The organism is Pseudomonas sp. S2_H10, assembly GCF_054668285.1.
Window position 1 is genome coordinate 6,264,824 of sequence record NZ_CP162754.1, and the last position, 113,185, is coordinate 6,378,008.

101 protein-coding genes and 8 pseudogenes (1 of these 109 only partly in view) are annotated in these 113,185 nt (G+C 59.2%); 59 read left to right on the forward strand and 50 right to left on the reverse strand.

Annotated features, from left to right (window positions below; translation table 11 throughout):
• Window positions 1–616 carry the 3' portion of a GGDEF domain-containing protein gene (locus AB4O16_RS28410; RefSeq protein WP_460156428.1) on the forward strand. Its footprint begins 452 nt before the window's first position, so the window shows 616 of its 1,068 coding nt (coding positions 453–1,068); the start codon falls outside the window, past its left edge; its stop codon occupies window positions 614–616.
• On the opposite strand, the gene AB4O16_RS28415 is transcribed toward AB4O16_RS28410, so the two are convergent.
• The 4 genes from AB4O16_RS28415 to AB4O16_RS28430 form a co-directional block, all read right to left on the reverse strand.
• Window positions 613–972: a cupin domain-containing protein gene (locus AB4O16_RS28415; RefSeq protein ID WP_460156429.1), complete on the reverse strand. Its 360-nt coding sequence runs from the start codon at window positions 970–972 to the stop codon at window positions 613–615. The genes AB4O16_RS28410 and AB4O16_RS28415 overlap by 4 nt on opposite strands.
• A gap of 13 nt (window positions 973–985) precedes the next feature.
• Window positions 986–2,383 (reverse strand): NAD(P)/FAD-dependent oxidoreductase, encoded by a 1,398-nt coding sequence (locus AB4O16_RS28420; RefSeq protein ID WP_460156430.1) that lies wholly within the window; start codon window positions 2,381–2,383, stop codon window positions 986–988.
• Between the two features lie 68 nt (window positions 2,384–2,451).
• Window positions 2,452–3,726, reverse strand: coding sequence for a nucleotide disphospho-sugar-binding domain-containing protein (locus tag AB4O16_RS28425; RefSeq protein ID WP_460156431.1), 1,275 nt, complete (start codon window positions 3,724–3,726; stop codon window positions 2,452–2,454).
• A 100-nt stretch (window positions 3,727–3,826) separates the two neighbouring features.
• The gene (locus tag AB4O16_RS28430; protein WP_223595876.1) at window positions 3,827–4,759 is read right to left on the reverse strand and encodes a GntR family transcriptional regulator; all 933 of its coding nucleotides are present in this window, start codon (window positions 4,757–4,759) and stop codon (window positions 3,827–3,829) included.
• Between the two features lie 199 nt (window positions 4,760–4,958).
• Here AB4O16_RS28430 and AB4O16_RS28435 point away from each other — a divergent pair, with 199 nt between their 5' ends.
• The 11 genes and pseudogenes from AB4O16_RS28435 (at window position 4,959) to AB4O16_RS28485 (ending at window position 15,829) form a co-directional block, all read left to right on the forward strand.
• Window positions 4,959–6,014, forward strand: a complete 1,056-nt coding sequence (locus AB4O16_RS28435) for a polyamine ABC transporter substrate-binding protein (protein WP_160385385.1) — start codon at window positions 4,959–4,961, stop codon at window positions 6,012–6,014.
• An 82-nt stretch (window positions 6,015–6,096) separates the two neighbouring features.
• Window positions 6,097–6,957 (forward strand): ABC transporter permease, encoded by an 861-nt coding sequence (locus tag AB4O16_RS28440; RefSeq protein ID WP_151214762.1) that lies wholly within the window; start codon window positions 6,097–6,099, stop codon window positions 6,955–6,957.
• A complete protein-coding gene (locus AB4O16_RS28445; RefSeq protein ID WP_110661264.1) occupies window positions 6,954–7,760 on the forward strand; it encodes an ABC transporter permease in 807 nt (268 codons plus the stop codon). The genes AB4O16_RS28440 and AB4O16_RS28445 overlap by 4 nt, the downstream gene beginning before the upstream one ends.
• Window positions 7,753–8,832, forward strand: a complete 1,080-nt coding sequence (locus AB4O16_RS28450) for an ABC transporter ATP-binding protein (protein WP_460156432.1) — start codon at window positions 7,753–7,755, stop codon at window positions 8,830–8,832. The genes AB4O16_RS28445 and AB4O16_RS28450 overlap by 8 nt, the downstream gene beginning before the upstream one ends.
• 32 nt (window positions 8,833–8,864) lie before the next feature.
• On the forward strand, window positions 8,865–10,148 hold the full coding sequence (locus tag AB4O16_RS28455) for a nucleotide disphospho-sugar-binding domain-containing protein (protein WP_460156433.1): 1,284 nt from the start codon (window positions 8,865–8,867) through the stop codon (window positions 10,146–10,148).
• Window positions 10,141–10,509 (forward strand): cupin domain-containing protein, encoded by a 369-nt coding sequence (locus tag AB4O16_RS28460; RefSeq protein WP_160385381.1) that lies wholly within the window; start codon window positions 10,141–10,143, stop codon window positions 10,507–10,509. Before AB4O16_RS28455 ends, AB4O16_RS28460 begins: the two co-directional genes overlap by 8 nt.
• A 127-nt stretch (window positions 10,510–10,636) precedes the next feature.
• Window positions 10,637–10,981 carry a cupin domain-containing protein gene (locus AB4O16_RS28465; RefSeq protein WP_110661547.1) on the forward strand — a complete coding sequence of 115 codons (345 nt, stop codon included), beginning with the start codon at window positions 10,637–10,639 and terminating at the stop codon, window positions 10,979–10,981.
• 5 nt (window positions 10,982–10,986) lie between these two features.
• Window positions 10,987–12,060, forward strand: a complete 1,074-nt coding sequence (locus tag AB4O16_RS28470; RefSeq protein WP_460156434.1) for an aminoglycoside phosphotransferase family protein — start codon at window positions 10,987–10,989, stop codon at window positions 12,058–12,060.
• On the forward strand, window positions 12,041–13,549 hold the full coding sequence (locus tag AB4O16_RS28475; RefSeq protein ID WP_460156435.1) for an aldehyde dehydrogenase family protein: 1,509 nt from the start codon (window positions 12,041–12,043) through the stop codon (window positions 13,547–13,549). Before AB4O16_RS28470 ends, AB4O16_RS28475 begins: the two co-directional genes overlap by 20 nt.
• Before the next feature lie 27 nt (window positions 13,550–13,576).
• A pseudogene (locus AB4O16_RS28480) lies at window positions 13,577–14,044 on the forward strand (NTP transferase domain-containing protein); the annotation flags it as partial.
• Window positions 14,045–14,350: 306 nt separating this feature from the next.
• Window positions 14,351–15,829, forward strand: coding sequence for an aldehyde dehydrogenase family protein (locus tag AB4O16_RS28485; RefSeq protein WP_460158097.1), 1,479 nt, complete (start codon window positions 14,351–14,353; stop codon window positions 15,827–15,829).
• Window positions 15,830–16,713: 884 nt separating this feature from the next.
• On the opposite strand, the gene AB4O16_RS28490 is transcribed toward AB4O16_RS28485, so the two are convergent.
• Together AB4O16_RS28490 and AB4O16_RS28495 are read right to left on the reverse strand one after the other, a co-directional pair.
• A complete protein-coding gene (locus AB4O16_RS28490; RefSeq protein ID WP_460156436.1) occupies window positions 16,714–17,673 on the reverse strand; it encodes an HlyD family secretion protein in 960 nt (319 codons plus the stop codon).
• A gap of 3 nt (window positions 17,674–17,676) precedes the next feature.
• Entirely contained in the window at window positions 17,677–18,036 is a 360-nt protein-coding gene (locus AB4O16_RS28495; RefSeq protein WP_460156437.1) for a DUF3302 domain-containing protein, read from the reverse strand.
• A 151-nt stretch (window positions 18,037–18,187) separates the two neighbouring features.
• Here AB4O16_RS28495 and AB4O16_RS28500 point away from each other — a divergent pair, with 151 nt between their 5' ends.
• Complete coding sequence (locus tag AB4O16_RS28500; protein ID WP_160388114.1) at window positions 18,188–18,850, forward strand: hypothetical protein; 663 nt, start codon at window positions 18,188–18,190, stop codon at window positions 18,848–18,850.
• Between the two features lie 77 nt (window positions 18,851–18,927).
• The gene (locus tag AB4O16_RS28505; RefSeq protein ID WP_460156438.1) at window positions 18,928–20,010 is read left to right on the forward strand and encodes a sterol desaturase family protein; all 1,083 of its coding nucleotides are present in this window, start codon (window positions 18,928–18,930) and stop codon (window positions 20,008–20,010) included.
• A 153-nt stretch (window positions 20,011–20,163) separates the two neighbouring features.
• On the opposite strand, the gene mug is transcribed toward AB4O16_RS28505, so the two are convergent.
• Both mug and AB4O16_RS28515 read right to left on the reverse strand, forming a co-directional pair.
• Complete coding sequence (gene mug, locus AB4O16_RS28510; RefSeq protein ID WP_460156439.1) at window positions 20,164–20,685, reverse strand: G/U mismatch-specific DNA glycosylase; 522 nt, start codon at window positions 20,683–20,685, stop codon at window positions 20,164–20,166.
• Window positions 20,678–21,304 (reverse strand): TetR/AcrR family transcriptional regulator, encoded by a 627-nt coding sequence (locus tag AB4O16_RS28515; RefSeq protein ID WP_460156440.1) that lies wholly within the window; start codon window positions 21,302–21,304, stop codon window positions 20,678–20,680. Before AB4O16_RS28515 ends, mug begins: the two co-directional genes overlap by 8 nt.
• A 259-nt stretch (window positions 21,305–21,563) precedes the next feature.
• Here AB4O16_RS28515 and AB4O16_RS28520 point away from each other — a divergent pair, with 259 nt between their 5' ends.
• From AB4O16_RS28520 to AB4O16_RS28540, 5 genes are read left to right on the forward strand one after another with little or no spacing between them, the layout of a single operon-like run.
• Window positions 21,564–22,700 (forward strand): HlyD family secretion protein, encoded by a 1,137-nt coding sequence (locus AB4O16_RS28520; RefSeq protein ID WP_460156441.1) that lies wholly within the window; start codon window positions 21,564–21,566, stop codon window positions 22,698–22,700.
• Complete coding sequence (locus AB4O16_RS28525; RefSeq protein WP_460156442.1) at window positions 22,700–24,196, forward strand: DHA2 family efflux MFS transporter permease subunit; 1,497 nt, start codon at window positions 22,700–22,702, stop codon at window positions 24,194–24,196. Before AB4O16_RS28520 ends, AB4O16_RS28525 begins: the two co-directional genes overlap by 1 nt.
• A 19-nt stretch (window positions 24,197–24,215) precedes the next feature.
• Window positions 24,216–25,694, forward strand: coding sequence for an efflux transporter outer membrane subunit (locus AB4O16_RS28530; RefSeq protein WP_460156443.1), 1,479 nt, complete (start codon window positions 24,216–24,218; stop codon window positions 25,692–25,694).
• 23 nt (window positions 25,695–25,717) lie between these two features.
• Window positions 25,718–26,668: an aldo/keto reductase gene (locus tag AB4O16_RS28535; protein WP_160388121.1), complete on the forward strand. Its 951-nt coding sequence runs from the start codon at window positions 25,718–25,720 to the stop codon at window positions 26,666–26,668.
• A gap of 55 nt (window positions 26,669–26,723) precedes the next feature.
• The gene (locus AB4O16_RS28540) at window positions 26,724–27,656 is read left to right on the forward strand and encodes a LysR family transcriptional regulator (protein WP_160388122.1); all 933 of its coding nucleotides are present in this window, start codon (window positions 26,724–26,726) and stop codon (window positions 27,654–27,656) included.
• A 56-nt stretch (window positions 27,657–27,712) separates the two neighbouring features.
• Here AB4O16_RS28540 and AB4O16_RS28545 read toward each other — a convergent pair whose 3' ends face one another.
• A complete protein-coding gene (locus AB4O16_RS28545; RefSeq protein WP_460156444.1) occupies window positions 27,713–27,985 on the reverse strand; it encodes a DUF2790 domain-containing protein in 273 nt (90 codons plus the stop codon).
• A gap of 510 nt (window positions 27,986–28,495) precedes the next feature.
• Window positions 28,496–29,871, reverse strand: a pseudogene (locus tag AB4O16_RS28550) (transposase).
• A gap of 313 nt (window positions 29,872–30,184) precedes the next feature.
• Here AB4O16_RS28550 and AB4O16_RS28555 point away from each other — a divergent pair.
• The 6 genes from AB4O16_RS28555 (at window position 30,185) to AB4O16_RS28580 (ending at window position 37,640) form a co-directional block, all read left to right on the forward strand.
• Window positions 30,185–31,111 carry a LysR family transcriptional regulator gene (locus tag AB4O16_RS28555; protein ID WP_160388124.1) on the forward strand — a complete coding sequence of 309 codons (927 nt, stop codon included), beginning with the start codon at window positions 30,185–30,187 and terminating at the stop codon, window positions 31,109–31,111.
• 223 nt (window positions 31,112–31,334) lie between these two features.
• On the forward strand, window positions 31,335–31,760 hold the full coding sequence (locus AB4O16_RS28560) for a VOC family protein (protein ID WP_154863206.1): 426 nt from the start codon (window positions 31,335–31,337) through the stop codon (window positions 31,758–31,760).
• A 110-nt stretch (window positions 31,761–31,870) separates the two neighbouring features.
• Entirely contained in the window at window positions 31,871–33,130 is a 1,260-nt protein-coding gene (locus tag AB4O16_RS28565) for a cation:dicarboxylate symporter family transporter (protein WP_160388125.1), read from the forward strand.
• A gap of 184 nt (window positions 33,131–33,314) precedes the next feature.
• Window positions 33,315–35,051: a gamma-glutamyltransferase gene (gene ggt / locus AB4O16_RS28570; protein ID WP_160388126.1), complete on the forward strand. Its 1,737-nt coding sequence runs from the start codon at window positions 33,315–33,317 to the stop codon at window positions 35,049–35,051.
• 401 nt (window positions 35,052–35,452) lie between these two features.
• Window positions 35,453–36,190: a GntR family transcriptional regulator gene (locus AB4O16_RS28575; protein WP_160388127.1), complete on the forward strand. Its 738-nt coding sequence runs from the start codon at window positions 35,453–35,455 to the stop codon at window positions 36,188–36,190.
• Window positions 36,191–36,398: 208 nt separating this feature from the next.
• On the forward strand, window positions 36,399–37,640 hold the full coding sequence (locus tag AB4O16_RS28580; protein WP_160388128.1) for an alpha/beta fold hydrolase: 1,242 nt from the start codon (window positions 36,399–36,401) through the stop codon (window positions 37,638–37,640).
• Window positions 37,641–37,759: 119 nt separating this feature from the next.
• On the opposite strand, the gene AB4O16_RS28585 is transcribed toward AB4O16_RS28580, so the two are convergent.
• Together AB4O16_RS28585 and AB4O16_RS28590 are read right to left on the reverse strand one after the other, a co-directional pair.
• Window positions 37,760–38,521 carry an SDR family oxidoreductase gene (locus AB4O16_RS28585; RefSeq protein WP_460156445.1) on the reverse strand — a complete coding sequence of 254 codons (762 nt, stop codon included), beginning with the start codon at window positions 38,519–38,521 and terminating at the stop codon, window positions 37,760–37,762.
• A 16-nt stretch (window positions 38,522–38,537) separates the two neighbouring features.
• Window positions 38,538–39,164: a glutathione S-transferase family protein gene (locus AB4O16_RS28590; RefSeq protein ID WP_460156446.1), complete on the reverse strand. Its 627-nt coding sequence runs from the start codon at window positions 39,162–39,164 to the stop codon at window positions 38,538–38,540.
• 148 nt (window positions 39,165–39,312) lie between these two features.
• Here AB4O16_RS28590 and AB4O16_RS28595 point away from each other — a divergent pair, with 148 nt between their 5' ends.
• The 8 genes from AB4O16_RS28595 to AB4O16_RS28630 all read left to right on the forward strand — a co-directional run bounded on the left by AB4O16_RS28595 (window position 39,313) and on the right by AB4O16_RS28630 (window position 47,211).
• Window positions 39,313–39,816 (forward strand): flavin reductase family protein, encoded by a 504-nt coding sequence (locus AB4O16_RS28595; protein WP_460156447.1) that lies wholly within the window; start codon window positions 39,313–39,315, stop codon window positions 39,814–39,816.
• A gap of 67 nt (window positions 39,817–39,883) precedes the next feature.
• Window positions 39,884–40,531: a 3,4-dihydroxy-2-butanone-4-phosphate synthase gene (gene ribB, locus AB4O16_RS28600; protein ID WP_460156448.1), complete on the forward strand. Its 648-nt coding sequence runs from the start codon at window positions 39,884–39,886 to the stop codon at window positions 40,529–40,531.
• A gap of 96 nt (window positions 40,532–40,627) precedes the next feature.
• The gene (locus AB4O16_RS28605) at window positions 40,628–41,044 is read left to right on the forward strand and encodes a carboxymuconolactone decarboxylase family protein (RefSeq protein ID WP_154863223.1); all 417 of its coding nucleotides are present in this window, start codon (window positions 40,628–40,630) and stop codon (window positions 41,042–41,044) included.
• Window positions 41,045–41,090: 46 nt separating this feature from the next.
• Window positions 41,091–42,059 carry an LLM class flavin-dependent oxidoreductase gene (locus AB4O16_RS28610; RefSeq protein WP_460156449.1) on the forward strand — a complete coding sequence of 323 codons (969 nt, stop codon included), beginning with the start codon at window positions 41,091–41,093 and terminating at the stop codon, window positions 42,057–42,059.
• A gap of 360 nt (window positions 42,060–42,419) precedes the next feature.
• Window positions 42,420–43,580, forward strand: coding sequence for an ABC transporter substrate-binding protein (locus AB4O16_RS28615; RefSeq protein WP_160388134.1), 1,161 nt, complete (start codon window positions 42,420–42,422; stop codon window positions 43,578–43,580).
• A 56-nt stretch (window positions 43,581–43,636) separates the two neighbouring features.
• The gene (locus AB4O16_RS28620) at window positions 43,637–45,208 is read left to right on the forward strand and encodes a sugar ABC transporter ATP-binding protein (RefSeq protein WP_160388135.1); all 1,572 of its coding nucleotides are present in this window, start codon (window positions 43,637–43,639) and stop codon (window positions 45,206–45,208) included.
• Window positions 45,205–46,173: an ABC transporter permease gene (locus AB4O16_RS28625; RefSeq protein ID WP_160388136.1), complete on the forward strand. Its 969-nt coding sequence runs from the start codon at window positions 45,205–45,207 to the stop codon at window positions 46,171–46,173. Before AB4O16_RS28620 ends, AB4O16_RS28625 begins: the two co-directional genes overlap by 4 nt.
• A gap of 9 nt (window positions 46,174–46,182) precedes the next feature.
• Window positions 46,183–47,211 (forward strand): ABC transporter permease, encoded by a 1,029-nt coding sequence (locus AB4O16_RS28630; RefSeq protein ID WP_160388137.1) that lies wholly within the window; start codon window positions 46,183–46,185, stop codon window positions 47,209–47,211.
• 186 nt (window positions 47,212–47,397) lie between these two features.
• On the opposite strand, the gene cnbZ is transcribed toward AB4O16_RS28630, so the two are convergent.
• Window positions 47,398–48,183, reverse strand: a complete 786-nt coding sequence (cnbZ, locus tag AB4O16_RS28635) for a 2-amino-5-chloromuconate deaminase CnbZ (protein ID WP_160388138.1) — start codon at window positions 48,181–48,183, stop codon at window positions 47,398–47,400.
• Between the two features lie 566 nt (window positions 48,184–48,749).
• Between cnbZ and AB4O16_RS28640 the strand changes: the two genes are divergently transcribed.
• Complete coding sequence (locus AB4O16_RS28640; protein ID WP_160388139.1) at window positions 48,750–49,619, forward strand: isocitrate lyase/PEP mutase family protein; 870 nt, start codon at window positions 48,750–48,752, stop codon at window positions 49,617–49,619.
• 61 nt (window positions 49,620–49,680) lie between these two features.
• Here AB4O16_RS28640 and AB4O16_RS28645 read toward each other — a convergent pair whose 3' ends face one another.
• Entirely contained in the window at window positions 49,681–50,556 is an 876-nt protein-coding gene (locus AB4O16_RS28645) for a LysR family transcriptional regulator (protein ID WP_160388140.1), read from the reverse strand.
• Between the two features lie 63 nt (window positions 50,557–50,619).
• Entirely contained in the window at window positions 50,620–51,633 is a 1,014-nt protein-coding gene (locus AB4O16_RS28650) for a helix-turn-helix domain-containing protein (RefSeq protein WP_160388141.1), read from the reverse strand.
• Between the two features lie 407 nt (window positions 51,634–52,040).
• On the opposite strand from AB4O16_RS28650, the gene AB4O16_RS28655 reads away from it, so the two are divergent.
• The 3 genes from AB4O16_RS28655 to AB4O16_RS28665 all read left to right on the forward strand — a co-directional run bounded on the left by AB4O16_RS28655 (window position 52,041) and on the right by AB4O16_RS28665 (window position 54,669).
• On the forward strand, window positions 52,041–53,513 hold the full coding sequence (locus tag AB4O16_RS28655) for an APC family permease (RefSeq protein WP_256678309.1): 1,473 nt from the start codon (window positions 52,041–52,043) through the stop codon (window positions 53,511–53,513).
• 44 nt (window positions 53,514–53,557) lie between these two features.
• A complete protein-coding gene (locus tag AB4O16_RS28660; RefSeq protein ID WP_160388142.1) occupies window positions 53,558–53,944 on the forward strand; it encodes a nuclear transport factor 2 family protein in 387 nt (128 codons plus the stop codon).
• Between the two features lie 143 nt (window positions 53,945–54,087).
• A complete protein-coding gene (locus tag AB4O16_RS28665; RefSeq protein WP_033053207.1) occupies window positions 54,088–54,669 on the forward strand; it encodes a TetR/AcrR family transcriptional regulator in 582 nt (193 codons plus the stop codon).
• A gap of 49 nt (window positions 54,670–54,718) precedes the next feature.
• On the opposite strand, the gene AB4O16_RS28670 is transcribed toward AB4O16_RS28665, so the two are convergent.
• From AB4O16_RS28670 to AB4O16_RS28695, 6 genes and pseudogenes are all read right to left on the reverse strand, one after another.
• Complete coding sequence (locus AB4O16_RS28670; protein WP_460156450.1) at window positions 54,719–55,162, reverse strand: SRPBCC family protein; 444 nt, start codon at window positions 55,160–55,162, stop codon at window positions 54,719–54,721.
• A gap of 44 nt (window positions 55,163–55,206) precedes the next feature.
• Complete coding sequence (locus AB4O16_RS28675; RefSeq protein WP_460156451.1) at window positions 55,207–55,851, reverse strand: NAD(P)H-binding protein; 645 nt, start codon at window positions 55,849–55,851, stop codon at window positions 55,207–55,209.
• Window positions 55,848–56,519 (reverse strand): annotated as a pseudogene (locus AB4O16_RS28680) (NAD(P)-binding oxidoreductase). Before AB4O16_RS28680 ends, AB4O16_RS28675 begins: the two are co-directional and overlap by 4 nt.
• 63 nt (window positions 56,520–56,582) lie before the next feature.
• Entirely contained in the window at window positions 56,583–56,969 is a 387-nt protein-coding gene (locus AB4O16_RS28685) for a nuclear transport factor 2 family protein (protein ID WP_008145393.1), read from the reverse strand.
• A gap of 57 nt (window positions 56,970–57,026) precedes the next feature.
• A complete protein-coding gene (locus AB4O16_RS28690) occupies window positions 57,027–57,410 on the reverse strand; it encodes a nuclear transport factor 2 family protein (RefSeq protein ID WP_160388146.1) in 384 nt (127 codons plus the stop codon).
• An 81-nt stretch (window positions 57,411–57,491) separates the two neighbouring features.
• A complete protein-coding gene (locus AB4O16_RS28695; protein ID WP_371925940.1) occupies window positions 57,492–58,133 on the reverse strand; it encodes a TVP38/TMEM64 family protein in 642 nt (213 codons plus the stop codon).
• A gap of 347 nt (window positions 58,134–58,480) precedes the next feature.
• Here AB4O16_RS28695 and AB4O16_RS28700 point away from each other — a divergent pair, with 347 nt between their 5' ends.
• Window positions 58,481–59,683: a pyridoxal phosphate-dependent aminotransferase gene (locus AB4O16_RS28700; RefSeq protein ID WP_160388148.1), complete on the forward strand. Its 1,203-nt coding sequence runs from the start codon at window positions 58,481–58,483 to the stop codon at window positions 59,681–59,683.
• Between the two features lie 69 nt (window positions 59,684–59,752).
• Here the strand turns inward: AB4O16_RS28700 and AB4O16_RS28705 are convergent, their stop codons facing one another.
• Window positions 59,753–60,406, reverse strand: a complete 654-nt coding sequence (locus AB4O16_RS28705; protein ID WP_160388149.1) for a TetR/AcrR family transcriptional regulator — start codon at window positions 60,404–60,406, stop codon at window positions 59,753–59,755.
• Between the two features lie 165 nt (window positions 60,407–60,571).
• Between AB4O16_RS28705 and AB4O16_RS28710 the strand changes: the two are divergent.
• Window positions 60,572–60,670 (forward strand): annotated as a pseudogene (locus tag AB4O16_RS28710) (LysR family transcriptional regulator); the annotation flags it as partial.
• Window positions 60,671–60,763: 93 nt separating this feature from the next.
• On the opposite strand, the gene AB4O16_RS28715 reads toward AB4O16_RS28710, so the two are convergent.
• The 3 genes from AB4O16_RS28715 to AB4O16_RS28725 all read right to left on the reverse strand — a co-directional run bounded on the left by AB4O16_RS28715 (window position 60,764) and on the right by AB4O16_RS28725 (window position 62,994).
• Window positions 60,764–61,117: a helix-turn-helix domain-containing protein gene (locus AB4O16_RS28715; protein ID WP_160388150.1), complete on the reverse strand. Its 354-nt coding sequence runs from the start codon at window positions 61,115–61,117 to the stop codon at window positions 60,764–60,766.
• A 73-nt stretch (window positions 61,118–61,190) separates the two neighbouring features.
• Window positions 61,191–62,243 (reverse strand): NAD(P)-dependent alcohol dehydrogenase, encoded by a 1,053-nt coding sequence (locus tag AB4O16_RS28720; protein WP_160388151.1) that lies wholly within the window; start codon window positions 62,241–62,243, stop codon window positions 61,191–61,193.
• Window positions 62,244–62,340: 97 nt separating this feature from the next.
• Window positions 62,341–62,994 carry an SDR family oxidoreductase gene (locus AB4O16_RS28725; RefSeq protein ID WP_160388152.1) on the reverse strand — a complete coding sequence of 218 codons (654 nt, stop codon included), beginning with the start codon at window positions 62,992–62,994 and terminating at the stop codon, window positions 62,341–62,343.
• A gap of 230 nt (window positions 62,995–63,224) precedes the next feature.
• Here AB4O16_RS28725 and AB4O16_RS28730 point away from each other — a divergent pair, with 230 nt between their 5' ends.
• The 4 genes from AB4O16_RS28730 (at window position 63,225) to AB4O16_RS28745 (ending at window position 67,180) form a co-directional block, all read left to right on the forward strand.
• Window positions 63,225–63,806: a TetR/AcrR family transcriptional regulator gene (locus AB4O16_RS28730; protein ID WP_160388153.1), complete on the forward strand. Its 582-nt coding sequence runs from the start codon at window positions 63,225–63,227 to the stop codon at window positions 63,804–63,806.
• A 53-nt stretch (window positions 63,807–63,859) separates the two neighbouring features.
• Window positions 63,860–64,963, forward strand: a complete 1,104-nt coding sequence (locus tag AB4O16_RS28735; protein ID WP_160388154.1) for an alkene reductase — start codon at window positions 63,860–63,862, stop codon at window positions 64,961–64,963.
• A 74-nt stretch (window positions 64,964–65,037) separates the two neighbouring features.
• Window positions 65,038–65,781 (forward strand): SDR family oxidoreductase, encoded by a 744-nt coding sequence (locus AB4O16_RS28740; RefSeq protein ID WP_008145375.1) that lies wholly within the window; start codon window positions 65,038–65,040, stop codon window positions 65,779–65,781.
• A 106-nt stretch (window positions 65,782–65,887) separates the two neighbouring features.
• A complete protein-coding gene (locus AB4O16_RS28745; RefSeq protein ID WP_160388155.1) occupies window positions 65,888–67,180 on the forward strand; it encodes an NAD(P)/FAD-dependent oxidoreductase in 1,293 nt (430 codons plus the stop codon).
• A gap of 96 nt (window positions 67,181–67,276) precedes the next feature.
• Here the strand turns inward: AB4O16_RS28745 and AB4O16_RS28750 are convergent, their stop codons facing one another.
• Window positions 67,277–67,855, reverse strand: coding sequence for a flavin reductase family protein (locus tag AB4O16_RS28750; RefSeq protein ID WP_160388156.1), 579 nt, complete (start codon window positions 67,853–67,855; stop codon window positions 67,277–67,279).
• Between the two features lie 1,163 nt (window positions 67,856–69,018).
• On the opposite strand from AB4O16_RS28750, the pseudogene AB4O16_RS28755 reads away from it, so the two are divergent.
• Both AB4O16_RS28755 and AB4O16_RS28760 read left to right on the forward strand, forming a co-directional pair.
• Window positions 69,019–69,954: pseudogene (locus tag AB4O16_RS28755) on the forward strand (cache domain-containing protein); the annotation flags it as partial.
• A gap of 276 nt (window positions 69,955–70,230) precedes the next feature.
• Window positions 70,231–70,809: pseudogene (locus AB4O16_RS28760) on the forward strand (methyl-accepting chemotaxis protein); the annotation flags it as partial.
• Window positions 70,810–71,016: 207 nt separating this feature from the next.
• Here AB4O16_RS28760 and AB4O16_RS28765 read toward each other — a convergent pair.
• Complete coding sequence (locus tag AB4O16_RS28765; RefSeq protein WP_160388158.1) at window positions 71,017–71,385, reverse strand: hypothetical protein; 369 nt, start codon at window positions 71,383–71,385, stop codon at window positions 71,017–71,019.
• A gap of 257 nt (window positions 71,386–71,642) precedes the next feature.
• Window positions 71,643–72,083: an Lrp/AsnC family transcriptional regulator gene (locus AB4O16_RS28770; protein ID WP_150715073.1), complete on the reverse strand. Its 441-nt coding sequence runs from the start codon at window positions 72,081–72,083 to the stop codon at window positions 71,643–71,645.
• A gap of 139 nt (window positions 72,084–72,222) precedes the next feature.
• Between AB4O16_RS28770 and AB4O16_RS28775 the strand changes: the two genes are divergently transcribed.
• From AB4O16_RS28775 to AB4O16_RS28820, 10 genes and pseudogenes are all read left to right on the forward strand, one after another.
• Entirely contained in the window at window positions 72,223–75,270 is a 3,048-nt protein-coding gene (locus tag AB4O16_RS28775; protein WP_460158098.1) for an aminotransferase class III-fold pyridoxal phosphate-dependent enzyme, read from the forward strand.
• Window positions 75,271–75,429: 159 nt separating this feature from the next.
• Window positions 75,430–76,217, forward strand: a pseudogene (locus AB4O16_RS28780) (ABC transporter substrate-binding protein).
• Window positions 76,218–76,280: 63 nt separating this feature from the next.
• On the forward strand, window positions 76,281–76,928 hold the full coding sequence (locus tag AB4O16_RS28785) for an amino acid ABC transporter permease (protein WP_150715070.1): 648 nt from the start codon (window positions 76,281–76,283) through the stop codon (window positions 76,926–76,928).
• Between the two features lie 10 nt (window positions 76,929–76,938).
• Complete coding sequence (locus AB4O16_RS28790) at window positions 76,939–77,598, forward strand: amino acid ABC transporter permease (protein WP_150715069.1); 660 nt, start codon at window positions 76,939–76,941, stop codon at window positions 77,596–77,598.
• A complete protein-coding gene (locus AB4O16_RS28795) occupies window positions 77,595–78,362 on the forward strand; it encodes an amino acid ABC transporter ATP-binding protein (protein WP_160388160.1) in 768 nt (255 codons plus the stop codon). The genes AB4O16_RS28790 and AB4O16_RS28795 overlap by 4 nt, the downstream gene beginning before the upstream one ends.
• A gap of 282 nt (window positions 78,363–78,644) precedes the next feature.
• Window positions 78,645–80,007 (forward strand): annotated as a pseudogene (locus tag AB4O16_RS28800) (OprD family porin).
• 80 nt (window positions 80,008–80,087) lie between these two features.
• Window positions 80,088–80,621, forward strand: a complete 534-nt coding sequence (locus AB4O16_RS28805; RefSeq protein WP_160388162.1) for a molybdopterin-dependent oxidoreductase — start codon at window positions 80,088–80,090, stop codon at window positions 80,619–80,621.
• A gap of 32 nt (window positions 80,622–80,653) precedes the next feature.
• Window positions 80,654–80,950 (forward strand): hypothetical protein, encoded by a 297-nt coding sequence (locus AB4O16_RS28810; protein ID WP_460156452.1) that lies wholly within the window; start codon window positions 80,654–80,656, stop codon window positions 80,948–80,950.
• Window positions 80,951–81,048: 98 nt separating this feature from the next.
• Window positions 81,049–82,269, forward strand: coding sequence for a helix-turn-helix domain-containing protein (locus AB4O16_RS28815; RefSeq protein WP_460156453.1), 1,221 nt, complete (start codon window positions 81,049–81,051; stop codon window positions 82,267–82,269).
• A 35-nt stretch (window positions 82,270–82,304) separates the two neighbouring features.
• A complete protein-coding gene (locus tag AB4O16_RS28820) occupies window positions 82,305–82,943 on the forward strand; it encodes a Vgb family protein (protein WP_160388165.1) in 639 nt (212 codons plus the stop codon).
• An 823-nt stretch (window positions 82,944–83,766) separates the two neighbouring features.
• Here AB4O16_RS28820 and AB4O16_RS28825 read toward each other — a convergent pair.
• The 7 genes from AB4O16_RS28825 to AB4O16_RS28855 all read right to left on the reverse strand — a co-directional run bounded on the left by AB4O16_RS28825 (window position 83,767) and on the right by AB4O16_RS28855 (window position 92,019).
• Window positions 83,767–84,627 carry a CAP domain-containing protein gene (locus AB4O16_RS28825; RefSeq protein WP_160388166.1) on the reverse strand — a complete coding sequence of 287 codons (861 nt, stop codon included), beginning with the start codon at window positions 84,625–84,627 and terminating at the stop codon, window positions 83,767–83,769.
• A gap of 420 nt (window positions 84,628–85,047) precedes the next feature.
• The gene (locus AB4O16_RS28830; protein ID WP_460156454.1) at window positions 85,048–85,422 is read right to left on the reverse strand and encodes a RidA family protein; all 375 of its coding nucleotides are present in this window, start codon (window positions 85,420–85,422) and stop codon (window positions 85,048–85,050) included.
• A gap of 32 nt (window positions 85,423–85,454) precedes the next feature.
• Window positions 85,455–86,177, reverse strand: a complete 723-nt coding sequence (locus AB4O16_RS28835) for a DUF3726 domain-containing protein (protein ID WP_460156455.1) — start codon at window positions 86,175–86,177, stop codon at window positions 85,455–85,457.
• A gap of 1 nt (window position 86,178) precedes the next feature.
• Entirely contained in the window at window positions 86,179–87,891 is a 1,713-nt protein-coding gene (locus AB4O16_RS28840) for a hypothetical protein (RefSeq protein ID WP_460156456.1), read from the reverse strand.
• Between the two features lie 25 nt (window positions 87,892–87,916).
• The gene (locus tag AB4O16_RS28845) at window positions 87,917–89,470 is read right to left on the reverse strand and encodes a BCCT family transporter (RefSeq protein ID WP_160388170.1); all 1,554 of its coding nucleotides are present in this window, start codon (window positions 89,468–89,470) and stop codon (window positions 87,917–87,919) included.
• Between the two features lie 106 nt (window positions 89,471–89,576).
• Complete coding sequence (locus tag AB4O16_RS28850) at window positions 89,577–90,563, reverse strand: dipeptidase (RefSeq protein WP_460156457.1); 987 nt, start codon at window positions 90,561–90,563, stop codon at window positions 89,577–89,579.
• Between the two features lie 13 nt (window positions 90,564–90,576).
• A complete protein-coding gene (locus AB4O16_RS28855) occupies window positions 90,577–92,019 on the reverse strand; it encodes an aldehyde dehydrogenase family protein (RefSeq protein ID WP_460156458.1) in 1,443 nt (480 codons plus the stop codon).
• A 91-nt stretch (window positions 92,020–92,110) separates the two neighbouring features.
• On the opposite strand from AB4O16_RS28855, the gene AB4O16_RS28860 reads away from it, so the two are divergent.
• Window positions 92,111–92,998 carry a LysR family transcriptional regulator gene (locus AB4O16_RS28860; protein WP_160388173.1) on the forward strand — a complete coding sequence of 296 codons (888 nt, stop codon included), beginning with the start codon at window positions 92,111–92,113 and terminating at the stop codon, window positions 92,996–92,998.
• Between the two features lie 183 nt (window positions 92,999–93,181).
• On the opposite strand, the gene AB4O16_RS28865 is transcribed toward AB4O16_RS28860, so the two are convergent.
• Window positions 93,182–93,970, reverse strand: coding sequence for an alpha/beta hydrolase (locus tag AB4O16_RS28865; protein WP_460156459.1), 789 nt, complete (start codon window positions 93,968–93,970; stop codon window positions 93,182–93,184).
• A 129-nt stretch (window positions 93,971–94,099) separates the two neighbouring features.
• Between AB4O16_RS28865 and AB4O16_RS28870 the strand changes: the two genes are divergently transcribed.
• Complete coding sequence (locus AB4O16_RS28870) at window positions 94,100–95,044, forward strand: aldo/keto reductase (protein ID WP_178120654.1); 945 nt, start codon at window positions 94,100–94,102, stop codon at window positions 95,042–95,044.
• Window positions 95,045–95,165: 121 nt separating this feature from the next.
• The gene (locus AB4O16_RS28875; RefSeq protein ID WP_150715062.1) at window positions 95,166–95,819 is read left to right on the forward strand and encodes a peroxiredoxin; all 654 of its coding nucleotides are present in this window, start codon (window positions 95,166–95,168) and stop codon (window positions 95,817–95,819) included.
• A 133-nt stretch (window positions 95,820–95,952) separates the two neighbouring features.
• Here the strand turns inward: AB4O16_RS28875 and yghX are convergent, their stop codons facing one another.
• The 6 genes from yghX to AB4O16_RS28905 all read right to left on the reverse strand — a co-directional run bounded on the left by yghX (window position 95,953) and on the right by AB4O16_RS28905 (window position 103,173).
• Complete coding sequence (gene yghX / locus AB4O16_RS28880) at window positions 95,953–96,840, reverse strand: YghX family hydrolase (RefSeq protein WP_460156460.1); 888 nt, start codon at window positions 96,838–96,840, stop codon at window positions 95,953–95,955.
• Between the two features lie 181 nt (window positions 96,841–97,021).
• On the reverse strand, window positions 97,022–97,423 hold the full coding sequence (locus AB4O16_RS28885) for a heme-binding protein (RefSeq protein WP_160388178.1): 402 nt from the start codon (window positions 97,421–97,423) through the stop codon (window positions 97,022–97,024).
• Between the two features lie 19 nt (window positions 97,424–97,442).
• Window positions 97,443–98,660, reverse strand: a complete 1,218-nt coding sequence (glcF, locus tag AB4O16_RS28890; protein WP_460156461.1) for a glycolate oxidase subunit GlcF — start codon at window positions 98,658–98,660, stop codon at window positions 97,443–97,445.
• Window positions 98,661–98,663: 3 nt separating this feature from the next.
• Entirely contained in the window at window positions 98,664–99,728 is a 1,065-nt protein-coding gene (gene glcE, locus AB4O16_RS28895; protein ID WP_460156462.1) for a glycolate oxidase subunit GlcE, read from the reverse strand.
• A complete protein-coding gene (gene glcD / locus AB4O16_RS28900) occupies window positions 99,728–101,227 on the reverse strand; it encodes a glycolate oxidase subunit GlcD (protein ID WP_460156463.1) in 1,500 nt (499 codons plus the stop codon). Before glcD ends, glcE begins: the two co-directional genes overlap by 1 nt.
• Window positions 101,228–101,409: 182 nt before the next feature.
• On the reverse strand, window positions 101,410–103,173 hold the full coding sequence (locus tag AB4O16_RS28905) for an L-lactate permease (RefSeq protein ID WP_460156464.1): 1,764 nt from the start codon (window positions 103,171–103,173) through the stop codon (window positions 101,410–101,412).
• Between the two features lie 179 nt (window positions 103,174–103,352).
• On the opposite strand from AB4O16_RS28905, the gene AB4O16_RS28910 reads away from it, so the two are divergent.
• On the forward strand, window positions 103,353–103,589 hold the full coding sequence (locus AB4O16_RS28910) for a hypothetical protein (protein ID WP_160388183.1): 237 nt from the start codon (window positions 103,353–103,355) through the stop codon (window positions 103,587–103,589).
• 147 nt (window positions 103,590–103,736) lie between these two features.
• On the opposite strand, the gene AB4O16_RS28915 is transcribed toward AB4O16_RS28910, so the two are convergent.
• The 8 genes from AB4O16_RS28915 to AB4O16_RS28950 form a co-directional block, all read right to left on the reverse strand.
• Window positions 103,737–105,161 (reverse strand): gamma-aminobutyraldehyde dehydrogenase, encoded by a 1,425-nt coding sequence (locus AB4O16_RS28915; RefSeq protein ID WP_160388184.1) that lies wholly within the window; start codon window positions 105,159–105,161, stop codon window positions 103,737–103,739.
• 172 nt (window positions 105,162–105,333) lie between these two features.
• Window positions 105,334–106,854: an APC family permease gene (locus AB4O16_RS28920; protein ID WP_160388185.1), complete on the reverse strand. Its 1,521-nt coding sequence runs from the start codon at window positions 106,852–106,854 to the stop codon at window positions 105,334–105,336.
• 155 nt (window positions 106,855–107,009) lie between these two features.
• A complete protein-coding gene (locus AB4O16_RS28925) occupies window positions 107,010–108,050 on the reverse strand; it encodes a heme-dependent oxidative N-demethylase family protein (protein WP_160385834.1) in 1,041 nt (346 codons plus the stop codon).
• Between the two features lie 15 nt (window positions 108,051–108,065).
• A complete protein-coding gene (locus AB4O16_RS28930) occupies window positions 108,066–109,034 on the reverse strand; it encodes a PDR/VanB family oxidoreductase (RefSeq protein ID WP_460156465.1) in 969 nt (322 codons plus the stop codon).
• Window positions 109,031–109,633, reverse strand: a complete 603-nt coding sequence (locus AB4O16_RS28935; protein ID WP_460156466.1) for a dimethylamine monooxygenase subunit DmmA family protein — start codon at window positions 109,631–109,633, stop codon at window positions 109,031–109,033. The genes AB4O16_RS28930 and AB4O16_RS28935 overlap by 4 nt, the downstream gene beginning before the upstream one ends.
• A gap of 324 nt (window positions 109,634–109,957) precedes the next feature.
• Window positions 109,958–111,394: a sigma-54 interaction domain-containing protein gene (locus AB4O16_RS28940; RefSeq protein ID WP_160385831.1), complete on the reverse strand. Its 1,437-nt coding sequence runs from the start codon at window positions 111,392–111,394 to the stop codon at window positions 109,958–109,960.
• Window positions 111,391–112,524, reverse strand: coding sequence for a PAS domain-containing protein (locus tag AB4O16_RS28945; protein WP_160385830.1), 1,134 nt, complete (start codon window positions 112,522–112,524; stop codon window positions 111,391–111,393). Before AB4O16_RS28945 ends, AB4O16_RS28940 begins: the two co-directional genes overlap by 4 nt.
• Window positions 112,525–112,723: 199 nt before the next feature.
• Entirely contained in the window at window positions 112,724–112,984 is a 261-nt protein-coding gene (locus AB4O16_RS28950; protein ID WP_460156467.1) for a hypothetical protein, read from the reverse strand.
• Window positions 112,985–113,185 lie beyond the last annotated feature (201 nt).

Genomic DNA, 113,185 nt, shown 5'->3' on the forward strand with positions numbered 1-113,185 from the left:
CCAGCTGATGCAGAGTCAGCAGGAGCATTTTCTCGCCCAGTTGCAGTCCGCGCAGCATGAGGTCAAAAGCCTGCGCGACAAGCTGGAGCGCGCCCAATTGGCGGCGACCCTCGATGGCCTGACCGAATTGCTCAACCGCAGCACCTTCAACCGCAAGCTCGAGCAGGCGATGAACAGCGCGCCAACAGGCGTGGCGCTGGTGATGCTGGATATCGACCACTTCAAGCAATTCAACGACCAGTACGGCCATCCCTTGGGCGATCGCGTGCTTCAGCATGTCGCCCAGGTGCTGCGCGATTCGCTGCCCGGCGAAGCGTTCGCGGCGCGTTATGGCGGAGAAGAGTTTTGCGTGGTGCTCAAGGATTGCCCGGACCTGGCGGCTGCCGGCGCTTTTGCCGAGCGCCTGCGCCTGAAGATCCAGTCGCTGCGGGTCAAGGCCCGGGGCACCGACACGGTGCTGGACACCATCACCGCCTCGTTCGGCGTGGCCCATGCGCAAGCCGGCGACACACCGGAAAGCCTGCTGACCCGCGCCGACGACGCGCTGTACCAGGCCAAGCGCAACGGCCGCAACCAGGTACGCCAGCAGCCTGACGTAGCGGTCGCGGCCATTTAGCCGAGGATGAAGTAGACCTTGCGCACCGTCGTGAGGTTTTCCCAGGTGCCATTAAATCCGCTGGCGACCACGAAGGAGTCGCCGGGGCCGAACGTGCGCGCGACGCCCTCGGCATCGGTCAGGCGCACCGTGCCTTCGAGAATGTGACACAGCTCATCGTAATCGCACTGGCAACGCTCCCGGTGCGGCCCTGCCTCCCAGATGCCGGCCACGGCGTTTTTCCCAGGTTGCACAAAGTGCCGCCAACTCTTGCTGCGATAAGGCGCGTCGACCACCGCTGGGTCGTTGATTTCGGTTTCACGGGGGACAAGTTCACTGGCGAAGTCGATGACGTGCCGGGGCAGGGCTGTGGACATGGTGGTCTCCGGATCAGGAATCGAAGCCGATGCCAAAGGCATCGAAGGTCTTGAGCAGCAGGTCGCGGTGACCGTCGCGGTCTTCGCGCGCCAGTGAGCGCTGGGCCAGTTTCACCCCGACATACCGCAAGGGCTCGGGCGGAAAACGGAACGGCGCCTTGGAGGTCATCAGCAGTTCGGTGCGCTCGGTGCGTTCGCCGGCCAACAGGTCGAGCATGTTCAGCGCAGCGAAGCGGCTGGCCGATACACCCTGCCCGGTGAAACCAAGGGCATAGGCGACACGGCCCTGATGCTCGCATCCGGTGAACATCGTGGTGCGTGCGGAAGTGTCGATGATGCCGCCCCAGGCATGGCTGAAACGCACGTCGCGCAGGGCCGGGAAGGTCTGTTGAAACTGTTCGGCCAGGCGCTGGAAGCTTTGCGGGCGTTGGGTCAGGGCTTCGTCGCGGCGCCCGCCAAAATGGTAGATGGCGTCATAACCGGCCCAGAGAATGCGGTTGTCGGCGGTCTTGCGCAGGTAGTGGAACTGGTTGCCGGCGTCGGCGATGCCGTAACGGCCGGTCCAGCCGATGGCCTGCAACTGCGCATCGCTCAAGGGCTCGCTGACCAGGCTGTAGTCGTAGACCGGGATCACGCTCGATGCCAGATGACCGAGCAGCGGCGGGGCGATGTTGGTGGCGAGGGCGATCTGCCCGGCGATGATTTCGCCATTGGCTGTGCGCAGGCGCACGTTGTCCATGTCCGCATCCAGTTGCAAAACAGGGCTGTTTTCGAACAGTTGAACCCCTTGCTCAAGGCAGACTCGGCGCAGTTCAGCAGCCATTTTCGCCGGGTTGAGCAGGGCGTAATTGGGTTCGAACAAGCCGGCCGCATAGGTCGGGGAGTCGAGTTTCTCTGCCAGATCGCTGCCTTCGAGCCACTGGCAATCGATGCCGAAGCGGGCGTAGTTGCGCTGCATCGAGCGCAGGCCGTCGACCTGCCACGGCTGGCTGGCGACGTTGAGTTTGCCCTGGCGTTCGAACTCGACCTGCATGCCGAAACGATCGAGGTCGGCGGCCAGCTCATCGAGGTTCTGCCGGCCCAGGCGGATCAATTGCTCTGCTTCATCTGGCCAGCGCTTGAGTGCGTTGGAGACGCCATGGGAAATGCTCGGCGCGCAGAAGCCGCCGTTGCGCCCGCTGGCCTCACCGCCGCAGCGTCGCGCCTCGATGATCGCGATGCTCATGCCTGGATTGCGCTGGCGTGCCAGCAGTGCGGTCCACAATCCGGTGAATCCGCCACCGACCACCGCCAGGTCGCATTGCACCGTGCCGGTAACGGACGGTGCGGCAGGTGGTGGGGTGACGGTGTCCTGCCAGAAGGGATGAGGCAGGACATGGTCAAGCGCATCGAGATGCGATGGGGCATTCATGCTGAAACTCCGGCGTGTGTCGGGCAGCGACGATGGCGTTCGCTTGCCCGAGGTTTTTGTTGTTTTGGCTAGAGGTCGAGAATCGCGCGAGCGGCAATCTCGGTGCCGCGGGTCGCCTGCATGCGCTGGCTGAACGATTGGAGGCGTTGTTTCATCGCCTGGTCGCCCAGCAGCTGTTCAAGCGCGGCGGGCAGGGCGGCCAGGGGATCGGCAAAGCGCGGCAGGTAGCGGCCGACGCCGGTTTCCTCGGCGCGGGCGGCGTTGTCGTGACCGTCCCAGCAATAGGGAATGATCAGCGACGGCAGGCCGAAGTACAGCGCTTCGCAGAAGCTGTTGTTGCCGCCGTGGTGGATGAACACATCGCACTCCTTGAGCACCGCCGGCTGGGCAAACCAGCTGTCGAGGTACACGTTGTCCGGCACGGTGGTGTACATGTCGCGGTAGGCGCCGACGTTGACCAGGAAGCGATAAGGCAGGGTTTCGATCGTGCTGATCAGGCGCTTCATCATCGCCGTGTCGGCGGCGCCGAGGCTGCCGAAGCTGAGGTAGATCAGCGGCGCGTCGTTGTGCCGTGGAAAGTCCGGGACGATGTACGGCGCTTCGCGGCGCACGCAGCCGTCGAGGTAGACGTAGCGCTGCGGGTCCAGTGGTTGCCGGCGTTCATAGCGCACCGGTGTCGGCGACAGCAGCAGGTTCAGCCATGGCGAATCGGTGAGGAATTGTCCGGGTGGACACGGCGCGGTGCTGTTACTCAGGAGAAACTGGGAAAAGCGTTCATGGGCCGGTGCGACAGCCTTGAGGTACTGCTCGGTGTAACGCTCGCAGGCCTGGGTGTCACTGGCCAGGCACCCGGACAGGTACGGCGGAACGGCGGCATCCGGCAGTTCGGTCTCGGTGCAGGACACCACCCGCACCCACGGGCAGCCGGCGTTGGCGATGGCCGGGAACATCACCACGTTGTCGAGCACGATCGCGTCGGGCTTCAAGCGGCTGAGCAATTGCTGCAGCGGCTTTTCCGACTCGATGGCGGTGTCGATGATCGCTTCCCAGGCCGGCGCCACGTAGCTGTCGATCTGTGCCAGCGGGGTCTGGTCGAAGTACGGGATGCTGCGCTCGATGAAGCGCTCCCAGTAGTGCTGGTGTTCCGCCGCCGACAATGGGCTCACTTGCGGAATCGGGTATTCGTCGAAACCGTATTCGGCGAACAGCCCCTGGAAATGCTCATGGCAGATGAACACCGGTTTGGCGCCCAGCTCACGCAACGACTGAGCGATACCAATGCAGTTCAAGGCCGCGCCGAAACTGGCTTCCGGGAACAGGGCGATCAGTTTTTGTTTGTGCATGGCGAGGGACTGTCCATGGCGGGTCAAACCCGCCGCTCCTGAAGGTGTTTTTGATGCTGTCTTATTTTCAAAAAAAAATCATCATGTTTTTACAAGGTGGTTAGCGACGCCCGAACAGATGGCTTTGCGGGATGCCGCGGTTGGCGGTTTGCGGGCGTTGCGCGGCGCTCAGGCGCAGGTGCAGGCGCAGCAGGTCGGCGGCGATCTCCATCTGCCCACGCTCGATCTGCGCAATGATCTGCAGGTGCTCGCGCAGGGCTTCCTGCAGGCGGTGCACGCTCACCGACGGCAGCAGGTTCGGCAGGCGGCGCAAGCCCTGGTGCTGGAGCAGGGCGTCGCTGATGAAGCGGTTGCCGCAGCTCTGGGCCAGCAGTTCGTGGAAGCTGATGTCCAGCTCGCGAAACTGCTGCAGATCGAAGTCTTCCACGGGGCGCGCGAGCAGGCCTTGCATGGCGCTGCGCAACAGCGCCAGGCGTTGCGGGTCGGCATTGAAGCTCGGGCTGAGCAGGGCTTCGGGCTCGAGGATCAGGCGGAATTTCAGGCTTTCTTCGAGGGCGGCGAGGCTGTTCAGCGATGGGCGAAACAGCCAGGACTGGCCGGGGCCGCGCTCAATGGCCTGGCTTTCGCTCAATTGCTGCAGGGCTTTTTGCGCCGCCGGCCGGCCGATGTCGTAGCGGCGCATCAGTTCGCTGATGCTGATGCTGTCGCCCAGGCGCCCGGCCATGCGGTCACGCAGAACCGAGGCGGCCAGCTCTTCTTCTTCGGCTTGCGGCAAGGCGGCGTTGAATGCCGAGCCAGCCGGGGATGCCAACAGGGTGTAACCCTTGCCGGCCTCATGGCTCAGCAGATTCTCTTCCAGCAGCACTTTCAGTGCACCGCGAATCAACGTGCGCGAAACCTGGAACGTGCGGGCCAGAGCCTGTTCGGCCACCGGGTCGCCGGCCACCAGGCCGCTTTCCTGGGTGTGCTCGAGGATGCGCCGGGCCAGTTCGAGGTGATTGGTGCGCGGTTTTTTTTCGGCTGTCGTGCTCAAGCGTCTTTTCTCGTTGTGATCCGCTGTGGGACTCAGTTGCTCATCTTATGTCATGCGCCGGTTGGACGTCAGGCCGGAAAAAATGCGTTGACATCTTTTGATACTGGTCCTAATTTCTAAAAAAAAACACAAGCAATCGTTTCTCGTTTTGCCGTACTGCCTTCGAACACAACAATAAACAATCGTCGGGTGAGTATTTATGAGCAAGCTGAATGATCTTCTGTGCGCGGGATTGGCCGTTTCCCTGGCGATCGCCTCACAGGCTGCAAGTGCAAAAGACATGGTGATTTCCATCTGGGACGGCTACATGGCCCCGGATGCGCTGGAGAAGTTCAAGGCTGCCAGCGGTGTGGACGTCGACAAGGCGCTGCACGCCACCAACGAAGAAATCATGGGCAAGCTGATGGCCTCCGGTGGTGAAGGATACGACGTGGTGTTCGTCTCCTCGCCGTTCGCCGAAGTCCTGCACAAGCAGGGGCTGCTGGCGGACATCGATCCGGTCAAGGTCCCCAACCTGAAAAACCTCTACCCCGAAGCCACGCACCTGGAATATGACCAGGGCAACCGGTTCTCCGTGCCTTACACCTGGGGCACCACGGGCATCTGCTATCGCTCCGACAAGGTGACGCCGGCGCCGCAGAGCTGGAACGAGCTGCTCAATCCGAGCGATGCGCTCAAGGGCAAGGTGACGATGCTGGCCACCGACCGCTGGATGCTCGGCGCCGGTTTCCTCGCCAAGGGCTGGTCGGTCAACGACAGTGACCCGGCGCAAATCGCCGCCGTTCGCGATCAACTGATCGCCACCAAAAAACGCATTCTGGCCTTCGACGACACCACCTTTTACTCCAAGCTGGCCTCCGGCGAATCGCTGATGGCCCACGCCTGGGACGGCTGGTGCAACTACGGCACGCAAGCCAACGCGGCGATCAAGTTCGTGGTGCCCAAGGAAGGGTCCGACCTGTGGGTCGACACCATGGTGGTGCTCAAGAGCTCGAAGCACCAGGACGAAGCCTTCAAGTTCGTCAACTTCATGCTGGCCAAGGAAAACCACGTCTGGGTCGCTGAAAACATCCTCTACAAAATCCCCAACCAGGCGGCCATGGCCGGGTTGTCCGCAGACCTGCTCAAGCAATACCCCAACCTGACCATCGCGCCGAGCGAGCTGGTGAAGATGGAGCAGTTGCGCGACCTGGGCGGCACCACGCAAAAGGCCTACACCCGCGCCGTCACCGAAATCATGGCGGCGCAGAACTAACGCCGCATCGATTCGAGGCATGCCCGGCATGCCTCGCCACGCTCGCAAGCCGCCTCTGTCCCGAGGCGGGAGGATAGGGTTAATGAGTGCTTTGCATGCTGACAGGCGTCTGTCGGCCTGGCTTCTTGCGCCCGGCTTTGGCTGGCTGCTGATGTTCCTGGTGATTCCGTGCCTGCTGGTGCTGGTCTACAGCTTCGTCGAACGCGGTGCCTACGGCGGCATCGACTGGTTGTTCACCTGGGAAAACTACCAGCGTGCGTTCGATCCGCTGTACCTGGGCATCCTGCTCAAGTCGGCGAAGATCGCCGGGCTGGCCACGCTGTTCGCGGTGCTGATCGGCTACCCGGCGGCCTATGCGATTGCCCGGGCGCCACGGCGGCGTCAGGCGGTGTATCTGTTTTTGGTGATGCTGCCGTTCTGGAGCAACTACCTGATCCGCACCTACGCCTGGATCGTCCTGCTCAACCGCGAAGGCCTGATCAATCGCCTGCTGCAAATGCTTGGCTACAGCGGTGAACCCATCAGCCTGCTGTACACCGAATCGTCCGTGGTGTTGGGGCTGGTCTACAACTACATCCCCTTCGTGATCCTGGCGATTTTCTCGTCGCTGTCGCGGATCAACAACGAACTCTGGGACGCCTCGAAAGACCTCGGCGCCTCGGGATGGATGACCTTCCGCCGGATCATCCTGCCGCTGAGCGTGCCGGGTATCGCGGCGGGCGCGGTGTTTGTCTTCGTGCTGAGCATCGGCAACTTCATCACCGCCGACCTGTTGGGCGGCAAGCAGGTGCAGATGGTCGGCAACCTGATCTATTCGCAATTCCTCACGGCGCGGGACTGGCCGTTCGGCGCGGCGCTGAGCTTCTTCCTGATCGCGATCATGCTGATCCTGTTGTTCATCCAGGCCCTGGTGGCCCGTCGTGCAGAAGGGGCGCGTTCATGAGTCAGCCACGTTCTGTCAGCGCCACCGTGCTCGGTTCGCACCTGGGGCTGGTGTACGCCTTCCTTTATATACCGATCCTGGTGTTGATCCTGCTGTCGTTCAACAAGTCCGGATTGCCCACCGCCTGGGGCGGCGTATCGCTGAAGTGGTACGCGGCGCTGGCGCACAACACGGCGATCCTGTCGGCGGCGCTCAACACCCTGATCGTTGCCTTGTCGGCGACCTTCATCGCCTGCGTGCTTGGAACCTTCCTGGCGCTGGGCATCGAGTTGCGCCGCAAGGACAACCACAAGGGCCAGGTGGTCGACACCTTGCTGATGGCGCCGATGATCATTCCCGACATCGTGCTGGCGATCGCGCTGCTGAGCTTTTTCAACCTGCTCAAGGTCGGCCTCGGGCTGCACTCGATCATCATCAGCCACGCCGTGTTCAACATCGCCTTCGTCTGCGCGGTGGTACGCACGCGGCTCAAGCACTTCGACTATTCGATTCTCGAAGCCTCGATCGACCTCGGCGCGGGCTGGTTCACCACCTTGCGCCGGGTGCTGCTGCCGGTGATTTTCCCCGGCGTGCTGGCCGGCGGTTTGCTCTCGTTCACCCTGTCGGTGGACGAATTCATCATCGCCTTTTTCAACTCCGGCTCCGGCCAGGCCTCGACCACGTTGCCCATGCAGATCTACGCCATGATCCGCTTCGGCGTCACCCCGGAAATCAATGCTCTGGCGACGCTGGTGATGCTGGTCAGCATCACCGCGCTGCTGGCTTCGCAGCGTCTCAACAAGGCTCCTCGCACCCATGAATAACTCATCTGCGGTACTGATCCTGGATAAGGTCAGCAAGACTTATGGCAACGGCCTGGCGGTCAACGAGGTGTCGCTGAGCATCCGCGAAAACGAGTTCTTCGCGCTGCTCGGGCCGTCCGGCTGCGGCAAGACCACGCTGTTGCGCATGCTCGCCGGTTTCGAAACGCCTAGCGGTGGCTGCATCTATCTGGACGGCAACGACATCTCGCCGCTGCCGGCGAACAAGCGGCCGCTGAACCTGATGTTCCAGTCCTACGCGCTGTTCCCCAACATGACCGTGCGCAAGAACATTGCCTACGGCCTGGAGATGGAGCGCCTGCCGGAAAGCGAAATCCGCCGGCGGGTCGATGAAGTGCTGAGCACCGCGCAGCTGGGTGAACTGGCCGAACGCAAGCCCGATCAACTTTCCGGCGGCCAGCGTCAGCGGGTGGCGCTGGCCCGGGCACTGGTCAAGCGACCACGGGTGTTGCTGCTCGACGAACCCTTGGGCGCCCTCGACAAGAAGCTGCGGGAGAAGATGCAGCTGGAGCTCAAGCGCCTGCAACACGAGAGCGGCATCACCTTCATCATCGTCACCCACGATCAGGAAGAAGCCCTGGTCATGTCCGACCGCATGGCCGTGCTCGACGGCGGCAAGGTGTGCCAGTGCGGCAGCCCGACCGAACTCTACGAAAACCCCAACAGCCGTTTTGTCGCCAACTTCATCGGCGTCAGCAACCTGCTCGAAGGCGTGCGCACCGGTCAACACTCGGTGCGGGTCAACGGCCAGGAACTGAGCGTGGACACCGACGCGCCGCTGGTGAGCGGCCAGGCCGTTGCCGTGGTGGTGCGCCCCGAGCGCCTGCAAGTGCTGACGGAGCAGGGCGGCGATTGCGCCAATCAGGTCAGCGGCAAGATCGTCGAAATCGCCTACCACGGCCTCGACACCAACCTGCACGTGCAGACAGCGCTCAGCGACAAACCGTTGATCGTGCGCGTGCCGTCCTCGCAGTTCGAATTCGCCCATTTTGCAATCGACACGACCATCCGGCTGGGCTGGCAGGCCCGGCATGCCCGCGTATTGACACGCTGAACAATAAAAAGACCAGGCAGGAGCAGCACTCGATGAAACAGAAAGTGATCGCATTCTTTCCGGAAGCCGCCTACGGCCCGGCGCTTAACTCAGTGGGTATCGCCCAGGCGTGTGAAGCCCTGGGCCACAAGGCGGTGTTCCTCACCGACCCGGGCATGAGCGGTGTGTACGCCGGTTATGGTTTCGAAGAGCACATGGTCAACATGTCGGCGCCGATGCCGGCCGAGGAGATGGCCCGCTACTGGGTGGATTTCATCAACGGCCACATCCCGAACTTCCGCAAGTCGCCGCTCGACCAGATCGACAACTACGTCAAGGAATGCTGGGCGGCCATCGTCGAAACCGCAAAGTGGGCACAAAAGGATCTGCCGGCGGTGCTGGACAAGGTCAAGCCGGACCTGATCTGCGTCGACAACGTGATCCTGTTTCCGGCGATCAAGCAGTACGGCAAGCCGTGGGTGCGGATCATTTCCTGCTCGGAGAACGAGATCGAAGACCCGGATATCCCGCCGCACCTGTCGGGCATGAGCATCGACGACAAGGCCGGCCACGCGCAATTCCGCCAGCGCTTCGAAGAAGTGGTCGGGCCGATCCACGAGGACTTCAACCAGTTCCTCCAGGCCCATGGCGAGCAGCCGTATCCGCTGGGCACGTTCTTTGAAGCCTCACCGTTCATGAACCTGCTGCTGTACCCGGATGCGGTCAAGTTCGACCGCCGCCATCCGCTGCCGGCCGAGCGTTTCCATTACCTGCAAGGCTGCGTGCGCCACGACACGCCGTACGAGATTCCGCAGTTCAGCGCGAACAACGACAAGCCGCTGCTGTACGCCAGCTTCGGCAGCCTCGGTTCCGGCGATGTCGAGTTGCTCAAGCGCCTGATCGAGGCGGTGGGCAAGCTGCCGTACCGGGCGCTGTTCAACGTCGGCGAGCACCTGGATGAGTACCCGGACCTGCCGGACAACGTGCAGATTTCCAACTGGTTCCCGCAGCCGTCGGTGATTGCCCAGGTCGACGCGGTGATCCACCACGGCGGCAACAACAGCTTCACCGAGTGCCTGTTCTTCGGCAAACCGGCGATCGTCATGTCCTACGTCTGGGACGGCCACGACAACGCCATGCGCGCTGAAGAAAGCGGCCACGGCTTCAAGCTCGATCGCTACGAATGGAGCGAGGAACAGCTCGCCCAAAAACTTCACGCGTGCCTCAACGACGAGGCGATGCGCCAACGCCTGCAGCGCACCAGCGCGCAGATGCAATCCCGCAAGGGGCCGCAAGACGCGGCCGCGATTCTCGACAAGGTGCTCAACGATGCCTGATTCATCCACCACGGCGGGTATCACGCCGTACCTCGAAGCCGTCAGCAGCCGCACCGACCTGGTGGACTGGGGCGTGCAGAGCGACGCCGTCGAAGGCGTCTCGCATTCCAGCGGGCGCTTGCTGTTCAAGGGCCCGAACAACAGCCCGGAAACCGGGTTGTGGGTGTGCACGCCGGGGCGCTGGCGGCTGTCGATTCCCCGGGACGAGCTGTGCCATTTCATCGCCGGGCACGCGACCTACCGCCATGACAACGGCGAAGTGATCGAGGTTCGTCCCAACACCCTGGTGCTGTTCCCGGCCGGATGGACGGGTGAGTGCCACGTCCGGGAAACCCTGCGCAACGTTTACATGCTTGCTTGAATTTTGTAGGAGCCGGCTTGCTGGCGATGGCGGTACGTCGGGCGACATCTGTGTCGACTGTCCCAGCGCTATCGCCAGCAAGCCGGCTCCTACAGGTCCGAGAATGACCTTTTACTGGAGAAAATAAATGACTACCCCGTTTCTGTACGACCCGCTGAGCATCACCGACGTCAAGGATTGGGGCGTGATCCCGACCATGCTCGAAGGTGAGTCCCGTGTTTCCGGCGTGGTGCTGCACAAGGGCCCCGAAGGCCAGTCCGAATGCGGTATCTGGATCTGCACCCCCGGCAAGTGGTTCTGCCATGTCACCAGCGACGAGTTCTGCCACTTCCTCGAAGGCCGCTGCACTTACGTCCACGAGTCCGGCGAAGTGATCGAGATCAAGCCAGACACCGCCGCCTTCTTCCGCAAGGACTGGAAAGGCGTGTGTACCGTCCACGAGACCGTGAAAAAGGTCTACATGATCCGGTGACTGCCATGACAGATGCACTGGCGTCATTGCCAACCCGTGAGGACCAGCGCGCCGCCTTCCTGGCCCGCGCCGGTTTTGCCGGGGCCTTGCTGGTCGCCTTGCCGGCGGATGCTTCGACCCGGCGTTATTTCCGCCTGGACGGCGCCGGCCTGTTGCTGATGGATTCGCCGCCACACAGCGAACCCATCGGCCCGTTCGTGCGCATCGCCCGCCAGTTGCAGGGGCTGGGCCTGTCCGCGCCGGCCTTGCTGGCAGTGGACGAGGTGGCGGGGCTGGCGTTGATCGAGGATTTCGGCCACGACACCTACACCCGGCTGCTGCTGGCTGGGCATTCGGAGTCGGCGCTGTATCACCTGGCGGTGGATGCGCTGGTGGCGTTGCATCGCGCAGCGCCCGCCGCGGAACTGGCGCCTTACGACGAGCAGCGACTGGCGGACGAGTACGCGCTGTTCATCGACTGGTACGTGCCGTTGTTGATCGGCAAAGCGGCGGCACTGGCCCTGCGCGATGAGTATCTGGGGCTGTTCGCCGACGCCTGCCGCGACGTCGCACAGCGCCGCGAAGCCCTGGTGTTGCGCGACTTCCACGTCGACAACCTGATGCTGCTGCAAGGCCGTGAAGGTGTCGCGGCCTGTGGCTTGCTGGACTTCCAGGATGCGCTGGCCGGGGCGGCGGCCTATGACCTGATGTCGCTGCTCGAAGACGCTCGGCGCGATGTGTCCGAGGCGTTGCGGGTGGAGTTGATCAGTCATTACCTGTTGCAGCGCCCGGAGCTCGATGCGCTGCGTTTTCTCGACGACTACCGGCGCCTGGCCGCCCAGCGTCACGCCAAGGTGCTGGGGATTTTCGTGCGCCTGGCCGGCCGTGACGGCAAGCACGGTTACCTGGCGCACCTGCCGCGCACCCTCGGTCTGTTTGTCCGCGCCCTGGACGCCGAGGCCTTTGCGCCGCTGCGCCAGTGGCTTGACCGGCACGTGCCGGGCTGGCGTGAGGAATTGCCCGCCGAGACCCTGGCGACATTGCGTGAAACCCCTTATCGATTGGTTCAAGGATCATCCCATGGCCACGTTCAACACTGACACCGCATTGCGCTTCATCAATTCCGAGTTCCAGCCGCTGAGCGATGGCCGAGTGCGCGAAGTGCTCGACCCGGCGACCCTGCAACCGGTCGGGCAAGTCGGCGTGTGTGGCGAGGTCGATGTGCAAGCCGCCATCGACGCCGCCACCGCTGCGCAAAAACAATGGCGCCTGGTCGACGCGAAAAGCCGCGCCGCGCGCCTGCATCAACTGGCCAATGCCATCGAGCAGAACCTGGCCTGCAATCGTGAAGTGGCGCGCCTGATGACCCTGGAAATGGGCAAGCCGTTTCCCGAGGCCATGGGCGAGTTGGCCAACTGCGCGCCGATCTTTCGCTACTACGCGGAAATGGCCCGGGACGATGCCGGCAAGGTCGCCGGCACCACGCAGATCGGCTCGTTCCAGCATGTACGTTATGAGCCCTATGGCGTCAGCGTGCACATCATGCCGTTCAACTTTCCGATCCTGCTGATGTGCTGGACGGTCGCCGCGTCGCTGGCGGCGGGCAACGCCTGCATCATCAAGCCGGCGGAAGCCACGACCCTGTGCACCCTCAAGTTCATGGAGCATTTCACCGCGCTGCTGCCGGGGCTGGTGTCCTGTGTGCCGGGCGATGCCGCGACCGCGCAGTTGCTGGTGCAGTCGGACCAGACTCACGCGGTGGCCTTCACCGGCAGTGTAGCGGCGGGTAAAGCCGTGGCCGTGGCCTGTGCCGAGCGGATGAAACCTTGTGTGATCGAGGCCGGTGGTAGCGATCCGCTGATCATCTCCAGGCATGCGCCGCTGGATGTCGCGGCGGCGGGTGCGGTGACGGCTGCGTTCCACCTGAGCGGGCAGATCTGCACGTCGGCCGAGCGCTTCTATGTCGTTGACGAGGTCCATGACGAATTTGTCGCCAGGTTCGCCGAGCGCACCCGTGCCTTGCGCATCGGTCATGGCCTGGAGCGCTCGGAGATCGGGCCGATGGTCAGCGAAGCGGCGCGCAACAAGGTCATGCGCCTGGTCGATGACGCCGTGGCCAAGGGCGCGACAGTGGTCTGTGGCGGGCGGATTCCACCCGGGCACAACGTCGGCTGGTTCTATGAACCGACCATCCTCACCGGCGTGACCGGCGACATGGCGATTCTGCAGGAAGAGTGCTTCGGCCCGGTGGCGGCGATCTGCCGTGTCAGCGATTTCGACGAGGCGGTGCGGTTGGCCAATGACTCGCCGTTCGGCCTCGGTGCCTCGTTGTTTTCCACGGACCTGGCCGAAGCCATGGAGGCCGCCGAGCGTCTGGAAGCGGGAATGGTCTGGGTCAACAATCCGCTGATCGACAACGATGCACTGCCGTTCGGTGGGTGGAAGATGTCCGGCCTTGGGCGCGAGCTCGGGCGTCAGGGGCTGGAAGCGTTCCGCCGCTCGAAGATGGTCATCATCGACCACCAGCCGAAGATTCAGGACTGGTGGTATCCGTATGCCGACGACGTGTTCTATCGCGATCCGGCCTGAAGCCCGGTTGCACACAGGAGGATCGCGATGAGCGACAACATTGACTGGCCGACGCTGGCGGTGATTCTCGCGGCCGGGCAGGGCACGCGCATGCGTTCGCCGCTGCCCAAGGTCTTGCACCCGGTGGGCAACCGGCCGTTGCTCGGCCATGTGCTGGCGGCGGTGGAGGCGGCGGGTATCGAACAACGGGCGGTGGTGGTGGGCGCGGGCGGCGCACAGGTGGCCGAGTACCTGCAACAGGCCGCGCCGGCAGCGCAGGTGTTTACCCAGCACGAACAACTGGGCACGGCCCACGCGGTGCTCGCCGCGCGGCCGGCATTGCAGGCTCACGAGCAGGGTTGTGTGCTGGTGTTGTTTGGTGATTCACCGCTGATTACCCCGCAGACCTTGAACCGTTTGCGTCGGGCACTGATCGACGGCGCGGCGGTGGCGGTGGCGGGATTCCACACGCAGCAGCCGGGGCCGTACGGGCGCCTGCTGGTGGAGCGGGGGCGTTTGCTGGCCATCCGCGAAGCCAAGGATGCAAGCCCGCAGGAGCTGGACATCAACTTCTGCAACGGCGGGGTCATGGGCCTGCGCGCCGACACCTGCCTGTGGTTGCTCGATCGCATCGGCAACCGCAACGCCCAGGGCGAGTACTACCTCACCGACGCGGTGGCGGTGGCCAACGAGGCGGGGCTTGGGGTGGCTGCCGTGGAAGTGGAGGAAACCGACGTGCTCGGGGTCAATGACCGCGAACAATTGCAGGTCGCCGAACAGCTGTACCAGCAGCGTCGGCAGCGCAGGATCAAGGAGTGTCCCATGGCTGACTATCAGCGGTTGTATATCGGCGGGGAGTGGGTCAGCCCGGTTCAACGCGGTGTTTTCGACACGCTCGATCCGAGTGACGAGACGGTGCTGGCGCGGGTTGCCTCGGCGACCGCAGAGGATATCGAACTGGCCGTGGCCGCGGCGCGCAGGGCGTTTGACGAGGGTGACTGGCCCCGTTGGTCCGGTGCGCGACGAGCGCAGGTGCTGAGGAAGATCGCCGAGGGCATTCGTGTCCGTCAGGACGAACTGGCCGCCATCGAAGTGCGCGACAACGGCAAGCCGCTGCCGGAAGCGCTTTGGGACATCGCCGACACCGCCGGTTGCTTCGACTTCTATGCGGGGCTGGCCGAGCAGTCGGATCAACACAGTGAGCGGTCGATCGAGGTGCCGGATGCGCGTTTCACCTCATCGGTGGTCAAGGAACCGGTGGGTGTGGTCGCCGCGATCATCCCGTGGAATTTCCCGATGCTGATGGCCTCGTGGAAAGTTGCCCCGGCGCTGGCGGCGGGTTGCACCGTGGTGCTCAAGCCCTCTGAACTGACGCCGCTGACGGCGCTTGAACTGGCCGGCATCGCCGACAGGGCCGGGTTGCCGGCCGGGGTGTTGAATGTGGTTACCGGGCTGGGTCGCGAGGCCGGAGCGCCGCTGGCCGAACACCCGCAGGTCGACAAGATCGCCTTCACCGGCAGCGTGCCGACCGGGCGCAAGATCATGCAGGCCGCCGCCAACGAGATCAAAAACATCAGCCTGGAACTGGGCGGCAAATCACCCTTTGTGATCTTCGCCGACAGTGATCTTGAGGCGGCGGTGGAATGGATTCTGTTCGGGATCTTCTGGAACCAGGGCCAGGTCTGTTCAGCCACTTCGCGGGTGCTGGTGGAACGCGGGTTGTACCCGGCATTGCTGGAACGCCTGATTGCCGCGACCGAGCAGATCCGCATTGGCCAGGGTTTCGAAGAGGGGGTGAAACTCGGACCGCTGGTCAGCCAGGGGCAACTGGACAAGGTGCTGGCGGCCATCACAGCCGGCCAGCGCGAGGGCGCCCGCCTGGTGTCGGGCGGGGTGCGGCCGGGTCATCTGCAGAAGGGGTATTACCTGACGCCGGCGATTTTTGCCGATGTGCCCGACGACAGCGCTTTGTGGTGCGAGGAGATTTTCGGACCAGTGGTGTGCCTGCGCGCCTTCGACACGGAGGCCGAAGCGATCCGTTTGGCCAATGATTCGCCGTTCGGCCTGGCGGCAGCGGTGATGTCCCGGGACATCCCGCGCTGCGAACGGGTCGCCCGTGGCTTTCGCGCCGGCATCGTCTGGGTCAACTGCTCGCAACCGACCTTCGTCGAGGCGCCGTGGGGCGGCTACAAGCAGAGTGGCATCGGTCGCGAACTGGGTGAGTGGGGCTACAACAACTACCTGGAAACCAAGCAGATCACCCGCTATAACGGCGAGCCATGGGGCTGGTACTTGAAGTGAAGTGAGCGTCAATCCGAGCTGCCCCAGGACTTGGGGCAGATCATTTTTACCGATTTGTACACTCATGGAACTGAAAACCCTTGTTGCACTCGAACCCTGTACGGGCGAAAGCGGGCGTCGTAACACGAGCTTGCATTGAACGCCCGGTTTGGCTGAAACGCCGGGAGGGTTGCATGGAAACGGGAGCGATGTACAAGTTCGTTGCGGGCTACCTGTTGGTGTGCGCGCTGCTGGCATGGGCGGTGGCCCAGGCGTCTCCGTGGATTGCCTCGCACCTGCTGCTGAACTGGATTCTCTAGCCCCGCAAAACCCCTCGATGCCTCACTCGATAATTCCCCCTGCAGCTGCCCGCTACAGCTTGCACCGCGAAGGTGCTGTCCTCTGTTTGAGCCACATCCTCTGAACTCCGAAAAATTTAATTCGAACGTAAACACGACGCGATCCCTTGTAGGAGCGGGCTTGTCGGGTCGCCGCATCGCAGCGATGGTCGTTAACGATAACGCGGGTAAACCGGATAAACGCGGCGCATTTGAATCCATCGCCGGCAAGCCGGCTCCTACAGGTATTGCGTGTTTCGACCGGTACGCGATCCCTTGTAGGAGCTGGCTTGCCAGCGATGGTCGTCAACGATTACGCGGGTAAACCGGATAAACGCGGCGCACTTGAATCCATCGCCGGCAAGCCGGCTCCTACAGGTATTGCGTGTTTCGACCCGGACGCGGTCTCTTGTAGGAGCTGGCTTGCCAGCGATGGTCGTCAACGATTACGCGGGTAAACCGGATAAACGCGGCGCACTTGAATCCATCGCCGGCAAGCCGGCTCCTACAGGTATTGCGTGTTTCGACCAGGACGCGGTCCCTTGTAGGAGCTGCGACGCTGCCGTATCAATGGAACGGAAAGATGTAGTTCATCCAGGCGGCCATGCGCAGGAGGATCTTGCGCATCATCGCGATGTGATGGAAGTGCTGGCTGTACAGCGCCGCCTGGCCGTAGGCCCCGCCCGGCATCTGGGCGGCGTACTGGGCATAGTCGGGATCGGTGATCTCGATGATCACCGGGACCCGGCCGGCCGGTGGTGAACCGGTGAAGCCGATCAGCGTGCCCGAGGGTTGAATCTGGCCTTCGGCGATGACCGACACGACGGTTTTGACCCTGCCTTCGAATACCTTGCCGGGGATGCCGTCAAACGCGACTTCGGCCTCGTCGCCTTCGGTCAGGCGCAACAGGCTGTTCTGGCGCATCCATGCGGAAAAATAATGCCCCTCGGCAGGAATGAACACCATTGACGGGCGCAGCGGCAATTTGGTCGCCATCATGCCCGGCCGCAGCGAAACGTGGGTGACGAAGCCTTTGCTCGGCGCGCGGACCGTGGTGTTGTCGAGTTCGTACTGCGCGTTGTCCAGTTGTGCCTTCAGGTCGTCGCTGCGCGCGACCACCATGTCCAGTTCCCGTTGGGTGCTGAAATTGCGCTTGATCAACTCGGTGATCCGGGCGCGATCGGCCTGGGCGGCAATCAGCTGTGCCTTGAGGGATTTCACCCGGTATTCGAAAGGCGCGGGATCGATGCGAAACAGCACATCGCCTTTTTCCAGGGGCTGGTTGGTCTTCACCGGCACGTCGATCACCTGGCCGCTGACCACGGGGATCACCGGGACCGAAACGAAATAGGAACGCGCCACCTCGGAGTAGGGGTGGTTGTAGTTCATCGTGAAAATCAGCGCACCGATGATCAGGATCCCGCCCAGCACCGCCGTGGGCACCGTCCATTTGTTCAGGGGGATGCGGAAGATCTTGAAGATGGCAACGCAGAATGCCGCATACGTCAGTATGAGTAAAAGATCCATGGCTTAGATGCCCTCGCCGCGATTGTCCGATGGCAGCTGGCCCGCCGACGCTTCGAGGCGCTCGATCCGCCCTTGCAGTTCGGCGACCTGTTGTTCGAGATGAACCACATGGCTCTTGGGTGAGTGCCCGTCACTGAATCCCCAGCCCCGGTCCTCCCGATAGGCCATGGCCCAGATCCACAGGAACGGCCAGAGCGCGTGCAGGGTGAACAGGCTGACCCAGCCGGTGGCGTGGATCGCATCCTGGTGAGGGTGGTTGCGGTGGACGGCGATTTCATAGGGAATGTCGTGGAGCAGAATGATCCCGTAGAACAAGATGAGCCCGACAAAAATCAGCAGGCCCAGCGCAAAATAATCAAGCATGAATCACTCCTCTTGAAGCAGATAACGTGTGCGCATGAGTGTAGCCGTTCAATCTACACTTGACGGGGATGCGCATCGCCAGCCCGGGCAACCGGTGCCTGGCCCACGCGCCGGCCGCTATCGTGCAGGCAGCCCCGGGGGAGGTGAATTCATGCAAACCAATGGACAATTCGAGAGGGCGCCTGTGCTTGACCCTGTCGAGCGCATTACCGAGGTGATCTTCGGCCTGCTGATGGCCATGACGTTCACCGGCACCATCAGCGTGGCCACGGCAGACCAGGCCGCCGAACGCACGATGATGATCGCCGCCCTCGGTTGCAATCTCGCCTGGGGGCTGGCCGATGCGGTCATGTACCTGTTGCGCGCCCTGGTCGAGCGCACGCGCAGGATCAAGCTGTACCTGGCCTTGCGCAATGGTGCGGACGCCGCGGCCGGGCAGGCGCTGGTTGCGCAGGTGTTGCCGATGCAGTTCGCCACGGCGGCCGGCAGCGAGGGCCTGGAACTGTTGCGCCGGCGGCTGCTCGAGCAGCCGTCCTTGCCGGTCAGGGCAGGCCTGGGCTGGACCGACTTCAAGGGTGCTCTCGGTGTTTTCCTGTTGGTGGTGTGCTCGACTTTTCCGCTGGTGGTGCCGTTCATACTGCTCGATCAGACGGCACTCGCCATCCGGTTGTCCAACCTGGTCGGCCTTGTGGTGCTGTTCATCGCCGGCTGGATGCTCGCCGGTTACGCGGGCGCCAGGCAATGGCAGGGCGGGGTGATCATGGCCGCCACGGGGGCCGTGCTGATCCTTGCAATCATTGCGCTCGGTGGCTGACGACTGGTCATTATTCAACACACTAAAGACTCGTTCTCATTTACAATTGCCCTTCCATTTACCCGGGGCAGACTGATATGGATATTCTCGGCACTATCCATTTCTATTTACTCCAGTGGGTGATCGAACCGGTCACCCGGCAGTTCCTCGGCATTTTCGACTTCAACGGCAGACTCGGTCTATCCTTTCTCTGCATGTCTTACGGCATCGCTTATTGCCTGTTCCGCCTGCGTAAATCCCGGGGTTTGACCGACGCGCGCTCGTTCGGCCAGTTCATCGGCGGCTGCCGAGTGTACCTGCATCGCTCGGCGCTGCTCGACTACCGCTATTACTTCGTACTCGCCATCCTCAAGGTTGTCCTGGTGCTGCCCATCGTCGGCCTGGTCGATCCGTATGTCCTGCGTTCGGCGGACTACATCGGCTTCTTCACCAACCTGTGGGGGGCGCGCACGCAAGTGCAGGAGAACCTGGCGCTGACCCTGCTCTATGGGCTGGGGGTGTTCCTGGTCAAGGACTTCAGCCATTACTGGGGCCATCGCGCTTTTCATTCGCGCTACCTGTGGGCCTTCCACAAAGTCCATCATTCGGCGCCCGTGCTGGTGCCGGCGACGGCCAGCCGCGTGCACTTTCTCGAAGAGGTGGTGGAAAAACTCACGGACATCCTCTGCGTCGGCGCATTTGCCGGCATCTTCTGGTACTTCTGCGGGGGAGAGGTCAGCCGCTATACCCTGTTTGGCGTGACCTACATGGTGTTCATCTTCAACAGCCTGGCGGCCAACCTGCGCCACAGCCATGTCTGGCTGTCCTTCGGGCCGGTGCTCGAGCGTGTGATCAGCAGCCCGGCGCAACACCAGATCCATCACAGCGATGCGCCGCGACACTTCGACAAGAACTTCGGCATCAATCTGTCACTGTGGGACTGGATGTTCGGCACGCTCTACGTCACGCAGTCCAGGCCCGAGGTCATTCACTACGGTACCGGTGAGCAGGATCACGAGCGTTACCTGACGATGAAAGGTTTGATCGTCACGCCGTTTGTGGACATCGCCCGCCAGGTCCTCGCTGAAAAACGTCAGAAAGCACAAGCTGACAGAGGATCTGATCCGTATTTTTCAGCGCAATCTGCCTCTGTAACGGATACAGCCGCCAGCCCACAATAAGTCTTCGGTACGCCGCTGGGGCAAGCGCATGACGCCCCTGTACCGCCAATTCATAGCGTGGGAGGCCGCATGGCCAGGATGACGATTTTTCTCGGCGGTTTTCTGTTGTTGACCATCCTGATCGGTATGCTCGCGACAATTCCACCGGCGTGATCACATCCGCCGGTTTTCCTCGACGGCCAGGCGCAGCTCGCGGTACGCCGTCACCAGTTGCTCAAGGCTGAAGCCACGATTTCTGCCGCTGGGGTTGGGCAAGACCCAGACCGCCGCATTGCCGAAGGTTTGCGCTTGCAGGCCCCAGGCGACCTCCCGCCGGCCGGACAGCGCGCCATACGCCGTCTTGCCCAGGAACGCCACGAAACGCGGGGCATGGCGGGCGATTTTCTGTTCGAAGTCGGCGCCAGCGGCGGTGAATTCGTGCAGGGACAACTGATCGGCGCGGGCCGTTGGCCGTTCGACCACTGCGGTCAATCCGCATCGATACTGCAAGATCGTTCGGTCGTCTTCCGGTTGCACCTGCTCGGGGGTAAACCCGGCGAGATGCAGCGTGCGCCAGAAGCGATTGCCGCGCCCGGCAAAATGGTGCCCCTGGGCAGCGGCAGTCATGCCAGGGTTGATGCCGCAGAAGATCACGGCCAACTGCCCGGCCAGAATATCCTCGAGTTTTTCACTCACCACAGATCACTCTGATTGCATTGCGCGCCAGCGCCGTCAGTTCGGCGCGGGACTTACCGGCCCGGGCACGTATGGAAATGCTGTGCAGCAAAGACGAGGCGAGCACGGCCAGGGCCGCCGGGTCGGCATCGTCTTTCAACTCGCCGGCCGTTTTCGCCGCTTGCAGGCGAACCTCCAGCTCGGCATCCAGCCGGCTCAAGCGGTCGGACAACACCTCACGAATCTGCGGGTCTTCGACGGCCTCGGTGGTGGCCGTGCCGATAGCGAAGCAACCGCGCGGCTGGCCGTCGCCCGAGAAGTAAATCGACAGCTGCCCCTCGTAGAAACGCTGCAAGGCCTCGCTCAGCGGCACGTCCAGGTCTGTCAGCGCCTCGTGCATGGCCGCCGCGGCGAACTCCCAATATTGCTCCAGCGCTTTGATATAGAGCGCGTGCTTGTCGCCGAAGGCCGCATAGAGGCTGGGCCGGTTCATGCCGGCGGCGGTGGCGATGCTGTCCAGGGACGCGCCGGAATAGCCGGTGTTCCAGAACACCCCGAGCGCCTGTTGCAACGCTGTCTGCGGGTCGTAGGCCCGAGGGCGGCCGCGGCCTTTACCCTCTGTCGATTTATTTTGTGCCATGTTGTACAAAATCCTTGTGAAGAGCTGGGTCGAGGGATATTCTTACACCATCGCACAAAATTAAGGAATCAGAAATTCCTTGATCAGGGTTTGTTGTAGCCGAGCGCGAACTGAGTGTTGCGGCGACGAAACCGACGCGCTGGGAGCGATCCTCCCGACCGCGCACGGGCTTGCTTCCTTACTGCATCCATTCACATCCGGGCCGCTGGCGTTTGTTGCCGATGCCGGCCCGATTACCCGGCTAAAGGTGAACTCGATCATGACCAAACAGTTCGATATCCCGGCTTCACAGACCTTCGAGCAGCCTGGCCCCAACCCGGTCGGCGCACCCACCGGAAAACCGCTGAAACTGCGGTTGCGACCCTGGTTGATGGTGGGCGTTCCCATCCTCTTCGCCGCGCTCGGCTATGCCCACCATGTGTCGGGCCTGGCATATGTTTCCACCGATAATGCTTACGCCCGGGTGGCGAAGGCGTCGATCAATGCGCGGATCTCCGGGCAGGTGACCGAGATCGCCGTCGAGGACAACCAGCAGGTTCACAAGGGCCAGGTGCTGTTCCGGATCGACCCGAAACCCTTCCAGATCGCCGTCGACCGCGCACAGGCACAGCTCAGCGTGGCGCGCCTGCGTATCGACGGGCTCAAGGCCAGCTATCGCCAGCAGCAGGCGGAACTGCAGTCGGCGAAAGAGTCGGCCGACTTCGACCAGAAGGACTTTGCCCGCAAGAAAGCACTGGTCGCGACCGAGTTCGTTTCCAAATCGATTTACGAACGGGCCGACACCGACGTGAAGGTCGCGCGGCAGCGGATCGCGTCCATCGAGCAACAGATCGCCAGCACCGTGGTGGCCTTGAACGGCAACCCGAACATCGAGGCCGACAGTCACCCGACGGTGCGCGAGGCCAGGGCGCAGCTCGACGAAGCGCAGCTGTACCTCTCGTACACCACGGTGTATGCACCGCAGGACGGCATCGTGGCCAAGGTGGACGACCTGCAGGTGGGCAACTACCTGAACAACGGCGCACCGGCCTTCGCCCTGTTGTCCGCTCACGAGATCTGGATCGAGGCCAACTTCCGCGAGACCGACGTGGCCCACATGCGCCCGGGCCAGCAAGCCACCATCCGCATCGATACCTACCCGGATCGCGTGTTCAAGGCCCACGTCACCAGCATGAGCCCGGGGGCCGGCTCGGATTTCGCCCTGCTGCCGCCGGAAAATGCGACCGGCAACTGGGTCAAGGTGACGCAGCGGGTACCGGTGCGGCTTGAACTCGACGAACCGGACCCGGCGCTGCCGCTGTTCTCCGGGACCAGTGCCACGGTCAGGATCGACACCCAGTTTCAAAGCCCCTGGTGGCACCCGCTCAAGGCGTTGCTGACCGCAGGTAACTCCTGATGAACGCCCAATCGTTGGTAAGTCCCGGTGGGGAGGGTGCGCGCTCGCTCAGGTTCGCCGCCTTGCTGGCGACCTATATGCAGTCGGCCAACCTGCCGTTGCCGAACTCGGCACTGAGGTTGATTCAGGGCAGCCTGTCGATGACCGACGATCAGGCGGGGTGGATTTTCACCGCGTACCTGGCCGCGAGTGCGATCAGCCTGCCGATCGCGCAGTGGCTGGCCGCACGCTTTGGCCTGAAGCTTGTGTATCAGACTGCACTGGCGTTGTTCGTGCTGGGCTTGTTGCTTGGCACGGCATCGACGACATCGCTGGAGTTCGTCGGCGCACGCATTGTTCAAGGCCTCGCCAGTGGCGTACTGGCGCCGCTGTCGATGGCGATCGCCATGGAAACCTTGCCGCTGCAAAAGCGTGCAACCTTTGGCGCGAGCTGGACCGCCATCGTGCTGTTCGGCATCGTCAGCGGCCCGAGCATCGGTGGCTGGATCGCCGAACACTTTGGCTGGCGGCCGATGTTCTACCTCAGCGTGCCGCTGTCGGCGTTCATCTTCCTGGTGGCGGCACTGCTGTTGACCGAGAAGAAAGCCGAGAAACCGCCGGCGTTCGATTTCTTCGGCTTCGGCACCTTCACCCTCGGCCTGATCAGCCTGCAAATGCTGCTCGACCGGGGGGAACGACTGGACTGGTTCGCCTCGCCGGAGATCTGGATCGAAGCCATGGCGTCGGCGCTGGGGATCTACCTGTTCGTGGTGCATGTGCTGACCTCGAAGGTGCATTTCCTCAACAAGCGCCTGCTCAAGGACCGCAACTTCGTGTTGTCGACGGTGATCTTTTTCGCCCTCGGTTTTGTGCTGTTGTCGACCATGGCCCTGACCTCGCCGATGCTCGACGAGATTCTCGGCTATCCGCCGGACACCACCGGCGCCTTGACCATTCCTCGTGGCATCGGCCTGGTCGGCGCCTTCCTGCTGATGGGGCGCTTGCCCGAGCACTTCGACCGGCGCTACTTCGTCGGGGCCGGTGTCGCCATCGTGATTTATGCCAACTGGATGATGCTCGGCTATTCGCCGCTGATGGACGAGTGGCCCGTGGCGGTCGCCGGTGCGGTTCAGGGCGCGGGCCTGGGCATCCTGATGCCGGCGGTGAGCAAAGTCGCCTTCAGCACCCTTGACCCGGCGCTGCGCCCGGAAGGCACCGGCCTGTTCAATCTGGCCCGGGTCTACGGCAGCACGCTGGGGGTGGCGATCGTGCAGCTGTTTTTCTTCAACAACACTCAGGCCATGCACTTGGCACTGGTCAGCAACCTGACACCGTACCGCGTCGCCACGCAGTCGCTGACTTCGGCGCCGTTGCAGGTGCTGGAAGGGCTCAACGAAATGATCACCGGCCAGGCTGCGTTCATCGCCGTGGTCGACCAGTTCAAGATCCTGCTGGTGGTGATGCTGGTGGTGAGCCCGCTGGTGTTGTTTCTTCGCAAGCCCGTTGCGGCCAATTAGTTTTCGTGGAGTTCGCCAAATGAATGCTTATGCGCTGGTCCTCAACCGCTTTGTGCTGCAAACGAAATTCATGGGATTGTCGCTGCTTGCATGCCTCACCGCCTGCACCGTTGGCCCCGATTACCGGGCACCGGCGGCGAGTGCGTCGCAGCACTATGACCGGCAAGCCGAGCAGCGCCTTGCTGACGGCAACCACCCACGCATCGACCTGGGCAAGAAGGTCAGTGGCGATTGGTGGTCTGCCTTGCGCTCGCCGAAACTCGACCAGGTGATGCGTCGCGCCATCGACGGCAACCTCGATCTGCTGGCCGCCGACGCGACGATCCGCCAGGCCGCGTCTTCGGTTGCGGCGGCGCATGGGGCGCTGTATCCGCAGGTCGATTTCGCGGCCGTGGCCGGTCGGCAACGGCTGCACAACAGCAAGGAACCCTCGATCGCCAACTTCTATGCGATCGGGCCGCGGGTAGGGTTCGACCTTGATGTGTTCGGCGGCAACAAGCGACTGGTCGAGCAGCAGCAGGCGTTCACCGAGCTGCAAACTCACCGCTACGAAGCGGCGTACCTGACCCTGACCGGCAACGTCGCCAGCCAGGCGTTGCTGCTGGCCTCCGCCAACGCGCAGATACAAGCGGTGGAAAAGCTGCTGGCCAACGACGCCAGGAACCTTGAGCTGGTGCGCATGGCCCGCAGCAATGGCAGCGCCACGCAGATCGATGTGTCGCTGGCCGAGACCCGACTCGCCCAGGACCGCACGCTGTTGCCGCCCCTGGCTCAGCAGCGCGATGCCGCCCGGCATGCGCTGTCGATTTTGACGGGGAAGGGGCCGGCGGACTGGATCGCTCCCGACTTCGAGTTGAGCGAGTTTGTCCTGCCGTCGAACATGCCGGTGAGCCTGCCTTCGGAAATGGCCCACGACCGGCCGGACGTGCTGCAAGCTGAGGCGCAACTGCACATGGCCAGCGCGGCGGTGGGCGTGGCGACGGCGAATCTCTATCCCCACCTCACGCTTTCAGCGTCCCTGGCGCAGGCGGCTTCCGGCAACGGCGGCGCGGCACTCTGGGGTTTTGCTGCGGGGTTGGCCGGGCCGCTCTTCGATGGCGGCACGCTCAAGGCCGAACAACAGGCGGCCGTCGACGGCTACAAGGCGACGCTCGCCGGTTACCAACAGACGGTCATCAGCTCGTTCGGCCAGGTCGCCGACACCTTGCAGGCGATCAACCATGACGCCGAGGAACACCTGGCCCAGACCGACGCCCTGCGCGCGGCCGACACCAGCCTGCAGTTGAACCGGCAAGCCTTTGCGCAAGGCGAGAACAGCATCCTTCAGGTGCTGGAAGCGGAGCGTGCTTATCAGCAGGCGCTGCTGGGACATATCCGCGTGAAAACCGCGCAGTACCTCGACACCGTGCAGCTGTTCATTGCGCTGGGCGGCAACTCGGTCGGTGCGTTCGAGCAACGCGTTGCCTCTGGCGACGGGCAGAAACCTTCGTATCAATAATGGCTGCGGCCTGGAGTAGACACATGACCTATGAAGCCTTTCACGACGGCCTGCGCGATACCCGCTTCCCGCTCAACCATGGCACGGTCGAGATGCCGGCAGTCGGTTTCGGCACCTTGTTCCGCGATCTTGCCACCACCACTGACGCGGTGAAGGAAGCGCTGGCCGCCGGTTTCCGCCATTTCGATTGCGCCGAGCGCTATCGCAACGAAGCGCAGGTCGGTGTGGCGCTGACGGACGTACTGGCGGCGGGCAAGATCCGCCGCGAAGAACTGTTCATCACCACCAAGCTGTGGAACACCAACCATCGCCCCGAGCGCGTCGAGCCTGCGTTCGAAGCCAGTTGCCAGCGCCTGCAAGTGGACTACATCGACTGCTACCTGATCCACACGCCGTTTGCCTTTCAACCCGGCGACAACCAGGACCCGCGGGACGAGCAGGGCAACGTCATCTACGACAAGGGCGTGACGCTGATCGAGACGTGGCGGGCACTGGAGCGGTTGGTGGATGAGGGGCGGGCGCGGTCCATCGGGGTGTCCGATATCACCCTGGAAGCGTTGAAGGCGTTGGTCGCTGAGGCGCGGATAAAACCGGCCGTGGTGCAGGTCGAGGCCCACCCTTATCTGCCGGAGTGGGAGCTGCTGGAATTCTGCAAGGAGCACGGGATCATCGTGCTGGCGTTTGCGCCGCTGGGGCATGGTATGGAGCCGAATGTGCTGCAAGACCCGGTGCTCACCGGCATCGCCCGCCGCCTGCAGAAAACCCCGGCTCAGGTCGCGTTGGCCTGGTCGGTACAGCGCGGCGTGGCGTTCCTGACCACCTCGGCCACGCCTAGCCATATCCGCGAAAATATCGATATCGCGACCTTGCCGCACAGGGCCATGATCGAGATCCAGCAAGACATCACAACCCGTATACGCTTCAACTCGGTGGTTGAAACCGGAGTGCCCGGATTCATTCCACGCAAGCCGTAGTGCCTGGCATCAGGGCGGTCCGTCACAGGGCCGCCTATCCCTTGAGGTGACACCGATGGATGTTTTGCAGACCCTGCGCTGTTTCACCGCGGTTGCCCAAAGCGGCAGCTTCACCGCGGCGGCGACGATGTTGGACACCACCACGACCAACGTATCCAAAGCCGTTTCCAGCCTGGAGGCCCGGCTGCAAACGCGCTTGATCAACCGCACCACCCGCCGCCTGGCGTTGACCGAAGCCGGCGTGCGCTACTTGCAGCGCTGCGAGCGGATACTCGAGGACATGCGCGAAGCCGATGCCGAGGCCGGCACGGCCCAGGTCATGCCCGCGGGCCGCCTGAAAATCCACGCCATGTCGGCCATCGGCAACCACTACGTGATCGGCGCCATCGCCCGCTACCGGGAAACCTACCCTTCGGTGCTGTTCGACCTGACCGTGACCAATCGCCTGCCGGATTTGCTGGAGGAGGGCTATGACATGTCGATCGTGCTGGCACGGGACCTGCCCGATTCCGGCTTCGTCGCCCAGCGGCTGGGTATCACCTACAGCATTCTCTGCGCGTCGCCGGCGTACCTGGCAAAACGCGGGGTTCCCGGCTCGCCCGGTGAACTCGACGGCCATGATTGCCTGCGCATCGTCAACACGGTCATGCCATCCGAGAACTGGGTGTTTGAAGGCCCGCAAGGGATAGAAACGTTCAGCACGCCGGTGTCGCCCTTTCACGTCAACACGGCGGACGCCATGACCTTCGCGATCAAGAACGGAATGGGCATTGGCATCCAGCCGATCGCGTCGGCCGTCGAGGGCCTGCGGGCGGGGACGCTGGTGCGGGTATTGCCGGAGTATCGGCTTGAAGAGTTGAACCTGTTTGCGATCTACGCTTCACGCAAGTTCGTCGATGCAAAAATAAAAACCTGGGTGGAATTCCTGAAGCATTCCATTCCCGGGTTGCTGGCGTCTGATGAAAAAATTGTCGGTGCAGCTGTGTAGCGATGTGGCTGGCGCCATACGCATGGAGTGTCGACCCTCCAGCGCCCGTACAGTGCTCACCCGTTCGAGCAACCGCTGCCCATCACTTGATACTCGATGGTACGGCGTTGACCCCGGGAATCTTCGTAGGTCATGCGCGCCGGAACCGGTCCGCATTCATTGGCGATTTCCGAGACTTCGATGACGCGTTTGATATCGAGCTTTGTGCCGTATGTGTAGGTTTCGACTGGTGCCTGGCTGGTTGCGGCAGTGGAGTGGTTGTCGTCTGCAAAGGCCTGGGTGCCGGTGGCGGCAAGCGTAAGCAAGAGTGCGATTTTCAGGAGTTTCATGATCTTTACCTCGGGGTTGGAGCGTTATTCCTGGAACGATTTTTCCCGCGTGAGTGGGTTGTGCCTGTTTGGCTTTACTCACTTGGGTAGAGCCAATGTTAGGTGTTTGGCGGGGGGTAAAAATCGGTCGGCGGGATAAACACTGTTGCCGGATTGATCATGAATCGAGGGGGGCTTTTGGGGGGAGTCGGTCTTGAGTCTTCTCCCCCAGGTAGTTAGTTTCAAGGACTTGCCTACCCATTTGCATTTGACTTGACCAGTCATTTGCATCGGATTTGACCAGCATGCTTTATGGCTATGGCCGGCAGAGAACGACCCATAGCTACCCTTCGCGGCAGGCAGCTAACGGCCGATTCTGTTGAAAAAGTCGGATTTTGAGCTCGCCTGAACTCAGGCACGGCCGCCTCTGGAGAACCTACTCACCACGTTGCGTGGTTTTTCGGCCCTTCGTTGACCTTTGCTGCTCGGTTATTGGGATAATTTGAGGTTTTTTGCTTCGTGCAGACGCACTTATCCCGTGAGCGGTGGCCCTTGAGAGGTCAGTTTGGCCAGCCGTCGCAGGTTCTGCACCGCGGCGGCCAGCGTGAACTCGTCGGTCGCGCCACTCATGCCACGTACCCGCAAGCGATCCAGTTTCAGGATGCGCTTGAGGTGAGCAAACAACATTTCGACCTTCTTACGCTCGTGGCGAGAGCGCTGATATGTCGGCGTCGCTGCGATGCGCCGAGCCACATCACGCGCGGCTTCATGGACGCCGCGAGCGATCTTGCGAAACGATGTGTTTAGGCAGCACTTGGCTTTCATCGGACAGGCAACGCAGTCGGTCTGCCGGGATCGGAAGATGATGGTGTTGGCTTTGGTGACGTGTGAGCGCTCGTTCTTGAAGGCTCGCCATTCGCTGCGCAATGCGTTGCAGACCGGGCAGCGGTATTCCTCAGTCTCTTCATCCCAGTGGAAATCGTTGCTCGAAAAACTGTCGTTCTTGCGCTCGGTTTTGTCCCACACCGTCACGTGCGGTTCGATGTCTTTTTCCTCCACCATCCAGGCCAGCATCGGCGCGGTGCCGTACGCGGTATCGCCGATGAGGCGTTCCGGCTTGATGTCGAACTGCGCTTCAACGCGAGAGATCATGGTCTTGGTGCTCTCGACCTCGGCCGTGCGATGAACCGGTGTGGGTTCCACATCCACGATGACGCCTTGCTCGGTATCGATCAGATAATTCGTGGAATAAGCTTAGAACGCTGGGCCGCCTGGAGCAGCGGTCCAGCGAGCCTGAGGATCCGTCAGCGAGAGTCGCTTCGGTAGCGTTTCGGGCCAAAGCCTCTTCATCAAGTGCCTCAAGGTACTCACGCACGGCGCGGGTGCTCAGGGCCGGATCGCCCCGGTTGACCTGTTCATCTCCCGGTACGCCGCGCTGCCGACTCGCATCCGCTGTGATGATGCTGGCGTCCACGGCAAAGCCTTCGCCATTGACCAGACCTGCGTCCATGCAGCGGCGCAGCACTTCATTGAACAACCAGCGAAACAGATTACTGTCCCGAAAACGGACATGTCGATTCTTGGAAAAGGTCGAGTGATTGGGGACTTCATCTTCAAGGCTTAACCGGCTGAACCAGCGATACGCCAGGTTCAAATGGGCCTCTTCGCACAACCGCCGCTCTGAGCGAATGCCGTAGCAATATCCCACGATCAGCATGCGAATCATCAATTCGGGATCAATCGACGGACGCCCAATCGGGCTATAGAAATCGGCGAGGTAATGGCGCAGATCGTTCAGATCGAGACACCGATCAATGCTGCGCAGACGGTGATTGGCGGGGATGTGATCTTTCAAGGTTGAACGACTAAGACAGTCGCTCCTGCCCACTCGATAACTGTCCCATCATGTTGCGTGCTTGCCTGCTGGCCAATGCAGAGATTTTGCCGCAGGCCCGATGCAATCGGTGGTCAGAACGAATGCAAATGACAGGTCGAATGCAAGCGGGTGGTCAAGTGGAGTGCAATTTCGCAGTTAACATGAATACCACCCAGCAAAGCGCGCAACGCGGTGCTAGCTCGGCCGATCTGCCCGTTGTTGTGATTTGAAGCACCGACTTGCACTGAGAGGGTGAAAGAATATTTCACCCGTGGGCGGCTTATTCTCGAAATACACTGACCGATGCACAATGCTGAGTAATCAGGACGGAATGAACGAACATCATGCACAACATGCAGGAGTTATTAGGTCGCGTGACCCTGGACGAGCTGTCGGCCTTCGTGGCGGTAGTAGAAGCCCTCAGCTTCACAGATGCCGCCAAGGTCATAGGACGAGACGCCACGATCATCTCGCGAAGGATTGGGCAACTGGAAGAGCGACTCGGAATTCGACTTTTGTCCCGCACCACGCGGCGCGTCTCTCTAACTGAAGTTGGAACGCTTTACTATCAACGCGTACGTGCATTGTTAGATGAATTGGACAGTGCCGGCCAAGAGGCGAGTAACTTTGCGGCCAGTCCACAGGGATTGCTCCGGGTGTCACTCCCCGTCACCTTTGGACGCAGATGGGTGGCGCCATTGTTGCCGGCGTTCATCGCACAGCATCCAAAAATCCGGGTGGATGCGCGTTTTGCCGATCGCTACGTCGACGTAGTGGCGGAGGGGTTTGACGTGGCTATCCGCGTGGGAGTGTTGCGCGACAGCACGCTCGTCGCCAAGCAGATCGCTCCCTTTCGCAACCTGCTTTATGCATCCCCGAGCTATATCGCTTTGCGGGGGCAACCTCAGACGCCTGAAGCGTTGGCTGAACATGCCTGCCTGGGATTCAGTAGTCACTCAAGCTGGCCAGACTGGGTACTGAAAAACGGCAGTCAGCACCGGACGGTACGGCCAACTGGCCCGTTGATTTCGGACAATTCAGAGTCACTGCTTCAAGCGGCTGCCAACGGCGTCGGCATCATTCTTACTCCGGATTGGCTAGCGGGGCCCGCCGTTCGCAATGGTGAACTTGTGCCTGTCCTGCCGCAATGGCAGGGCTCGGAGAGTGGCGGGGTTTACGCGTTGATGCCGCCGGGGCGACTCGTTCCAACCAAAACACGCGTATTCGTCGACGAAATCACCCGCGCTATTCAGGCAGGTTGGGACCAGTAGAAAAATCAGCAGCCTTCTAAACCTAAGTACTCCGATACGCCGCAACAAGCGGCGTATTTTTGCGTTGAATAATTGATAAAAATTATTTGTGTTTATGAAAAATATATATTGATTTTTTTTACGATGGAGCCGCTTTAGCATAAATCCATCTTCAAAGAAGCTGTCGGACGGTAAGCGTGCTGTCCGACTTCATAAACCTATAAAAACTGCATTCGGAGTCCTGATGAGTCTTTCTCCTTTCCACCTGGCAATTCCTGTTTACGACCTGGCCGCTACGCGTACGTTCTACGGCGAAGTGTTTGGACTCTCCGAGGGGCGCTCCAGCACTCAATGGGTCGATTTTGATTTTTATGGTCATCAATTGGTCATCCACGAGCATCCAAAGACCGCGTCTCAAGAAAGCGTTCACAGCAATCCGGTTGACGGCCACGACGTACCGGTTCCCCACTTCGGCATCATTCTGGAGTGGGCGCAATGGGAAGCATTGGCTGAGCGCCTGAAGTCCTTCGGTACTGAGTTTGTTATCGAACCCTACATTCGGTTCAAAGGGCAGGTCGGTGAGCAAGCCACGATGTTCTTGTTCGACCCGTGTGGTAACGCGCTTGAGTTCAAAGCATTCAAGGATATGAGCCAGCTCTTCGCCAAGTAATAAATAACCTGGCGCACGAATATGGCGCCAGGAAACCCTAATGAGCTGGAAGCTCATGAATCTAGCTACTGCCCTCAAGCAGTCCTTTCATTCCAACAAAAAGGCTAGACATGAAACGTATCCCATTGGTTTGGCGAATTGTTGCTGGGCTTTTGCTCGGTGTGCTTGTCGGTTGGTACTTCAATACCCATCCACAAAATCAGGTCTGGGTCAGTACCGAAGTTCTTAAACCCCTTGGCGACATTTTCATTAAAATGATGAAGATGGTTGTTGTTCCCATTGTTTTCTGCTGCATGATCCTCGGTATTGCCGGTGGCGGCGATAACAAGTCCTTCGGACGCATGGGGGCCAAATCGCTGGCTTATTTCTTTGCGATTACCAGTTTGGCCATTGTCCTCGGCCTGTGTTTCGCCAACTTCTTCGAGCCTGGAAAAGGCACCGAAATTGCTGGCATCTCGCACAGTACATCGACGGTTAACATGGAGCCCTCGAAAGGCGCGCTGATTATTTTGCAGAACATTGTTCCCGATAACGTGATTGTGGCGATGTCGGAAGGAAAGTTGCTGTCAGTACTGTTTTTTGCCGTTCTCCTGGGAATGGCATTGAATACTCTGCCAAAAGCGAAAAGCGCACCGGTCATTTCTGTAATTCAAGGTTTGTCTGATGCGATGTTTAAGGTGGTCTCGTTTGTCATGGCTTATGCGCCGATCGGCGTATTCGGTATGATCGGTGCGACCGTCGCGACCTTTGGCTTTGCATCGTTGTTACCGTTGCTCAAATTGATTGGTGTGGTTTACCTCGCGCTGATTGCTTTTGCCTTGATTTTCCTTGGCGGCATTTGCTACCTGATTGGCGAAAACGTCTTCAAGTTGATCAAGTACTTCAGGGATGAGCTGATTCTGGCGTTCTCCAGTGCGGCGTCCGCGGCGGTCATGCCGCAGTTGATGAAAAAGTTGGAGAACTATGGCGTCCCTCAACGAATCGTCAGCTTTGTGGTTCCGGTGGGATATGCGTTCAATCTGGATGGCGCGTCCATCTTCCTCGGCGTAGCGACGATCTTTATCGCTCAGTTGTACGGCATCGACCTGTCGCTGACTCAGCAGATTCTGCTGGTGGTCACGATGGTATTGACGTCGAAGGGAGCCGCTGGAGTGCCTGGCTTTGCCATCATTATTCTGTCTGCCACCCTGGCATCTGCCGGGCTTCCTTTGGAAGGGGTCGCGTTGATCGCTGGTATCTTCAGAATTATCGACAGCGGGACGACAACGTTGAACGTGCTGGGTAATGCAATCGCCCCCTTGGTTATTGCCAAGTGGGAGAAGGCCAGTCTTGAACCTTCACGTGTCGAGCGAGTAGGGGAGCAAGCGTAACCTCCCTTTAAAAGAGTCTTTGGCGTGATCCACGCCGAGGGCTCTTTTTGTTCGTGCAGTACAGATAATAACTATTCCGCTTTTGCTGTTCTTCAGGCGCTGAGTTGTGCGGTTGTAATAGCTCAATCGCACACTCGGAGTCGCCAACGTTGCTGCCAATTATTAATAAAAAAACAGGTGGTTTATGTGCAAAAAATCTTTGCTCGACTTGGCACGTCGGTGTGCTTTGTTGAGCGCGCTGTGTGCGTCGTTCCTCACCGTAAGCGTTCCTCAGCTGGCGTCAGCAAGCCCTCTTTCTCAGTTGGACGCTTCTGCAGTAGCCGTACCAGACCGCTTGGCCGCGGACACGGCCAATGCCATCTTCGCCAAAGGCGGTAATGCCATTGATGCGGCAGTCGCCATTGCGTTTTCGCTGGCGGTGACCTACCCCGAGGCTGGAAATATCGGTGGTGGCGGGTTTATGACGGTTTACCACGAGGGCAAACCTTACTTCCTGGATTACCGTGAGCGTGCGCCGCTCAAGGCGACGCGAGACATGTTTGTCGATAGCAAAGGCCAAGTGATTGCGGCTGACAATCTTGACGGAAGTGTCATTGGCCACCGCGCGGTGGGCGTGCCAGGCACGGTATCTGGCATGTGGGAAGCTCATCAACGTTTTGGCAAACTCAAGTGGGCGGATCTGATCGCGCCAGCGATTCACTATGCGCATGAGGGTTTTGTCGTCGATGACACGTTAGCCAATCTGGCAGCGACCGAAAATGAAAAGCGATTCTCCGGTAAAACCAATTTCGCCGAGTACTTCGGCAAATTGCACGCGGGGTCAACATTCAAGCAGCCTGAGTTGGAGGCGGTGCTGAAGCGAATCGCCGCACAAGGGCCGGATGGCTTTTACACCGGCGAGACCGCCGAACTGATCGTCAGTGATATGGACGCTCATGGTGGTTTGATCAGTGAGGCGGATCTCAAGGGCTACAAGGCCGTCTGGCGAGAGCCGATACAGGCGAACTGGAATGGCTTTCAGATCGTCACGGCGCCGCCTCCCAGCTCCGGTGGTATTGCTCTGGTGCAGCTTTTGAAGATGAAGGAAGCGCGCCAAACGGATTTCCAGGGCGTCCCGCTTAATTCCGTCAGCTACATGCACCTGGTCGCTGAAATCGAGAAGCGCGTGTTTGCGGATCGCGCTCAATACTTGGGTGATCCTGATTTCTACAAAGTGCCGGTGGAGCAGTTGCTGGATGAAAAGTACTTGGCCAGCCGTGCAGCGCAGGTCAATGTTTCAGAGCCCTCGGACACCGCTAAAGTAGTCGCTGGTCTGAACATCGCCTCCCCGGAAAAGCCGCAAACCACTCACTTTTCAATCGTAGACAAATGGGGGAATGCGGTCTCTAACACTTATACTCTCAACGGATTCTTCGGCTCCGGTGTGGTCGCAAGCAAGACCGGCATTCTGCTCAACGACGAAATGGATGACTTCTCCGCCCTTGCGGGTGTGCCGAATCAGATGGGGGTTGTGGGCAATGACACCAACGCGATTGAGCCTGGAAAGCGTCCGTTGTCTTCGATGACGCCGACAATTTTCCTGAAGGACGGAAAAGTTGCTCTGGTCATTGGCACACCAGGCGGCTCGCGGATTTTTACCTCGATCTTTCAGGTGGTCAGCAACACCTATGACTTCCAGCTTCCATTGAAGGATGCAGTTGCAACGATGCGCTTCCATCACCAGTTGCTGCCGGCGAACACCATTTTCTGGGAGCCTTATGCCCCTATCTCCGGGCAGTTGGCAACCGACCTTGAAGCCAGGGGCTATAACCTGGCTGATCAGGGTTTTAACGGTGATGTCCAGGCGATCAAGGTCGAGGGTCGAGTCCCTGAGCCAGTTGCAGACCCGAGGGGAAGGGGCGTGACTTCGCTGGCGAAGTAATCGTTTGAAGCATGCGGCAGCCCGCTGTCGCATCGCCCGGCTCCTAGCCTGCACCCTTGCTGTGCAGGCTTCCTCATTTCACCGCTCTAACGCTTGGGTGTTTTTTCTCACCTGGCTCCCTCATTTATGTGATCCGCCATACCCCCCGTCGCTCAAGTCGTCCGCCCCCTGATACTTCCTTCTTTCTGCCACGCGCGATGAGGCGCGTTAGCCTGCAGCCGTGCTCGAAATTCGACTTTGTAGCAGCACACTGGACTCATCGCATACAATCAGACAATCTGTTCGGCGAAATGTATGATTCTGGGCTGCACACCAGCGTCTCCGATAGTTGCGTCAAGCCGAGTTTGAATTGTCATTTTTGTGAATAGCCTAATCAAGACGATATGAGGGAGAGTGCGTAGATGAGTGAATCAAGCCTCCAAGTCCCCAAGCGCGGCGCGACGCTGCGCTTGTTAGTAGAAGACAAGATTCGAGAAGCCATCTCCTCCGGTGTGCTTCGGCCTGGCCAGCGACTGGTCGAGCGTGAGCTTTGCGAGATGACTGGAGTCGGCCGTACATCCATTCGAGAAGCGTTACGACAGCTTGAGGCGGAAGGTCTGATTACCTGCAACCCCCACAAAGGGCCTTCTGTGAATAAAATCTCCTTGGAGGAAACGCGCCAGCTGTATGCGGTACGCGGACTTCTGGAAAGCTTCTCCGGGCAGGAATTCGCCTTGGTGGGTACGGATGCGCAGATCCGTCGCCTTGAGGAAGCTGCTGCGGTTTTCGAGTTTCGAGCTCAGCAATATTGGCAATACCCTGACCGGGACCTCGATAGTTTGAGGGCTGCGCGTGATGCGTTGCTTGAAGCCAAGACCCAGTTTTACGTCTGCTTGATGGAAGGCAGCAATAATATTTTCATCGTCCAGATGCTGACCACGTTACACAACCGGATCACATTGTTGCGCGCCACCTCCATGACCCAGCCCGGTCGCCTCCAGCACTCAGTCAAGGAAATCAAAGAGATCGTGACAGCGATCAAGTCGAGGGATGGTGCCAAGGCGGCAGAAGCGTGCCGAGCACACATCGAGTTGTCGGCCAGGGTTGCCATCAATTATTTGGAAAGCGTCGAGCAGGAAGATACCGCTATGTCTGATTGACAGATTGTCTGCAAATCTGGATATTCATCACGACGTGGTTGCGCCGTTTTTCTGCTGCCCGGTTGCCCGTAAACCGGTGCTTTGTGTGCTGCTTTCGGGGCAGGTAACGGAAGAGCGCGTGACCAGTTGAAATCGGTACGGCCCCGCTTGGGCTGTAAGACACTGACGTGATGACTCGTCACTGCAAGAGTGACGCAGGAGAAAAATAATGACTGCATTCATCAGTTTGAAAGAGAGGCTGGTTAACGCCTACCCCGACCTCGAACTGCGCCGGCTCGCCCCGGGCCTCTCAATAACCGTTGAGTTCAGCGTCGGATCGCAAAGCACTGGGCTCAGTGTTGCCGATGGTTATCTGTTCAAAGGCTTTTCCGGCCAGCCAGCCATCCGCATCGAGGCCGCCGAAGAGCAATGGGGGCATGTGCTGTGCGTACCGCCTGTCGCGACCTACCATAGTTTCACCGCTTTACAGATTGCCAATCCTGCTTTCGAAGTGAGCGGCGATTCGCAACTGATCGCCCAGGCGCGGCCGTTTCTTGAGCGCTTGTTCGAACTGATTACCCTGACTCCTGCGGCTCCAGCAATGTCCGTGCAGCGATCAATTTCGCAAATTCAAGGGCAGTATGCCGCTGTCAGCGTACTGGGGCAGAAATATGAGATTTATTACGAGGTAGCCGGGGAGGGCGTGCCCATCTTGTTCCTCCACACTGCCGGTGCAGACGGCCGCCAGTATTTTGGACAAATGGCCGATATCGAAATGGCTCGGCAATTTCGCATGTATGCGATCGACCTTCCATTTCACGGTAAATCGATGCCACCCCGCGACTGGGACGGTGCCCCTTATTTGCTGACAAGCGAATGCTACCAGCAATGGTGTACGGCGTTTATTGAGCAGGTGATAGGCACCCCCGCCATCGTCGTCGGTGGTTCGATGGGCGCCGCAATGTCCTTGGTGCTGGCAGCGGAGCACCCTGAACACCTGATCGGTGTTGTAGCGCTGGAGCCTCCTTTTCAGTCCCGTGGCCGCCGAAATCCCTATCAGAACCATGTGCAAGTACATGGGGGGCTACACAACGGCGCTTATGTTCGAGGCCTGATGAGTCCGACCAGTCCCATTGAGGATCGCCGTCGCGCCAGTTGGATTTATTCGCAGGGAGGACCTGGTGTCTACCCAGGCGATCTGGCGTTTTACAGTGATGAGTTCGATGGTGCCGAGACCGCGCCGCGGATCGATGCTGCGCGCACACCAGTCGCCCTGCTCTCAGGTAATTACGACTATTCCGCAACCCCCGCGGATGGCGCCAAACTAGCCCATTTGATTCCTGGGGCCTTGCACCTGGTCATGGAGGGGTTGGGGCACTTCCCCATGACGGAGCACCCGGATAACTTCCGGCCTTACCTGATGCAGGGGCTCGAACATGTAGTGAGTGAGGCCGAGCTGAAGGGGGCCTGAGTAAATACAGGAAAGCTGACCTCAAGCCCTCGGGTGGGTCAGTTTTCTGTTGTGGCAGATAACTTCGTAGACGAAAAAAAGCCCGGTTACTCACCGGGCCAAAGGTCACAGGTACAGGGTCAGTCGACCAAGTGGTTGCCAATTGAAGAACCGCCGTCCACGGTCAGGATGCTGCCGGTGGCAAAGCGAGAGCGGTCAGAGGCGAGGAACAGGAACGCTTCTGCAATTTCCTCTGGTTTGCCCATTCGATTCATTACCGCCCGTGCCTCCAAGGCTGCACGCAACGCTTGCGGTGTTTCAGATTGAGCGAAGATCCGGTCGAAATAAGGGCTGTCGATGGTGCCAGGCGCTACCGCGTTTACGCGTATGCCATCCGCCGCATGATCCAGTGCCATCGCTCGCGTCAGCGCCGAAACGCCGCCTTTTGAGGCAACATAGGCCGTGCGGTTAGCAATGGCACTGGTGGCCGTGTACGACGTGGTATTGATGATCGAGCCAGATTTCTGCCGAGCCATGACCGGTATGACATGCTTGGCGCACAGGAACATGCCTTTGAGGTTGACCGACATCAGTCGGTCCCAATCCTGCTCTTCAATGGTGACAACGTTCCCGGTCAGACCGAAGCCGGCGTTGTTGACCAGCACATCAATGCGGCCGAAGCGGGCAACCGTCGCTTCGACTAACGCTTGCACCTCTGCATTGATCGCGACATTGCAGCCAATAGCGGTGGCGCCAATCTCATCCGCGGTCGCCTGTGCGGCCTCGACGTTCACATCGGCCACGATGACCGAAGCGCCATTCTTCGCAAATATTGTCGCGATGGCTTTGCCAATGCCACTGGCTGCGCCAGTTACGATGCATACCTTGTTTTCTAATTCCATTGTCGTCATCCCCTGATCAAGTCACCGGTCCGGCCCATTTCTGGCGGAAGGAATCGTGCGTCAGCATTCGCGCATACCATGCCTTCACGTTGGGCAGGTCAGCCCGCGCAAAGTCCATATTTAGCCAACGGTGCCCATGCACGGCCCAGGCAATATCAGCGATGGTCATCTCGCTGCCACAGAGGTAATCGTTCTCGCCGAGTCGGGTTTCTATCCAGTTCCACACTCTGCCGGCTTCGCGAATGGCTGTTTCCAGCGCTTGCGTGTCGCGCTTCTCCAGTGGTGTGCGAATCAACTGAAAAAACACCACGGTTTGTGGTCGGGTCAACTGAGTTTGCTGGCAGTCCAACCATTGGTCGACCACACCGCGTCTTTTCGGGTCCGCGGGGTAGAGCGAGCTGTCGGGGGCATAGGCGTTGCACAAATAGCGCAGCACAGCATTGCTTTCCCAAAGCGTGAAATCACCATCGACCAGTGTAGGAACGAGGCTGGTCGGGTTTTTGCTCCGATAGTCGTCTTCTTCAAGCCCGCCGAAGACGTTCCCGATATCGACCCGCTCGTAGTCAAGGCCCAGCTCGTCCATAAGCCAGACGACTTTCATGACATTGCTGGATTTCATGTGGCCAAACAGCGTGCGTGGCATGTCTGTGTCCTTTGTTGAATGAAATTCGAGATTCTTTATAAGTATCGTCAGACAATCTGTCAATCAGCCAAAATAGTTTTGACAGATTGTCTGACGATCTGTACGTTTGGTTTCACATGACCCATGCGACTCCTTGGACGAGGCAGACATGAAAAAACAAGAACAAGAAATAGAGCTGGTTAACGACTTCAAGCAAGCGATGCGTCGATTGACCTCGACGGTTTCGCTGATCACCACCCGCCACCTCGGGCAGCCTTTCGGAATGGCTGCCACCGCTGTGCAATCAGTGACTACTGATCCTGCAACCATTCTGGTCTGTGTTAACCGCTCGGCGTCCATCAGCGCCGCGTTGGAGGAGAGCGGGCGGTTCGCGGTCAATATGCTCCATCACTCCCATGTCGATCTCGTTCCGATTTTCAGCGGCCAGCTGAAGGGCGAGGAGCGTTTTGAGCACGGTCAATGGATCGAAGAACGCGGTGTGCCTGTGCTGGTGGATGCCCAAGCCTCACTGGTGTGCGAGGTCAGTTCGGTCACAACCATCGGCTCGCACGACGTGATCTTTGGCAGAGTACTGTGGGTCGATACGCGCCTGGATATCTCCCCGCTGCTTTACGAAAACGGTGGCTTCGCAAGATCCGCGGCCATCAAATGATGCTGTTGTCTGGCGCTTTGGTGTCATCTCTTGAGCGGCATGCCGTTAGCGTTCAGTAGAGGTTGTTATGGTCTTTGCAACGATTGAAAACGCGTTAAAAGTGATTGCCTCTGGCGGGATGGTCATCGTGGTGGATGATGAGGGGCGTGAGAATGAAGGTGATGTCGTCATGGCCGCAGAGTTCGCGACGACAGAAGCGCTGACATTCATGGTGAGTCGGTGTCGAGGCATTGTGTGTGCGCCTATGCCAGAACCTGTCGCACGCCGTCTCGAATTACCTTTGATGGTGGAACGAAATACCGACTCCATGAAAACGGCATTTACCGTGTCGGTTGATCTCATCGCAGGGATTACCACCGGCGTTTCGGCTGCCGAGCGCGCGTTGACACTCCGAGCACTCGCCTCACCTGAAACCAAGGCTGAGTCGCTTGCCCGGCCTGGGCATATTTTTCCGCTCATTGCTCGCCAAGGTGGCGTTGAGAAACGTGCCGGTCACACCGAGGCTGCTGTGGATCTGGCTGAACTGGCAGGCCTATCGCCGGTGGGCATCATCTGCGAGATCCTGAAGGACGACGGCAGCATGGCGCGTCGTGCGGACCTGGAGATTTTCGCGCGTGATAACGGACTCCTCATTATTTCGATTGCCGACTTAATTGCATGGAAAGCAAGGAAATCTCTTCAGTTTCAATATGTAAGACCTAGTCTGGTTGCATAAACCTACATGATTTTTTAAACCGTAAACCTCTAGCACGATGGCTGCTTACGTGGCCGTATGGTTACGAAGGTTATAACTCACCTCGAGGAAGATAGAATGAACAGTCAAGCCAAGATCACTTCACCCGACGGAAACCAACTTTCCGAGCGATTCCACGAAGGCCTTAAAACCCGTCGTGAAGTTTTGGGTGAGGCCTATGTCGATAGCTCTATCGCAAAGGCGACCGATTTTAACTGGCCGGTTCAGGAACTGGTAACCGAATATTGCTGGGATGCTATCTGGAATCGTCCGGGCCTGGATCGCCGCACGCGTTCATTCTTGAACCTGGGGATGATTTCCGCACTGAATCGTCCGCATGAATTGAAGTTGCATGTGCGCGGCGCTATTAATAACGGTTTGAGCAAAGAAGAAATCCGCGAGGTACTCCTTCAAGTGGCTATTTACTGCGGCGTGCCAGCGTCCATTGATGGCTTCCGATTGGCACAGGAAGTTTTCGACGATATGGGCGTTTAATCCAACGGCACTTCAACGTTTAAAAAAATAAAAAGAGGATTGCAAAATGGACATGCAGGAACGTTTTCACGAAACGGGTAACCCGATGTTCAACGATAACGCGCTTAAATTGGGCGTTTTCGGAACCAACTGTTCAAATGCCTGTGCTATTACGACTGCCGAGTCAACGTTTGAGCCCACATTTGAACACAACGTCAAAATCGCCAAGCAGCTTGAGGCGGCAGGCTGGGAGTGTATGGTGCCCATCGCTCGCTGGCGTGGATTTGGTGGGGAGACAAACTTCAACGGCAGTAACATGGAAACATTCACATGGGCAGCCGCCATGGCCGCAGTGACCACCAAACTGCAATTTTTCTCCACCACTCACGTACCGACCATTCACCCGATCGTTGCCGCAAAAATGGCGACCACGATTGACCATATTTCCAAGGGGCGTTTCGGCCTCAACCTGGTCACTGGATGGTTTACGCCGGAAATGGAAATGTTTGGCCGTGAAATGATGGAGCACGATCAGCGTTATGAATACGCTGATGAGTGGATGGACATCGTGGCGGGTCTCTGGGAACGCAATGGTGTCGACTACAATGGCGACTTCCATAAGACCAAAGACGCCGTGATGGAACCGAAGCCTTATAACAAGGCCGGTCGCCCGGTAATGATTTGCGCGGGATCGTCTGGCAAGGGACTGGATTTCACAGCGAAACACTGTGACTTCAACTTTGGTTTCATGCAAGACATGGAAAAGGGCGCTGCCTGGGTCAAGCATGTTAAAGAACTGGCTCGCTCAAAGTTTGGCCGAGAGTTGGGAACGTTTACCTCGTGCCCGGTCATTGTTCGCGAAACAGAAAAGGAAGCACGTGAATATTATGATTATTACGTGAAAGAGAAGGGAGACACGGTGGCGTGCGATAACCTCGCTGAGGTCTTGCAAGTACAGTCGCAAAATCACTCTCCGGAAATGTATCAGAAGTTCAAGGAGCGTTTTATCGCGGGTTGGGGGGCTTCCCAATTGTAGGTTCTCCTGAGCAAGTCGCTCAAGGATTGATCGATCTGAAGAAGACAGGTGTCGACGGAACGCTGTTGACGATGGTCGATTATAATGAAGAACTTCCTTTCTTTAATGAACGGGTCATGCCCTTGCTTAAGCAGGCGGGTCTGCGACAGTAAAGTTATCGAAAGGTGTTTGCAGATTGCAAACACCTTTTGTGAGTAGTAGGTCAAGAATTTATTGTTGTGCGTGTGTGGTAATTGTGGCTCACATTTGCACGCGCGCATTCGTGTACTTTTAAAAAAAGGAGGCGATGCAGTAGTTTGCTGGTTTTGTATTGAGGTCAGGCGTCAATAATAAATACAATAATATTAGGCGGACAATGAAATGAAGCGATTTGCTTATGCGGCAATTCCCGTAATTTTTTTGCTGGCGAGTGCTGTTAGTGCTAAGGGGGTCGATGAACTACCCGCAGATCAACAGGCGCTTTATCAACGAGTTGATCCTCAACTTCCTTTAGGGCCCAGCGCATTTCGCGATTTTGTGGCGAAAAAACAGCCACCTTGGAAGATCGGTTATGCTTCGACATATGCGGGTAATACTTGGCGAGCCTCCATTCAGGATGAGATGACCAATGTTATTCTGCCTGCCTATCAAAAAGCAGGGCTTATATCGGAACTGGTCGTCACTCAGTCCGACTTGAAAGACGCAGTCCAAATCCAACAAATGCGCCAAATGGTTGATAGCGGTGTTGATGCAATCATCATCTGCTGCTCAAATGTTACGGCCATCAATCAGACGATCGAATATGCCCATTCGAAAGGCGTCCCGGTATTTTCTTTCTCGGGTTATGTCACATCGCCTTATGCCATCAACGTTACCGAAAATAACACCCAAGGCGGTTATGCGGCGGGTAAATGGTTGGCCGAGAAAATCGGCGGTAAAGGTAATGTACTGTTGGTGTCGGGCATCCCGGGTTTTGCATCCTCAGACAGCTTTGATGCAGGCGCGAAGGGCGTATTGGCTGAATTCCCCGGTATCAAACTGGTAGGCAATGTCGCGGGTAACTGGACCGATCAGGTCGCCCAGGTCGAGGTGCAAAAATTCCTGGCGACAAACCCCGGCAAGGTGGATGGCATTGTCGTGCAGTCAGCCTCGGAAAATGGTGTGTTGAATGCTGTGCGGCAGTCGGGTCGCGACCTGATGCCGGTCGTGCTGGGTGGCGAGGCATCAGCGGCCTGTTTCTGGCGCAACAATCCGGGATTCATTGATCAAAGCTTTCATTTCTGGCCCCCTCGAGCCGAAGCTCGCATGGTCTGGGACGTAATGATGCGCACCTTGGAGGGGCAGGGTCCCAAGGTTCAATCTATTCCGCGCCCGGTTATCACTTACAGCATTGATGAAGTGAACGCGGCCCTTGGGCAAAACTGTGATCCCAACTCTACGGCATGGTTAGAGCCGGCGAATGATGGTTGGTGGCCAAAGGAAGTGGCAGCAGGTTACTTCCTGCGCCCTGAAGATCCGCTCACTTGGCGTCCCAAGCCTTAATCCAAAAGCCAATTCGCTTAACGCTCAACTAGCCAGCCTGGAAGAAGGGACCTGCTATGAGTTCTGAACAGATTGTCGGTATTACCACTGTGCGCCTAAAAGGTGTTGCCAAGTCCTTCGGAGAAACACGAGCACTCAAAGGAGTGGATCTAGAGGCTCGTGCCGGTGAGGTACATGCAATAGTGGGGGAGAATGGATCAGGAAAAAGCACGCTGGCAAAAATCATGTCCGGCGTACTTTTGCCGGACCTGGGGGAGGTCACCATTCTGGGTCGAAGCCCTCGTTCACCGATTGAGGCACGTGACGCGGGCCTGGCGACGATTTTTCAGGAGGTTCTCATCGCTCAGGAGGCAAGCGTTCTTGACAACCTTTATGTCGGTCACGACAAGCTTTTTCGAACAGTCTCTACCCGAGCAGAACGTGAGAGCGCAGCGGCCGAATTGATGGCGCGTTTAGTCGGTCAACCAGTGGACATAAATGCACTGGTTGGCACGTTGCCTCTAAGTGTGAAGCAGTGGATTGTTATTGCCCGCGCTATTTTGCGTTGTCCCAAGGTGCTGATTCTTGATGAGTCTTCCGCGGCGCTGGATCTTGATGCAACTTCTCGGTTGCACACGGAAATAGATCGTTTGCGCTCTGACGGCGCAACAATTTTGATCGTGACGCATCGAATCGCAGAACTTGTACGCATTGCTGATCGTGCAACGATTTTGCGTGACGGCGAAAGCATCGGCGTTCTTGAGAAGTCGCAGATCACTGAAGAGAATCTGCTGGCGATGATGACGCCGCACGAGCGCAAGGTGATTTCGGCGTGCCACGTGGCGGGTACCGCGCGGAGGATCGAGGGTCCGCAAATCATGGCGGTCAATGATCTGCAGTTATCGGCGGGTACCGAACCGTTCAACTTTTCACTCCTGCAAGGACAGATTATCGGTGTGACCGGCTTGGACGGGCAGGGGCAAGATGCGTTCTTGCGTGTAGTCGCCGGAATCGAGGTGGCTAACAGCGGCGTACTTGAGGTTCACGCTGAGGACGGTACCTCCCGACTGTCTAGCCTCGCGGATGCCGAGCGGTTGGGTGTCGCCTATGTATCGGGCGATCGAAAACGCGAAGGAATTTTTCCCGATCAAAGCATCTTCGAAAACTTGGCTATCGGAATATACCGCCGTTGCCTTGGCCCGCTTGGAGTCATTCGACGGTCTGGTATCAACGAGATCTACCAGGCCGAGGTGAGTCGTCTGCACATCAAGATCGGCCTGGCGTCGAATAAAATCACGTCGCTGTCAGGGGGCAATCAACAGAAAGTGTTGATTGGTCGTGCGTTTGCGCGCAACCCGAGGGTGATCGTTTTGAACGATCCCGCCCGTGGCGTCGATTTAGGCACGAAACGTGACCTCTACGCAGAGTTACGACGCTTCGCCGATGCAGGTGGTGCGGTCATTTACATGTCTTCTGAAATGGAGGAGTTCCAGGGGTTCGTAGACCGGGTTGAAGTGTTTGTAAAAAACACGGTCTTCCGATCCCTGAGTGGCAACTCTATTAATGAGGATGAAATGTTGGCAGCGATGTTTGGGCAGGAATCCTGCGAGCATCAGCTTTCTGACCGTCGGGAGGGCGTAAGCGCATGAGTCATTCACAACGATTGCTGGCGCAGTATCGCTACCTTGCGGTGCCTTGCGCACTGTTTTTTGCCTTGGCGGTGCTGGCGTTGTTGCGCACGCCCAACTTATTTTCGTTCAGTGGTCTGGCGGGTGCGGTACTGGTGGCGACCCCTCTGATCCTTTGCACCCTAGCGCTTACTCCAACAGTGATGGCAGGGCGAGGAACCGTAGACCTGTCAGTGGGCCCGTTAATGGGATTCATCAACGTTACGTTGATAGCCTGGCTCACAAAGAGCGGAGTCACTCATCCAATTGCAATTTTTGGCTGGGCCATGTTGGTAGGGGTCTTGTGGCAAATAGGACAAGCCTTAATCATTATCCATGTCCGCGTCGCACCGATCATCGTTACGTTGTCCAGCTACCTCATATTAACAGGCGTCAATCTACTGATCATGCAACGGGCTGGCGGTTTGGCGCCTGATTGGATGATGAGCTGGGGGGCCGGTATCAGTCTTCTGTCCCCGGTCAGTTTTGTGCTGTTAGGGGCTATTGCTCTGTGGTTCCTTTTTTGGAGGTCGGCCTTTCACACCCATCTGCGCTTGACTGGGGCCGATGAAAGAATGGCCTATACCGCGGGAATCAAGATTGAGACCGTACGTATTGGTGCTCATATCTTGAGTGGAGTTTTTGTAGGGTTGGCGGCAGTGAGTTACACCGCATTAATTTCTTCTGGAGATCCGACCCAGGGCAGCACCTACACGCTTCAGGCGGTGACGGCTTTGGTTCTCGGGGGCGCAAGTTTGGCCGGAGGACGTGGTGGGGCAATAGGGTCGATCCTTGGCGCTTTGAATATGTTCCTGATTGCCAACCTACTGGCGACATTCAACTTTGGGACTATTTCGGGGTCAGCGACCAAGCTCGCATTCGGGCTAATTCTGATTATTTCCCTCTTGGTAAATGTACTGGCGGTCAGCCGGGTGCGAGCCCGATAGGAGTCTCATATGCCTGTGTTCCAACTTTTTTCGCAGTTGAAGCTAGCCCCCGCGAGCCGACTGCACGATAGCCTGCGCGAGAATCGAGCCATCGCCATCGGTACTGCTCTGTTGATTATGCTTGTAGTGTGCGGTGCATTGACGGTAAGTGGATTTCTTTCTTTGCAAAATGCTAGATCGATTCTGTTGCTCGCTGCGTTCTTGGGCTTGGCGTCGATCGGGCAGACAATGGTTTCGCTGTTGGGTGGATTGGATCTTTCCATTCCATTTGTGATCGGCGCCGCCAATATTCTTTTGCCTAGACTGCTTAATAACGGAATACCGCCTGCCGCAGCGATCATCATCATTCTGGCACTGGGGATGGTGGTTGGTTGCATCAATGGCTTGCTTAGCTATCGATTGCAAGGCCAGGCACTGATCATGTCATTGGGTGTGGGCTTCGCGGTAGTTGGAGCAACCGAGATCTATACAGCGCTTGGTTCTGCATTCGGTGGGAATAGTTTCGCGCCGGTTCCGGCGTGGCTCACTAACCTCTCGGCTTTTAACGGAAAGTTTTTTGGCCTGCCAATTCCACCTGTTGTGATTATTTGGTTAGTTATTAGCCTTACCATAATCTGGGTTATGAAAAACACGTGGTTTGGCCGGGGTATCTATGCCCTCGGTGGAAGTCGTACTGCAGCATCACGCCTGCAGATATCGGAAATACGCACCTGGACAGCGGTGCACGGTATCGCCGGTGTGATGTCAGCGCTTACGGGTGTGCTGCTGCTGGGATTTTCCGGGGGCGGTTATGTCGGTGTAGGAGATCCTTACCTATTCAGCACCGTTGCCGCAGTAGTCATCGGCGGTACGTCCCTTCTGGGGGGCGCGGGGGGGTACGGTGCCACAGTTTTGGGTGTACTGGTACTCACCGTTCTGAGTTCATTGCTGGTTGGCATGGGGATGACTTATGCAGGCCAGCAGGCGGTGATTGGATTGCTAATCGTGCCCATGGTTGCGGTATATGCACGTCTTCCTCATATCCGTAATCAAATCTGATAAGTAGCAGTGATAGGGGCGCTGCCTCCTAACATAATGGAACGCACTGCAGGCCGAACAGATAATGTGCAACTCATACAGCAGGATGCCTAATGAGTTGCAATATAAGGCATGTTATTCGCAGGAGGGCAGGAGTGACTAGTTAATTGGTATGAAGGGTGTATCTTGTGGGTGAAATGTAAAACGCTAACTTCCTGCCAAAATCAGTTCGCGCCTTGCCCCTCTCGCCTCAAGTTCCACTTCACCACCCGAAATCGGTGGGCGTGCCCTGTATACGACCACCCCCCGACTCAGTGTCTCGCCCAATTCTCCAAGTAACGTGCTTTCCCAGAGATTGGGAATCTCATGCACATGAAAAATCGCGATCTGGTTGGCATCTCGCCACGACAGGCCCAGTCTGGAGAGGCTCGCGCTGATCACGTCAATTGTGTACCTGGCACGTTGATGCATGGCCGTCGTGCTAGTGTCGCCTTCGGCGATGACACTGCCATCCGGCGCAATATCCGCTGTGCCAGACAGACAAAAGCCTCCGTCCTTCGACGTCGTAGGTGCTGTGTAGCTGAAGGCACACAAAGATGCTGTTTGCGGTGGGTGGTCCGCGAGCGCGATGTTCGAACGGCACACTCCACTGAGGTCTCCATACATCAATCCCCAGCGACGCAATTGCGCCAAGTATGGAGTATTGAAGTTAGTCCAGTCTTCCGAGGTCAATTGCGCTGGCACGCGCATCTCGATGCCACAGAAGGCTTGCACAGGTCGACCGACTTTGTTCAGAAAAGCTTCGATGAATGGATAAGCCTGATCCAGTGGTAGCCATGTCTGCAACTGTACCCGGACCACCTCGAAACCTTCATGGGGCACGATGCCGGTGCAATACGCCATACCGCCAGGCAGGATTTTGTAGTTACCCGCTGCGTTGTCGAGCAAAAACAATGCGTCTGGGCCTTGGGAAGAACAAAGGTCTTGGGTCATTGATCGATTCCTGCAAAGTGAGAACAGTTAAATCGCGGGAGTTGCGCGAGAACGCATTTTTTATATTGGATTTCAGCTCGCCAGGAGCCAGCAGGAAGATGGGGTGGACTGTCAGGTACGCCACCCAATGCTGAATAAGCTTTCATGCCTGTACCTTCCCGACTGGGTCGGTAGGTGAAGTGTAAGTGCTGCATAAACAGAAAGTAACGGGCCTTTGGCGCATAACTGTCATGCAAAAAATGCACGATTTACTGGGTAGAGTTGGCCCGGATGGACTGGTGACCTTCGTGGCTATGGCGGAGGTTCGCAGCTTCAACGACGTCTACCAGGGCTGAAGCTGGGTTCTGCCCTGGGTCAATACGGTTTTGAACTCGCTGATCACAGACGTGATTCATCGATAAAATTTATGATCAGATAAAAAAATATCAGCTTTTTAATCATTTTTTCAATACGTAAAATGAGTAGTAGATAGCGCAAAAATGATTAATTACGTGAGTCTATCTCCATGCCAGATCGCTACTCCAGTTTTAAGGCCACAGTCAGTTTCACTCGCCAGAGGAGCGATTATGTCTAGAGTTTCCCATCAAGAGCTGAGGTGCGAATTTCGTAAGCTGCTTGCATCGTGTGCCTGTTATCACACTGCATCTGTGTTCGACCCTATGTCCGCAAGAATTGCTGCTGACCTGGGATTTGAAGTCGGCATTCTCGGCGGATCCGTCGCTTCATTGCAGGTATTGGCTGCGCCCGACTTCGCCCTTATTACGCTGAGTGAATTTGCAGAGCAGGCGACGCGGATTGGACGAGTCGCACAACTGCCGATCATTGCCGATGCCGATCATGGTTATGGCAATGCGCTGAATGTCATGCGTACAGTGGCTGAGCTGGAGCGTTCTGGAGTCGCTGCACTGACTATCGAAGATACGCTCTTGCCGGCACAGTTTGGCCGTAAATCGACGGATCTCATATCCATTGAGGAGGGCAGCGGAAAAATCAAAGCGGCCGTTGAATCTCGAGTTGATTCGCAGCTCGCTATCATTGCCCGTACCAATGCAAGCTCGTTATCCGTCGCACAAGTGACGAGCCGTATTCAGGCCTACACAGATGCTGGTGCAGATGCCATTTGTCTCGTAGGTGTGAAGGATTTTGAGCATTTGGAGCAGATTGCCGAAGGCATGACGCTCCCTCTGATGCTGGTGACTTATGGAAATCCTGAACTTTGCGACAGCGAACGTCTAGGTTCGCTGGGTGTACGGATTGTTGTTGCTGGCCATGCCGCCTATTTTGCTTCGATCAAAGCGACATATGACTGTTTGCGCGAACAGCGTAATATCACTCGCAGCACATCTGACCTGAGCGCTACAGAATTGACCCATACCTATACGCGACCTGAGCGTTTCCAGGTGTGGGCCAAAGAATTCATGAACGTTGATGAGTAGTGAATTACTTTTGACTGTCACGCCTGCCAGTACAAAAACCGCAAGTTAGCCGTGGCGGTGTTTACTGATTTTTCTGAACCTGTTCGGTAATCAATTGAACAAGCACCTTCACCGGTTCCGTCAGGCTTCTGCGTGCGCGGTGTACGAGGCCTATATCTCGGTGGAAGGTGCGTTGTTTCAAGTCTACAGCGCGTACCTCTGCTGGCCATCCTTGATGTGTCGCTGTTTCTGGGACCAGTGCTACGCCGACCCCATTGGCGACCAGTTTGATGATCGCATCCAGCTCATCGAGCTCGCATACCTCACGTAAAGACACATGCGTTTGTCGCAAGAATCGGTCGACCTGCCGACCACCAAAAGAAGATCGGTCATAGCGAATGAAAGGCTGACTGGAAACCAGTTCGGACCAGTCATCTCCCGGCATGTCGACCGGGACAATCAGGCGGTAGGGTTCGCGCGCCAGTGTGGTCCAGCGCAAATCGCTTTGAAGTGAGAACGGAGGGCGGATGATTGCAGCCATATCGATCTCGCCAGCATCGACCTGGTTGACCAATTCCATGGACAGGCCAGGAATGACGCGAGTTCGGCATTCAGGACATTGCTGATGAAAGTGAGCGAGGGCGTCGGGCAAAAAAGAGCGCTGCACGGAGGCAATGGCTCCGACAGTGACCAAAATGCTGGCGGGGAGACCTACCGTCGTAGTGCCCAGATTACTGAACTGGCGGACCAGTTCCTGCCCCTGCAGTAAAACCTGATGCCCCATTCGGTTCAGATGCGCTGAGCGTCCTTTGCGATCGAACAGCTCGATCCCTAGCTCTGCCTCGAGGCGTTGCATTTGTGCGCTGACTGCCGCTTGTGTAAGTCCTATTTTGCTACCGGCAGCAGCAAAAGTGCCTTCTCTCGCCACGGCGATAAATGTTTTCAGTTCTTTAATCATCGGCAAATATTAATTGTGTTTTTGGCTAAAATACATTTATTTTTTTTGCGATTTGGTGGTGCGTCAGGACAATGGGGGCCAAGTTCCCATTGCAACGCCTGGAGGGTTGCGATGCGTTTCGGAAGGTAACTCTCCAAATTGGTTTTTGTAGTACTGAGAGAACATTCCGAAGTGCCAAAACCCCCATCGCATGGCCGCTTCGGATACCGAGGGCGCGCCATTGATGATGTCTTTTCTGGCTTCATGGAGGCGGATCTGGCGAATGTAGGTGCAAGGATTTACCCCGACCACTTGCATAAAAGCGCTATGGAGTCCGCGCCTGCTCATGTGCAAGTGTTCACACAGATCCTCTACCGTCGGGCTGCCTGTCTGATGACTCAAAATAAACAACCGAGCCCGGTCCACCATCGCTCGATGAACTCGATGGTCCCTGGGTGAGTGTGTTGTGTTTACCGACAGACTCCCCATCGCTTGAAGCGCTGCTACGGCGACATCCTCGGACAGCTGTAGTCGCGCCGACTCACTGTCCATCGATTGCGGGTTCTGGACGGCTGAACCGAGTGCCGAGAGCAGAAGGGATTTGTATCGAGATATCCCTTGAGCGTCCCCCTTGAGCATGCACGCGCCGTTGATCAGGCGGCTTGTGCCAACTCCGTAGAGGCCTTGAGAAAGTGTTTCGAGAAACGAGGCGTCGATGGTCGCGGCGAGGATGTCCGATTCAGCGGTCGCACGAAAGCGCGCTTCCTCACCTTGGCGCATGATGAATAACGAATCAGCCTGCATCTCTCGATTCTGCCAGGAGCACGTGCCTTGGTGCAGGGTGACTCCAATCATCAGAATATCGGTGTCGGCCACCGATCGTTGGTCAATGGCCTGATTGATCCATTCCCGGAATACCTGGACTCGTCCGAGAGAGGCACGTGCGACACCTCCCTCGAAGTTGCCACATGAGAGTTGAGTGTAATCCTGCTCCCAGTCGGGAAGAATTCTTGATTGTAGAAACGGATCATTTGACCTGACGCACGCCACTCTCGCGGGGATCGAAGAGGAATAGGTCGTATTTGGACTTTGCTGCATTTTGCAATCTCCGTGGACTGCTTGTAATGCAGCAATCTTCGTTCCAACCTCGAGTCATTCAACGCATTTAAAGCATAGTCACCGCTCATGGGTGCGTCATTTTAGTGCGCTCTGAAAAAAGAGACGCACGACGCATCAAAACGCGCCGATATTTGATAGCGGACCCTTCGCCCCAGGCGTAAGAATGAACGCAATGCACTTAGTCTAAGTGAATGATAGGCAAACAACTAAAGTTTCAGGTAGCCCACAGCGCCTGGTTCTAATGCCTCATCGCTCTAGAGACTTATGCAGACTTACTGAAGCGGCGATTTGATAAGTTTAAAGAGCGCTGAATACGTTTGCTCGCTCCACGAAATCCAACTCGCCGCCAGGGCAGGGAAGTCTGGAATATTCAGTGATCTATTTGTATGGAAAAGATATCCATAGGGGCGAATATGCACACTTCAGAACCTGAAACTATTAATAATAAACCGGGGCTGTCCGGATCCTTGGGTGTCACTTCGATAGTGCTGATGGTCGTCGCAACGGCCGCACCTCTGACGGTCATGGTGGCCAATACCCCCTTGATTATCTCGATGGGTAACGGGGCGGCGGCACCGTTTGATGCAATGGTTGCAACGGTGATCATGTTTCTCTTCAGTGTAGGATTTATCTACATGTCGAGATATATCACCAATGCAGGAGCGTTCTACTCATATATCCAGAAAGGGTTGGGTCGATCCATAGGGTTGGGCTCGGCGACGATGGCAGTGATTTCATATTTTATGATACTGGTCGCGCTGGAGGCTTATATTGGCTACGCACTGTCTCAGCTTCTACTGACTACCTTGGGAATTAATATCTCGTGGTGGCTGCTTGCGCTAGTGATTACGGCCGTTGTGGGTGTTTTGGGTTATCAGAAAATTGAATTGAGCAGTAAGTTTCTGGGCGTGGCGCTGGTGCTCGAGATCGTTATTGTACTGGTGGTAGACGCGGCGATTATAGGCAGTGGGAATATCGGCTCGGATGCTCTGGAACCTTTTTCATCAGCGACCATTCTTTCAGGTTCGCCGGGCCTGGGGATCATGTTTGCAATTTATTGTTTTACCGGTTTTGAATCGACGGTGGTCTACAGGGAGGAAGCGAAAAACCCCAATGTGACGATCCCTAAGGCAACCTACATTGCGGTGTTCCTGATTGGCGTGTTTTACGCTGTATCCATGTGGTGCCAGGTAAACGGTATTGGACTATCACAGGTCGTACAGCAGGCGACTGAGCATCCTGGCGACATGTATTTGACCATGGTGGAAAGATATACCAACAAAGCTTTTGTCGATGTTATGCAGGTGCTGTTGGTGACCAGTCTGTTTGCCTGTGTGCTGTCTCTGCATAACATTGTAGTGCGTTATCAATACGTATTGGGGCGCTTTGGGGTGCTGCATTCGAAGCTTGGCAGTGTCCATGAGAAGCACGGCTCACCTTTTGTCTCCTCTGTATTGCAAACGACAATGTCCTTACTGGCGGTCGCCCTTTGCGCAATCATTGGAATGGATCCAGTCACACAGATTTACGCCTGGGGTGCAACCGCGGGAACACTCGGATATATGGTGATTCTCTCCCTGACTTGCGTTTCTGTGCTGGTGTTTTTTAGAAAGAGCACTGAATTTCACCCTGTCTTGAATACTGTCATAGCACCCATTGGTGGTCTTATCGGATTGGTCGCTTGTTTAATCGTTGCGGTGCAGAATTTGCCCGCTTTAATCGGGGGCGATAATGCAGCCGTCGCGGCATCCATCATGGAAATGATTGTTATGGTCTCCTTTGTGGTCGGGTGTATTGCAGCGTTGTTGATGAAAGTCATGAGTCCTGCACGGTTCGCTTTGTTAAAACAAGTAGGCTGAAAGTTTTTATGCCTGTCGTCAACATTTGAAGAGGGAAAATAATCATGAGCAAGAATGTTAAAGCGGTCGCAACAAGTGAATACAACGCGGTCATTGCTGTTGCCGAGAAATATGTCGATGGCTTGCGTACTGGCAGTCCTGAGCGCCTGGAGGAGGCGTTTCATCAGGAAGCGGTGATGTATGGCTTCACCAATGGAGAGTTGCTGGGAGGTTCGATCAGCAACTTGTACGAGTTCGTTCGCGACAATGGTAAAGCCCCGAACATCACCACCCGACTGGACGTTCTGGCCATCACGCCAAGCACTGCCGTAGTGCGCGTGGACATGGAGCAGGACGCCATCGGCGCTGACTATAACGATTACCTGACGTTGATCCGCATTGATGGCGCCTGGAAGGTGATCGCCAAGGTGTATCACCAGTTTCAGGACTGATTGACCGCCAGCTTGCACGCTGCCCGCTTTTCAAGCGGGCAGTTTTTTGCGCACTAACATGCACCCATGCGAAAGTTCGAACAAACGACTGCGTCCCTAGGCACCAGACGATTGATCGATTTTTTGATAGCATGCGGCGCATTATGAAGAAACCCCTCCACGACATGCGTCAGCACATCATTGATGTCGCCAGAGCGCTTATGACCCATAAGGGCTATACGGCTGTCGGCCTGACCGAAATCCTCGCTACGGCTGGCGTGCCCAAAGGCTCCTTCTATCACTACTTCCGCTCCAAGGACGAGTTTGGCCAGGCCCTGCTTGATGAGTACTTTCAGGAGTACATCGGGCGGGTCGATTTGCTGTTGGCCGGGGAGGGTACAGGGGCTGAGCGACTGCTGAGCTATCTGCGATATTGGGCTGAGACACAGGCATTCGATCACACTGACCAGAAATGCCTGGTGGTCAAATTAGGTGCTGAGGTTTGTGATCTGTCCGAAAACATGCGCACCGTTCTTGAAAAAGGCACCGCGCTGATCATTCAGCGGATTACACGATGTGTTGAGCAGGGGAAGGCGGACGGGTCCATCACGGCAACTGCTGACGCACCCACGCTGGCAGAAGGGCTTTACCAGATGTGGTTAGGGGCCTCGTTGCTCGTCAAGGTCGGCAGAACCCATCAACCTTTTGAAGGCGCGCTTGAGATGAGTCGACGTCTTCTGTCTTAGCCCAGAGTTAAACGCCCCGGCAACCGCATGGTTGTCCGGGGCATTTTGCTTACGCCGTCTCGTTCAGATAGCGCTGAAGGCTTTCATGGCCGCCAACAATCAGCGACTGAATAACAGCAGTCTGCTCGCCCTTAGGATCGGGATCGCGAGTGTCGAAACTTGCCGACCATAGGACAACAGTCTTGTCTTGCCCTGTCAGTGGCAGCAGTCTCACGATGGCCACATAGTTGTCCACCGGCAGCGGCGCCTCTTCGAAGCGGTAGGAGAACATCAGGTTGGTTTCGTCAACCGCCAGCAGCTTCTCGCGCAAAACCGCTCCGTCTTGCAAGGTCAGTCGGCGAATACAGCCAACCAGTCCGTCAGGTTGGCCATCCTCGATAATGCTTTCAGGAATCGCAGGGTGCCACTTGCTGATCTGGCCGAATTGCTTCAGCACATCCCAGACACGACTGGCTTCGCCGTCAATGAGGGCGCAATACTCAACTTTTGCCATGGTTTAAAACCTCTGTCTGTCGTTATGTTGCAAATTTGAATTCGTTATTGCTTGCCGATCTGGACCAGACGGTCGGACGGCACCACATGAACGCCAGAGGCAGGATCAATGGCCGCCTCCAGCAATGCATGAGCGATGGCAGAAGGCGGATTGAGCCGCCAACGTGCAGGTAAGAGTGCAGATGCCGCCTTGAGGAAGAACACCAGCGAGCGTTCTCCATGACGAACTTCCTCACGCTTTCCATCAATGACCCCTGGCCGTACATACGTCAGTGACTCAAAGCCCAAGTCCGCCAGATCCTTCTCCAGATGGCCTTTGACCTGGTTGTAAAAGAAAGGGGATTGGGCATTGGCGCCGATGGCCGAATTGAGCACATAAGTGGGCGTACCATGCGCTCGTGCCAGTTGGGCAACGGCCAGCGGATAATCATGGTCGACTTGCTTGAATGCCGCTTTGGACCCAGCCGTTTTGAGGGTCGTGCCCAGCGTGCAGATCACCGCATCGACATGCAACCAAGGGGCCTGCTGGTCGAGGCGATCGAAATCTATGTCAGGAGCGATGAGCTTCGGGTCTTGAGGTAACGCACGACGTGTCGGAGCGTATACGATGCTGACGCGTGGATCCGACAGTGCCAGTTCCAGAACGTGGCGTCCGACGAATCCGCTCGCACCGATGAGCAGCAATTTCACTGTTGGCTCCAATCGCGAGTGAGTCGCTGAATCGCCTCACCGACCGGTGTATCGCCCTGGGTCAGTTCGATGATGATTCGGTTCACGGCGGGCCTTTCGATAATCTGTAGCAAGGTTGCCGCTACATCGTCGCGGGGCACATCGCCATAGGGGATTGCGAGGCCTGCACGGACTCTGCCGGTGCCGGGTGCATCCCGTAGCGTGCCAGGACGCACGATGACCCAGTCAAGATCAGTCTCGGCCAGATGGATATCCGCGAGCTTCTTGACCTTCATTTAGTTTTCGAAGGTCTCGGAGACAGTTTCGCCACGTGAGGCTTCCGGAAAGGCAGATACCAGAATGAAGCGCTTGATGTTCGCACGCCGGGCGGCCGCCACGGCCACTTCAAGTCCGCGGCCATCAATGGCGTTGGTCATTTGCGATCCGCCCTTGCCGCCAGCACCGGCCGCGAATACCACGATGTCGCTGCCGGTCATGAGTCCAGCCAGACCCTTCGCATCGAGTTCAAGCAAACTGCCGGCGATCGGTGTGGCACCCAGTGCTTTGAGCTCCTCGGCTTGTTCCGAATGTCGGTAAAGCGAGCGAGGTTCGTGACCGCGTGCCACCAGTTGCTGAGCAAGGCGTCGGGCGACTTTGCCCGCACCACCGACGATAAAAACTGTGTTCATGGTTCCTCCTGATCGAGCGACGCGGCACAGACCGGCCCGCTACGGCGGGCCGATACAGACTGATCAGCCTTCGAACTGGTGGTAGACCTTGGCGATGACTTTCCAGCTACCGTCGATTTTGATCAACGTCAGGTAATCGTTGTAGTCGGCGCCAATGGCATCATTTTCCATGTCCACACGCACCACCGCAGTCGTAGGCGTGATGGCCAGGACGTCGAGGCGAGTGGTAATGTCCGGTGCCTTGCCGTTGCTACGGACGAAGTCGAACAGGTTGGTGATCGAGCCGCCCAAAAGCTTGCCGTTGGTGAAGCCGTACATGACCGCATCCTTGTGAAAGGCTTCAGCCAAACCGTCTGCACTGCCTACTTTGAGGCTGTCGGCATACTGCTGGGCGACGGCGATAACGGCGTTGTATTCCTGGGTAGGTACCGCTTTGATGTTCTTGCTCATCGTCAATATCCTTCTTGGAGCGGGCGCCCGCGGCGCCCGCTTGGCTTGCGCTCAGGGTTAAGGGGCAACGTGGGTGTGGTAGATCTTGCTCACCACGGTCCACTTGCCTTCAACTTTCAGCAGGTTGAAAAAATCGGTGAAGCAGAAGCCCGAGATATCGTTTGTGTCGATGCGAGCACTGGCGGCAGTGCCGACGATATCGATATTGACAATCACGCCCTGGGCTTCAGGCGACGGACGAAACGCGCTGTCGATGATGTCGAACAAACCCTGGATGGGGCCGCCCGTCAATTTGTGATCGGCATCGACTCCAAAGATGGTCGCCTGCTCGCTGAAGGCCGGTTTCATGATGCTGCTCTTGGCCTGTTTACCACCTTCGTTGTACTGGTTCAGTACCTCAACGATGGCGTTGTATTCCTGCACATAAGTAGGCTTGGTCATGGTGTTTCTCCTGATTTAAGGGGGGAATGACAAGGCTCGGTTCACGCCGAAACCTGAATTGAGGGGGCCGCTTTCCACCGTTCATTCGTGCATCAACTCTTTCTCGATGGATTGGTTGGCGGCCTTGCGTGCGCAATGAGCGATGCTTAGCAATGTCAGCACCGTTGCCGCCAAACCCATTCCAGTCAGCACGTGGGTTGCATTGCCGGCAGTGGCTTCGCCACTGAGGATGTCGCTGACACTGGAAACCAGTGACCCCAGATAAACGTACAAAAAAGTGCCTGGCAGCAGCCCGAGCCAGGACGCCAGTAGAAAGTCCCGAGCACTGATACGGCTTGCGCCGAGGGCGTAACTCAGAGGGGCGAAGGGCACGATGGAAGCCAGGCGCAGAAGCAGGACAATTCGAAAGCCATCTCGGGCGAGCGCTCTGTCAATCGCGGCTTGCCGAGGGCGAGTTGCCAGTCGTCTCAGTACAAATGGGCGCAAAAAAGTGCGCCCCATGACGAATGCGATCATTGCCGACGCCATACCGACAGGCGACACAAGCAGAGTCCCCCCTACCGGTCCGTATAAAAATCCGGCAATGGCCGTAAGGGGCGAGGCGGGCACGAAGGCCACTGTTGCCAGCAGGAAGACCAGCGCATACAAGGCGCTGCCTGTTCCGCCCATTGAGTGCAAAGCCTCAACCCATTGGGTGGCTGACTGCATGATCACTTCGATCACACCATCGACTCCGCGCACACCCATCGGTCTACGGTGAATGACATGGCACATTGCAGCATTGGGTACTCCGACCGCATCCGAACGGCGTTGATCAAAAATCTATTTGTAGCGATCGCTATATATTAGGTCTCATTCTATAGCGATCACTACAGATAGTGTCAAGGCGTTTGATCGCTTCGCTGGATTGTTCTTTGACAAAACGCGTGGATGGACGGGAGAGCGGGGTAGTACGCAGGGGGTAATAAGCAAATAAATATGATGTATTACACAGAAATATATTGTTTTTATTGCTGTTTTAAGCCCGTTAGGATCCCTTCAGCAATCAACAACAACTGAAGGGTGGCTTCATGCAATTGCTGGGACATCTGCTGCACGCGGTCAAACCATCGCCAACGCTGGCGATCACACGTCAGGCGGCTGAATTGCGCCGGCGAGGTGTTGATGTGATTAGTCTGTCGGCCGGAGAGCCCGACTTTCCGACACCCGACCACATCAATGCAGCGGCAAAGGCTGCGATTGATGCAGGACAAACCCGTTACACCGATGTCGATGGCACCCCCGAGCTCAAGGCTGCGATCGTGCGCAAATTTCAGCGCGAAAACGGCGTGACTTATGACACCAGTGAAATCAGCGTAGGGACCGGTGGCAAGCAAGTCCTGATCAACGCTTTGCTGGCTACTCTCAATCCGGGAGATGAGGTCATCATTCCCGCACCTTATTGGGTGTCATACCCGGACATGGTCCGCTTGGCGGGGGGGACCCCGGTGGAGGTGAGTTGCCCGGCGGATCAACATTTCAAAATCACGGCAGCTCAGCTCCAGAAGGCCATTACTGCGCGAACCAAGTGGGTGATCCTGAACTCCCCGAGCAATCCAACCGGGGCCGGCTACAGCGCGACTGAACTGAAGGAATTGGGCGCCGTGCTTCTCGGCCATCCGCAGGTCTATGTGCTGACGGATGACATGTATGAGCACCTCAGTTACGACGGCTGGGTGTTTTCCACCATGGCTTCGCAGGTGCCGGCGTTACGCGATCGTGTTCTGACAGTAAATGGGGTGTCCAAAGCTTACTCGATGACCGGCTGGCGCATCGGTTACGCCGGTGGGCCAAAGGATCTGATAGCGGCCATGGCAACTATCCAATCCCAAACCACCAGCAATCCCTGCGCGATATCCCAAGCCGCCGCGGTTGCCGCTCTGGATGGCCCGATTGACTTCCTGGCCGAACGCAACGAAGTGTTCCGTCAGCGCAGAGATCTATGCCTGGATGCTTTCAACGATACTCCCGGCTTGATGTGTCGCCGTCCCGAGGGGGCGTTTTATCTGTTTCCTTCTTGTGCCGGCCTTATCGGGCGCAAGACGCCTGTGGGTGTCGAGCTCACAAATGATGTAGAGGTCAGTCGCTATTTGCTGGAGGCGGCCAGGGTGGCGGTCGTGCCGGGTAGTGCATTTGGTTTGGAGGGGTACTTCCGAATTTCCTTTGCTACCTCCACAGCAGTGCTTGAACACGCTTGTTCGCGGATACGCCAGGCTTGTGACCAACTCGTCTGATCCGCTTTCCGGATGATACCGAGGCTTAGCGCTGAGGCCGAGAGGTTGCCGCTGTCGAAGGAGCAAGCGCTACGAGTATTCCTGGGTTGAGCGAATTGCAGGTAATGGCAGCATGCCGACGGCCGTTGCCGCGATACCTTCCAGGGTTTGCCGTGAAAGTCCATCGTGCGCCTGCAACGACATGCCTTCCAACAGTGTATTCAACGCGGCGGCAAGGACGAGGGTGTCGACATCAGCCGCCAGTTGCCCATCTTCCACGGCGCGGTCGAGGCGCTGCTGCAGATAATCCCGACCTTCCTGGCGAAGTGCCTTGAGGGCGTTGGTGATCTCTTGAGCGCTCTCTGACACATTGACACCCGCCAATACGACCATACAGCCGCATGGTGCCTCGGGCTCAGTGACGATCGCAGCAGCGGAATGGAAAAAATCGGTGATGGCACGGTACAGGTCCGGCTCGCTATCCATGCGTTCCCAAGTGGCATCCCAGAATCTGGCTTCGTAATAATTGACCGCTTCGAGGAAGAGCTTTGATTTATTGCCAAACGCGGCATAGAGGCTTGGTGGGTTGATGCCCATGGCCGTGCATAATTCCGCCACGGAGGCCGGTTCGTATCCGCGTTTCCAGAACACTTCGAGCGCATTAAACAGGGCTTGCTCGCGATCAAAGGCGCGTGGACGTCCTTTTTTAGGGCGCACGGCCAGCGTGGGTATGGGGTCGGTCATTCGTGCGTTGCCTCGATGATGCAGGGCCAATCAGCTGAAGAAACTGCTCAGTTATGGTCTGTAGAATCGAATGATACACAAAAGGCATGGATACCGGCCTTGCTAGCCCCTTCATAGCAGACAGTCGATTGGGTTTATCACTCTGTGCTACCGAATTACCACAGCACGGGTGACGGCTTGCATGTGCTTTACCTCAGTCGGCAACATTTGCCGCTGGCGGTATCAGCGTTCATTGCAATGGTCATGGAAAAGCTGAACGAGTAAGCATTCCCAGCGAGGGTTTTACCTGATCAGAGTTGACTGGGTGTTGGGGCTTGTGACCGCCTCGGACTCAGCTTTGGCAGCACGCTTTTAATCTCACCGTTTCATCACAGCAGGCTCACGCCCCCGATCGTTATCCGCATGTTGTTCCAGCACGCACTGGATACCGCTCAAAAGCGGTATCAGAAGCTTCGCCATATTATCGGCGACCTGAGTGGGAGCCATTGCACCCTCTTTTCGATGGAACAGTTGATCTTGAAACGCCAGCCTTAGCTTGGACAGGCAATTGCTGACAGCGGGTTGCCCTATGTTCAAAAGCTCCGACGTTCGGGTAACGCTTTTCTCTCGGTAGAGAGTGGCGAATATCACCAGACAATTAAGGTTGAATCCTGCGAGATATCCTGCGTTGAACGATGTGGGTGCTGTCTCTCTGGAGACGTTGTCGCTCATCCTGTTTCCTTTGCGCATGTCGGGAATTCTGGCTGTGCCGGGGCGGCTTGCAAAGCATTCCGCCCCAGGCGAATCAAATGGTTGCCATGTCGATGACAAAGCGGTACTTCACGTCGCTCTTCTGCATACGCTGGAACGCCAGTTCGATATCCTTCATTTTGATCATTTCGACGTTTGAAGTAATGCCGTGCTCTGCGCAGAAATCGAGCATCTCCTGAGTTTCAGAAATGCCCCCGATCAGTGAACCGGCCAGTTGACGGCGCTGGAAAATCAGATTGGCTACACTAGGCGACGGGTGAGGGTTGTCAGGTACCCCGACCATGGTCATGGTTGCGTCGCGTTTGAGCAGACTCATGAATGCGTCGAGATCGTGAGGTGCGGCGACGGTGTTGAGGATGAAGTCAAAGCTTTTGGTATGAGTTGCCATTTCCTCAGAATTGCGTGAAACAACGACCTCATCAGCGCCAAGGTCGCACGCGTCCTGGATTTTGGAGGGGGAGGTTGTAAATGCCACGACATGGGCGCCCATCGCGCGAGCCAGTTTTATGCCCATGTGGCCGAGACCACCGATACCGACGATGCCGATTTTCTTGCCGGGCCCTGCCTTCCAATGGCGAAGTGGAGACCAGGTTGTGATGCCTGCGCAAAGAAGTGGCGCTACCGCCGCCAAGTCCGATTCAGGGTGCGTAATCTTCAGCACGAAGTGTTCGTCAACGGTGATGCCATCGGCGTAACCGCCGTAAGTATTTTCGCCACTGCCGTCGAGCCAGCCGTTGTATGTCTGCTGCCAACCATGGGGACCTTCGCAATACTGTTCCAGGCCGTCGTCGCAAGATTGGCAATGGCGGCAACTGCCCACCATGCATCCGACACCCACGATGTCTCCCACTTGGTGTTTCGAGACCGAAGTGCCGATGGCAGACACTCGACCGATGATCTCGTGTCCCGGGACTAGCGGGTAGCGCATTCCAGGCCACTCACCGCGCGCGGCGTGCAGATCGGAATGGCAAACGCCGCAGTAGAGAATCTCGATCGCCATATCCCTTTCGCCGGTTTGGCGTCGAGGGATGTTGGTCGGGGTCAAGGGCGTCGTGGGCGATTGCGCTGCATAAGCTTTGTATTGCATAGCGAATTCCTGATGCGTCAAAAACGGGTCGGCGCCGCGTTGGGCTGTGCCGAACGTGCATTCATGGGACGCGTTGGTACGCCATCCCCGGGAGCAATCAGCGAGAGTAGGTGACTTCCGCGGTCCAGTTTTCTTTTGGCTGGCTGTGCAATGTCCAGAATGCTTCGGCGACGCCAAGGGCTTCCTCGGACTCCGGATTGACGAATGCGGCGACAGTCACGGTTGCCACATGGACGCCTTGGGTTTTGGCCGGTTCAAACAGGCCGAGCGCCAGCGATCGGATGCCGGCTTTACCCAGGCTCAGAGAAAGAAAGTCAGGATTTGGAGTGATCCCGAAAAAACCACCGGTCAGCAGCAGGGTCCCCGCGTTGCGACTGTACATCGAGCGCAGCCCCGTCTGAGTGGCGACTAGTGCTCCACCAATATTCACAGCCAGATCGCTGTTGAAGGTGTCGACCGGTTGTTCAGCGACAGTTGCCTGCCGAATGATCGCGGCGTTGTAGTGCAGCACATCCAATGCGCCAAATTGCGCTTCGACTTGGGTCACCAGCGCCGCTACATCCTGTGCATTGCCGGCATCAACTTGGCGGGTGTGGGCCTCATAGCCCTGGGATATCAAGCGTTCGGCGAGTGCGAGCGTCCTATCCATATTTCGAGCACTGAGCACCACGCGATAGCCTTCACGGGCGAAACGTTCGACTGTCGCAAATCCGATTCCGGGGCCAGTACCGATGCTTAGAAATGTTTTCATGTGAGTCCTTGATAACGGGGTGGAGCCTGTAATCAAGGCTAACAGGTGCGCAAATAGAGATAATTTATGGAAATCGCATTTATATAATGCAAAAAATGCAGGAGTCGTTGGCATACCAGTTCACACGAGCTAAGGCTTCCCTGCATATCTGCTCCGTTGGTCGGGCGTGGATGTGATCGTTGAAATAGAAACTAGACGACTGGTCTATTTTTTACTATGGTTGTGGTATTATGAAAAAACGTCATTCCGAAACACGCCAACACATCCTGGATATCGCCAGGGCGTTGATGACCCATAAGGGCTATACCGGTGTCGGCCTGGCAGAAGTGGTGGCTACAGCACAAGTGCCGAAAGGCTCGTTCTACCACTACTTCAAATCCAAGGATGAATTCGGCCAAGCGCTGCTTGAACAGTATTTTGCCGACTACCTGGCCGTAGTCGATTCGCTGCTGGCCGGCACCACCCCGGCTGCTGATCGACTGCTTGGTTATTTCCATTACTGGGCGCAAACCCAATGTTCAGATTTACCGACTGACAAATGCCTGGTGGTCAAATTGGGAGCTGAGGTGTGTGACCTTTCTGAAGGTATGCGCCAGGTGCTCGACAAAGGTACGCAAGCGGTTCACGTGCGGCTGGAGCGCTGCATCGAGCAGGGTCACGCTGATGGCTCGATCACATCCGCCATTCCTAACTCGACGCTTGCGCAGTCGCTCTATCAGATTTGGCTCGGTGCCTCTTTGATGATGAAGATTGGCAAACGCAGCAGTGCTTTTGAAGACTCTCTGACGATGGCAAAGCGACTCTTGTCGTAGTCATTTTATTTATCACATTACTAGACGACTGGTCTATTTATCTAAGGTTCACCATGACAGATAACAGTAACCGCACTGACTTGTTCACTCCCGTCACCATGGGGGCGATGGAACTTGCCAACCGAATCGTAATGGCGCCCGTCACACGTAGCCGCTATGCCGAAGATGGCATTCCCAATGAATTGCACGCCGAGTACTACGCCCAGCGGGCCAGTGCGGGTTTGATCGTAGCTGAAGCAACCAATATTTCCGCTCAGGGACGCGGCTACGCTGCGACACCAGGCATCTGGAGCGATGAGCAGGTCGCTGGTTGGAAAAAAGTGACCGACGCAGTGCACGCCGCTGGCGGCAAGATCGTCAGCCAGCTTTGGCATGTGGGCCGGTTTTCCAGCGTGGAGTTGCAGCCAGATGGCGCAGCGCCGGTCGCTCCCTCCGCCATCAAGGCCGAAGGCGATACCTATACCGTGAATGGTTTTGTTCCTGTGTCGATGCCTCGGGCTCTCGAAACCGATGAAATCCCGGGAATCATCGAGCAGTACAAGCGTGCCGCCGAAAATGCCAAGCGCGCTGGGTTTGATGGCGTAGAGGTTCACTCGGCCAACAGTTATTTGCTGGATCAGTTCCTGCGTGATTCGACTAATCACCGCACCGATCAATATGGCGGGTCGATTGAGAACCGCGCGCGCCTCACCCTGGAAGTGACCGAAGAGATCGTCAAAATCTGGGGCAATGAACGCGTGGGCATTCGCTTGTCGCCCGTCACGCCCGATGCCGGCAACACGCCGCCAGACAGCAACGTGATGGCGATGTATGGCTACCTCATTCAGCAATTGAACAAATTCGATCTCGCTTACCTGCACTTCGTCGAGGGTGCTACCGCGACTTCGCGTGAGGTGCCGGTGGGCGTGGATATGGACGCTCTGAGCGCACAGTTCGCGGGGCCATTCATTGGCAACAACAACTACGACCTGGAAATGGCTATCGAGCGTCGAGCGCAGGGCACGATCGACGCGGTTGCCTTCGGCCGTCTGTTCATTTCCAACCCTGACCTTGTCGAACGCCTGCGTCGTGGTGCCGAACTCACCATTGCATCGCGTGAGTCGTTCTACGGCGGTGGAGCCAAGGGCTACACCGACTGGCCTGTCGGCAACTACTGATTACTAACCAACACCCGCGATACCCCAACCCACTGCCCGACACGTGTGGGCAGTCATTCTCGAGAGGAACTCCCATGAACTATTTGCAAAACAAGACAGCGATCATCACTGGCGCATCTTCAGGTCTGGGTGCTGCATCGGCTCGCGCCCTGTCCGCGAAAGGCGTTCGAGTCGTCGCAGCTGCGTTGGATCAAGAAGGTCTGGATGCCATTGTGAGCGAGCTGAAAGCGAACGGTGGTGAGGCGGTGGGTCGTGTCAGCGACGTCACCAATCTGGAAGATATGAAGGCGTTGGCTCAGTTCGCTCAAGACTCCTTCGGTTCGGTAGACATCCTGATCAACAATGCCGGCCTGATGCTGTTTTCCACTTGGGTGGACCTGGCCGTCGATGATTGGGAAAAGATGATCAACGTGAACATCAAGGGTTACCTGAATGGCGTCGCGGCTGTGCTGCCGTTCATGCTGAAACAGAAGTCTGGTCAGATCTTGAACATGGATTCCGTAGCGGGCCACCAAGTGGGTCCTTCGGCTGGCGTATACAGCGCGACCAAGTTCTTCGTTCAGGCAATGACTGAGTCGATGCGCAAGGAGTTGGGTGTCCACCACGGAATTCGGGTTAACACCGTTAGCCCGGGTGTGACCAATACCGGTTGGGCAGACAAAGTTACCGATCCAGCAGGGCGCAAGGCTGCCCAAGAGCTGAACAAGATTGCCATCGCACCCGACGATATTGGTAAAGCGGTGGTCTATGCCCTGGACCAGCCTGCAAACGTCACCGTCAACGAGGTGATCATTTCGCCTACCCGCCAGGATTGGTAAGCAGAACCCAGCAACACCTACCAAGCCCGGACACTGTCGCGATGCACGGTGTTCGGGCGCTACAGGATCTTTCCTGTCTCTCCCGTAAAAGCAATGAGACCTTTCAATGACACACCGTATTTTGATTGTCGGCGGTGGCGCTGGCGGTCTGGAGCTTGCGACGCGTCTGGGCAAGACCCTGGGCAAGCGTGGCGCTGCTCACATCACCCTTGTCGACGCCAACCTGACCCATATTTGGAAGCCTCTGTTGCATGAAGTGGCCGCCGGTTCACTGAACGCTCACGAAGACGAGCTGAATTACGTGGCCCAGGCCAAGTGGAATCACTTCCAGTTCCAACTTGGCCGCATGAGCGGGCTCGACCGTACCGCTAAGCAAATCCAGCTATCGGCTACCTTCGACGATGCCGGGCACGAACTGGTGCCGGCACGCTCCCTTAGCTACGACACTCTGGTCATCGCCGTGGGTAGCAACACCAACGATTTCGGTACCGTGGGTGCTGCGCAGCACTGCCTGTTCCTTGACTCCCGTGAACAGGCCGAGCGCTTCCATCAGCAGTTGCTCAACCATTATCTGCGCGCCCACGCGGGGAGTGAAAACGAGAACATCAGCGTGGCGATTGTCGGTGCGGGTGCAACCGGTGTGGAATTGGCTGCCGAACTGCACAACGCTGCTCATGAGTTGGCCGCTTATGGTTTGGATCGCATTAAGCCGCAGGACATGCGCATCACCTTGATCGAGGCCGGATCGCGAGTGCTCCCGGCGCTGCCGAATCGCATCAGTACGCCAGTGCATCAAACCCTTGAAAAACTCGGCGTGAGGGTGATGACCAACGCAACAGTCAGTGAAGTCACCGCCGAGCATCTGAAGACCCGTAACGGCGATGTGATTGAGGCCAGCCTGAAGGTTTGGGCTGCTGGCATTCGTGCACCGTCCTTCCTCAAGAGTATCGACGGCCTGGAGACCAATCGCATCAACCAACTGCTGGTACGCTCGACCTTGCAGGCCACACTTGACGACAATATCTTCGCTTTCGGTGACTGTGCCGCGTGCCCGCAGCCTGGCAGCGAGCAAAACGTACCGCCTCGGGCTCAAGCCGCTCACCAACAGGCGTCGATGCTTTCCAAGAGCCTGAAAGCTCGGCTACAAGGCAAGCCAATGCCGACCTACAAGTACAAGGACTACGGCTCACTGGTTTCGCTATCACGCTTCTCGGCTGTGGGTAACCTGATGGGTAATTTGACCGGCAGCGTAATGCTCGAAGGTTGGTTGGCGCGGGTGTTTTATGCGTCGTTGTACCGCATGCACCAGGTCGCTCTGTATGGCCTGTTCCCGACCCTGCTGCTGATGTTGGGCAATCGGATTGGTCGAGGGACTGAGCCGCGGTTGAAGCTGCACTAGGCTGTAACGATGTTTAAGCGCAGCGCCACTCGGGCGTTGCGCTCATTCACCCTATTAGTGCCGTGAGCCGACAGGGGCGGGCGCTTGCTGGGGAATTTACTTCCCGTCGATATTCACCGCTTCACCGATTGCGTAAAAGTGCCCTCCTGCAATGTAGTGCAGGCTACGAAAATCCGGGTTGGCGGTTTCATAGTGCCAGTGCCCGTCCTTGAAGACACGTGTGTCTGCCCAAGCGCCAACGACCTCGCCGATAAACAAATCATAAGTCGTCTGGTTGTGTGGCTCGGGTAACAGCTTGCATGCAAGCCAAGCGGAGCAGCCTGCAACGAATGGCACGTCAAAACCATTGATGTCGAACAGCTCGGCACCGCAATGGGCAAGCTTGCCGGGATCGTTGGAAAGACTTGAGCTGCCGACATCGCTCGTCAGTTTGAGCTGTGCCACGGTCGGGACCTGAACGACGAAAACGCCGCTGCGTTCTACCAGCTCACGGGTTTTGGTCATCTTGTCCAAAACCACGGTCACTTTTGGCGGTGAAAAGTCGAGTGCGCAGGCCCATGCGGCGGCCATGACGTTCTTCACGCCCTCATTTTGAGCGGACACCAGTATGGTCGGGCCGTGATTGATGAGCCGGTATGCCTTTTCCAGAGGCACGGCGGCAATGTGTTCGTCCATTTCAATTCCTAAATCAATGCCCCGATCCCATCGCTGGACCGGGCAGGGTGGGTTCATGCGGAGGTCGATTCTGCGCAACCTGGAAAAAATACGTTTCTCATAACGCACCTCCTGATGGGCGGCGTGTCATAACTTTCAGCGATCGGTAGGCCCATAGGCGGCACTGCGCACCGCCAGCGGAAACACTCCAGACATGTCCTCGAAAGCTGTGTTGGTCAGGGCGACTACGGTCAGCTTGCTCAGGGGGGCTCCACCAGTCGTGAAGCGGATGCGCAAGGCCGAACCATATGTGAGGTGAGAGATACCTATAAAATCAAGTTTTATAGTGATCACTACATATTATGTCAAGAATTTTGATTGTGTCGAGACCACTCAAGAGATGGTGGGTGTTGGCTTACGCGGCGCTATGATCCCTTCAAGCTGGGTGTAGCCCTTTGAACATACACAGCCAGGCGTATCGGATGGGGCAGATTCTCTCGGGCAACGCACCTCTATCTATCGGTGGCGCCAACAAGATGATGCTCAACAGTCTTTGTGCTAATGCTGCCCCACTAACTTCTGATGAAGTGGCAGGCAAATAGCGAGGATTACGCCGAAGGGCGTAAGGCGTTTGCTGAGAGACACAAGCCCATCTTCACAGGGCATTGAATTATCTGTAGGGAGTCGTGGATATCTGCCGGCGGTCAAGCTCTCGATACCGTTGAAACAATCCTTGCCTATCAAAGCGCAAGGAGATGCCGCAGTCCGCGACTTCGCTGTTAAATTCGATAAAATGGAACGTGACAGATATCGGGTTGCTTGACGAAAGATAGTCGGTAGTGAGCGACTTCATCAGGCAATGATTTATAAATTATATTTGTGCTAAGTATGAATTATTATTGTTTTTTTTATTTGTTAGTGCCCGCTAAGGTTCCACCCTCGCGTAAACAAGCTGCTACCACTGCCAGCGCCACCTTTCTCTACGCAATGCTCTTATAAAAACGACTTGATAAAATTCTGGAGTGTAGATGAACGTCAAACAGAAATTGACCTGGGCGTTTGTTGTCATCGCGTGCCTTCCCATTTGCGTAGTCGCGACGCTCGTTGTCATGAATCTGCGTACTGAAGCGATCGACAGTTTTATAGACGGTAGTAACCGTGAAATCCGTCAGGTCGACAATGCCATGCAGTTGTACTTTGAAGGTATCGGCCAGAACGTCGAGTATCTCGCCTCCCAACCGCTACTGAAAGGCACTGACGGCAGCCTTAAAAACTATACCGGCGCGAACGCCGCTGATATCCCGCAAGGCGCGCTGGATAAGCAAGTCTTTGCTTTCTATGCGCACTTGGCCAGTAGCCACCCGGCGTACTCCAATATTATTTTCGGCAACAGTGCCGGAGGCTTCGTTTCCTGGCCGGATAATCCGAAGCGTGCCAGTTACGATCCGCGCGAGCGCCCTTGGTATAAGTCCGCCCAGAGTAATCCAGGCAAGACCGTGCGCACCGACGCGTACTACTTCGCCCCGAAAGACGCCGTCTATGTCAGTGTCGTACGCAGTATTGATACTCGACTGGGCAGCAACAGCGGCGTAATCAGTATTGACGTGTCACTCCAGCAGCTCACTGAAATTATCAAGCAAATCAAACTCGGCGAAAGTGGTTATCTGATGCTCGTCGAGCGCGACGGCAAGGTATTGGTCGACCCTCAACAGCCGGGGCACAACTTCAAAGACCTGGCGGAAATCGGCAAAGGCTACGAACAGTTGGCCAAGGCAGGCAAAGGCGTGGTTGAAGTTGAACTGAATGGCGAGCGTTACATGGCCTACGTTTGGCCGTCCGAGCGATTGGGTTGGAGTTTCGTTGGCCTGATCAAGCACAAAGAGGTCATGAGTTCCGCCACCCAACTCGCTTGGTTGATTGCCCTGATTGCCGGGGTGCTGGCGCTCGTTTTTGCGTTGGTCGGGGCTAGCTTTGCTGGCCTGATTGTGCGACCGATTCGCAGCGTAGCCAGCGGTTTGCAAGGCATCGCCCAGGGTGAGGGGGATCTGACGCAGAATTTGCAGGTGCGCGGGAACGACGAAACCGCGCAGTTGGCTAGTTGGTTCAACCAGTTCCTGGCCGCCATCCGCGATCTGATCCACCGTATCGGCCAAGCTGCGAACAATATCCTCGCGACTTCACGGGATTCGACCCAGGTCTCCAGCGACATGGCTGAAGCCGCCGGGCGTCAGCGTGAAGCAGTGGATATGGTCTCGACTGCATTCCATGAAATGGTCGCCACCGCCAATGAAATTGCGCGCTCCTGCAGCCAGGCCGCCGAGTCAGCCGATAGCGGTTGGCTAAAGGCCCGCGAGGGGCAGCAACAGATTGATGCAGCGGTCAGTAGTGTCGATCAACTGAGCCTGGAAATCGGAAAGTCCGCTCAGTCGATGCAGCAACTGGAGCGCGACAGTAGTGACATCCAGTCAATTCTCGGGACGATTCGTTCGATCGCCGAGCAGACCAACCTGTTGGCGCTAAATGCCGCCATTGAGGCTGCCCGTGCGGGCGAGCAGGGACGTGGGTTTGCCGTGGTCGCCGATGAAGTCCGAGCGCTGGCCAAACGCACTGCCGACTCTACTGCAGAGATCGACGGTCTGCTAGGCAACCTGGCCAAACGCACCGGTGCTGTCACCCACCAAATGCGCGCCAGCCTGGAGGTTTCGCAGCAGTCCGTTAACCGTATCGGCGTGGCGCGGACCAGCTTCGGACAGATCCGAGATTCTGTGGACGTGATTCGGGACATGAACACTCAAATCGCCACTGCTGCCGAAGAGCAACATCAGGTAGCCGAAGGCATCAACCTGCACATCAGTCAGATTCATGGGGATGCACAGCGGGTGGCCGAACTGGCGGAGTCTGCGCGACTTAACTCCGATGGCTTGGCCGGACTCTCCAGTGAGTTGGACAGCTTGGTACGACGTTTTCGGACCTGATAAACCTCACCAAAGTAAAACGTGCGCGGGCCAATGTCCGATCAAGGTCAACGTTCCTGAGCTTCGCTCGCGGTTTCTGGAGCTTTATCACGGGCGATATCTGCGGCCTTTGCGTGATTATCTGATCGGAGCGCTTGAGTTCAGCATTCCTCATTTCGCCAAGCTTCTTGGTTCGCTTTTGGCCGATTGAAGCCTGTCAGAAGCTTCCTAAAGTTGATCTGTCTCAAGAGCCAGTACCCAGCGGTTGAACGGCGCTGAGCCCGCCAAACCCAGCACGTCAAAGAACACCCATTTCCGAGTCTTTACCGAAAAAGACTGAACGGCTTGTCCGGGGGTAACCCTCTGTGCATTGCTGGTCGATATGACCTCACCAGACGTGCTTCCAATGTAAGGCGAGTTTCTGGGGTCAAGCAAACCGACTTGCAACGTCCCGCAAGCGTCCGGAAGGTCCAAAGATAATGTTTCACCCGTTGCCAGGCGGCCCACGACCGTTCCATCAAACAAGATTGCCAGCGGGATAGCCTGGCCATAGGCGCTGTCAAACATTCCTTTCTTGCGCTGAATGGTGATGTCCATGTGCTGTCCTTAAGGTGCTCACTACACAGAGTGTAGTTGCACGCTTACGACGCACTGCGAGCACGCGCACCGAAGTCTGGAACGCCCTAATTTGGCAGGCAGGTGGAATGACCGCTTCTGGCCGTTCTCTGCCGATCATGGCCAAGAAGCAACCGGCTCAAATCCGATGCAGTGGGTGGTCAGAACGAATGCAACTCACTGATCAGGTCGAACGCAAACGCCTGATCAAATGCAGTGCAATTTCTCCCCCACACAAATCACGAACTCTGCCGATCAATATCGCGCCGCAGAACAACAGCGGTAGTAATGTCCTCAACATAATCGTGACTGGCGACGGCATCTCTGACCCGGTTCAGGTCATCGATGGTTCGCGATTCGATTTCGATGACCAGGTCGAGCTGGCCACTGACCGAGGACACGCGGCGGACCTGCGAGTTTTGCGCAAGCAGGTCGAGCAGGCCCATTGCAGGCGTGCGCTTGAGGCAGACCAACAGGATGGCGCGAATCACGTTGGCGTCGATTTCGCCGATATCCGCCCGGTATCCCCTGATCACGCCATTGCGTTCAAGGTTGATGACCCGTTCGCTGGTCGCGCTTCTTGAAAGCCCGATTCTCGCTGCCAGAGCCTTCAGGGCAATGCGGGCTTCCTTGGAAAGAATTTCGAGAATTTCGCGGTCTTTCGCATCCAGGTCGCGCATCAGAACTCCCTAATTTTGCTGCCGAAATTGTGCCGGTCGATTCCGGCAATATGCAGGCGCAAGCCGACCGTATACCTACTGCCGTCCCGGGCGTTGCGTGCCAAGCTATCTGAAAAAAATGGCTTGGAAAACAATTACCATGACAAATCTCTCGCATCCTGCCCCCCAGTTCTCGACCGGGGATGCCGAAAAACTCAGTGAGCAGCTTTTCAACGTTATTGGTACGGCCACGCCGCTGGATGGCGAGCGCGACCGCAACTATCGGTTGAATACCGGAACCGATGCGGGATGGATTCTGAAGGTCGTCAACTCGACGGAGCCGCGCGTTGAAAGCGAGTTTCAGACGGCCATTCTCAGCCATCTCGCCACTCATAATCCCGAACTTGCCGTGCCTTTTCTGAAGAAAAGCCTTGCCGGTGAGTACCTCGCCACTGCGCTAGCGCCCTCGGGCGAAAGCCATGCGGTGCGCCTGGTGAGCTGGTTGCACGGAACGCCGCTGGCCGAGGTCAGGCGTACCTTCGAATTGATGCGCAGCCTGGGCCAGTCGTTCGGTGAGATCGACCGTGCGCTTCAGGGCTTCATTCATCCGGGCGCGGTGCGGGATCTCGACTGGGATTTGCGTCACGCCGCACGTTCGCGGTCGCGCCTGCACTTCGTCAAGGATCCCGGCAGAAGGGCGATTCTGGAACGCTTCATTGAAAGCTTCGAACAAAACGTCCAGCCGAAGCTTTCGCGCCTGCGTGCGCAAGTCATTCACAATGACGGCAATGACTGGAACATCCTCGTCGACTCGCACAATCATCAGCGCGTCTCCGGCGTCATCGATTTTGGCGATGCGGTCCATACGATCCTGATTGCCGAAGTCGCCATTACCTGCGCCTATTCCATTCTCGACATGGAAGACCCGATCGGCGCGGCCGCCGCCCTCACGGCCGGCTTCCATGACAAGTACCCTCTGCAGCCGGAGGAGCTTGACGTCCTGTTCAATCTCATTGCGATGCGCCTGGTCACCAGCGTCACCTTGTCGGCCTCGCGTTGCGACCGTACGCAAGACAATCCTTACCTTGGCATCAGCGAAGCGCCGGCCTGGCGACTGCTGGAAAGGATGGATCGCATGAACCCGCGGCTGGCGACGGCGATCCTGCGCAAGGCCTGTGGTTTCGACGCGATCGAAGGCGCGGGTGCGGTGCGCCGCTGGGTGGCGGAAAACAGCAAGTCCTTCGCCGATATCGTGCGTCCATCGGCGGCGACCATGAACAAGGTCATTGCTCCGTTCGGCGACGCTGCGCATGTGATGACCATCGCTTCAGCCGAGCGGCGTCCAGCGCAGGCAACCCAGTGGTGGAATGATTTTGCTGCCGAGCACAAGGTGCCGCTCGGCATCGGGCCATGGGGCGAGGAACGGACCATCTACACCGACACGGCGTTTGAGTCGCGGTTCATCGAAGGGCAGCGTCGGATCATTCACCTCGGTGTCGACTTGATCATGCCCGCCGGAACGCCGCTCTATACGCCGGTTGCTGGTGTGGTGCAGAGCGTCGAGGTCGAGCACGAGCCGTTGGGTTATGGCGGCTTGATCATGCTCAAGCACTCGCCTGAGGGTTGCCCGCCATTCCTGACGCTGTGGGGGCACATGGCGCATGAAGCCCTGGCGCGGCTCAAGCCCGGTGACTGCCTGGAGGCTGGTGCGCTGGTCGGATACATGGGCGCGGATACGGAAAATGGCGGGTGGATCCCCCATGTGCATTTTCAGATGTCCACCGACACCGGGCTGAAAGCGGGCGAGTTCATCGGCGTGGGTGAGCGGGCTTATCTTGAGGTATGGGCGGATATTTTTCCCGATGCGTCGACGCTTGCGGGTATCCCTGCGGAAACCTACAGCCAGGACGGACGCACCAAGGCCGAGCTTGTGGCCAAGCGCAAGGAGCTGTTGCTGCCCAACCTGTCGATCTCCTATTCGGACCCGATCAAGTTCGTTCGCGGTGACGGGGTCTGGTTGATCGACAACTTTGGCCGGGCGTATCTGGACTGCTTCAACAACGTCTGCCATCTCGGCCACTCTCATCCGGATGTGGTGCAAGCGCTTTCGCGGCAGTCTGCACGCCTGAACACCAACACGCGCTACCTGCACGACAATATCGTCGAGTATGCAGAGCGGCTCACCGCCACTTTGCCTGAAGGTCTGGCGGTCGCTTCCTTCGGTTGTTCGGGAAGTGAAGCCAACAGCCTCATGCTGCGTATGGCGCGCAATCACACCGGGCGTAACGATGCGATCGTGCTGGATTGGGCTTACCACGGCACGACCCAGGAACTGATCGACCTGAGCCCCTACAAATACAAGCGTAAAGCCGGTAAGGGGCGGGCAGACCATGTGTTCGAGGCGGCGGTCCCGGATGCCTACCGGGGTGTGGATCAGTGGGCGTTCGAGGAGCTTGGCAAGCGTTACGCCGAGAGCGTGGCGGATCAGATCGAGCTCATGCGCAAGCAGGGCAGGGCGCCGGCGTTCTTTCTGGCGGAGTCCATTCCCAGTGTCGCCGGGCAACTGTTCTTCCCGGAAAACTACTTGAAAGAAGTCTATGCGATGGTTCGTGCAGAAGGCGGTCTTTGCCTGGCTGACGAAGTCCAGGTCGGCTTTGGTCGTGTCGGCAGTCACTGGTGGGCTTTTGAAACCCAGGGTGTGGTGCCCGATGCGGTGTCCATGGGCAAACCCATCGGCAACGGCCATCCCATGTCGGCTGTGGTGACCACGCGGGAAATTGCCGACAGTTTCAACAACGGCATGGAGTACTTCAATACCTTTGCCGGCAGCCCGGTTTCATGTGCGGTAGGGCTCTCGGTACTCGATGTGATCGAGCGCGATAACCTGAAGCTCAACGCACTGACTATCGGCAACTATCTGCTCGATGGCTTTCGCAAGTTGCAGCAGCGCTACGAGGCAATTGGGGATGTGCGTGGGCAGGGTCTTTTCCTCGGGATAGAACTTGTCACGGACCGCAAGAGCAAAGTGCCGGCCACGCAGTTGGCCAAACAAGTAGCCGATGGTGCCAGGGAGCGGGGCATTTTGATCGGTACTGAAGGCCCCCATGACAACGTCCTGAAGATGCGCCCATCGATGATCTTCAGTCAGGCCAATGCTGATTTTTTGCTCGAGGTCCTGGACGACAGTTTCAGGGCCGCACTCCGCTAGTTTGGCAGGCCCGGCATAGTGTCGGCCAACTCCGGCAATGTGTCAGGCAGGCTGACACCTTGCCGGGTGCTTTCCAGAAGTGCCTATGCAAGACTTTTCATGAAGGCCGGCTGAATAACTCCAAGAAAATAAAAAACAATTCTTCCAAGGTGCCATCCAATGCTAAGCAAAAAGCTCAAGGGTTTGATTGTCGCTTCTACCGTGGCGGCAGCGGCGCTACTGTCCACTGCGGTTGTTCATGCTGATGATTTGAAGTCGATCCAGGATTCCGGGAAATCCGTATCGCAATGAGCGGTCAATACTCGCCCTTCAGCTTTGCCAACGAGCAGAACCAGATTGTCGGATTCGACGCTTCCATCAGCGAGGCACTGGCTGAGCGGATGGGGGTAAAAGTGAAGATCATCACCACGCCGTTCGACGGGATCATTGCCGGTCTTCTGGCGAAAAAATATGACGCCATTATCGCGTCCATGACCATTACCCCGGAACGGCAGAAGGCCGTGGATTTTGTCGGGCCCTATTATCATGCCGGCCGCACGATCGTCGTGAAGGAAGATTCTTCGATCAAAAGCCTCGATGATCTCAAGGATGTGTCTGTCGGCGTGACCCTCGGCGACGCTCACGATAAATGGGCCAGGGCTCGCGGCAACCTGAAGGTCAGAACCTACAAGGGCCTTCCGGAAATGCTGGTCGACCTGGAGGCCGGGCGTATCGATGCGATTGTGATGGACAGTGTTCCGGTGCTGGTTGCCGTCAAGGAAACCGGGCAGAAAGTGCGCATCATTACTCCACCGGATAGCGATGGTGCTCTTGAGGGAATGGGTATTGCGTTGCGCAAGAATAACCCTGAACTCAAGGCGTCGATGCAGAAGGCACTTGAAGACATGCTTGCCGATGGCACCTACGAAAAGATCTCGATGAAGTGGATTGGCAACGATATCCGCTAATTCGTATTTAGCATGGCTCGACTGATCGTCGAGCCAGCCAATCAGACTTTTCCGAGTGTGCTCATGGATCTGACTCTCATACAACGCACATTCCCGTTTTTCCTGGAGGCGGCCTGGATTACGGTGCAGATCTCCGTACTTGCACTTGTGCTTGGGTTTCTGGTCGCCATCGTGCTGGTGGCTGGCCGGTTGTCCACGGTTCTCGCCTTTCGATGCCTTGCCAGACTCTACATCAGCGTTTTTCGCGGCACTCCCTGCCTGGTTCAGCTGTTCATCATCTACTTTGGCGGGCCGCAGATAGGGCTTGAACTGGAGCCGTTTGCGGCCGGCGTAATCGGCCTGGGCCTGAACATCGCTGCCTACATGGCCGAATCCATTCGGGGCGCCATCAGCAACGTAGACCCTGGCCAGGAAGAAGCTGCGCGTTCGATCGGTTTCGGGCGCGGCCAGACGTTATGGTTTATCAAGCTGCCACAAGCTGCGAAGTTGATGATAAGACCGCTGGGGGTGAACGCCGTGGCGCTTATCAAAGGTTCTGCACTGGTGTCGACCATCTCTGTGGTTGAACTTTCATATACGGCGCAACGCTTTATCAGTTCAACGTACAAGCCTTTTGAGATTTTCATGGTGTCTGCGCTGCTATACATCGTGATGGTCTACTCGGTCAGATTCATTATTGACTATCTCGATAATCGCTTCGCGGCAAGGTGAGAGCATTCCTATGCAAAGCCTGGACCTCAGTATAGTTACACCTTATTCCGAGCTGCTTGCGACCGGTCTTTGGTGGACGGTCGTGATGTTTGTAAGTTCCAGCCTGTTGAGCTTGATGGCCGGGATAGCCTTTGCACTCATTGTTCTTTATGCGCCCAAGGTGTTGGCGCTGCCCGTGCGTTTCATGACCTGGTTGCTGATGGGCACGCCACTGCTGCTGCAGTTGTACGTGATTTATTATGGTCTTGTGCAAGTGGGCATCGATATTCCCGCACTGGTGGCGGGCATCATTGGTCTGAGTTTGCACTTTGCCGTCTACAACGCCGACGTCATTCGTGCCGGCGTGGTATCGGTAGACCCGGGGCAGGTTGAAGGCGCGCGTTCCATTGGCCTCAGCCGTGGACAGACCCAGCGTTACATCATCGTGCCGCAGGCGCTGCGCAGGACTATTGCGCCACTGGGAAACAACCTGATTGTGCTGTTGAAGGACACCTCGCTGGTTTCCATCATCGGCATTGCCGAGTTGGTCTACAGCGCACAACTTGCCGTGAGCGAGACCTATAGCCCGTTCGAGTTTTATCTAACTGTTGCGGTTATTTACTATGCAGCCAATCTTGTTCTGGAAGGCGGCCTGCATCTTCTCGAAAACAAGGTAGAGATGTCACGATGATCAGCAAGCAATTCATGGTTGAAGTGAAGGGCGCCCGCAAGGCTTACGGAGCACTTGAAGTACTCAAGGGCATCGATCTTTCCATCTCTCGCGGACAAATCATCGCCATCATCGGCCCGAGCGGATCTGGCAAAAGCACGCTCCTGCGCTCGATCAATCACCTGGAAGTGCTTGACGACGGCGAGATCTGGCTGGAGGGCGAGCAAGTCAACCGGCCATTGAAAGGTCGCGCGTTCGAACAGCACATCAATGCCGTGCGTCAGCAGATGGGCATGGTGTTCCAGCACTTCAACCTGTTTCCGCACCTGACCGTATATGAAAACATTGCCCTTGGCCCGGTAAAACTCAAGGGCCTCGGCAAAAAAGCCGCTCGAGAACTGGCAATGGAATACTTGTCGAAAGTAGGCCTGGCCAGCAAGTTCGACGAGTATCCTTCGCGCCTGTCGGGCGGCCAGAAACAGCGTGTCGCCATCGCCAGGGCACTGGCGATGCAGCCGAAAGTCATGCTGTTCGATGAGGCGACATCGGCACTGGACCCCGAGCTTGTCGAAGAGGTCAACCTGGTCATGAAGCAACTCGCTGCGGAGCACATGACGATGTTGATCGTCACTCATGAAATGCGTTTTGCCGGCGAAGTGGCAGACCGGATTGTCTTCATGGACGGCGGGGTGGTGGTCGAGGAGGGGGCACCCGAAGAGATCCTGCAAAACCCGGTTCAGGAGCGAACCCGGTCGTTCTTGAAGAAGCATTTGCACGATAGGTAAGGTGCGCTTTCGCTTCTGAACCCCGGCGGCTGGCGTGATTAACGCCTTGTTAAATTTATTGACTTCAAAGTCAGCTTCTAGAAAGATGCAGGCCGCCAGACCTGTTTCGATCTTTGCGAACCTCAATCACGTAGCACTGACCACGCCTGCGAACCCGCAGGCGTTAAATTTCGCCTATCGCTATATACAAAAATATATAGCGATAGGCGAAAACGTCAGATCACGAGGGAATCAGGTCCATGGACACCAAAAAAACAAGAGCCCCACACCGGAGTAAACACAATGAAGCTGCAACCCCTGGCCCTGGCCATCACCCTGGGTGGCTTGACCCACCAGGCCATCGCCGCCGGTTTTATCGAAGACAGCAAGGCCTCGCTGAGCCTGCGCAATTTCTATTTCAACTCTGATAACCGCGAAAGCCAGGGCAACGTGGGCAATGCCGCCTACACCAGCCAGGCCAAGGAGTGGGGGCAGGGGCTGCAACTCAACGTGATTTCCGGATTCACCCAGGGCACCGTCGGTTTTGGCCTGGACGCCATCGCCATGACCGGGCTGAAGCTGGACAGCGGCGGTCGTGCGGGCAAGGTGGGGATCGACCGCACGCCGGGCGCGCTGTTTCCTACGGACAGCGACGGCCACGCGGTCGATGAATATTCCAAGGGGGGTGACCGGCAAAGTGCGCATCTCCAAGACCGAGGCGCGGGTGGGTACGTTGCAGCCGAAGCTGCCGGTGATCAACTTCAACGACGGTCGCCTGTTGCCGCAAACCTTCGAAGGCGGGCAGATCACCTCCAGCGAGATCAACGGACTCACCCTCACCGCCGGCCAATTGGAAAGCACCAAGACCCGCAGCTCCACCGACGATATCGACCTGCGCATCGGCGGTGCGACGCGTCCCGCCGGCACCCCGGCGAGCACCGCGCTGGCCGATTCGGACAGCTTCGTTTTCGCCGGCGGCGACTACAAGATCAGCAAGGACCTGACGGCCCAGTACTACTACGGCAGTCTCGAGGATTTCTACAAGCAGCACTTCCTCGGCCTGATCCACACCCTGGCCATAGGCCCCGGCGCGCTGAAGACTGACCTGCGCTATTTCAACAGCAGCGCCGATGGCAAGAACGGCAACGCGGCCGGACGTGCCCAGGGCTACAAAAGCAGCGGTTTCTGGCGCGCGGGGGATACCCACGCCGGCGAGGTGGACAACAACACCTGGAGCGCGCTGTTCACCTACAGCCTGAGCGGCCATGCCTTCAGCGCGGGCTATCAGCAAGTGTCCGGCGATAGCGCGTTCCCGTTCGTCAACCAGGGCGACGGCGCCACGGCGTACCTGATCACCGACCGGCAGATCGGCAAGTTCCTCAGTGCCGGCGAGCGCACCTGGCTGGCCGAGTATGGCTATGACTTCGTCGCGCTGGGCGTGCCGGGGCTCAAGACCGTGGTCACTTATCTGAGCGGCGACAACATCGATTCCGCCGCCGGCGATCGCAAGGAATGGGAACGCGATTTGCGCATCGACTACGCGCTGCAAAGCGGCCCGCTCAAAGGGTTGGGCGTTTCCTGGCGCAACGCCAGCCTGCGCGGCAATGCCAGCAGCGATCTGGATGAAAACCGCCTGATCCTCAGCTACAGCCTGCCGCTGCTTTAACCACGGCGTAGCGGTCCCGGGCTGGCGGTGCGCTCTCCGGGACCTGCAGGTGATTGGTCAACCACGACAGGAGCATCGCCATGCGTTCCATTTTTTCGACTGTGCAAAGCCTTATTCGCCCCGGCGCCAAACCCGTGTCGTTGCCCGCCGCGAGCATCGATGTGGCCGGGCAGGCACTGGAGGTGGTCGGGCAGGTGCAGAACCCGCTGCGCCTGAGCGTGGCCGACCTGCAGGCCATGCCGGGTTATGACTGGGTGACGCTGACCAGCAACACCTGCGAGGGTAATCCGCAGAAAGCCCGGAAAAAGGGTTATCGCGGGGTACTGCTGCGCGAAATCGTCCTCAAGGCCGGGCTGCAGAGCGACGATCCCAAGGGCTGGAAGCGCGCCTATGTGGTGGCGCGCTCCAGTGACGGCTATGTCGCGCTGTTCAGTTGGAACGAACTGATCAACACCGACGTGGGCGATGCGGTACTGGTGGTGTACCGACAACACTCGCCAGAGCAGGACGCTTGCGGCGAACACCTTTCATTGGTCTCGGGCAGCGATCGTCATTCCGGGGCGCGTCAGGTGAAGTGGTTGCGCAGCATTGAACTGTGCAGCATCTTTGGCTGACTCACTCATAACGCAGGACCGAGGACACGCACATGCCAGTCCGCAATTCGCTTGGCTACGATCGACACCCGTCGGTCGAACAGGTGTTGGCCGGCGAAAAGTGGCCGCCCGAATTCGAAGTGGCCCTGAGGGATTTGCTCGAGCAAATGACCAGCGCCGGGCATGAGGTCACACTGCACAATCTCGGCCGCTTCCTCGGCGACTTTGTGCCGCGCTACACCCTCGACCGTGCCGAGGAATGGCAGGAATGGGCGACCCGGCGCTGGGTCTCGCAGACCAAACCGGCGCTGGTGGACAAGCTGGCGGATGTCTTCATCGGTGGTCAATGACACCGCCGCATCCAGTAGCTAGCAGCCTGGTGAAAGGTCGTGATTTAGACTAAACCCGGGTATCGAATCATGGGAGTGACAAGCGTGGCGCGATTGCTATGGACTCGATGATCACGGCCGCCGCCCAGGCGCTGGCGGCGGGCAATCCGCTGGGCGCACTGGACCGCGTGGCCTTGCGTGACGATGCGCCGGCGCTGGCCCTGCGCGGTATCGCCATGGCGCAACTGGGCGATCTGGTGCGGGCCCGGGCGCTGGTCAAGCGTGCGCAGCGGGCCTTTGCGCCCAAGGAAGTGCTGGCCCGGGCGCGCTGCGTGGTGGCCGAGGCCGAAATCGCCCTGGCTTCGCGCGAACTCGGCTGGCCGGTCAAGGCGCTCGAAACGGCGCGGGTCACGCTTGAACAGCACGGTGACCGGGTCAATGCCGCCCATGCGCGTTATCTGCAAATCCGCCGTCTGCTGTTGCTCGGTCAGCTCGATGAGGCGCAGCAGTTGATGGCCGGGCTCGACCCCGGCCCATTGCCGCCGGCGTTGCGCGCAACCCATGAGCTGGTGCTGGCGGGGATCGCCATTCGACGCCTGCAATCAAACGCGGCGCGGGACGCGTTGACCAGGGCCGCGCAGGCGGCCGGACAGGCGGGGATTGCCGCGCTGATGGCCGAGGTCGAACAGGCTGTACGCCTGCTCGACGCCCCCGCGGCACGCCTGATCGCCCAGGGTGAGGAACGACCGCTGCTGCTCGATGAAGTTGAAGCGTTGCTCGGTTCCACGGCGCTGGTGGTGGATGCCTGCCGGTACGTCGTGCGTGGCTGTGGCATGTCGGTGTCGCTCGCGACGCGGCCGATCCTGTTCGTGCTTGCCCGCACACTGGCCGAGGCGTGGCCCGCCGACGTTGCGCGGGAAACGCTGATCGCCCGGGCGTTCCGTCTGAAACTCGCGGATGAATCCCATCGCGCCAGGCTTCGCGTGGAAATCGGCAGGCTGCGCCAGGCACTCAAGCCGCTGGCCGGCGTCATCGCGACGAAGCGCGGTTTTGCTCTGCAATCGCCGGTCTGTACGCAGGTGGTGACGCTGGCGCAACCGATCGAGGAAAAATTTGCCGCGGTATTTGCCTGCCTCGCCGATGGTGAGTCGTGGTCGAGTTCCGCCCTGGCATTGGCGCTGGGTACCAGCCAGCGCACGGTGCAACGGGCGCTCGACGCACTGGCGGTACAGGGCAAGGTGCAATGGTTTGGCCGTGGTCGCACTCGGCGCTGGATGACACCGCCGGTGCCGGGATTCGCGACGACCTTGTTACTCCCGGCGCCGCTGCCCGGTGGCTAGGATGAAGGCCACCAACCCCAACGAGGAATGCCGGAATGAAACACGCAACTGCTGAAATCATTCGTGAATATGGCCCGTTTGCCGATGTCGACCATGTGTGCGGCGTCACCTGGGACGGCGAAAAGGTCTGGTTCGCCTGCAACGACAAAATCAACGCCCTGGACCCGCAAAGCGGCAAGGTGCTGGGCTCCATCGATGTCGCTGCCCATGCCGGCACGGCGTTCGATGGCGAGCATCTGTTCCAGATCGCCGAAGACCGCATCCACAAGATCGACCCGCGCAGCGGCCGCATCCTCTCGACGATTCCTGCGCCCGGCGCGGGCACCGATTCGGGGCTGACCTGGGCCGAAGGGACGCTGTGGGTAGGGCAGTACCGCGAACGCAAGATCCACCAGATCGACCCCGAGACCGGCAAGATCCTGCGCACCATCGAATCCAACCGCTTTGTGACCGGGGTGACCTGGGTGCAAGGTTCGCTGTGGCATGGCACCTGGGAGGGCGATGAAAGCGAACTGCGGCGCATCGACGCGCAAACCGGTGAAGTGCTGGAAAGCCTCAAGATGCCGGAGGGCGTCGGCGTGTCGGGACTGGAGTCCGATGGCGGCGAGCGGTTGTTCTGCGGTGGCGGGGATAGCGGCAAGGTGAGGGTGGTGCGCCGGCCTTCGCGGGGATAATCCTTGTAGGAGCGAGCTTGCTCGCGATTGCAGAGTGTCAGGCACCATCGATATTGACTGATTTGACGCCATCGCGGGCAAGCCCGCTCCCACAGTGATTTCGGTTGCTCGCAGATTCCGCGTACACCCAATAACCCTGTGGGAGCGGGCTTGCCCGCGATGGCGGTGGGTCAGGCACCATAAATATTGAAAGTGCCTCAGTCGCTCTGTGGATGCTGATCGTTGACGTGATACCAATCCGCTTTCGAGTCGACATGCGTCATCTCCCTGTCGATAGTATTTTTGTTTCCTGCCGGGTTTTCTGCTGGTCGAAATCGGTCTAAAAGCCCGGTTGGAAAACGCTCCTGTTTTGCTATCCTCAACCCTGTAGGTGAAGACGCAGACTGATGCGCAAAAGGATAGCAAGGAGACGTGGGGCGCGTTCCGAAGGGTACACGGTTAGAAAGATCCCCGCGCTGGGATCCAGCCCTTATGCCGTGTGAAGCAGAAGAGTTCCATTACAGTTTCACGACTCTTTTGTGGGAGGCCTGATAAACCTTGTAAGCCGGAGACCAGCACCGGCCACCTACTTGTTACATTCACCCACAAAGCCCGCTCAATGCGGGCTTTTTAATGCCCGCACGGTGGGGCTGGCCGTGGATTCAAGTACCTGTAGGAGCCGGCTTGCTGGCGATGGACCCAAGTGCGCCGAGTGAGTCCAGATAGCACGCGTTATCGTTAACGACCTTCGCCAGCAAGCCGGCTCCTACAAGGGACCTGCCCACACCGAAATGAAGTGACCTCCAAACCTGTTAATGCCCGCACGGTGGGGCCGGTCAGCGACTCAAGGCGCGCCGAACAGCATTGTCCAGTAAACACCATTGTCGCTGCGAGCGTTGGCGGCGTAAGCGGCACCGACCTGGGTGAACATCGGGTTCATCAGGTTGGCGCAGTGCCCGGGGCTGGCGAGCCAGCCGGCCATGGCCTTGCTTGGGGAGCCTTGGCCGGCGGCGATGTTTTCACCGATCTGCCGGCCACGGTAACCGGCGGCCCGGGCGCGGTCGGAAGGCATGTCGCCGTCGGGATCCTGGTGGGCGAAATAGTTGCCGTAGGCCATGGCCTTGCTGTGGCTTTGTGCAGCGGAACCCAAGGCCGAACTCCAGGACAGCGGTCGCGCGGCGGCGAAACGCTGGCGACCGCACAGGCGCGGTTTGCCCCGGGCTGCGTTGACCTGCGCGAGCAACGCCTGTGCGGCGCTGCGTGGATCGCCGGTCTGCCCGTCGAGCACCGGCTTGGCCAGCACCACCTGCCACTCGCTCCCCGAACGGCTGACGCCGATGTCGGCGTACTGGTTGTCGAGCAGTGCGGCGCAGTGTTCGTCCTGGAACATATCGAAGGCTTCTTCGGCGTCCCGTGCACCCACCACGCGGATAGAGCGCACCATGGTTGCCTGATAGCCGGAAGCCTTCAGCCGGTCGCGCAACCCGCCGCCATAGCCAACGGGCAAGGCCAGGTTCGACTTGAGCGTCAGGGGTGACAAGCGTTGCGCGGGCCGCCGGTCGCAACGTTGCGGATGGGCGCGGTAGTCGTTGATGGCGTCGACCAGTTGCCGCTGCCCATCGGCGTGGGCGGGGCTGGCGAAAACGGGGAGCAGGGTAAACAGGCACAGCGAAGAAAAGCGCAAGGCAACGACGGTTTGGCGCATGGACGGACAACTCGGATGAGATGACGACGATAGGAGAGGAAAAACGCTGGGGTATGACTGGCTTCCTGGAACAAGGTTCACGGCGCGAGCGAACCTGTTTGTGGCCGGAACCGAATGTCCGACGAAGGGTAGGATTTCTGTGTGGGCAAGTGGGTGTACCCCAAACCTGTGGGAGCTGGCTTGCCAGCGATGGCGTCCGAAAGATCGACGCCTGGCTCAGGACCGCTATCGCCGGCAAGCCGGCTCCTACAAAGGCAAACCTGCGTACAGCTCACTGTGGGAGCTGGCTTGCCAGCGATGGCGCCCGAAAGATCGATGCATGGCTCAGGACCGCTATCGCCAGCAAGCCGGCTCCTACAAAGGAAAACCTGCGTACAGCTCACTGGGTACACCAGTGACCTGCAAGAGGTCTCGAATCAATCAATCCACGCAGGCGTACACCACCAACTCCACCAGCATTTCCTCCCGGGCCAGCCCTGCCACGACCATGGCGGCGCGATTGGGGTAGGGCGCCTGAAAATACTCGGCATAGACCGCATTCACCGTTGCCAGGTAACTGCGGTCGGTGACGTAGATCAGCACCTGGGTGACCGCGTCCAGCGAACTGTCGGCGGCCTCGAGGGTATGGCGCAGATTGTCCAGGGTCTGTCGGGTTTGCGCTTCGATGCCGCCGCTCACCACCTGGCCCTGGCGGTCGATGGGAATTTGCGCGGTGTACAGCGTGCCGTTGCCGACAATCGCCCATTCCAGAGGCGCGCGCGAGGCAAAGAGATCGGTCTTGATCGCCTGTTTCATTGATGATTCCTGATGCAATTTTGAAAGGGGTTTTACCGGGAGTCGCTGCCTTCGCCGGCGCCTCGGCGACGGGATTCTTCGGTGCTTTCCACCAGCACCCGCTCACCGAGTTTTTTCAATTGCGCCCAGACTTCATCATCGACCTGCAGCCCGCCCGCGGGTGTGGCCTGGCTGTGTTCGAACGTCGGGGTCGCGTCTTCGGCACTCAGCCGTGGCAGCAGCGCGAAGTGCCTGGAAATCAGCACATTGATGCTTTGCTCGTCGCCCTGTGCCGGTTGCGGCAGGTCATACACGCGCAAGGCCGGGCTGGTCTGCCCGGCGCTGAAGGTGGCGACCAGTTCCTGGCGGGCATCGCGCCAGTACACACAAAAATTCAGGCCCTGTCCGGCACAGCGCGCCAGGTAGCCCAGCAGCAGGATGCGGTTGTGGCAATGACGGATGCGGATCAGTGCAGTGCCGCCACGCATGGCCTTGCCCACCCCCAGTTCGATAGCCTGGGCGGCGCAGCGCAACACGCTTTGGCCATGGGCATCGAGGGTCAGTTGCGTGGCGTCTTCGTAGCAGGTGTCGATGGGGCGATCGACTTCATCGTGAAGAAAGTCCAAGGCCTTTTTCAGCGCGCCGATGCCGTCGAGGCCTTGCTGTTGCAGCCTGGCGATCATCTCGGCGGCGTCGTCGCAATCACCGGGCGCAAACCCGATGCCTTCGAAGGCCTTGCGGCAGATCACCTGGATTTCATTGAGCGATACACGCATTTCAGAGTGCTCCGGCAGCGTTGGTCAGTTCAGGCATGACGGCGAAATTCCAGTCGTCGGCGAACGGCTGGCCGATCTCGCTGACCAGTGGGGCCCCCTGGAACAGAGTGATGCGCACCCAGCGGCTGGACTTGGGGTCGAACTTGCCGGCGCCGAAGAACGCCAGCTTGCAGCGCAGCAAGTGGATCGGCAGCATGCTGCGGTCCATCAGGTTGGCGCGGATCTCGCCGAAGGCGCAGCGGGCCATGCCTTGCAGGCGGCAGACCGTGCCTTTGAACTGCGGCTGTGCCAGCAGAAAGTGCGCGGTCAATTGCCGTGGGTGTTGCTCGCGATAGGCCAGCAGGGCGCGATGACAGCGTTGAATGTTGTGTGCGATCCCCAGTTGCATTTCCTTTTCTGCACCCGGTTCCATGGCCCGTTCGCCCAGGCGTGGTTCTTCCTTTTCCGCCGAGCGATACCAGAAAAAGTGGTTGGCCTCGGCGTCGTTCAAGTCGTAATCGAGCGCCCAGCGGTAGGTGCTTTCGATGAGCCCGCACAGCTCATCGAGTGGCATCTCGGCGTTCAGGCGAAAGCCTTCGTTGACCGACATCTGCCCGGCCAGCGGATCGACCTGTTCGGGGTACAACTCCAGCAGCAGGCTGACCAGCAGTTCCTGGCAACCGGCACCCACGTTCACGTCGGCCCAGGCTTGCAGTTGCGACCACAAACCGGCGTTGACGGACTGGCCCGCGAACCACTCGGCCAGTTGTTCGAGATCGGCCAGGGTCTGCTGGTCGATTGCGCTTTGCCGTTGGTCCTCGGTGCTGGTTTGCTGCAAGTGCCGGCGGGCCCGAAACAGCAACACCTGGAAGCGCTGCGCCCGAGGCACGTCAGCCGTTTGCGCCAGCACCAACCCCAAGGCCGTTTCTCGAGCCCAAATCCACTGGTTGACCAGTTGCGGATGGTTGATCAGGAACGGCGCCATGCCCAGCCCCGTGGAATTGCCGACTCCAAGGTAACGTTGCAGGGCAGGGTCCAGGCCCACCGCCCGCTGCGGGTTGCGCGCCCGGGCCATGTGTTCGATCTGTTCGATGCTGAAATGCCGCAGCAGGTACACGGTAAACATCTGCGCGCTGAAGGGTTGCGTGAAGTCCGCCGTGTCTTGCAGGCAACTGAAGTCGGCGATGCCGAACTTGCCGTTGCCGTACACCGCGGTGGTGCGATACAGGTAGCCGACCTCGGCCAGTTGCCGAGGGTCTGGCTGGCAACCTTCGGCCAGCGCTTCGAGGAATCGCTCGAAGTTGCGCAGGCTGCGGTTGGCCCGCGACAGCACCAGTACTCGCGAATCGAATCGCCCGGCTTCCTGCAGCGGCACATTGCGTCGCAGGTCGGCCAGTTGCTGCTCGTCGACATCGCCGGAGAGCAGGACAAAACTGACGTCCCACTGATCGGCGATGACCCGGTCGCTGCGCTTTTCCGGCGGCAGGTACATGGAGAAAATCACGCAGTGATAACGGGCACTGGCGGTGTCGATGCGGTAGATCGCCGTGCCGAAGCCCTCGGCGTCCAGATCGAAGCAGGTGCGCTGGATGCGCCACTGCTCGTTCATCATCCGCCGCATGCTGCTGCGCACGAAACTCAAGCGGCTCTGAAAGTGACTGCCCAGCCGCTCCAGGTCCATGACCCGGGTGGCGGGCCGCAAGGCCGATGCGGTGTGTGTGTCGGTGTGCGACATCGTTGCGATTCCTGAACGGTTCATATCAGACTGCCTGTTCGCGAGCCATCTGCCGGGCGATGCGCAGTGCATCCCAGAGCGACGGCAGGATCAGCAGTGAAACCGGTACGGCGGTAATTACGATAAAGGATTGCAGCGCCGTGACCCCGCCCGAACCAATGGTGATCAACACCACGGCGGCCAGGCCCATGCCGATGGCCCAGAAGGCCCGCAGCCATGCCTTGGGCTTGTCATTGCGGGACATCGCCATCGCCACGGTGAACGCCATCGCATCGCCGTTGGTGGCTACCGAGATGAAGCTCAGGAACAGGAACAGCGCCGAGATCAGCCCGCCCAATGGCAGGTTCTGGGTCACGCCCAGCAGCAAGTCTTCGGGTTGTGCGCCGTGGGCGGTGACGATGCCCGGCGTGTGCAATTCCATGCCGATGCCGGCGCCACCGACGATGGTGAACCAGAACATGGTCACCAGCGGGGCGATGATCGACAGGGTCATGATCACTTCGCGGATGGTCCGGCCACGGGAAATCTTCGCCACGTACAGGGCGACCATCGGCGCGTAGCCAATGAACCAGCCCCAGTAGAACACCGTCCACCAGTCGAGCCATTTCGGGTCGGCGCGGAACAGGGTCATCGGGATGAACTGCTCCAGGTGCAAGGCGAACGCGCTGGGAAAACCGCCGAGAATGAACGCGGTGGGCCCGAGCAGCACCATGAACACTGCCAGGCCGATCATCAGCCAGACGTTGATCCCGCTGACGAAGCGGATGCCCTCCAGCCCGACCAGGCAGGAGATGGTGTACATCACCGTGACCAGCACGATGGTGATGGACTGCACCACCAGGTCATTGGGAATGCCCCAGACCGAGTGCAACGCGCTGCTGATCTGCAGGCCGAGGAAACCGATCGGTCCAATGGTGCCGGCGACCACGGCGATGATCGAGGTGGCGTCTGCGAGGGTGCCGATCGGCCCCTTGAGCGCGCGCTCGCCGAACAACGGATAGAGCAAGGTGCGCGGTGCCAGCGGCAGGCCTTTGTCGTAATGCAGATGCATCAGCACGATGGCCAGCAGGCTGCCCAGCACTGCCCAGGCCAGGAAACCCCAGTGCACGAACGATTGCGCGAGCGCAGCATGCCCGGCGGCTTCGGTGTGCGGCTGCACCCCGGCGAACAGCGGCGGCGGGCTGGCGAAGTGCATCATCGGTTCCGCTGCCGCCCAGAACGCGCCGCCGCCAGCGAGCAGGGCGCACATGATCACGGCGATCCAGTTGAAGGTGCTGGTATCGGGGCGCTGGTCGACGCCGCCCAGGCGTACCCGCCCGCATTTGCTGAAGCAGATGAACAGGCTCATGGCGAAGGTCGCGAGCATCAGGATCTGCCAGTACAAGCCGAAGAACTTCGTCGACCAGGCGAACAGCGTGTTCACCAGGTGCGACACGCCATCGATGTCGACCAGTGCCGCGATCAGGAAGGCGCCGAGGAAGCCGCCACTGATCAGGAACAGCGGCCAGTCGATGTCTTTTTTCGGCGGTGCAAGGTCCATTGGCTGGACGTCGGATTGCAGGGTGTCGGAAGTTTTCATGATGCCTCCAAAATACGCGCCTGGGGCTGTGCATCGCCGGTCGGGGAGATGAACGGGAGGCTATTGTTGTTATTTTTCATGCTGTCCTCACGGTGTCGATCAAGAGTCAGTTTTGCGCCGTCGTAGCGTTTTCCAGCAGGCGCAGCCAGTTGAGTCCCATGATGTTGCGTACCTCGTCCTCGGCGAAGCCTCGGGCGCGCAGGCCCTGGGCGATGACCGGGAAATCCCGGCTGTCGCGGAACCATTGCAGCGGTGCCGGCCAGTTGGCGTTGTCCTTCGAGCCTTCGCCGTAATCCTTGTCTTTGCTCCAGCGCCCGTTGCGCATCCATTCGAGCACTTGCAGCGGTTGTTGCTGGCACAGGTCGGTGCCGATGCCGATGTGTTCGACGCCCATCAATTCCGCGGTGCTGGCGACCATGTCGCAGAAGTCTTCCAGGGTGCAGCCCGACGCACCCTTGAGGTGGAACGGGTAGGTGCTGAAGCCCAGCAGGCCGCCGGACTCGGCGATACCGCGCAACACTGCGTTGGATTTGTTGCGCTTGGCCGCGTGGAAACTCGACGGGTTGGCGTGGGAGACGATCACCGGCCGGCTCGACAACTCGATGGCTTCAAGCGTGCTGCGCTCGGCGCTGTGGGACATGTCGATGAGCATGCCGACGCGGTTCATCTCGCGGATCACCTGGCGGCCGAAGCGGCTGATGCCGTTGTCTTCGCTCTCGTAGCAACCGCTGGCCAGCAGGCTCTGGTTGTTGTAGGTGAGCTGCATGATCAGCACACCGAGCTGGCGGAAAACTTCCACCAGGCTGATGTCGTCTTCAATCGGCGAGCAGTTCTGGAAACCGAAGAAAATCCCCACGCGGCCTTCCTGATGCGCCAGGCGAATGTCCGAAGCCTCGCGCACCGGACGAATCAACTCGGGCCAGGTTTCGAAGCGCCGGTTCCACTCGCCGATGCGCGACAGGGTTTCCCGGGCGTTCTCGTGGTAGGCGATGGTGGCGTGCACCGCGCTCAGGCCGCCTTCGCGCATCTGGCGAAAGATCTCCTCGTTCCAGTGGGAATACTGTAGGCCGTCGATCATCAATAAGTCGTGCATGCTGATCTCCCGTTCAAGGTCGCACGTAGGTGGTCTTGACCACGGTGTAGAACTCGCGGGCGTATTGCCCTTGCTCGCGTGGTCCGAAGCTGGAGGCTTTGCGGCCGCCGAACGGCACGTGGTAATCGGTGCCGGCGGTCGGCAGGTTGACCATCACGCAACCGGTGCGCGCCCGGCGCTTGAAGTCGCTGGCATAACGCAGTGACTGGGTGATGATCCCGGCGGTGAGGCCGTATTCGGTGTCGTTCAGCACCGACAGGGCTTGTTCGTAGTCGTTGACCCGGATCACACAGGCAATCGGCCCGAAGATTTCCTCGCGGTTGATGCGCATGGTGTTGTGGGTATTGATGAACAGGGCGGGGCGCATGTAGTGCCCGGCCGGCTCCAGGTTCAGCAGTTCGCCGCCTTCGACCAGGGTCGCGCCTTCGTCTTCGGCCAGTTGCAGGTAATGCAGGTTCTGCTCCAGCTGCCGGGCTTCGGCCACCGGGCCGATCTGTACGCCCTGGCCGAGGGCATGACCGACCTTCAATTGACGCATGCGCGCCACCAGCGCTTCGACGAAACGGTCATGGATGCCGTCGCAGACGATCAATCGCGAAGAGGCCGTGCACTTTTGCCCGGTGCCGAAGAAGGCGCCGTTCAACGCGCATTCCACGGCGATTTCAAGGTCGGCGTCATCGAGCACCACCAGGGCGTTCTTGCTGCCCATTTCCAGTTGGCAACGCACCAGGTTGCCGGCGGTGGCGACCGCGACGCGGCGACCGGTCTGCAGGGAACCGGTGAAGGTCAACGCGTCGATGTCGGCGGACTGGATCAGGCTTTCGCCGACCACCGCGCCGCTGCCCATGACCAGGTTGAAGGTGCCGGCGGGCAAGGCCTGGCGGCTGATGATCTCGGTCAGGGCCCAGGCGCTGGCCGGCACCAGGTTGGCCGGCTTGAACACCACGGCGTTGCCGAAGGCCAGGGCCGGGGCAATCTTCCAGGCGGCGGTGGCCATGGGGAAATTCCACGGGGTGATGATGCCGACCACGCCGACCGGTTCACGCTGCACTTCGATCTCGATGCCGGGGCGTACCGAGGCGGCGGTCTCGCCCATCTGACGCAGCACTTCGGCGGCGTAGTAGTGGAAGAACTGCGCGGAGCGATTGACCTCGCCGATGCCCTCGGCCAGCGGTTTGCCTTCTTCCCGGGAAAGCAGCTCGCCGAGGTCGTCCTTGCGCGCCATCAGCTCGTTGCCGATGGCCATCAGCACTTGCTGGCGCTGTTCCAGGCCGCTGGCGGCCCATAACGGCTGGGCGTCGCGGGCGGCAGCGATGGCGTCGAGCGTCTGTTCGGCGCTGGCTTGCTGGTAGTGGCCGATCAGGTCTTGAACATCCGAAGGGCTGTGGTTGGCGATGACGCCCTGGCCTTCGCACCAGTTGCCGCCGATGTAGTTTTTGTAGGGTTGCAGTGCCATGGGAACCTCCGATTGCGTTGGTCCCATCTTGAGAGTATTACTCTGCAAATAAAAATTAATAATAAATATGAAATGATAAGGAAAACTTACCGTGCTGCCCGAGCTGAAGATTACCCAACTGCGCTATTTCGTCCTGGTCGCCCAGCTCAAAAGCTTTCACGGCGCGGCAAGGCAGGCCTATCGCACACAACCGGCGCTGTCGCTGGCGGTGCGTGAGCTGGAGCAGAAACTCGGCCAGCCATTGTTCGAAAAGGGCGGCAAGACCGAACTGACGCCATTCGGCGCACACTGCTTGCCGCTGTTCGAGGATTTGCTTGCGCATCACGACCGTATCGCCCGCGAAGTCAGCTTGCTGGCGCGGCATGAAATCGGTCAGGTGAGCATCGCCACGGTGCCGTCGGTGGCCAGCCGGTTGTTGCCGCATCTGCTCGCACGGTTTGTCGGCGAGCACCCGAAAATGCAGATCAGCATGCAGGACGGCAATGCCGACAGCGTGCAGCAGCTGCTGGTCCAGGGGCAGGTGGATTTTGCAATCAGCAGCGTGTGGACGGCGGACGAAAACATCGAGTTCGTGCCGGTCCTGAGTGATCGGGTAGGGGTGGTCTGTCGCCACGATCATCCGTTGGTGGCCAGTGGCGAGGCGTTGCACTGGTCGAGCCTGCAAGCTTATCCGTTGGTACGCAATGGCACCTCGCGCTTGCTCGCAGGCACGGAAGCGGCGGGGTTGCTGGACAGCAGCCTGCTGTTCGTCTCCAACATGATTTCGCTGATCGCGATGCTCGAAGAGGGCATCGGCATCACCACGCTGCCGTCCCTGGCGTTCCCGCAGGGCAACGAGAAGCTGGTGTTCCTGCCGCTGTCAGAGCCGCGGGTGGAGCGCCAGATCGGCATCCTGTGCCGCAAGGGGCAGAGCCTGTCGCCCGCGGCGGCCGAGTTGATGGGGTTTCTCAAGGCGAACATGCAGAGGGTCGATCTGTAAGGTCAGGGTTCGAGTGGCGGCTCCGGGCTTTCTGTCGCAGCGGTCTTTGTGGCGAGGGGGCTTGCCCCGTTCGACCGCGAAGCGGTCGCAAAAGTTTGTCTGATATACCGCATTGTCTGGATTGGGGACTACTTCGTAGTCCAACGGGGGCAAGCCCCCTCGCCACAAAGACCGCTGATCCCGTTACAACCCATCCCCCAGCGCCTTGAGGTATTCAGGGCTTTCGCCGATCGAGTTATGCCCCGTCCCCTCGATGACCTGCATCGAAGCCACGCCTTTGGTGAAATGACTCAACAGGCGCTCGGTACTGGAGCGCGGAATCACTTCGTCATCTCCGGCCGCGATCAATACCGTCGGCACCGTGATGCGTGCGGCGTAGCGCCAGGACTGGAATTTGTCCTTCAACAACCAGCGCACCGGAAACCAGCGAAACTGTCGGGCGGCCAGGCCTTCGAGGCTGTTGTAGGGGGTGATCAGCACCAGCCGCGCGGCCGGCCGCTGGCTGGCAAGGCGCACGGCAACCCCGGAGCCCAGGCTGCGCCCGACCACCGCCACGTGCGGACGGGTGGCGTGGACCTGGTCGAACAAGGTCAAGGCGTCGCGGGCAATAGCTTCTTCCGAAGGCGATCCGGAACTGCCGCCATAACCACGGTAATGCAGCAGGTACAGCGCGTAGTCCGGGAAGGCTTGCGAGAAGGAAGGCAGGTTGCGCGAGACGTCTTCGGCATTGCCGCCAAAGTAGATCAGCGCGTTCGGGCCGTCGTGGGGGCGCACAGAGACCAGCACCCGGGCGTCGGCAACCGGCAGGGTGAGCAGGGTAGCGGCCGAGCCGACGGTGCGCGGTTGCGGGTAGTAGATCAGCGCCCGCTGAAACACGAACAGCGCCACGCACAGCGCCAGGTACAACGCTGCGACGATGACGACGAGTAACACCAGGGTGCGTGACATTCGACTAACGTTAGGAGGCGGCATTGACTGCTCGAGGTTTGAATGTGGCTGGCGCCGCAAGGCTTTCTCAGTGTAGTCAATCGACCCTTGGCGCGGGATATCCGGGTTGTCGGCGCAACAGGTCGAACCCGAGCGACTGGTGAGAAGCGTTTTATGAGCCATCCTGAGGGTTACACCCGTAGAGAAATACTCACGCTGGCTGCCGGCGCTTCGGCGGTCTTCACGTTCGGTCCGGCGGGAGCACAAGCCGTGCCGTCGACGGGAACAGGAGGCAAGACCATGCAGACCCGCGCCATTCCTTCCAGCAACGAGTCCTTGCCGATCGTAGGGTTGGGCACTTATCGCGGGTTCGATGTCGAGCCTGCGCAACCGGCCTACAAAGACTTGTCCGCCGTGCTGGATGCGTTGTTCGACAAGGGCGGCAAGCTGATCGACAGCTCGCCGATGTACGGTCGCGCCGAACAGACCACCGGTGAATTGCTGTCGATCCACGAGCCGCGCTCGCCGGCGTTCCTGGCCACCAAGGTGTGGACCCGCGGGCGCGAAGAAGGCATCGCGCAGATGGAACAATCCTTCGCCCTGTTGCAGACCGACCGCATCGACCTGATGCAGATCCACAACCTGCTGGACTGGCAGACTCACCTGCCGACCCTGCGCCACTGGAAGGAGCAAGGGCGCATCCGCTACATCGGCATCTCCCACTACACGGCGGCGGCCTATGAAGAAGTGGAGGCGGTGCTCAGGGCCGAGCCACTGGATTTCCTGCAGATCAACTACGCCCTGGACGACCGCGGCGCCGAGAAACGTTTGCTGCCGTTATGCCGTGAGCGGGGCGTGGCGGTGATCTGCAACCGGCCGTTTGGCGGTGGCGGCCTGCTGGCCAAACTCAAGGACACACCGTTGCCAGGCTGGGCGGCGCAAGTCGGGGTCAAGAGCTGGCCGCAACTGGCGCTGAAGTTCCTGCTGTCGCATACGGCGGTGACCTGCGTGATCCCGGGCACCGGCAACCCGCGCTACATGGCGGAAAACGCCCGCGCCGGATTCGGCCCGATGCTGACCGACGCCCAGCGTCAGCAACTGATTGCGCTGGTCGGCTAGCGACGCACCGATGCGGTCCGGCGAGTCCCGCAACCTCTCCTATACTGTCGGCGTCCATGCCGTCCAACGCGCATTCGTTGCCCTGACGGCGTCCCTGTCCATCACTGCAAGGAGATCGAACATGGCAATTCGCATTGGCGACGAAGCACCGGATTTCACCGCCGACACCACCGAAGGCACGCTCAATTTTCACCAATGGATCGGCGATGGCTGGGCCGTCCTGTTTTCCCACCCCAAGGATTTCACCCCGGTGTGCACCACCGAACTGGGCTACCTGGCCAAGCTCAAGCCGGAATTCGACAAGCGCAACACCAAGGTCATCGGTCTGAGCGTCGACCCGGTCAGTGACCACAACCGCTGGGTCGGTGACATCGCCGAGACCCAGGGCAGCGCGGTCAACTATCCGCTGATCGGCGACGAAAACCTGGTGGTGGCCAAGCTCTACGACATGATCCACCCCAACGCCAGCGGCGGCGCGCGCACGGCGGTGGACAACGCGACGGTGCGTTCGGTGTTCCTCGTCGGCCCGGACAAGAAGGTCAAGGCCATGCTGATCTACCCGATGAGCGCCGGGCGTAATTTCGATGAAGTGCTGCGCCTGCTCGACTCCCTGCAACTCAATGCCAAGCACACCGTCGCCACGCCGGTGAACTGGCGGCCGGGTGAGGACGTGATCATTCCGACTTCGGTGTCTGATGAAGATGCGAAGAAGAAGTACCCGGATGGGTTCAAGACGTTGAAGCCGTATTTGCGGACGGTGGCTCAGCCGAAGTAGTCATCAGCCGTGAAATCGCCATCGCGGGCAAGCCCGCTCCCACACTGGATCTGTGTCGGACACAGATTTTGTGTCCACTGGAGCCCCCTGTGGGAGCGGGCTTGCCCGCGATGGGGCCAGCCCTGCTGACCCCTCAAACCAGATACTTTTTAAACCACCCCACCGTCCGCTCCCACGCCTGCTTCGCCGCCACCTCGTCATAACGCGGCGTCGAATCATTGTGGAAACCATGATTGCAGCCCGGGTAAATGTAGGCCTCATAGGTCTTGCCTCCGGCCTTCAACGCTTTCTCATAGGCCGGCCAGCCTTCGTTGATCCGTGTGTCCAGCTCGCCGTAGTGCAGCATCACCGGGGCCTTGATCCGGGGCACTTCCTCGGCCGTTGGCTGACGGCCATAAAAGGATACGGCGGCGCCCAGTTCCGGGTAGGCCACGGCGGCGGCGTTGGTCACGCCACCGCCGTAGCAGAAGCCGGTGATGCCGACTTTCCCGGTGGCCGCAGGGTGTTTCATCATCCACTCGACGGCGGCGAAAAAGTCGTTCATCAGCTTTTCCGGGTCGACGGTGGCCTGGAGTTCGCGACCCTTGTCGTCATTGCCGGGATAACCGCCGAGCGACGTCAGGCCATCCGGGGCCAGGGCGATGAACCCGGCCTTGGCCACACGCCGGGCCACGTCTTCGATGTAGGGGTTGAGCCCGCGGTTTTCGTGCACGACCACCACCGCCGGCACTTTGCCGGTGGCCTTGGCCGGGCGCACCAGGTAAGCGCGAACCTGGCCGTGGCCCTTGGGCGACGGGTAGGTGACGTACTCGGCAATGATGTCCGGGTCGGTGAACTCGACCTGCTCGGCCAGCGCATAGTTGGGGCTCAGCGCGGCGAGCAGGGCGCCGGCCGTCATGCCGCCGAAGGTGAACAACGCCGCGCGGTCGAGAAACTCCCGGCGGTTGATCTTGCCGTGGGCGTAGTAGTCGTAGAGTTCCAGCAGTTCGGGGGCGAAGTCTTTTGCGGTTAGACGGGTCATTGGTGCAACTCCTCTCGACTGGTTTGACACGGACCCTGTGGGAGCGGGCCTGTGGCGAGGGGGCTTGCCCCCGTTGGGTCGCGAAGCGGCCCCCGAAAAATGGGACTGCTGCGCAGTCCAACGGGGGCAAGCCCCCTCGCCACAAGCCCATTCACAGGGGAAAAAGGGTGAAGCCAGAACCTCACTCCAGGCACTGCGCCCCGGCCTTGGCCACCTGCGCATCCTGCCCGGGCTTGACGCCCGACACACCGACCGCGCCAATCACCTGGCCATCGAAGACAATCGGCACGCCACCCTCCAGCGAAGTCAGCAAGGGGGCTGACAGGAAAGCGTAGCGCCCGTTGTTGACCATGTCCTCATAACTTTTCGATTCGCGCCGCCCGAGGGCCGCGGTGCGTGCCTTTTCGGTGGCGATGTAGGCGCTGCTCGGCGCACAGCCGTCGAGGCGTTCGAGGGCCAGCGGGTGGCCGCCGTCATCGACCACTACGATGGTCACGGCCCATTGATTGGCCTGGGCTTCGGCGCGGGCGGCGTTGATGATCTGGCCGACTTCGGTCTGGCTCAGGACGGCTTTGCTGTTCATGGGCGTCTCCAGTGCTCGGTCAAGGCAGGGCGGCCTCGACCAGTTCGATCCAGTGCCGCACCGGGGTTCGGCCTGCGCCGTCGAGGTGGGTCTGGCAGCCGATGTTGGCCGTGACAATGACCTCGGGGTAGCCGCTTTCCAGGGCGTTGAGCTTGTTGTCGCGCAGTTGTCGCGACAGTTCCGGCTGGGTCAGCGAGTAGGTGCCCGCCGAGCCGCAACACAGGTGTCCGTCGGGGACGGACGTAAGGTTGAAACCCATTTGCTTCAATAGCGCTTCCACGGCGCCGCCGAGTTTTTGCCCGTGTTGCAGGGTGCAGGGGCAATGGAAGGCCAGGCGTTGCGAGGCGTGGATGCCCAGTTGCTCCAGCGGCTCGTCGCGCAACACTTCCACCAGGTCCCGGGCCAGCGCGCTGACCTTTTTCGCCTTGTCGGCATAGGCCGGGTCGCTGGCGAGCAGGTGGCCGTAGTCCTTGATGAAGGCGCCGCAACCGCTGGCCGTCTGCACAATCGCTTCGGCGCCTTTTTCGATGGCCGGCCACCACGCGTCGATGTTGCGCCGGGCGCGATCGAGGCCGGCGGCCTGGGCGTCGAGGTGATAGTCCACGGCACCGCAGCAGCCGGCCTCGCGGCTGCCGATGACGCTGATCCCCAACCGGTCCAGCACCCGCGCCGCAGCGGCATTGGTGTTGGGTGACAGGCTGGGCTGCACGCAGCCTTCGAGCATCAGCACTTGCCGCGCGCGCAGGGTCAGGGGGCGCGGTTTGGCCGGGTAGACCCTGCGCGGCAACTTGCTTTGCAGCGGGCCGGGCAGCAGCGCGCGCAACACCTGACCGCTATTGACCAGGCCCTTGAACAGTTCGGGATGCGGCACGGTCTGGCGCAAACCCTCGCGCAACAGGCGCTGCCCGAGCGGGCGCGGCACCGCCGCATCCACCACTGCCCGGCCGATGTCCAGCAGGTTGTGGTAATCGACGCCCGATGGGCAGGTGGTTTCGCAGTTGCGGCACGACAGGCAGCGGTCCAGGTGCTGTTGGGTCTTTTGCGTGACGTCGTTGCCTTCCAGCACTTGCTTGATCAGGTAGATGCGGCCCCGAGGTCCGTCCAGTTCATCGCCGAGCAATTGATAGGTCGGGCACGTGGCGTTGCAGAACCCGCAGTGCACGCAGGTGCGCAGGATGCTTTCGGCTTCCGCGGCGCGGGGCAGATGGCTGGCGCTTTCACTCAGGGTCGTCTGCATGGTTCAAAGCTCCGCGTACAGGCGTCCGGGGTTGAAGATGCCCCGTGGATCGAGTTGTTGTTTGAGGTTGCGGTGATAACGCATCAGCGCCGGCGGCAGCGGCTGGAACGGGGTGTCGGTCAGGCCGTGGCTGAAGCAGGTGACATGACCGCCGACCTCGTCGACGACCTGGCGGATGAACGCCGCTTCGGCATCGGACTTCAACCAGCGCTGGGCACCGCCCCAGTCGACCAACTGCCGGCCTGGCAGCGACAGCCGTGGTGTGTTGTGCGGCAGTGACAGGCGCCAAAGCGGCTGGTCCTCATCGAAGAAGCTCAAGCGCTGCTCGTTGAGGTCGTCCCAGTAGGTGGCGTCCAGCCGTTCGCCGCCGAGGCGCTCATGGGCCGCCGCCACCGAGCCTTCACCGCCTTCCAGCCGCAGGTGCAGGCGTGAGCCGTCGTGGCAGGCCGCGCTGATCGGCAACGGTTGCTGGCCCCATTGCGCCAGGTGCAGCAAGGCCCGTTCGATGTCCAGTTCCAGGCTGATGCTGAGGCACTGCCGGGGTTTGGGCAGTACCTTGAGCGAGACCTCGGTGATCAGCCCGAGGCACCCATGACTGCCGGCCATCAGGCGCGACAGGTCGTAGCCGGCGACGTTTTTCATCACCTCGCCACCGAAGCGCAATAGCTTGCCTTGCCCCGTGATGACGCGGGTGCCGAGGACGAAATCGCGCACCGAGCCGGACCACGGGCGCCGTGGTCCGGACAGTCCGCAGGCGATCATGCCGCCCACCGTGGCGCCTTCGCCAAAGGCCGGCGGTTCGCAGGGCAGCATCTGTTGCGCGGCATCGAGCACCTGCGCCAGCTGCGCCAACGGCGTGCCGCAACGGGCGGTGATCACCAGTTCCGTCGGGTCGTAGCTGACGATGCCGCAGTGCGCGCGCGTATCGAGAATTTCCCCGGCCGTGGTGCGCCCGAGAAAGGCCTTGCTGTTGGAACCCTGGATGCGCAACGGCGTGGCGTTGTCCAGTGCCTGATTGACCTGCTCCAGCAGTGACGGGCTGTCATCGACATCTTCAGGGGCGTGCATCAGAAACGCTCCAGCTCGGGGAAGGGCAGTTGACCGGCATGTATGTGCATGGCTCCGAATTCGGCGCAGCGGTGCAGGGTCGGAATGTTCTTGCCGGGGTTGAGCAGACCGCCGGGGTCGAAGGCGGCCTTGATCGCATGGAACAGGGTCAGCTCATCGCTGTTGAACTGCGCGCACATCTGGTTGATCTTTTCGCGGCCCACGCCGTGCTCACCGGTGATGCTGCCGCCCACCTTCACGCACAATTCGAGGATCTTGCCGCCCAGGGCTTCGGCGCGGTCGAGTTCACCGGGTTGGTTGGCGTCGAACAGAATCAACGGATGCATGTTGCCGTCGCCGGCATGGAACACGTTCGCCACCCGCAGGCCGTATTCGTTCGACAGTTCGGCGATGGCGTGCAGCACGCCGGGCAGTTCGCGGCGGGGGATGGTGCCGTCCATGCAGTAATAGTCCGGCGAGAGGCGGCCCACCGCCGGGAAGGCATTCTTGCGCCCGGCCCAGAAACGCACGCGCTCGGCTTCGTCTTTGGCCTGGCGCACCTCGGTTGCGCCGGCCTGTTGCAGGACCTGGCGCACCCGGTCGCAATCATCGGCGACATCGGCTTCAACACCATCGAGTTCACACAACAGGATGGCCTGGGCATCCACCGGGTAACCAGCGTGGATGAAATCCTCGGCGGCGCGGATGGCCAGGTTGTCCATCATTTCCAGGCCACCGGGGATGATCCCGGCGGCGATGATGTCGCCGACCGCGCGCCCGGCTTTTTCCACCGAGTCGAAGGCCGCCAGCAGCACCTTGGCGGACTGCGGTTTGGGCAGCAGCTTGACCGTGACCTCGGTGATCACCCCGAGCAGGCCTTCGGAACCGGTGAACAATGCCAGCAAGTCGAAACCGGGGGAGTCGAGGGCGTTGGAGCCCAGGCTCAACTGTTCGCCATCGACCGTGAGGATGTCGACCTTGAGCACGTTGTGCACGGTCAGGCCGTATTTGAGGCAATGCACGCCACCGGCATTTTCCGCGACGTTGCCACCGATGGAGCAGGCGATTTGCGAGGACGGGTCCGGCGCGTAATACAGGCCGAACGGGGCCGCCGCCTGGGAAATCGCCAGATTGCGCACACCGGGCTGCACCCGCGCGGTTCGGGCGGCGGGGTCGATGTGCAGGATGTTGTTGAAGCGCGCCATCACCAGCAGCACGCCTTTCTCCAGGGGCAGCGCACCGCCGGACAATCCGGTACCGGCGCCGCGGGCCACCACGGGCACGTGCAGCTCATGGCAGACGCGCAGCACCCCTTGCACCTCGTCGATGTGCCGGGGCAGCACCACCAGCATCGGCGTGGTGCGATAGGCCGACAGTCCATCGCATTCGTAGGGCTTGAGCTCCTCCTGCTGGTGCAGGATTTCCAGGGCCGGCAGCCTGGTTTTCAAGGCGTGCAACAGTGCCTGTCTGTCGACGTCGGGCAGGGCGCCGTCGACGCGCTCATCGTAGAGAATGTTCATCGGTTCTCGACTCTCGCAGCAGGCCAATGACCTTCATCATTGGCCTGTCAGGCTCAGCTGTCCATGGGATCGTTGTCTCCACTGTGGGAGCGAGCTTGCTCGCGATGGCGGTAGACCATTCGACATCTATGTTGAATGACACTCCGCCATCGCGGGCAAGCCCGCTCCCACAGGGATTCGATTTAATGGCCGCCCACCACCATATGGCTGAACGGTGCGACATAGGCCTGCAGCGTCACCAGGCCACCGACCAGGATCGCCAGCACGATCGAGTGGAAGAACACGTAGCGCAGGATTTCCCCTTCATGGCCATACCAGCGGGTGGCCGTGGAGGCGACCACGATCGACTGCGCGTCGACCATCTTGCCCATGACCCCGCCGGAGCTGTTGGCGGCGGCCATCAACACCGGGCTGATGCCCAACTGCTCGGAGGTCACTCGTTGCAAACCGCCGAACAGCACGTTGGATGCCGTGTCCGAGCCGGTCAGCGCCACGCCGAGCCAGCCAAGCAGGGTGCCGAACATGGGGTAGAAAATGCCCGTCGCGGCGAAGGCCAGGCCCATGGTCGCGTCCAGTCCGGAGTAGCGCGTGAGAAAGCCCAGGGCGAGCATCGCCGCAATGGTGATCAGCGAGTATCGCACCACCCACAGGGTGCGCAGGTACTGGCGGATCAGCTGCGGGATCGAGTACCCCATCAGCAAACCACCAACAATCGCCGCCAGCAGAATGCCGCTGCCGGTGGCGGTGAACCAGGTGAACTTGTACACCGCTTCTTCGGTTTTCGGCGCGGGCACCACGGGCGGCACTTTCTCGACCTGCTGGTGCAGGGTGGTGAAGGTCACGACCGGCGCGAACAGCGGGTTGGCCTCGCGCAGCGGTTTACCCTGGGGATCGAGCTTGGCGGCGCTGGTTTGCGGGTCGATGGCGGGGCGGGTGTCGAAGGTGTTCTTGAAGCCCTGGGTGCCCCAGATGAACACGAAGACCGTGAGGATGATCCACGGCATCCATGCGCGCATCACCGCCGGTTTCGCCTCGTTGGCGAAGGTTGCAGTCGGTACGGGCTTTTCGTCGTGCTCGGCGTCGATCTTCGAATTATCGACCCGGCCGGTCAGGGCAGCGGAGGTGTGCACGGTGGCCGGTTTCCAGACCTTGAGGAAACCGGTCAGGCAGGCCATGGAAATCAGTGCGGCGATCACATCCACCAGCATCGGCCCGTGATAGTTGGATACGAGGAATTGCGGAACGGCAAAACTGACCCCGGCCACGAGGATCGCCGGCCAGATTTCCAGCATCTTGCGCCAGCCGGCAAAGGCCCAGATCAGCCAGAACGGAACCAGTACCGAGAAGAAGGGCAACTGCCGGCCAACCATCATCGACAGCTCCATTTCATCCAGCCCGGTGACCTTGGCCAGGGTGATGATCGGCGTGCCGAGGGCACCGAATGCCACCGGCGCGGTGTTGGCGATCAGCGCCAGCCCCGAGGCGGCAAGCGGCGAGAAACCGAGCCCGATCAGAATCGCCCCGGTCACCGCCACCGGCGTACCGAAACCGGCCGCGCCTTCGAAGAACGCACCGAAGCAGAAAGCGATCAGGAGCAATTGCAGGCGTCGGTCATCGGTGATGCGCGCCAGGGAGTCCTGCAGCACCTTGAACGAACCGTTCTCGGTGGTCAGGCGGTGCAGGAAGATGATGTTCAACACGATCCAGCCAATCGGCAACAGACCATTGGCCGCGCCGAACAGTGCCGCGGAACCTGCCATGTTCGCCGGCATGCCGAAGGCGAAGATCGCGATCAGCAAGGCCGAGGCCAGCGCGAGCAACGCCGCCAGGTGCGCCTTGACATGAAAAAACGCGAGGGACGCCAGCATCACCACCACCGGCACAGCCGCCATCAGCGTTGAAAGCACCGGGTTATTGAACGGATCGTAGACTTGCTGCCAGACCATGTTCCACCTCTGCATTTTATTGTTGGACGTGCAGATCCCCTGGGGGGAGGTGGGCTTGAGTATAGGTGGCATTGCGCAGCTGTCAGGGCTGGCCTTCGGTCCTGCCAATCAGCGCATTTCAGAGTGCTGAGCTAGCATGGCCAGTAGGGTTTCAATCCAGTCAGGGGAGGAATGCAGTCATGACCGAGCGGCATCTGGAGCACAAGGAAACGCTATCGAACGGATGCAATATCAAAGTCAAGGCCGAGATATTGAAAGACGGTTCGCTGGGCATGTTCATCGGCGTCTACCGGCCGGACGGCACAGCCATCGATGAAAACCACGATCCACGGCCGCACATGCTGGACATGGAGGCGGCGATGGATTGGGGGATCGATATTGCCAAGGGGATCGGCAATAGCCAGCGGACGTTGTGAGCGGTGGTTGCGTGGAGATCGGTTTTTTTTGTAGGAGCCGGCTTGCTGGCGAATGGGACGACACGGTGTGCCAGGTACGCCGCGTCATCGTTAACGTCCATCGTCGGAACGCCGCCCGGAGCAAGCTCGCTCCTACAGGCGAAGCTCTTAATGCTTGAACATCACATGCCGAACCACGGTGTAATCCTCCAGCCCATACATGGACATGTCCTTGCCATACCCGGACAGCTTCTGACCGCCATGGGGCATTTCGCTGACCAGCATGAAGTGCGTGTTCACCCAGGTGCAGCCGTACTGCAAGCGCGCCGCCAGGCGATGGGCGCGGCCAACGTCGGCGGTCCATACGGAGGAGGCGAGGCCGTAGTCTGAATCGTTGGCCCAGCCCAGCACTTGCGCTTCATCGCTGAACCTGGTCACCGACACCACCGGCCCGAACACTTCGCGACGGACGATTTCGTCGTCCTGTTGTGCATCGGCCAACACGGTAGGTTCGAAGAAAAAGCCGTTGCCTTCGACAGCCTTGCCGCCAGTGATCAAGCGAATGTGCGGCTGGGCGATGGCGCGCTCGACGAAACCGGCCACGCGGTCGCGGTGTTGCGCGGTGATCAGCGGGCCGAGTTCGGTCGACGGGTCATCCTGCAGGCCGTACTTGATGCTGCTGACGGCGGCACCGAGTTTCTCCACGAACTTCTCGTAGATGCCGGCCTGGGCATAGATGCGGCAGGCCGCGGTGCAGTCCTGCCCGGCGTTGTAGAAACCGAAGGTGCGGATGCCTTCCACGGCGGCATCGATGTCGGCGTCGTCGAAGATGATCACCGGCGCCTTGCCACCGAGTTCCATGTGCATGCGTTTGACGCTGTCGGCGGTGCTGGAAATGATGTTCGAGCCGGTGGCGATCGACCCGGTCAGCGACACCATGCGCACTTTCGGGTGGGTGACCAGCGGGCTGCCGACGCTAGGACCACGGCCGAACACCAGGTTGAGCACGCCGGCGGGGAAGATCTGCGACGCCAGTTCGGCCAGGCGCAGGGCGGTCAGCGGGGTCTGTTCCGACGGCTTGAGCACCACGGTATTGCCAGCGGCCAGGGCCGGGGCGATTTTCCAGGCGACCATCATCAACGGGTAGTTCCACGGCGCGATGGAGGCGATCACGCCCACCGGGTCGCGGCGGATCATCGAGGTATGGCCGGGCAGGTACTCGCCACCGGCCGAACCGCTCATGCAGCGACTGGCGCCGGCGAAGAAGCGGAACACGTCGGCAATCGCCGGGATCTCGTCGTTCAGCGCGGCGCTGTAGGGCTTGCCGCAGTTGTCCGATTCCAGCTTGGCCAGTTCTTCGCCGTGGGCCTCGATGGCGTCGGCGAGTCTGAGCAGCAGCAGCGAACGTTCTTTCGGCGGGGTCTGCGACCAGCTGTCGAACGCGGCATCGGCGGCGCGTACGGCGGCATCGACCTGGGCTTCGCTGGCTTCGTTGATTTCCACCAGCACACGGCCCAAGGCAGGGTTGAAGACGGGTTGGGCGGGGCCTTCGCCGTCTTGCAGTTGGCCGTTGATCAGTAATTTGGTTTGCATGGTTTTTTCCTCACTAACACTTTTATTTTTCTGCCGAAACCGGATCAAAACTGTGGGAGCGAGCCTGCTCGCGAAAGCGGTGTGTCAGTCGACATCAATGCTGGATGTGACGGCCTCTTCGCGAGCAGGCTCGCTCCCACATTGATCCGGTTCCCATATTGGAAATTGGTTGTCAGTTACTGACCGCCACAGCCCGTGGTGCTTTCACCGGTTTGGAAAACTTCCAGGCATCACCCGCCGGTGCGGTGCCTTTGTCGTAAGGCTTGCCCAGCAGCATGTAGACCAGGCCTGCGCCCATCACCACCAGGGTGGTCAGGATCATCGAGTAGTTGATGTACCACGGCGCATCCGGCGAGCGCGGCCAGACCATGTTGACGATTGCGCACACGCCGTAAACCAGGGCGGCGAGGTTCACCCACAGGCCCCAGGCACCGAGGGTGAACTGGCCGTTCGGGCGCCAGCCCTTGGCACGGGCGATCAGTGCTGCGACGACGATCAACTGGAACGCCACGTAGATACCAATCGCCGCGAAACCGACGATGGTCGCCACGGCATCGGCCATGAACATGCCCAGGCAAACGATGGCGGCGGGCACCAGACCGCTGACCACCAGGGCGAAGGACGGCACATGGTTGGCCGACAGGCGCTTGAACAGCGAACTGCCGACGATCATTTCGTCGCGGGCATAGGCGAACAACAGGCGACTGGCCGCTGCTTGCAAGCTCAGCACGCAGGAGATGAACGAGACCATCACCACCGCCATCACCAGGCGCGAACCGACCGGGCCGAAGGCGTTGGCGAGGATGGTCGCCACCGGGTCTGTGTCTTCGCCGGCCAGCACCTTGGCCATGTCCGGCACCGACAGAATCAGCGCCAGACAAGCGAACATCGCTGCCGCGCCACCGATATAGATGGTCATGCGCATGGCCTTGGGAATGCGCTTGCCCGGGTTCGGGGTTTCTTCGGCGACATCGCCACAGGCCTCGAAACCGTAGTACTGGAACAGGCCCGCCAGGGACGCCGCGAGGAACGCCGGCAAGTACGAACCGTTGACTTGCAGGTTGAAGGTGTCGAACAGCACGCTGAACGGCTGGTGGCGCTCGAAAATCAACAGGTAGCCGCCCACCAGAATCGCGCCGACCAGTTCGCAGAGGAAACCGAACATCGCCACACGCGCCAGCAGCTTGGTGCCCACCAGGTTGAGTGCGGTCGAGAGCAGGATGATGCTCAGGGCGATGTAGATATTCGCCTCGGGTCCGGGGTGGAAGCCCATCATGATTGCCAGGTACGGCCCGGCCCCCACGGCGACGCCGGCGATGGTCGCGCACAGCGCCCAGGCATACACCCAGCCGACCATCCACGCCCAGCGCTTGCCCACCAGACGACGGGCCCACGGGTAGACACCACCGGAAATCGGGAACTGCGAAACCACTTCACCGAAGATCAGGCACACCAGCATTTGTCCGGCGCCGATCAGCAGGTAGGACCAGAACATCGGCGGGCCGCCGGCGGCCAGGCACAGGCCGAACAGGGTATAGACGCCGACGACCGGCGACAGATAGGTGAAGCCCAGGGAAAAGTTCTCCCACAGGCTCATGCTGCGATTGAAATCCGAGCTGTAGCCGAGGGCGCGCAGTTGTTCCGCGTCCTGATCGGCGCTGCTGCTTGCACGCGTATTGGATGAGCCACTCATGTTATTTCCTCATTATCAATGGCAGTGGATTGCAAGGTTGGCGGGTTGGCCCGCCAGTGCCCCTTTGGGGCTTATTGTCATGTTCCTTGTAGGAGCCGGCTTGCCGGCGATGGCGATTTCAAAGACGCCATCGCCAGCAAGCCGGCTCCTACAAGTCAGGCTTGCTTGCGCGGCTCGCTTTCCCGGCCGTCGTCATACTGCGAAAGCCATTCCACCGCCGCGTCGCGGTAGCGGCTGAAGCCCTTGTAGTCGACCAGTTGCTGATTGAGGTCGCGCAGCACCCGATGCATGCGCCGGGCCCACGCCGGGTTGGTGGCGATGTCCTCAAGGCTCAGCAGGTAAGTACGGATCGGGAAGACGATGGCGTTGCTGCGCGGCAAGCGGTGCAGCGGTTGTAACTCGATGCGCAGGTACACCAGCTTGCCGGCGTTTTCGGCGGTCACGACGGTGCGGTCCGGTGCCCATTCCGGCAGGCTTTCAGCCGAGACTTCGAGGCGCGGATTGACGGTCAGCGACCAGTTAAGGCGGCGTACCGGGTGACCGGTGCGCAGGCGCAGCAGGAACTTCAGGGCACGGTCGAGCATGCCGATTTCCTTCACCAGCGGTACGGGGCCGTGGAATTCCTCCCAGCTCATGCCGAGGTTGAAGCGCAGCGAATAGTCGGCGCGTTGAGTGGCGATGCCTGCTCCCCAGTACAACGTACCGTCGCGCTCTTCCTGCAACACCCAGTCACCCTGGGCCTGGCGAGTCACGTACTCCATCGGCTCATAGGGCAAGGTCGCCGGGTCGCCGAAGGTGAAGTGGTCGTCGATGTTCAGCAGGCGGTTGGTCCAGTGCCACTGCCGGCCTTCACGGGCCAGGGTGAAGTACTCCGGGTAATCACGGGCGTAGGACTCCATGATCAGTTCGAGCAGGTCCCATTGCGCCTCCATCATGTGCGGCGCCGAGACATAGTGCATGCCCGGGTCCTTCTCCAGGGTGATGGCGCGGTCCCGGCATTCGCTGATGTAGTGCTCGTCGATATCGAACGCAGCGCGGAACGCACCGTCGCCCACCGGGACATGCGGCTCGAGGTTCATCGAGTACATGTAGTCGTCATCGGGAAACGGGAAGGGCGCGCGGGCGATGGTTTCCGGGCTGTTGGCGAAGGTGTAGTCGTCGCGATAGGTTTCGTCGCGGTTGAATGTGATTGTCATTGTTATGTCTTCCGATCAGAGGTCGATGACCAGGCGATTGCATTGGGCGCGCGATACGCACGGCATGATTTTCTTGCGGCTGGCCTTGTCTTCGTCGGACAGCCAGTCGTCGGTGTGCAGCAACTCGCCGTCCAGTTCCAGGACGGTGGTTTCGCAGTGGCCACAAGCGCCGCCGCGACACAGGTAGGGCATGCTGAAACCGGCGGCTTCCACCGCTTCGAGCATGGTCTGGTCAGGCGAGACTTCGATGGTCGTGCCGCTGCGGCCGAGGGTGAAACTGAAAGCCTCGCCGCCGCTGCCTTGCTCAAGGAAACGCTCGTAGTGCACGTGGCTGTCGGTCCAGCCCAGGTCGCGGGCACAGGCCAGGGTGGCGTCGATCATGCTGTCCGGGCCGCACACGTAGACGTGGCTGCCCAGCGGTCGACCGGCAAGGATCTGGCCGATCTCCATGCGCGACTCCACGCCTTTGCGGTACAGGTGAACCTGCTCGCCATAGGTCGCCTGAAGCTCTTTGCCCAATTGCGCGTGTTCTTCACCGCGCACCGCGTAATGCAGTTCGAACGGCACTTTGCTCAGGCGCAGTTCTTCCAGTTGCGAGATCACCGGCGTGATGCCGACCCCCCCGGCGATGAACAGGTGCAGGCGCGCCTGTTTGATCAGCGGGAACAGGTTGACCGGTGGCGTGACCTCGATCAGGTCGCCTTCATTGACGTTGTCGTGCAGCGCCACCGAACCTCCACGACCGCTGTCGACGCGGCGCACGGCGATCTGATAACTGCTGGTGTCGTAGGGCGAACTGAGCAGCGAATAGGGGTTGCGCAAGGTCTTGTCAGAATTGGCGACCAACACCACGACATGGCTGCCGCCGGAGAACGCCGGCAGGTGCTCGCCGCTCGGCGAGACCAGGGTGAAGCGCTTGATCTCCGGGGTCACCGATTCGATGCGGGCCACGCGCAGGTTCAAGGTTCCGTTGTTCTGGCTCATGTATCGAGCTCCTCGGCTGGCGGCAATTCTCCCGGCACTTCGGCGTCGGCCTTGACCGCCTGAAACGCCGCCAATCGCCGGGAATAGTGATCGCGCACCACCAGCGTCAGGCTGCAACCGGGGCAGTCGTAGACGCGTTGGGTGACGTTTTCGGTGTAGGTGTCGCAGTGCACGCACCACACCCGGCGCACCAGAGTGCCTGAGTGTTCGCGCAGCACTTCGTCGCGATTGAGGTCGAAGCGGGTAGCCACTTGCATGGCGCTGCCCAGGTAGCTTTCGGAGCCTGCGAGGTACAGGCGGGTGCCCATGCGCGCATCGACCAGCAGGTTGTTCAGGTCATCGATCAATGCCTGGTTGCTGGCGTACGGACGCAGCTCATGATCCGGGTAGCGCTGCAGTTCGGTCAGGAAGTCCTGGCCGGAAAACGACTCTCGCGAGTACAGCAGGGTGATGGGGCCATCCAGCCCGGTCATTTCGTCCAGCAAGCGCAACATGGCGCGACCGCCACTGCCTTGACCGGCAATGATGTGCCGCCTGCCTCCCGGCAAGGGTTGCAGCCGGTCATAGACTGGCCGGCTTTTGATCCCGGTGATCAACATTATTATTTTTCCTCCTGGCTACCGGCGCGGCGTATAAACGCCGGCCCTGATGCAAAGCCCAACGGTGGTGGGTTGCAGGTAGCAGGAGCACAGGTCGTGCCAGTTATTCAACGTATTGAATTTAAAGGGTTTATTTATTTTATTTGGCGGGGTGATAGGCAAGAGTAACTAGATGTGTAGGCGTTTTTGCAGCGCTTTCCGCAGCAAACGGGTAACTGTAGGAGCCGGCTTGCCGGCGATGGCGTCTTCAGGCTCAACAAAGAGGTTGGCTGATCTACCGCTATCGCTGACAAGCCAGCTCCTACAAAGGGCCGTGTTTTGGGGTCAATCGCGCTGCAGCTTGCGAATCAGCGTGCCGATGTCGATGCCCAGGTGCTGCGCCGCCTTGCGTTTGCTGCCGCACAACGCCACCGCCTGGAGGATGACCTGGCGCTCGAAGCGTTGAACCTGGAGCTTGAGATTCTGCTCGGGATTGTCCTCTGCTTCTTCGTCCGCCGCTGAAGCAATCAAAGGCTGAATTCGCCGCGCGGGTTCGAGCAACTCACGTGGCAGGTGATGTTCCTGCGCCTCATCGTCGGCGAGCACTGCGAGGCGTTCGAAGATGTTCACCAGTTCGCGGATGTTGCCCGGGTAGTCGTAGCTCAACAGGCGCTTGCGGCAACCGGCAGACAGGCTCAGCGACGGCTCGCGGTCTCCATTGATACGGCTCAGCAGGATATCGATGAGAAACGGCAGGTCATCGCGATGTTCGCGCAGCGGCGGAATTTCCACAGGCAGCACCGCCAGGCGATAGTAAAGGTCGGCGCGAAACTCGCCGCTGTCCACCAGGCGACGCAAGTCCTTGTTGGTGGCGGCAATGACCTGCACCTGTACGGTTTTGCTCAGGGGCGAGCCGACCGACTGAATCGTGCTGTCTTCGAGAAACTTGAGCAGTTTAGCCTGCACATGCAGCGGAATTTCGCCGATCTCGTCGAGGAACAGGGTGCCGCCCGACGCCGCCTCGATATAGCCTTGCTTGCCGCCCTGCAAGGCACCGGTAAAGGCGCCGCGCTCATAACCGAACATCTCCGATTCGAACAGACTCTCGGGAATGCTGCCGCAGTTGACGTGAATGAAGGGCCTGTCACCCCATCCGGCGGCGCGATGGATATGCCGGGCGATGGCGGTCTTGCCGACCCCGGGTTCACCCAGCAACAGCAATCGCGCGCGGCGGCGGAATGCACGCACGCCGGTATCGGCGATGCTCGACAGTTGCGGCGACAGGTGCAGTGCATTGTCCTGTGGGTCGCGCAATCCCTGGGGTTCCAGAGGTCGGCCGCCCATCGCCGGACGTCGTGGCTGCTGGCTGCCGTCGAAATCTTTCTGGGTCAGCATCCTGAACGGTTTTTCATAGGCGCCGGTAGGAATGGCGTGGGTGCTGCTGAGCAGCACGCGACCTTCCCGGGAGCGGGTCAGGGCGCTGTTGCCCCCGCGATTCAGGGCTACCAGCAAGTCGTCATAGTTCAACGCCGAACGCTGGAAAAATTCATTGTCGGACAGGCCGATGGCTTGCTGTTTGGATAATCGATTGACGCGCTCGGCCGCCAGGTTGAGAAAGCGCACCCGGCCTTCGTTATCGCTGATGATCAGTGCCTCGCCGAAGCTGTCGAGCAGGGCATGCAATGCCGGCGTCTCCAGCAATGCACTGAGCACTTCGCTACTGACGTTGACCGAGGAGCGCATGCCCATCTGCATCGTCGGGGGCAGGTTCTTGTCTTTCATGGGTGCAACTCTTCGACGCGGCGCATACCCTGGCGGCTTTCGCGTAGCACGGCGACGCGCCAGGCCACGCCTTCGCGAATCAGGATGCGCGAACAGTGCACGTTGAAACTCCGCTCACGTCCGCGCAGGTCGGGCAGGGGCAGCGTATGCCAGGTGCGTTCGGGTAACCCGTTGTCCAGCAGCAGGCGCGCGATGCCGGCGCCGTGGGTGATGCCGAAGGTTTCCTCGAACGCGGCGTTGCGCCATTGCGGTTGCAGGTGTTCGTCGATCACCAGCACCGCATCCGGCACCGCGTCGAACACGCGGCGCAGGGCATCGATGCGCTGCTCGGCGTCGTGCTGCATGCGCAGCTCCTGGCTGACGTCGCGGATGCTGCCCCACATGCGCAGCAGGTGACCGTTGACGATGGTCGCCCGCACATCGTTCTCGACGTAGGCCGGCGAGCCGTCGTGGCGGCGATCCACCGACAGTGCGCAGTCGACATGGAATCCGGCCTCGATCAGGCGTCGTACGAACTCTTCGTTGGCCGGGCTGCGCGGCCAGTACAGGCGAACCGGTTGCTGGTTGAAATCGACGTCCGACGGCATCTCGTAGACGTCGGCCATGGCACGGTTGCACAGGCGCCAGTGGGAGTCGTTTTCGAACACCTGACGAACGATTTCATCCGGGGAATGATTGATGTCCACTGCCTCGGCGAACTCGATGCACCAGTACGCGACCTTGGCGCTTTGCAGCATCTGGCTCATGACTTCATTGGCGTTGTGCATTTCGCGCAAGCGATGACCGAGGGCACCGAGGGGGATTTTCAGCAGGTGCAGGCGCGCCGCTTCCACGGTGCGCCACTCCAACAGGCCGCAGGCGACCACATGCAGCAGGCCGCCGTTGTGGCGGATCAGGGTCAGCTCCAGGCTGTGCACCTGCTCGTCGGCGGGAGGGTTGGCGAACAGCGACTTGAGGGTGCGCACCGATTCGACGTTGAAAATGCGTTCGATCGGTTGCCCGGAGAGCTCTTGCGGCGCGTAACCCAGTTGATCGCTCAGGCTGGCGGACAGGTCGATGAGCTGCCCGTTCATGCTCAGGCTGCTGGTCAGAGGCTGCGCTTTGTGGGCCAGTAAATTCAGAATGTCCATCGTTGGATCGGCTCGATTTAACTTAGGGAGGCAGTCAAGAGGCGGGCATATCGCGTGCCAACAAAAAAGCCTTCAAACATTGCTGCTTGAAGGCCGGTTGGTCGATGCGTGCTGTGATAGTGCAGCAAAATATGCAATTTCACAGCACAGGGTTAAGCGTAGCCTTGGCTGTGAAACACGGAATGACCGGTGGTCGCGATCAGAACCCGAACGAACGGGCCGCCCCTTTTGCCAGCTCGACGTCCAGCAGATGCTCGACCAGCAGGTCATTCAAAAAACGGAACTGATCGTTTATTCCGACCACTTCGTTGCTGAAATGATGGTCGGCGGCGGGCATCAGCAACGCCTCGAACTTCTCGTCGAACAGCAGGGTCAACTCTTTACGTGACTCGAATTCCTGCGCGTAGAAATTGTTGCCGAACTGCGCAAAACGCACGGCGAGGGTAACGGTGTGGATCATGATGTTTGCTCCTCGCTCAGGACGTACCAGGCAAACACGCTCAGGGTGAACGCCGTCAGGGCCAGGCAGGTCAGCAGATGGATCAGCATGATGTTCCCCTCCGGATCGGGGTTTCGTGTTGGCTTGGGATCGATCCTACGCTGACGGCCGGCAAGCGGAAGGCAATCGCGGCGATGGTGATTATCGACGCCAGTGATGGTG

What these genes read in the sequence shown, in the direction of transcription:
- AB4O16_RS28910 (WP_160388183.1), top strand. Translation starts at nt 103,353, where the DNA reads ATGACCGAGCGGCATCTGGAGCACAAGGAAACGCTATCGAACGGATGC.
- AB4O16_RS28650 (WP_160388141.1), bottom strand. Translation starts at nt 51,633, where the DNA reads ATGCAGCAAAGTCCAAATACGACCTATTCCTCTTCGATCCCCGCGAGA.
- AB4O16_RS28685 (WP_008145393.1), bottom strand. Translation starts at nt 56,969, where the DNA reads ATGAGCAAGAACATCAAAGCGGTACCTACCCAGGAATACAACGCCGTT.
- AB4O16_RS28745 (WP_160388155.1), top strand. Translation starts at nt 65,888, where the DNA reads ATGACACACCGTATTTTGATTGTCGGCGGTGGCGCTGGCGGTCTGGAG.
- AB4O16_RS28730 (WP_160388153.1), top strand. Translation starts at nt 63,225, where the DNA reads ATGAAAAAACGTCATTCCGAAACACGCCAACACATCCTGGATATCGCC.
- glcE (WP_460156462.1), bottom strand. Translation starts at nt 99,728, where the DNA reads ATGCACGCCCCTGAAGATGTCGATGACAGCCCGTCACTGCTGGAGCAG.
- AB4O16_RS28835 (WP_460156455.1), bottom strand. Translation starts at nt 86,177, where the DNA reads ATGCGTGTATCGCTCAATGAAATCCAGGTGATCTGCCGCAAGGCCTTC.
- AB4O16_RS28670 (WP_460156450.1), bottom strand. Translation starts at nt 55,162, where the DNA reads ATGGCAAAAGTTGAGTATTGCGCCCTCATTGACGGCGAAGCCAGTCGT.
- AB4O16_RS28785 (WP_150715070.1), top strand. Translation starts at nt 76,281, where the DNA reads ATGGATCTGACTCTCATACAACGCACATTCCCGTTTTTCCTGGAGGCG.
- AB4O16_RS28495 (WP_460156437.1), bottom strand. Translation starts at nt 18,036, where the DNA reads ATGCTTGATTATTTTGCGCTGGGCCTGCTGATTTTTGTCGGGCTCATC.
- AB4O16_RS28820 (WP_160388165.1), top strand. Translation starts at nt 82,305, where the DNA reads ATGAAACACGCAACTGCTGAAATCATTCGTGAATATGGCCCGTTTGCC.
- cnbZ (WP_160388138.1), bottom strand. Translation starts at nt 48,183, where the DNA reads ATGACCCAAGACCTTTGTTCTTCCCAAGGCCCAGACGCATTGTTTTTG.
- AB4O16_RS28565 (WP_160388125.1), top strand. Translation starts at nt 31,871, where the DNA reads ATGAAACGTATCCCATTGGTTTGGCGAATTGTTGCTGGGCTTTTGCTC.
- AB4O16_RS28930 (WP_460156465.1), bottom strand. Translation starts at nt 109,034, where the DNA reads ATGAGCCAGAACAACGGAACCTTGAACCTGCGCGTGGCCCGCATCGAA.
- AB4O16_RS28740 (WP_008145375.1), top strand. Translation starts at nt 65,038, where the DNA reads ATGAACTATTTGCAAAACAAGACAGCGATCATCACTGGCGCATCTTCA.
- AB4O16_RS28940 (WP_160385831.1), bottom strand. Translation starts at nt 111,394, where the DNA reads ATGAAAGACAAGAACCTGCCCCCGACGATGCAGATGGGCATGCGCTCC.
- AB4O16_RS28840 (WP_460156456.1), bottom strand. Translation starts at nt 87,891, where the DNA reads ATGTCGCACACCGACACACACACCGCATCGGCCTTGCGGCCCGCCACC.
- AB4O16_RS28795 (WP_160388160.1), top strand. Translation starts at nt 77,595, where the DNA reads ATGATCAGCAAGCAATTCATGGTTGAAGTGAAGGGCGCCCGCAAGGCT.
- AB4O16_RS28950 (WP_460156467.1), bottom strand. Translation starts at nt 112,984, where the DNA reads ATGATCCACACCGTTACCCTCGCCGTGCGTTTTGCGCAGTTCGGCAAC.
- yghX (WP_460156460.1), bottom strand. Translation starts at nt 96,840, where the DNA reads ATGACCCGTCTAACCGCAAAAGACTTCGCCCCCGAACTGCTGGAACTC.
- AB4O16_RS28575 (WP_160388127.1), top strand. Translation starts at nt 35,453, where the DNA reads ATGAGTGAATCAAGCCTCCAAGTCCCCAAGCGCGGCGCGACGCTGCGC.
- AB4O16_RS28815 (WP_460156453.1), top strand. Translation starts at nt 81,049, where the DNA reads ATGGACTCGATGATCACGGCCGCCGCCCAGGCGCTGGCGGCGGGCAAT.
- AB4O16_RS28790 (WP_150715069.1), top strand. Translation starts at nt 76,939, where the DNA reads ATGCAAAGCCTGGACCTCAGTATAGTTACACCTTATTCCGAGCTGCTT.
- AB4O16_RS28770 (WP_150715073.1), bottom strand. Translation starts at nt 72,083, where the DNA reads ATGCGCGACCTGGATGCGAAAGACCGCGAAATTCTCGAAATTCTTTCC.
- AB4O16_RS28555 (WP_160388124.1), top strand. Translation starts at nt 30,185, where the DNA reads ATGCACAACATGCAGGAGTTATTAGGTCGCGTGACCCTGGACGAGCTG.
- AB4O16_RS28720 (WP_160388151.1), bottom strand. Translation starts at nt 62,243, where the DNA reads ATGCAATACAAAGCTTATGCAGCGCAATCGCCCACGACGCCCTTGACC.
- AB4O16_RS28525 (WP_460156442.1), top strand. Translation starts at nt 22,700, where the DNA reads ATGAACGCCCAATCGTTGGTAAGTCCCGGTGGGGAGGGTGCGCGCTCG.
- AB4O16_RS28660 (WP_160388142.1), top strand. Translation starts at nt 53,558, where the DNA reads ATGAGCAAGAATGTTAAAGCGGTCGCAACAAGTGAATACAACGCGGTC.
- AB4O16_RS28925 (WP_160385834.1), bottom strand. Translation starts at nt 108,050, where the DNA reads ATGACAATCACATTCAACCGCGACGAAACCTATCGCGACGACTACACC.
- AB4O16_RS28845 (WP_160388170.1), bottom strand. Translation starts at nt 89,470, where the DNA reads ATGAAAACTTCCGACACCCTGCAATCCGACGTCCAGCCAATGGACCTT.
- AB4O16_RS28735 (WP_160388154.1), top strand. Translation starts at nt 63,860, where the DNA reads ATGACAGATAACAGTAACCGCACTGACTTGTTCACTCCCGTCACCATG.
- AB4O16_RS28490 (WP_460156436.1), bottom strand. Translation starts at nt 17,673, where the DNA reads ATGGATCTTTTACTCATACTGACGTATGCGGCATTCTGCGTTGCCATC.
- AB4O16_RS28425 (WP_460156431.1), bottom strand. Translation starts at nt 3,726, where the DNA reads ATGCACAAACAAAAACTGATCGCCCTGTTCCCGGAAGCCAGTTTCGGC.
- AB4O16_RS28830 (WP_460156454.1), bottom strand. Translation starts at nt 85,422, where the DNA reads ATGAAACAGGCGATCAAGACCGATCTCTTTGCCTCGCGCGCGCCTCTG.
- AB4O16_RS28500 (WP_160388114.1), top strand. Translation starts at nt 18,188, where the DNA reads ATGCAAACCAATGGACAATTCGAGAGGGCGCCTGTGCTTGACCCTGTC.
- AB4O16_RS28750 (WP_160388156.1), bottom strand. Translation starts at nt 67,855, where the DNA reads ATGGACGAACACATTGCCGCCGTGCCTCTGGAAAAGGCATACCGGCTC.
- ggt (WP_160388126.1), top strand. Translation starts at nt 33,315, where the DNA reads ATGTGCAAAAAATCTTTGCTCGACTTGGCACGTCGGTGTGCTTTGTTG.
- AB4O16_RS28825 (WP_160388166.1), bottom strand. Translation starts at nt 84,627, where the DNA reads ATGCGCCAAACCGTCGTTGCCTTGCGCTTTTCTTCGCTGTGCCTGTTT.
- AB4O16_RS28535 (WP_160388121.1), top strand. Translation starts at nt 25,718, where the DNA reads ATGACCTATGAAGCCTTTCACGACGGCCTGCGCGATACCCGCTTCCCG.
- AB4O16_RS28520 (WP_460156441.1), top strand. Translation starts at nt 21,564, where the DNA reads ATGACCAAACAGTTCGATATCCCGGCTTCACAGACCTTCGAGCAGCCT.
- AB4O16_RS28915 (WP_160388184.1), bottom strand. Translation starts at nt 105,161, where the DNA reads ATGCAAACCAAATTACTGATCAACGGCCAACTGCAAGACGGCGAAGGC.
- AB4O16_RS28505 (WP_460156438.1), top strand. Translation starts at nt 18,928, where the DNA reads ATGGATATTCTCGGCACTATCCATTTCTATTTACTCCAGTGGGTGATC.
- AB4O16_RS28615 (WP_160388134.1), top strand. Translation starts at nt 42,420, where the DNA reads ATGAAGCGATTTGCTTATGCGGCAATTCCCGTAATTTTTTTGCTGGCG.
- AB4O16_RS28865 (WP_460156459.1), bottom strand. Translation starts at nt 93,970, where the DNA reads ATGCCGCCTCCTAACGTTAGTCGAATGTCACGCACCCTGGTGTTACTC.
- AB4O16_RS28625 (WP_160388136.1), top strand. Translation starts at nt 45,205, where the DNA reads ATGAGTCATTCACAACGATTGCTGGCGCAGTATCGCTACCTTGCGGTG.
- AB4O16_RS28540 (WP_160388122.1), top strand. Translation starts at nt 26,724, where the DNA reads ATGGATGTTTTGCAGACCCTGCGCTGTTTCACCGCGGTTGCCCAAAGC.
- AB4O16_RS28585 (WP_460156445.1), bottom strand. Translation starts at nt 38,521, where the DNA reads ATGGAATTAGAAAACAAGGTATGCATCGTAACTGGCGCAGCCAGTGGC.
- AB4O16_RS28640 (WP_160388139.1), top strand. Translation starts at nt 48,750, where the DNA reads ATGTCTAGAGTTTCCCATCAAGAGCTGAGGTGCGAATTTCGTAAGCTG.
- AB4O16_RS28945 (WP_160385830.1), bottom strand. Translation starts at nt 112,524, where the DNA reads ATGGACATTCTGAATTTACTGGCCCACAAAGCGCAGCCTCTGACCAGC.
- AB4O16_RS28580 (WP_160388128.1), top strand. Translation starts at nt 36,399, where the DNA reads ATGACTGCATTCATCAGTTTGAAAGAGAGGCTGGTTAACGCCTACCCC.
- AB4O16_RS28460 (WP_160385381.1), top strand. Translation starts at nt 10,141, where the DNA reads ATGCCTGATTCATCCACCACGGCGGGTATCACGCCGTACCTCGAAGCC.
- AB4O16_RS28765 (WP_160388158.1), bottom strand. Translation starts at nt 71,385, where the DNA reads ATGGACATCACCATTCAGCGCAAGAAAGGAATGTTTGACAGCGCCTAT.
- AB4O16_RS28935 (WP_460156466.1), bottom strand. Translation starts at nt 109,633, where the DNA reads ATGTTGATCACCGGGATCAAAAGCCGGCCAGTCTATGACCGGCTGCAA.
- AB4O16_RS28870 (WP_178120654.1), top strand. Translation starts at nt 94,100, where the DNA reads ATGAGCCATCCTGAGGGTTACACCCGTAGAGAAATACTCACGCTGGCT.
- AB4O16_RS28885 (WP_160388178.1), bottom strand. Translation starts at nt 97,423, where the DNA reads ATGAACAGCAAAGCCGTCCTGAGCCAGACCGAAGTCGGCCAGATCATC.
- AB4O16_RS28450 (WP_460156432.1), top strand. Translation starts at nt 7,753, where the DNA reads ATGAATAACTCATCTGCGGTACTGATCCTGGATAAGGTCAGCAAGACT.
- AB4O16_RS28475 (WP_460156435.1), top strand. Translation starts at nt 12,041, where the DNA reads ATGGCCACGTTCAACACTGACACCGCATTGCGCTTCATCAATTCCGAG.
- AB4O16_RS28420 (WP_460156430.1), bottom strand. Translation starts at nt 2,383, where the DNA reads ATGAATGCCCCATCGCATCTCGATGCGCTTGACCATGTCCTGCCTCAT.
- AB4O16_RS28630 (WP_160388137.1), top strand. Translation starts at nt 46,183, where the DNA reads ATGCCTGTGTTCCAACTTTTTTCGCAGTTGAAGCTAGCCCCCGCGAGC.
- glcD (WP_460156463.1), bottom strand. Translation starts at nt 101,227, where the DNA reads ATGAACATTCTCTACGATGAGCGCGTCGACGGCGCCCTGCCCGACGTC.
- AB4O16_RS28875 (WP_150715062.1), top strand. Translation starts at nt 95,166, where the DNA reads ATGGCAATTCGCATTGGCGACGAAGCACCGGATTTCACCGCCGACACC.
- AB4O16_RS28610 (WP_460156449.1), top strand. Translation starts at nt 41,091, where the DNA reads ATGGACATGCAGGAACGTTTTCACGAAACGGGTAACCCGATGTTCAAC.
- AB4O16_RS28590 (WP_460156446.1), bottom strand. Translation starts at nt 39,164, where the DNA reads ATGCCACGCACGCTGTTTGGCCACATGAAATCCAGCAATGTCATGAAA.
- AB4O16_RS28465 (WP_110661547.1), top strand. Translation starts at nt 10,637, where the DNA reads ATGACTACCCCGTTTCTGTACGACCCGCTGAGCATCACCGACGTCAAG.
- AB4O16_RS28705 (WP_160388149.1), bottom strand. Translation starts at nt 60,406, where the DNA reads ATGACCGACCCCATACCCACGCTGGCCGTGCGCCCTAAAAAAGGACGT.
- glcF (WP_460156461.1), bottom strand. Translation starts at nt 98,660, where the DNA reads ATGCAGACGACCCTGAGTGAAAGCGCCAGCCATCTGCCCCGCGCCGCG.
- AB4O16_RS28545 (WP_460156444.1), bottom strand. Translation starts at nt 27,985, where the DNA reads ATGAAACTCCTGAAAATCGCACTCTTGCTTACGCTTGCCGCCACCGGC.
- AB4O16_RS28560 (WP_154863206.1), top strand. Translation starts at nt 31,335, where the DNA reads ATGAGTCTTTCTCCTTTCCACCTGGCAATTCCTGTTTACGACCTGGCC.
- AB4O16_RS28805 (WP_160388162.1), top strand. Translation starts at nt 80,088, where the DNA reads ATGCGTTCCATTTTTTCGACTGTGCAAAGCCTTATTCGCCCCGGCGCC.
- AB4O16_RS28620 (WP_160388135.1), top strand. Translation starts at nt 43,637, where the DNA reads ATGAGTTCTGAACAGATTGTCGGTATTACCACTGTGCGCCTAAAAGGT.
- AB4O16_RS28435 (WP_160385385.1), top strand. Translation starts at nt 4,959, where the DNA reads ATGAGCAAGCTGAATGATCTTCTGTGCGCGGGATTGGCCGTTTCCCTG.
- AB4O16_RS28470 (WP_460156434.1), top strand. Translation starts at nt 10,987, where the DNA reads ATGACAGATGCACTGGCGTCATTGCCAACCCGTGAGGACCAGCGCGCC.
- AB4O16_RS28645 (WP_160388140.1), bottom strand. Translation starts at nt 50,556, where the DNA reads ATGATTAAAGAACTGAAAACATTTATCGCCGTGGCGAGAGAAGGCACT.
- AB4O16_RS28920 (WP_160388185.1), bottom strand. Translation starts at nt 106,854, where the DNA reads ATGAGTGGCTCATCCAATACGCGTGCAAGCAGCAGCGCCGATCAGGAC.
- AB4O16_RS28595 (WP_460156447.1), top strand. Translation starts at nt 39,313, where the DNA reads ATGAAAAAACAAGAACAAGAAATAGAGCTGGTTAACGACTTCAAGCAA.
- AB4O16_RS28690 (WP_160388146.1), bottom strand. Translation starts at nt 57,410, where the DNA reads ATGACCAAGCCTACTTATGTGCAGGAATACAACGCCATCGTTGAGGTA.
- AB4O16_RS28775 (WP_460158098.1), top strand. Translation starts at nt 72,223, where the DNA reads ATGACAAATCTCTCGCATCCTGCCCCCCAGTTCTCGACCGGGGATGCC.
- AB4O16_RS28530 (WP_460156443.1), top strand. Translation starts at nt 24,216, where the DNA reads ATGAATGCTTATGCGCTGGTCCTCAACCGCTTTGTGCTGCAAACGAAA.
- AB4O16_RS28440 (WP_151214762.1), top strand. Translation starts at nt 6,097, where the DNA reads ATGAGTGCTTTGCATGCTGACAGGCGTCTGTCGGCCTGGCTTCTTGCG.
- AB4O16_RS28855 (WP_460156458.1), bottom strand. Translation starts at nt 92,019, where the DNA reads ATGGCACTGCAACCCTACAAAAACTACATCGGCGGCAACTGGTGCGAA.
- AB4O16_RS28905 (WP_460156464.1), bottom strand. Translation starts at nt 103,173, where the DNA reads ATGGTCTGGCAGCAAGTCTACGATCCGTTCAATAACCCGGTGCTTTCA.
- AB4O16_RS28415 (WP_460156429.1), bottom strand. Translation starts at nt 972, where the DNA reads ATGTCCACAGCCCTGCCCCGGCACGTCATCGACTTCGCCAGTGAACTT.
- AB4O16_RS28810 (WP_460156452.1), top strand. Translation starts at nt 80,654, where the DNA reads ATGCCAGTCCGCAATTCGCTTGGCTACGATCGACACCCGTCGGTCGAA.
- AB4O16_RS28850 (WP_460156457.1), bottom strand. Translation starts at nt 90,563, where the DNA reads ATGCACGACTTATTGATGATCGACGGCCTACAGTATTCCCACTGGAAC.
- AB4O16_RS28445 (WP_110661264.1), top strand. Translation starts at nt 6,954, where the DNA reads ATGAGTCAGCCACGTTCTGTCAGCGCCACCGTGCTCGGTTCGCACCTG.
- AB4O16_RS28715 (WP_160388150.1), bottom strand. Translation starts at nt 61,117, where the DNA reads ATGAGCGACAACGTCTCCAGAGAGACAGCACCCACATCGTTCAACGCA.
- AB4O16_RS28485 (WP_460158097.1), top strand. Translation starts at nt 14,351, where the DNA reads ATGGCTGACTATCAGCGGTTGTATATCGGCGGGGAGTGGGTCAGCCCG.
- AB4O16_RS28725 (WP_160388152.1), bottom strand. Translation starts at nt 62,994, where the DNA reads ATGAAAACATTTCTAAGCATCGGTACTGGCCCCGGAATCGGATTTGCG.
- AB4O16_RS28605 (WP_154863223.1), top strand. Translation starts at nt 40,628, where the DNA reads ATGAACAGTCAAGCCAAGATCACTTCACCCGACGGAAACCAACTTTCC.
- ribB (WP_460156448.1), top strand. Translation starts at nt 39,884, where the DNA reads ATGGTCTTTGCAACGATTGAAAACGCGTTAAAAGTGATTGCCTCTGGC.
- AB4O16_RS28455 (WP_460156433.1), top strand. Translation starts at nt 8,865, where the DNA reads ATGAAACAGAAAGTGATCGCATTCTTTCCGGAAGCCGCCTACGGCCCG.
- AB4O16_RS28515 (WP_460156440.1), bottom strand. Translation starts at nt 21,304, where the DNA reads ATGGCACAAAATAAATCGACAGAGGGTAAAGGCCGCGGCCGCCCTCGG.
- AB4O16_RS28655 (WP_256678309.1), top strand. Translation starts at nt 52,041, where the DNA reads ATGGAAAAGATATCCATAGGGGCGAATATGCACACTTCAGAACCTGAA.
- AB4O16_RS28665 (WP_033053207.1), top strand. Translation starts at nt 54,088, where the DNA reads ATGAAGAAACCCCTCCACGACATGCGTCAGCACATCATTGATGTCGCC.
- AB4O16_RS28700 (WP_160388148.1), top strand. Translation starts at nt 58,481, where the DNA reads ATGCAATTGCTGGGACATCTGCTGCACGCGGTCAAACCATCGCCAACG.